This window comes from Fumia xinanensis, assembly GCF_014384905.1.
GTDB lineage: Bacteria > Bacillota > Clostridia > Oscillospirales > Ruminococcaceae > Fumia > Fumia xinanensis.
The window spans coordinates 170,775-286,117 of record NZ_JACRSV010000002.1; the positions used below are offsets into that span (position 1 = coordinate 170,775).

General features: G+C 51.7%; 93 protein-coding genes, 1 tRNA gene, 2 pseudogenes and 1 other annotated feature (2 of these 97 cut by a window edge). Of the genes and pseudogenes, 66 read left to right on the top strand and 30 right to left on the bottom strand.

Annotation, left to right across the window (positions count from 1 at the left end; genetic code table 11):
• Window positions 1-446: the beginning of a sigma-70 family RNA polymerase sigma factor gene (locus H8710_RS07475; RefSeq protein ID WP_249294873.1), read on the bottom strand. The gene continues 469 nt to the left of window position 1, outside the view; only the first 446 of its 915 coding nucleotides appear in the window; the start codon lies at window positions 444-446; its stop codon lies beyond the left edge, outside the window.
• Between the two features lie 247 nt (window positions 447-693).
• Between H8710_RS07475 and H8710_RS07480 the strand changes: the two genes are divergently transcribed.
• The 13 genes from H8710_RS07480 (at window position 694) to H8710_RS13460 (ending at window position 16,158) form a co-directional block, all read left to right on the top strand.
• Entirely contained in the window at window positions 694-909 is a 216-nt protein-coding gene (locus tag H8710_RS07480) for a transposon-encoded TnpW family protein (protein ID WP_249294874.1), read from the top strand.
• Window positions 900-2,954 carry a DUF4368 domain-containing protein gene (locus H8710_RS07485; RefSeq protein WP_249294875.1) on the top strand — a complete coding sequence of 685 codons (2,055 nt, stop codon included), beginning with the start codon at window positions 900-902 and terminating at the stop codon, window positions 2,952-2,954. The genes H8710_RS07480 and H8710_RS07485 overlap by 10 nt, the downstream gene beginning before the upstream one ends.
• 70 nt (window positions 2,955-3,024) lie before the next feature.
• Window positions 3,025-3,654 carry a CHC2 zinc finger domain-containing protein gene (locus H8710_RS07490; RefSeq protein WP_249294876.1) on the top strand — a complete coding sequence of 210 codons (630 nt, stop codon included), beginning with the start codon at window positions 3,025-3,027 and terminating at the stop codon, window positions 3,652-3,654.
• Window positions 3,626-4,927, top strand: coding sequence for a DNA primase family protein (locus H8710_RS07495; protein WP_249294877.1), 1,302 nt, complete (start codon window positions 3,626-3,628; stop codon window positions 4,925-4,927). The genes H8710_RS07490 and H8710_RS07495 overlap by 29 nt, the downstream gene beginning before the upstream one ends.
• A gap of 506 nt (window positions 4,928-5,433) precedes the next feature.
• Complete coding sequence (locus H8710_RS07500; protein WP_249294878.1) at window positions 5,434-5,649, top strand: DUF6471 domain-containing protein; 216 nt, start codon at window positions 5,434-5,436, stop codon at window positions 5,647-5,649.
• Window positions 5,650-5,663: 14 nt separating this feature from the next.
• Entirely contained in the window at window positions 5,664-5,870 is a 207-nt protein-coding gene (locus H8710_RS07505; RefSeq protein WP_249294879.1) for a DUF3847 domain-containing protein, read from the top strand.
• Window positions 5,871-6,220: 350 nt separating this feature from the next.
• Complete coding sequence (gene mobQ / locus H8710_RS07510; RefSeq protein ID WP_249294880.1) at window positions 6,221-7,909, top strand: MobQ family relaxase; 1,689 nt, start codon at window positions 6,221-6,223, stop codon at window positions 7,907-7,909.
• A 209-nt stretch (window positions 7,910-8,118) separates the two neighbouring features.
• Window positions 8,119-8,709, top strand: coding sequence for an MptD family putative ECF transporter S component (locus tag H8710_RS07515; RefSeq protein ID WP_117440970.1), 591 nt, complete (start codon window positions 8,119-8,121; stop codon window positions 8,707-8,709).
• Window positions 8,709-9,422 carry an energy-coupling factor transporter transmembrane component T gene (locus tag H8710_RS07520; RefSeq protein WP_117440969.1) on the top strand — a complete coding sequence of 238 codons (714 nt, stop codon included), beginning with the start codon at window positions 8,709-8,711 and terminating at the stop codon, window positions 9,420-9,422. Before H8710_RS07515 ends, H8710_RS07520 begins: the two co-directional genes overlap by 1 nt.
• Window positions 9,419-10,900, top strand: coding sequence for an ABC transporter ATP-binding protein (locus tag H8710_RS07525; RefSeq protein WP_249294881.1), 1,482 nt, complete (start codon window positions 9,419-9,421; stop codon window positions 10,898-10,900). The genes H8710_RS07520 and H8710_RS07525 overlap by 4 nt, the downstream gene beginning before the upstream one ends.
• Window positions 10,897-12,705: an ABC transporter ATP-binding protein gene (locus H8710_RS07530; RefSeq protein ID WP_117440967.1), complete on the top strand. Its 1,809-nt coding sequence runs from the start codon at window positions 10,897-10,899 to the stop codon at window positions 12,703-12,705. The genes H8710_RS07525 and H8710_RS07530 overlap by 4 nt, the downstream gene beginning before the upstream one ends.
• A complete protein-coding gene (locus H8710_RS07535; protein WP_249294882.1) occupies window positions 12,698-14,452 on the top strand; it encodes an ABC transporter ATP-binding protein in 1,755 nt (584 codons plus the stop codon). Before H8710_RS07530 ends, H8710_RS07535 begins: the two co-directional genes overlap by 8 nt.
• A 146-nt stretch (window positions 14,453-14,598) precedes the next feature.
• On the top strand, window positions 14,599-16,158 hold the full coding sequence (locus H8710_RS13460; RefSeq protein ID WP_249295313.1) for a recombinase family protein: 1,560 nt from the start codon (window positions 14,599-14,601) through the stop codon (window positions 16,156-16,158).
• Between the two features lie 104 nt (window positions 16,159-16,262).
• Here the strand turns inward: H8710_RS13460 and H8710_RS07545 are convergent, their stop codons facing one another.
• Window positions 16,263-16,442: a hypothetical protein gene (locus tag H8710_RS07545; protein WP_249294883.1), complete on the bottom strand. Its 180-nt coding sequence runs from the start codon at window positions 16,440-16,442 to the stop codon at window positions 16,263-16,265.
• Between the two features lie 114 nt (window positions 16,443-16,556).
• On the opposite strand from H8710_RS07545, the gene H8710_RS07550 reads away from it, so the two are divergent.
• Window positions 16,557-16,829 carry a helix-turn-helix domain-containing protein gene (locus H8710_RS07550; RefSeq protein ID WP_249294884.1) on the top strand — a complete coding sequence of 91 codons (273 nt, stop codon included), beginning with the start codon at window positions 16,557-16,559 and terminating at the stop codon, window positions 16,827-16,829.
• On the opposite strand, the gene gpr is transcribed toward H8710_RS07550, so the two are convergent.
• Complete coding sequence (gpr, locus tag H8710_RS07555) at window positions 16,810-17,679, bottom strand: GPR endopeptidase (RefSeq protein ID WP_249294885.1); 870 nt, start codon at window positions 17,677-17,679, stop codon at window positions 16,810-16,812. The genes H8710_RS07550 and gpr overlap by 20 nt on opposite strands.
• A gap of 234 nt (window positions 17,680-17,913) precedes the next feature.
• Here gpr and rpsT point away from each other — a divergent pair, with 234 nt between their 5' ends.
• The gene (gene rpsT, locus H8710_RS07560; RefSeq protein ID WP_249294886.1) at window positions 17,914-18,177 is read left to right on the top strand and encodes a 30S ribosomal protein S20; all 264 of its coding nucleotides are present in this window, start codon (window positions 17,914-17,916) and stop codon (window positions 18,175-18,177) included.
• A gap of 120 nt (window positions 18,178-18,297) precedes the next feature.
• Here the strand turns inward: rpsT and H8710_RS07565 are convergent, their stop codons facing one another.
• Window positions 18,298-18,861 (bottom strand): AAA family ATPase, encoded by a 564-nt coding sequence (locus H8710_RS07565; RefSeq protein WP_249294887.1) that lies wholly within the window; start codon window positions 18,859-18,861, stop codon window positions 18,298-18,300.
• Window positions 18,862-18,881: 20 nt separating this feature from the next.
• A complete protein-coding gene (locus tag H8710_RS07570) occupies window positions 18,882-19,412 on the bottom strand; it encodes an inorganic diphosphatase (RefSeq protein ID WP_249294888.1) in 531 nt (176 codons plus the stop codon).
• A gap of 265 nt (window positions 19,413-19,677) precedes the next feature.
• On the opposite strand from H8710_RS07570, the gene H8710_RS07575 reads away from it, so the two are divergent.
• The 6 genes and pseudogenes from H8710_RS07575 (at window position 19,678) to mnmA (ending at window position 25,001) form a co-directional block, all read left to right on the top strand.
• Window positions 19,678-21,075, top strand: a complete 1,398-nt coding sequence (locus H8710_RS07575) for an NCS2 family permease (RefSeq protein ID WP_249294889.1) — start codon at window positions 19,678-19,680, stop codon at window positions 21,073-21,075.
• A gap of 175 nt (window positions 21,076-21,250) precedes the next feature.
• Window positions 21,251-21,444 (top strand): annotated as a pseudogene (tnpA, locus tag H8710_RS07580) (IS200/IS605 family transposase); the annotation flags it as partial.
• Window positions 21,445-21,587: 143 nt separating this feature from the next.
• Window positions 21,588-22,028: a ribonuclease HI gene (rnhA, locus tag H8710_RS07585; RefSeq protein WP_249294890.1), complete on the top strand. Its 441-nt coding sequence runs from the start codon at window positions 21,588-21,590 to the stop codon at window positions 22,026-22,028.
• 150 nt (window positions 22,029-22,178) lie between these two features.
• On the top strand, window positions 22,179-23,363 hold the full coding sequence (gene nifS / locus H8710_RS07590) for a cysteine desulfurase NifS (RefSeq protein ID WP_249294891.1): 1,185 nt from the start codon (window positions 22,179-22,181) through the stop codon (window positions 23,361-23,363).
• Window positions 23,364-23,382: 19 nt separating this feature from the next.
• Window positions 23,383-23,811: a Fe-S cluster assembly scaffold protein NifU gene (gene nifU, locus H8710_RS07595; protein WP_249294892.1), complete on the top strand. Its 429-nt coding sequence runs from the start codon at window positions 23,383-23,385 to the stop codon at window positions 23,809-23,811.
• Window positions 23,812-23,972: 161 nt separating this feature from the next.
• Complete coding sequence (mnmA, locus tag H8710_RS07600) at window positions 23,973-25,001, top strand: tRNA 2-thiouridine(34) synthase MnmA (RefSeq protein ID WP_249294893.1); 1,029 nt, start codon at window positions 23,973-23,975, stop codon at window positions 24,999-25,001.
• A 105-nt stretch (window positions 25,002-25,106) separates the two neighbouring features.
• Here the strand turns inward: mnmA and H8710_RS07605 are convergent, their stop codons facing one another.
• Window positions 25,107-25,277, bottom strand: coding sequence for a hypothetical protein (locus tag H8710_RS07605; protein ID WP_249294894.1), 171 nt, complete (start codon window positions 25,275-25,277; stop codon window positions 25,107-25,109).
• Window positions 25,278-25,581: 304 nt separating this feature from the next.
• Here H8710_RS07605 and H8710_RS07610 point away from each other — a divergent pair, with 304 nt between their 5' ends.
• The 3 genes from H8710_RS07610 to H8710_RS07620 all read left to right on the top strand — a co-directional run bounded on the left by H8710_RS07610 (window position 25,582) and on the right by H8710_RS07620 (window position 27,991).
• Complete coding sequence (locus tag H8710_RS07610) at window positions 25,582-26,559, top strand: efflux RND transporter periplasmic adaptor subunit (protein ID WP_249294895.1); 978 nt, start codon at window positions 25,582-25,584, stop codon at window positions 26,557-26,559.
• 101 nt (window positions 26,560-26,660) lie between these two features.
• Window positions 26,661-27,842, top strand: coding sequence for an ABC transporter permease (locus H8710_RS07615; RefSeq protein ID WP_249294896.1), 1,182 nt, complete (start codon window positions 26,661-26,663; stop codon window positions 27,840-27,842).
• Between the two features lie 8 nt (window positions 27,843-27,850).
• Window positions 27,851-27,991: a hypothetical protein gene (locus tag H8710_RS07620; protein ID WP_249294897.1), complete on the top strand. Its 141-nt coding sequence runs from the start codon at window positions 27,851-27,853 to the stop codon at window positions 27,989-27,991.
• 61 nt (window positions 27,992-28,052) lie between these two features.
• Here H8710_RS07620 and H8710_RS07625 read toward each other — a convergent pair whose 3' ends face one another.
• Both H8710_RS07625 and H8710_RS07630 read right to left on the bottom strand, forming a co-directional pair.
• Window positions 28,053-28,901 (bottom strand): MBL fold metallo-hydrolase, encoded by an 849-nt coding sequence (locus tag H8710_RS07625; protein ID WP_249294898.1) that lies wholly within the window; start codon window positions 28,899-28,901, stop codon window positions 28,053-28,055.
• A gap of 161 nt (window positions 28,902-29,062) precedes the next feature.
• The gene (locus H8710_RS07630) at window positions 29,063-29,914 is read right to left on the bottom strand and encodes an MBL fold metallo-hydrolase (RefSeq protein WP_249294899.1); all 852 of its coding nucleotides are present in this window, start codon (window positions 29,912-29,914) and stop codon (window positions 29,063-29,065) included.
• A 177-nt stretch (window positions 29,915-30,091) separates the two neighbouring features.
• Between H8710_RS07630 and H8710_RS07635 the strand changes: the two genes are divergently transcribed.
• A complete protein-coding gene (locus tag H8710_RS07635) occupies window positions 30,092-30,922 on the top strand; it encodes an ABC transporter permease family protein (protein WP_249294900.1) in 831 nt (276 codons plus the stop codon).
• Window positions 30,923-30,943: 21 nt separating this feature from the next.
• Window positions 30,944-31,720 carry an alpha/beta hydrolase gene (locus H8710_RS07640; protein WP_249294901.1) on the top strand — a complete coding sequence of 259 codons (777 nt, stop codon included), beginning with the start codon at window positions 30,944-30,946 and terminating at the stop codon, window positions 31,718-31,720.
• Window positions 31,721-31,847: 127 nt separating this feature from the next.
• On the opposite strand, the gene H8710_RS07645 is transcribed toward H8710_RS07640, so the two are convergent.
• Window positions 31,848-32,327, bottom strand: coding sequence for an acyl-CoA thioesterase (locus H8710_RS07645; protein WP_249294902.1), 480 nt, complete (start codon window positions 32,325-32,327; stop codon window positions 31,848-31,850).
• A gap of 775 nt (window positions 32,328-33,102) precedes the next feature.
• Window positions 33,103-33,342 (top strand) — a binding site (T-box leader).
• A 51-nt stretch (window positions 33,343-33,393) separates the two neighbouring features.
• Here H8710_RS07645 and ilvB point away from each other — a divergent pair.
• From ilvB to ilvA, 3 genes are read left to right on the top strand one after another with little or no spacing between them, the layout of a single operon-like run.
• Complete coding sequence (gene ilvB, locus H8710_RS07650) at window positions 33,394-35,076, top strand: biosynthetic-type acetolactate synthase large subunit (RefSeq protein WP_249294903.1); 1,683 nt, start codon at window positions 33,394-33,396, stop codon at window positions 35,074-35,076.
• 20 nt (window positions 35,077-35,096) lie between these two features.
• A complete protein-coding gene (ilvN, locus tag H8710_RS07655; protein ID WP_249294904.1) occupies window positions 35,097-35,573 on the top strand; it encodes an acetolactate synthase small subunit in 477 nt (158 codons plus the stop codon).
• Between the two features lie 15 nt (window positions 35,574-35,588).
• Entirely contained in the window at window positions 35,589-36,794 is a 1,206-nt protein-coding gene (gene ilvA / locus H8710_RS07660) for a threonine ammonia-lyase (RefSeq protein WP_249294905.1), read from the top strand.
• A gap of 58 nt (window positions 36,795-36,852) precedes the next feature.
• Here the strand turns inward: ilvA and H8710_RS07665 are convergent.
• Window positions 36,853-37,443, bottom strand: a pseudogene (locus H8710_RS07665) (nitroreductase family protein).
• Between the two features lie 211 nt (window positions 37,444-37,654).
• Here H8710_RS07665 and H8710_RS07670 point away from each other — a divergent pair.
• Complete coding sequence (locus H8710_RS07670) at window positions 37,655-38,503, top strand: DUF6612 family protein (RefSeq protein WP_249294906.1); 849 nt, start codon at window positions 37,655-37,657, stop codon at window positions 38,501-38,503.
• A 55-nt stretch (window positions 38,504-38,558) separates the two neighbouring features.
• Here the strand turns inward: H8710_RS07670 and H8710_RS07675 are convergent, their stop codons facing one another.
• Window positions 38,559-41,480: a DUF6259 domain-containing protein gene (locus tag H8710_RS07675; RefSeq protein ID WP_249294907.1), complete on the bottom strand. Its 2,922-nt coding sequence runs from the start codon at window positions 41,478-41,480 to the stop codon at window positions 38,559-38,561.
• Between the two features lie 412 nt (window positions 41,481-41,892).
• On the opposite strand from H8710_RS07675, the gene H8710_RS07680 reads away from it, so the two are divergent.
• The 6 genes from H8710_RS07680 (at window position 41,893) to abc-f (ending at window position 48,849) form a co-directional block, all read left to right on the top strand.
• Window positions 41,893-41,985 (top strand) — tRNA-Ser (locus H8710_RS07680).
• Between the two features lie 109 nt (window positions 41,986-42,094).
• Window positions 42,095-43,720, top strand: a complete 1,626-nt coding sequence (locus tag H8710_RS07685; protein ID WP_249294908.1) for a SulP family inorganic anion transporter — start codon at window positions 42,095-42,097, stop codon at window positions 43,718-43,720.
• A 45-nt stretch (window positions 43,721-43,765) separates the two neighbouring features.
• On the top strand, window positions 43,766-44,332 hold the full coding sequence (mnmM, locus tag H8710_RS07690; RefSeq protein ID WP_249294909.1) for a tRNA 5-(aminomethyl)-2-thiouridylate-methyltransferase MnmM: 567 nt from the start codon (window positions 43,766-43,768) through the stop codon (window positions 44,330-44,332).
• 119 nt (window positions 44,333-44,451) lie between these two features.
• Window positions 44,452-45,915, top strand: coding sequence for an FAD-binding protein (locus H8710_RS07695; RefSeq protein WP_249294910.1), 1,464 nt, complete (start codon window positions 44,452-44,454; stop codon window positions 45,913-45,915).
• A gap of 23 nt (window positions 45,916-45,938) precedes the next feature.
• Window positions 45,939-46,787: a carboxylating nicotinate-nucleotide diphosphorylase gene (gene nadC, locus H8710_RS07700; RefSeq protein ID WP_249295314.1), complete on the top strand. Its 849-nt coding sequence runs from the start codon at window positions 45,939-45,941 to the stop codon at window positions 46,785-46,787.
• A 145-nt stretch (window positions 46,788-46,932) separates the two neighbouring features.
• Complete coding sequence (abc-f, locus tag H8710_RS07705) at window positions 46,933-48,849, top strand: ribosomal protection-like ABC-F family protein (RefSeq protein WP_249294911.1); 1,917 nt, start codon at window positions 46,933-46,935, stop codon at window positions 48,847-48,849.
• Window positions 48,850-48,965: 116 nt separating this feature from the next.
• On the opposite strand, the gene H8710_RS07710 is transcribed toward abc-f, so the two are convergent.
• Together H8710_RS07710 and H8710_RS07715 are read right to left on the bottom strand one after the other, a co-directional pair.
• Window positions 48,966-50,402, bottom strand: a complete 1,437-nt coding sequence (locus H8710_RS07710) for a PH domain-containing protein (protein WP_249294912.1) — start codon at window positions 50,400-50,402, stop codon at window positions 48,966-48,968.
• Window positions 50,399-50,890 carry a PH domain-containing protein gene (locus H8710_RS07715; protein WP_249294913.1) on the bottom strand — a complete coding sequence of 164 codons (492 nt, stop codon included), beginning with the start codon at window positions 50,888-50,890 and terminating at the stop codon, window positions 50,399-50,401. Before H8710_RS07715 ends, H8710_RS07710 begins: the two co-directional genes overlap by 4 nt.
• A 383-nt stretch (window positions 50,891-51,273) precedes the next feature.
• Between H8710_RS07715 and H8710_RS07720 the strand changes: the two genes are divergently transcribed.
• On the top strand, window positions 51,274-57,810 hold the full coding sequence (locus H8710_RS07720; protein WP_249294914.1) for a DUF4855 domain-containing protein: 6,537 nt from the start codon (window positions 51,274-51,276) through the stop codon (window positions 57,808-57,810).
• A 171-nt stretch (window positions 57,811-57,981) separates the two neighbouring features.
• On the opposite strand, the gene H8710_RS07725 is transcribed toward H8710_RS07720, so the two are convergent.
• Genes H8710_RS07725 through H8710_RS07740 form a run of 4 tightly spaced genes read right to left on the bottom strand, consistent with a single transcriptional unit; the run spans window position 57,982 to window position 63,158 of the window.
• Window positions 57,982-59,076: an alcohol dehydrogenase catalytic domain-containing protein gene (locus tag H8710_RS07725; protein WP_249294915.1), complete on the bottom strand. Its 1,095-nt coding sequence runs from the start codon at window positions 59,074-59,076 to the stop codon at window positions 57,982-57,984.
• Window positions 59,077-59,092: 16 nt separating this feature from the next.
• A complete protein-coding gene (locus H8710_RS07730; protein ID WP_249294916.1) occupies window positions 59,093-60,079 on the bottom strand; it encodes an SGNH/GDSL hydrolase family protein in 987 nt (328 codons plus the stop codon).
• Window positions 60,080-60,109: 30 nt separating this feature from the next.
• On the bottom strand, window positions 60,110-61,003 hold the full coding sequence (locus H8710_RS07735; protein ID WP_249294917.1) for a glycyl-radical enzyme activating protein: 894 nt from the start codon (window positions 61,001-61,003) through the stop codon (window positions 60,110-60,112).
• Between the two features lie 10 nt (window positions 61,004-61,013).
• Complete coding sequence (locus H8710_RS07740) at window positions 61,014-63,158, bottom strand: pyruvate formate lyase family protein (RefSeq protein ID WP_249294918.1); 2,145 nt, start codon at window positions 63,156-63,158, stop codon at window positions 61,014-61,016.
• A gap of 217 nt (window positions 63,159-63,375) precedes the next feature.
• On the opposite strand from H8710_RS07740, the gene H8710_RS13465 reads away from it, so the two are divergent.
• From H8710_RS13465 to H8710_RS07755, 3 genes are all read left to right on the top strand, one after another.
• Window positions 63,376-64,263 carry a helix-turn-helix domain-containing protein gene (locus H8710_RS13465; protein ID WP_249294919.1) on the top strand — a complete coding sequence of 296 codons (888 nt, stop codon included), beginning with the start codon at window positions 63,376-63,378 and terminating at the stop codon, window positions 64,261-64,263.
• 194 nt (window positions 64,264-64,457) lie between these two features.
• Window positions 64,458-65,339, top strand: coding sequence for a helix-turn-helix domain-containing protein (locus H8710_RS13470; protein ID WP_249294920.1), 882 nt, complete (start codon window positions 64,458-64,460; stop codon window positions 65,337-65,339).
• A gap of 269 nt (window positions 65,340-65,608) precedes the next feature.
• On the top strand, window positions 65,609-66,490 hold the full coding sequence (locus tag H8710_RS07755; RefSeq protein ID WP_249294921.1) for an AraC family transcriptional regulator: 882 nt from the start codon (window positions 65,609-65,611) through the stop codon (window positions 66,488-66,490).
• 73 nt (window positions 66,491-66,563) lie between these two features.
• On the opposite strand, the gene H8710_RS07760 is transcribed toward H8710_RS07755, so the two are convergent.
• The gene (locus H8710_RS07760) at window positions 66,564-67,949 is read right to left on the bottom strand and encodes a hypothetical protein (RefSeq protein ID WP_249294922.1); all 1,386 of its coding nucleotides are present in this window, start codon (window positions 67,947-67,949) and stop codon (window positions 66,564-66,566) included.
• A gap of 171 nt (window positions 67,950-68,120) precedes the next feature.
• Complete coding sequence (locus H8710_RS07765) at window positions 68,121-74,723, bottom strand: discoidin domain-containing protein (RefSeq protein ID WP_249294923.1); 6,603 nt, start codon at window positions 74,721-74,723, stop codon at window positions 68,121-68,123.
• Window positions 74,724-75,184: 461 nt separating this feature from the next.
• Between H8710_RS07765 and H8710_RS07770 the strand changes: the two genes are divergently transcribed.
• The 23 genes from H8710_RS07770 to H8710_RS07880 all read left to right on the top strand — a co-directional run bounded on the left by H8710_RS07770 (window position 75,185) and on the right by H8710_RS07880 (window position 101,843).
• The gene (locus H8710_RS07770; protein ID WP_249294924.1) at window positions 75,185-76,048 is read left to right on the top strand and encodes a phosphate ABC transporter substrate-binding protein; all 864 of its coding nucleotides are present in this window, start codon (window positions 75,185-75,187) and stop codon (window positions 76,046-76,048) included.
• Between the two features lie 129 nt (window positions 76,049-76,177).
• A complete protein-coding gene (gene pstC, locus H8710_RS07775) occupies window positions 76,178-77,074 on the top strand; it encodes a phosphate ABC transporter permease subunit PstC (protein WP_249294925.1) in 897 nt (298 codons plus the stop codon).
• 26 nt (window positions 77,075-77,100) lie between these two features.
• Window positions 77,101-78,000 carry a phosphate ABC transporter permease PstA gene (gene pstA / locus H8710_RS07780; protein ID WP_249294926.1) on the top strand — a complete coding sequence of 300 codons (900 nt, stop codon included), beginning with the start codon at window positions 77,101-77,103 and terminating at the stop codon, window positions 77,998-78,000.
• Window positions 78,001-78,024: 24 nt separating this feature from the next.
• Window positions 78,025-78,777: a phosphate ABC transporter ATP-binding protein PstB gene (pstB, locus tag H8710_RS07785; RefSeq protein WP_249294927.1), complete on the top strand. Its 753-nt coding sequence runs from the start codon at window positions 78,025-78,027 to the stop codon at window positions 78,775-78,777.
• Window positions 78,778-78,961: 184 nt separating this feature from the next.
• Entirely contained in the window at window positions 78,962-79,651 is a 690-nt protein-coding gene (locus tag H8710_RS07790) for a response regulator transcription factor (protein WP_249294928.1), read from the top strand.
• Window positions 79,652-79,934: 283 nt separating this feature from the next.
• A complete protein-coding gene (locus tag H8710_RS07795) occupies window positions 79,935-81,311 on the top strand; it encodes an ATP-binding protein (RefSeq protein ID WP_249294929.1) in 1,377 nt (458 codons plus the stop codon).
• Between the two features lie 502 nt (window positions 81,312-81,813).
• Complete coding sequence (mraZ, locus tag H8710_RS07800) at window positions 81,814-82,236, top strand: division/cell wall cluster transcriptional repressor MraZ (protein WP_249294930.1); 423 nt, start codon at window positions 81,814-81,816, stop codon at window positions 82,234-82,236.
• A gap of 26 nt (window positions 82,237-82,262) precedes the next feature.
• Window positions 82,263-83,198 carry a 16S rRNA (cytosine(1402)-N(4))-methyltransferase RsmH gene (gene rsmH / locus H8710_RS07805; RefSeq protein WP_249294931.1) on the top strand — a complete coding sequence of 312 codons (936 nt, stop codon included), beginning with the start codon at window positions 82,263-82,265 and terminating at the stop codon, window positions 83,196-83,198.
• Complete coding sequence (locus tag H8710_RS07810; protein ID WP_249294932.1) at window positions 83,199-83,639, top strand: hypothetical protein; 441 nt, start codon at window positions 83,199-83,201, stop codon at window positions 83,637-83,639.
• A 142-nt stretch (window positions 83,640-83,781) separates the two neighbouring features.
• The gene (locus H8710_RS07815) at window positions 83,782-86,007 is read left to right on the top strand and encodes a penicillin-binding transpeptidase domain-containing protein (RefSeq protein ID WP_249294933.1); all 2,226 of its coding nucleotides are present in this window, start codon (window positions 83,782-83,784) and stop codon (window positions 86,005-86,007) included.
• A 98-nt stretch (window positions 86,008-86,105) separates the two neighbouring features.
• Window positions 86,106-87,542 carry a UDP-N-acetylmuramoyl-L-alanyl-D-glutamate--2,6-diaminopimelate ligase gene (locus tag H8710_RS07820; protein ID WP_249294934.1) on the top strand — a complete coding sequence of 479 codons (1,437 nt, stop codon included), beginning with the start codon at window positions 86,106-86,108 and terminating at the stop codon, window positions 87,540-87,542.
• Window positions 87,543-87,802: 260 nt separating this feature from the next.
• Window positions 87,803-88,828, top strand: a complete 1,026-nt coding sequence (mraY, locus tag H8710_RS07825; protein ID WP_249294935.1) for a phospho-N-acetylmuramoyl-pentapeptide-transferase — start codon at window positions 87,803-87,805, stop codon at window positions 88,826-88,828.
• A 26-nt stretch (window positions 88,829-88,854) separates the two neighbouring features.
• Window positions 88,855-90,030 carry an FtsW/RodA/SpoVE family cell cycle protein gene (locus H8710_RS07830; RefSeq protein WP_249294936.1) on the top strand — a complete coding sequence of 392 codons (1,176 nt, stop codon included), beginning with the start codon at window positions 88,855-88,857 and terminating at the stop codon, window positions 90,028-90,030.
• Window positions 90,031-90,091: 61 nt separating this feature from the next.
• Window positions 90,092-91,216 (top strand): undecaprenyldiphospho-muramoylpentapeptide beta-N-acetylglucosaminyltransferase, encoded by a 1,125-nt coding sequence (gene murG / locus H8710_RS07835; RefSeq protein ID WP_249294937.1) that lies wholly within the window; start codon window positions 90,092-90,094, stop codon window positions 91,214-91,216.
• A gap of 71 nt (window positions 91,217-91,287) precedes the next feature.
• Window positions 91,288-92,604, top strand: coding sequence for a UDP-N-acetylglucosamine 1-carboxyvinyltransferase (gene murA / locus H8710_RS07840; RefSeq protein WP_249294938.1), 1,317 nt, complete (start codon window positions 91,288-91,290; stop codon window positions 92,602-92,604).
• Between the two features lie 49 nt (window positions 92,605-92,653).
• Entirely contained in the window at window positions 92,654-93,904 is a 1,251-nt protein-coding gene (locus H8710_RS07845; RefSeq protein WP_249294939.1) for a cell division protein FtsQ/DivIB, read from the top strand.
• A gap of 183 nt (window positions 93,905-94,087) precedes the next feature.
• The gene (gene ftsZ / locus H8710_RS07850) at window positions 94,088-95,176 is read left to right on the top strand and encodes a cell division protein FtsZ (RefSeq protein ID WP_249294940.1); all 1,089 of its coding nucleotides are present in this window, start codon (window positions 94,088-94,090) and stop codon (window positions 95,174-95,176) included.
• Window positions 95,177-95,266: 90 nt separating this feature from the next.
• Window positions 95,267-97,153 carry an asparagine synthase (glutamine-hydrolyzing) gene (gene asnB, locus H8710_RS07855; RefSeq protein ID WP_283242816.1) on the top strand — a complete coding sequence of 629 codons (1,887 nt, stop codon included), beginning with the start codon at window positions 95,267-95,269 and terminating at the stop codon, window positions 97,151-97,153.
• Between the two features lie 92 nt (window positions 97,154-97,245).
• Entirely contained in the window at window positions 97,246-97,626 is a 381-nt protein-coding gene (gloA2, locus tag H8710_RS07860; RefSeq protein WP_249294942.1) for an SMU1112c/YaeR family gloxylase I-like metalloprotein, read from the top strand.
• A 26-nt stretch (window positions 97,627-97,652) separates the two neighbouring features.
• Window positions 97,653-98,804 (top strand): amidohydrolase, encoded by a 1,152-nt coding sequence (locus H8710_RS07865; protein WP_249294943.1) that lies wholly within the window; start codon window positions 97,653-97,655, stop codon window positions 98,802-98,804.
• A 20-nt stretch (window positions 98,805-98,824) separates the two neighbouring features.
• Complete coding sequence (locus tag H8710_RS07870; protein WP_249294944.1) at window positions 98,825-99,667, top strand: fumarate hydratase; 843 nt, start codon at window positions 98,825-98,827, stop codon at window positions 99,665-99,667.
• Between the two features lie 383 nt (window positions 99,668-100,050).
• Window positions 100,051-100,566, top strand: a complete 516-nt coding sequence (gene hpf / locus H8710_RS07875; protein ID WP_249294945.1) for a ribosome hibernation-promoting factor, HPF/YfiA family — start codon at window positions 100,051-100,053, stop codon at window positions 100,564-100,566.
• Window positions 100,567-100,727: 161 nt separating this feature from the next.
• Complete coding sequence (locus H8710_RS07880) at window positions 100,728-101,843, top strand: THUMP domain-containing class I SAM-dependent RNA methyltransferase (RefSeq protein WP_249294946.1); 1,116 nt, start codon at window positions 100,728-100,730, stop codon at window positions 101,841-101,843.
• A gap of 49 nt (window positions 101,844-101,892) precedes the next feature.
• Here H8710_RS07880 and vanT read toward each other — a convergent pair whose 3' ends face one another.
• The 10 genes from vanT to dhaS all read right to left on the bottom strand — a co-directional run bounded on the left by vanT (window position 101,893) and on the right by dhaS (window position 111,902).
• A complete protein-coding gene (gene vanT, locus H8710_RS07885) occupies window positions 101,893-103,035 on the bottom strand; it encodes a serine racemase VanT catalytic subunit (protein WP_249294947.1) in 1,143 nt (380 codons plus the stop codon).
• Window positions 103,036-103,040: 5 nt separating this feature from the next.
• Entirely contained in the window at window positions 103,041-103,502 is a 462-nt protein-coding gene (locus tag H8710_RS07890; protein ID WP_249294948.1) for a serine O-acetyltransferase, read from the bottom strand.
• Between the two features lies 1 nt (window position 103,503).
• Window positions 103,504-104,265: a M15 family metallopeptidase gene (locus tag H8710_RS07895; protein ID WP_249294949.1), complete on the bottom strand. Its 762-nt coding sequence runs from the start codon at window positions 104,263-104,265 to the stop codon at window positions 103,504-103,506.
• A complete protein-coding gene (vanG, locus tag H8710_RS07900; protein ID WP_249294950.1) occupies window positions 104,262-105,305 on the bottom strand; it encodes a D-alanine--D-serine ligase VanG in 1,044 nt (347 codons plus the stop codon). The genes H8710_RS07895 and vanG overlap by 4 nt, the downstream gene beginning before the upstream one ends.
• Before the next feature lie 5 nt (window positions 105,306-105,310).
• Window positions 105,311-106,135 carry a glycopeptide resistance accessory protein VanW gene (vanW, locus tag H8710_RS07905; RefSeq protein WP_249294951.1) on the bottom strand — a complete coding sequence of 275 codons (825 nt, stop codon included), beginning with the start codon at window positions 106,133-106,135 and terminating at the stop codon, window positions 105,311-105,313.
• Between the two features lie 10 nt (window positions 106,136-106,145).
• Window positions 106,146-106,946 (bottom strand): M15 family metallopeptidase, encoded by an 801-nt coding sequence (locus H8710_RS07910; protein ID WP_346727098.1) that lies wholly within the window; start codon window positions 106,944-106,946, stop codon window positions 106,146-106,148.
• A 163-nt stretch (window positions 106,947-107,109) separates the two neighbouring features.
• On the bottom strand, window positions 107,110-108,234 hold the full coding sequence (vanS, locus tag H8710_RS07915; RefSeq protein ID WP_430413309.1) for a vancomycin resistance histidine kinase VanS: 1,125 nt from the start codon (window positions 108,232-108,234) through the stop codon (window positions 107,110-107,112).
• Complete coding sequence (vanR, locus tag H8710_RS07920; protein WP_249295316.1) at window positions 108,227-108,922, bottom strand: VanR-ABDEGLN family response regulator transcription factor; 696 nt, start codon at window positions 108,920-108,922, stop codon at window positions 108,227-108,229. Before vanR ends, vanS begins: the two co-directional genes overlap by 8 nt.
• 503 nt (window positions 108,923-109,425) lie before the next feature.
• A complete protein-coding gene (locus H8710_RS07925; RefSeq protein WP_249294952.1) occupies window positions 109,426-111,195 on the bottom strand; it encodes an oleate hydratase in 1,770 nt (589 codons plus the stop codon).
• A 143-nt stretch (window positions 111,196-111,338) separates the two neighbouring features.
• On the bottom strand, window positions 111,339-111,902 hold the full coding sequence (gene dhaS / locus H8710_RS07930) for a dihydroxyacetone kinase transcriptional activator DhaS (RefSeq protein WP_249294953.1): 564 nt from the start codon (window positions 111,900-111,902) through the stop codon (window positions 111,339-111,341).
• A gap of 262 nt (window positions 111,903-112,164) precedes the next feature.
• Between dhaS and H8710_RS07935 the strand changes: the two genes are divergently transcribed.
• Complete coding sequence (locus H8710_RS07935; RefSeq protein WP_249294954.1) at window positions 112,165-112,662, top strand: shikimate kinase; 498 nt, start codon at window positions 112,165-112,167, stop codon at window positions 112,660-112,662.
• A 111-nt stretch (window positions 112,663-112,773) separates the two neighbouring features.
• Here H8710_RS07935 and H8710_RS07940 read toward each other — a convergent pair whose 3' ends face one another.
• A complete protein-coding gene (locus tag H8710_RS07940; protein WP_249294955.1) occupies window positions 112,774-113,400 on the bottom strand; it encodes a sugar O-acetyltransferase in 627 nt (208 codons plus the stop codon).
• A 251-nt stretch (window positions 113,401-113,651) separates the two neighbouring features.
• Here H8710_RS07940 and yunB point away from each other — a divergent pair, with 251 nt between their 5' ends.
• Both yunB and H8710_RS07950 read left to right on the top strand, forming a co-directional pair.
• Window positions 113,652-114,338: a sporulation protein YunB gene (yunB, locus tag H8710_RS07945; protein ID WP_249294956.1), complete on the top strand. Its 687-nt coding sequence runs from the start codon at window positions 113,652-113,654 to the stop codon at window positions 114,336-114,338.
• A gap of 173 nt (window positions 114,339-114,511) precedes the next feature.
• Window positions 114,512-115,343, top strand: partial view of a hypothetical protein gene (locus H8710_RS07950; protein WP_249294957.1) — the 5' portion only. It continues 215 nt past the right edge of the window; only the first 832 of its 1,047 coding nucleotides appear in the window; it begins with the start codon at window positions 114,512-114,514; its stop codon lies off the right edge, out of view.

Here is a 115,343-nt window from a genome sequence, read left to right on the forward strand (position 1 = left end):
AACGGCACATCCCCACGCAGGTTTTCGTGGTCACGCTCCCGGCGTTCCCGATTTCTGTCCAGCTTGTTCCACTCGTCTACCACAGTCAAAAAATCCGATTCCGTCCGGGCTGCTTCCTCCAGCCGCCGCAGAGCCTCTGCGCGAATTTCCCGCTTGAGTCGTTTTTCGCTGGTGGGCGCGGCTTCCTCTTCCTCGTCCTCCAGCTCGGCGGCATAGTTTCTGGGATGCTCGTCCTGCTCCAGCTCGCTTTCCAGCTCCAGCGTGCGTTCCTCTGCCAGCGCCTCCTCCAAGCGCTCATCCTCCGGCGCACCGTCAGAAGCGTCCGCCCAATCGGCAAAGCCATCCTCGGTCAGTTCCAGAGCGGCATCTTCGGGCAGATCTTCTAATTCTTCTTCCTCATCGGAAAAATCATCATCCCACAGCAGTTCATCCTCCCATGGTTCCACGACAGCTTCACCTCCTCGAAAAATATTTTTCTTTTTCTAAAAAAACAGTTCCGATTTACACCCCGTTTTTCTCCTATTAGTAGAAAGGTAATCTGCACACAAGTTACACAGGTTACTTTTTAAGCTATCAACAGAGAAAAAGGGGAAACTGAACATGGGAAACCAGCGCAAAGACACATTTGGCTTACAACCAACGGAACCAGATTTATTATACCAAAAACCAACAAATTACGCAAGGAGGAAGCCTATGGAGCAAACGAAGCAAGAACAGTTCATCATTCGGCGTATCGGCGGCACCACCTATAAGGTAAGGGTCGCATTCAGCGAAACAGCAGCGGAGACTATGGAGGAAAAGATTCTGCGGATGATCCGCAATGAAGGGGTTACAAATGACGGCACTTGTGGTATAATGAAGATGCCACAAATGAGCCGTCAGTCTGAAAGGAGCGCCGAATGCGCATGAAACAGACTGAGGAAAAGATCACCGCTCTGTATGAGCGGCTGAGCCGTGACGATGACAACGCAGGTGATAGCAATTCCATCGTCAATCAGAAAAAATACCTCGAAAGCTACGCCCAGCAGAGAGGCTACACCAACTGCCGCCATTACACCGACGACGGCTGGAGCGGCGGCAATTTCGAGCGTCCAGCATGGAAACAGCTGGTAGCGGACATTGAAGCAGGCAAGGTGGCCCATGTCATTGTCAAGGATATGAGCCGGGCGGGGCGTGACTATCTGCAAACCGGCTTTTACACAGAGGTATTCTTCCGGCAGCATGGCGTCCACTTTGTTGCCATTGCCAACGGCGTGGACAGTGATGACCAGAACAGCAACGAGTTTGCGCCCTTCCTCAACATCATGAACGAATGGTATCTTCGTGACCTGAGCCGCAAGCAGAAAACCGCCATTCGGGTCAAGGGGGAATCCGGCAAGCCAACCACCAACTGCGCCATCTACGGCTATAAGAAAGACCCGGAGAACAAATACCACTGGCTGATCGACGAGGAAGCGGCTGCCGTGGTGCGGCGTATCTTCCAGCTGACCATTGAGGGCAAAGGCCCCTACGACATCGCCCGTATTCTGTTCGATGACAAGATCGACACGCCTGCGGTCTACTTCGGCAAGCAGAACAAGGGTGTCTGGAAAAGCAAGGAGGAGTTCCCCAACCCGTATAACTGGAGCGGCTACATCGTTGGGCAGATTCTCTCCAAGCCGGAGTATATGGGGCATACTGTGAATTTCCGTTCCCACAAGCAGTCCTATAAGGACAAGAATGCGGTGATGAATCCCCCGGAGGATTGGCTGATTTTCGAGAACACCCATGAAGCCATCGTGGATGCAGAAACATGGGAGCTGGCACAGAAGCTGCGGAAAACGCCACGGCGGCATGACACGCTGGGTGAGGCGAATCCCCTGACAGGGCTTGTGTTCTGTGCTGACTGTGGAGCAAAGATGTATAACCATCGGTCACGAGGGACAGAAAGCAAACCTTATCCCTACGATGCGTTTGAATGCTCCACATACAAGTTGGCAGGTCAAAAGCGCTCCGCCGCTTGCTGTGGACATCATATCAGCACCAAAGCGCTGCGGGAGCTGATTCTGGAAACCATCCGGGCTGCCAGCACCTTTGCCATCTCCGACCGAGACGCTTTTCTGGAGAAGGTACGCTCCGCCTCCCAGCTGCGCCAGGCGGAAGCCGCCAAGGAAACCAAGCGGAAGCTGAACAAGGAGAAAAAGCGGATTTTTGAGCTGGATACCATCATCAAGAAGCTCTATGAATCCTTTGCTGTCGGGCGCATCACCGATGAACGCTTTGACAGTCTGCTGGCGGATTACGAAGCCGAGCAAAAAACGCTGCAAGCCTCTGTCACAGAAGCGGAAGAAAGGCTGTCCGCTTTCGCAGAGGACAGTGCCCGTGTGGAGCAGTTTCTGGAGCTGGCAAGGAAGTACACGGATTTCTCCGAGCTGACCACGCCCATGATCAACGAGTTTATTGAGAAAATCATCGTCCACGCCCCGGAAAAAATCGACGGCGACCGGGTACAGGAGGTGGAGATCCACCTTCGCTTTATCGGGCAGTTTGAGCTTCCCGCACCGGAGCTGACCGAGGAAGAGATCAAGCGGCAGGAATTTTTGAAGAAAGAGCGCATCCGCAGCCGGGAGCGCTATCAGAAAATCAAGGCCGGTGAACACGCTGTCGGACAGCCCTTCATGCTGACCTGCAAGTGCTGCGGGCAGGAATTTGCCTCCAAGCGGACAAACACCCTGTTTTGCGGCCCCAACTGCCGCGCAAAATTCTACCGGCAGGAGGCGGCCGAGAGCCGCAGCCGGGCGTGTACCTGCGAAAACTGCGGCAAGGTGTTTCCTACGACGCGAAGCAGCGTCAAATACTGCTCTGATGATTGCCGGTATGCAGCGCAGATCAAGCGGCAGGGCGCACGGAAGAAAGCCTTGCGAGAGGCAAAGATTGAACCGGCCTTGCCAGAGAAAGAAACAAAATCAGCATAAGATAAGACGCAAACGGCGGCTTGCCCCTAAACGGGCAGGCCGCCGTTTTTTGCGCAGAAATGGAGGAACAATGAATCTTTTTGAAATTGTCAAATATGGCGTGAGCTGCCGGGAGGCGGCGGAGCGGTACGGCGTGGAGGTCAACCGCTACAGTATGGCGCTCTGTCCGTTCCACAATGACCGGCATCCCAGCCTGTATGTGGCGGACGACCACTATTATTGCTTTGCCTGCAGGGAGCACGGAGATGTGATTGACTTTGTAGGCAGACTATTTCAGCTTTCGCCCTACGATGCAGCGCGGAAGCTGGCAGCGGACTTTCACCTCACCCCGGACAAGCCGCCCAGCGCAGCGGCGCTCCACGCAAAACGCATTCAGACGGAAGCACAGCAGCTCATGGAAAACGAGCGGCTGTGCTTTTCTGTTCTGTCCGATTATGCCCGTGTCCTGCGGGACTGGAAGGTAAGCTGTGCGCCGCAATCTTCGGCGGAAGCGCCGAATGAACGATTTGTAGAAGCCTGCCACAAGCTGGACGAGGCGGAGTATTACTTGGAGATTCTCACTTCCGGCGATTCCCACGAACGTACCGAGGTAATTCAGCAGCAGATGGCAGACAGCAAGCTGGACAGGCTGCGGCAGCGCTTAGAGAAAATTCATAAGGAGGAAACCGAAGATGGATATGACACCGCAGGCGTGGCCTGAGTGGTACGACGGCAGGCACATCAATGAGGTGTTGTTCTGCCAGCAGTTTTTGGACAAGCACCCCATGAAATGCGTGCGCGGGCGGCTGTTCACAGTGGACGGGCTGATCGAGGATGAGGGGCAGATCGGCAACCTGATTCTGGAAGAAATCTCAGGCTGCCTGACTTCCGGCTTGTCCAAGGTTGTGACAAACTTACTTGCCAGCATCAAGCTGCAAGCCTATTCGCCGCCGCTGCCCATTGAGACAGACCGCATCCATGTGGCCAATGGGACGTATTTCATGGACGGCAGCTTTACCGCCAATAAGAGCTACTGCAACAACCGGCTGGCGGTCGCCTACAACCCTGACGCACCCACTCCGAAAAAGTGGCTGCAATTCCTATCAGAGCTGCTGCAACCGGAGGACATTCCAACCTTGCAGGAATTTCTCGGTTACTGCCTGCTGCCTACCACCAAGGGGCAAAAAATGCTCATGCTCATCGGCAAGGGCGGCGAGGGCAAAAGCCGCATCGGTCTGGTCATGCGCTCCCTGCTGGGCGACAGCATGAACACCACCAGCATCCAGAAGGTGGAGAGCAACCGGTTCAGCCGTGCAGACTTGGAAAACAAGCTCCTGATGGTGGATGACGATATGGATATGAGCGCCCTGCCCAAGACCAATTATATCAAATCCATCGTGACCTCTGAGTGCAAGATGGACATGGAGCGCAAAGGCGTCCAGAGCTATCAGAGCCAGCTCTATGTGCGTTTTCTCTGCTTCGGAAACGGTGCGCTCACCGCCCTGCACGACAAGTCCGACGGCTTCTTTCGCCGCCAGATCGTGCTGACCACCAAAGACCGACCCGCAGGCAGAGCGGACGATCCGTTTTTGGTGGACAAGCTGCTGCGTGAAAAGGAGGGGATCTTCCTCTGGTGTCTGGAGGGTCTGCACCGGCTGATTGGAAACAACTATCAGTTCACAGTCAGCACCAAGGCCAGAGAGAATATGGAAACAGTCAAGCGCAGCAGCAACAATGTGATTGAGTTTCTGCAATCTGAGGGCTATATCCGCTTTCGGGCAGACAGCGAGGCCAGCTCCAAGGCGCTGTATGAGGCGTATCAGCGTTGGTGCGAGGACAATGCGCAAAAGCCCATGTCTGCCAACCGTCTCAGTTCCGAGCTTGCACAAAATGAGCGGCTTTACAATGTGGAGGCCACCAACAATGTTCATGTCGGCGGCAAGCGGGTGCGTGGTTTTGTGGGCATTGAAGTGGTCAATCCGCTGCCGTATTGAAAACGAGGAATGGACTTCAAAATTGCCGTACACGCCGTACACTCTGTACGGCTGTTTTTAACTTCATCCGCAAAATACGATTTTGCTTGTGTGTTTCGTGAAGCAATTCACGGCAGTGTGAAAAATTGACTGTTGAATCAACAGCTGGCACGCAAAACCGGCGTACAGAAGCGTACGGAAGCCGTTTTAGCCGTACACGGGCGGCTCAATTTTTCATCCCTGAAATCAATCCTTGTGAAATTCATGAAAATTTTCACCGCAAGCCGAATGCAATGCACCGCCCGGTGATTTACGGAAGTGAGAATCCACTGCACCGGAATGCGGTATATCCCACCGTTCCGCATGACCTCACGCAGAATGATGAAGCCGGTAGGGTGCTGTTGCGAACAGAGCATCACGAATGGAAATCTGAGCGGATTTGCGGCATGGCAGATTTTTCATCTCCCCACACACCAGCATCACCGATACGAAACTACACTACACGAAATAATGGAGGTAAATATTGAATGAAATCTAATCTGAGAAACGAAATCAAATCGTACATCGTCCGTCAGGGAATGACCATGCAGGAGGTGGTTGATCTGCTGCGGGACGAACACGGCTGGTCTGACAGCGTATCTAACCTGTCCAACAAGCTCCAGCGGGAGTCTTTGCGCTACACGGAGGCTGTCCAGCTTGCCGACGCGCTAGGGTACGAGATCATCTGGCAAAAACGAAGATAAGGAGGTTTTTCCACATGACGGATACGGAAAAGAAGCTGTTGCAGGCGCAGCACCGATTGGAGGAAGCGCAGGCGCGGGATCGTGTCAAGGAGCGCAAAGCCAGAACGCACAGGCTCATTCAGGAGGGTGCAATTCTGGAAAAGATGCTGCCAGAGGTACGGACGATGGAACTGTCTGTACTGGAGGATTACCTGATACAGAAGCTGCCGCAGCACGATTGAATTCCGCTGGGAGGTCTCCGGGAAACCGGGGGCCTTCCTCTTTTTTCTCCCGAAGGGCGCACTTACTCACCACCCTAAAGGGCAGTGGTATTTCCTGCGGAAATCGTGCGCTCTGCGAGGCGGATGTGGCTTCTGCGGAAGCCTCCAGACAATGCCGCAGCCCTTGCGGGTGCTGCTGTCATCGTCTGCGCAGGTCGCAGTTGTTTCTACTTTGGAAACAGTCTGCTCCCTGCCCGCACAAACCTGCCACCGGCAGCTTTGTTTGCGGCTATGACCCGAAGCTCAGCTTCGGGTCATTTTCTCTTTTGCGAAAGAGAAACAGAAAAAAGAAAGAACGAGGTGAAGAAGATATGGCGATTTATCATCTGGAAGCAAAGGTGGTCAGCCGGGGCGCAGGCCGCTCCGCCGTGGCCGCTTCCGCTTATCTGAGCTGCTCCCGTCTATATAACGATTACGACGGGATACAGCATGACTACACGAGAAAGCAAGGGCTTGTCTGGCAGCAGGTATTTCTGCCGGAATACGCCCCACAAGAATGGAAAGACCGTGAGCAGCTATGGAACGCCGTGGAGGAAGTCGAGACGGCAAAAGACAGCAGGCTTGCCCGTGAGTTCGTTGTTGCCCTGCCCATCGAGCTAAACCGGGAACAGCAGATCGAACTGCTGCAAGAGTTTATCCGGGAGCAGTTTGTGTCCAATGGAATGTGTGCTGACGCTGCCATCCACGACACCGACGGTCACAATCCCCACGCCCACATTCTCCTGACGGTGCGCCCGCTGGATGAGCAGGGCAAGTGGCAGTACAAAACCGAGAAGGAATACCTCTGCATGAGAAACGGCGAGGAATGCGGCTTTACCGCTGCTGAGTTCCGGACGGCACAGAACGAGGGTTGGGAGAAACAATACCCCTACAAGATCGGCAAAAAGAAGGTGTATATGACGCCATCTGCTGCCGAGGCGCAGGGACTTGTCCGAGCGGACAAGCATCCCAAAAGCACCCGCTACGGCAGGCAGAATCCCCTCGCCGAACGCTGGAACAGCGAAGAACAGCTTGTTGTATGGCGGGCGGCATGGGCGGATGTAACCAACCGCCAGTTGGAGATGTACGGACACGACGAGCGTATCGACCACCGCAGCAACGCCGCACGGGGTCTGGATGAGCAGCCCACCATCCATGAGGGCGTGACGGCACGGGCACTGGAGCGGAAAGGGATCATCGCTGACCGCTGCGAGATTAACCGGCAGATCAAGGCGGACAATGCCCTGCTGCGGGAGCTGAAAGCTGCCGTCAAAAAGCTGGGGCAGGCGGTGAAGAATACCCTCCCGGCCATTGCCGAGGCCATGGAGAATCTGCGTAAAAATCTGCTGCTGTTCTGCTATCAGCTGGGGTATCTCCGCAAGGGCAAGGAACGCCTAAACACTTCGCTAAATACGCTGCGCCCTGCCCTCACACAGTACAATCAGCTGGCAAAGGATATTCGGGATAAGGCGAAAGAGCGCCGCAGCCTGCTTTCCGAGAAAAAGGCTCTTTCCGCTGTCCATGTATTCCGACACCGGGAACTGGCGGCAAAGATTGCGGCACTGACAGAGGATTTGGAGGAACTGCGTTCGGAAAAGAATCTGCTTCTGGCGTCGCTGGCATATACCGAGGACGATGTCGCCGATAAATTTCCCAAAGACATTGCTACCATGAAGCAGAGCCTGAAACGGCTGGAAGAACAGGGGCAGAAATATTCCACCGAGCTGGACGCTGCCCTGAATGAGTATGCCGGGCTTCGGGAGCAGGCCCAGGGCTTCAACCCGGTGCAGTTGTATGAAACAAGGCAGGCCATCCGCCCCGGCAAGGAGCAGGAAGCGGAGAACCGAGCACAGCAGGTTTACGGCGAGAAGTACAACCTGCTGCTGATGTTTGACAGCAAAAAAGCGGTGTCCCGGATGCTGGACGAAGATGCTGAACGGCAGAATGTGCGGAGACTGGTACGGCTGGCGCATAAGGAGCAGCAGACTTTTCAAAAGGAAAAAAGTGCGCAGGAACGGTAACACACTGTTCCCGTTTTTGAAGATATTGCAAGTTGAATTAGCAAAATGGGGTTGACTTGAGAGAAAAATGAGGGTATAATTTTCTTGTTTTAGATATAGCTATAGGTTAGATATATCTAACCATGTGTCGTGTTGATTTATGCGACATTTTATTTACTGCGGCGGTTAGCGATTGCTAACTGTTGTGAAGAGAATCTAGGAGGAAAGATATGAGTACCAAAACCAACAAGCTGAAAACCAAAGACCTGATCGTTGCTGGAGCCTTCGCCGCCCTTTATGTGGTGGTACTGTTTGCGGTGGTGACTGTTATGGGGTTTGTCCCCATCCTTTATCTCATCGCTCCGTTTGTAAACTCGGTCATTTTAGGGTGCATTTACATGATGTATGTTATGAAAGTACCAAAAACCGGAGCAATTCTGATTCTTTCGGTGGCTGTAGGACTTCTCACTTCCACTGGCGGTGTGTGGGTATCTCTGATTTGGTGCCTCGCTCTTGGAATTGTAGCAGAGTTGATTGCCCGCGCAGGAAATCATAAGTCCAAGAAATCCTACATACTCAGCTATGTTGTTTTTGCCTGCTCCAGCATGTCTCCTTTCTGGATGCTGGCTTACGCCAAACCGGCTTTTCTTCAGTCCTGCGAAGCTTATTATGGGGCCGACTATGCCGCAACGCTGGATAAGTTCACCCCGAGCTGGATTATTCTGGTTCTGATTGGAATCGCCATGTTGGGCGGTCTGATTGGTGGACTGATTGGTTCCAAGCTTTTGAAAAAACATTTCCAAAAGGCGGGTGTGGTTTAATGCAGCTGATTGAAGCTGCCCAGCAGCCCATCCTTCGAATCGACGCCCGCACAAAATTTGCGCTGCTCTTCGGGGTGGGAATATCATCATTGATGTTCCCACCCCTGTGGCTGGAGGCAACCACTTTTGTTCTGATGGCGTTGCTTTTGACACTAAATAGGCGAATAAAAACCTCCGCAAAATTTACTGCTGCATTCCTCATTATGCTTCTGTTGGACTGGACACTGTCGTTAAAAGTCAGCGGCGGCTTTGCAGCACTGTTTTTTTCTCTTGTAAGACTGGGAAGACTTATGCTCCCGATTTTTATGGCAGGAATACTGCTGATGAAAACTACTTCTGTAAGCGAGTTTATGCTTTCTTTTGAGCGGATGCATCTGCCAAATAAACTGATCATACCCTTGTCAGTTATGTTCCGCTTCATCCCGACGATTTCCGAGGAGTGGCACAGTATCCGGGACGCCATGCGTTTTCGGGGGATTGGCATTTCTGTGCGTTCTGTGCTGACAAAGCCAATGATGACGCTGGAATATACGATGGTGCCGCTGCTGATGTCAACCGCTACGATTTCTGACGAGCTGGCGGCGGCTTCCCTCTCCCGTGGACTGGACGCTGATACCAAACGTACCTGCATTGAGGATATAAGGCTGCGGACGCAGGATTTCCTGTTGATCCTGTTTTCCTTTGTAATTGCTGCAACGGGAGGGATGGTATGATTGAATTAAAGCAAGTTACCTTCCAATATGATAATGCCCCCGAAAACGCACACAGCATCCGAAATATCAATTTAACTATACAAAACGGAGAGTGCGTTGTCCTTTGCGGACGAAGCGGCTGCGGAAAAACAACGATCACCCGATTGATTAACGGTCTCATTCCACATTACTACGAAGGAGTTTTGTCGGGTTACGTTTCCGTTGATGGAGCAGAAATCAAAAAACAGAAGCTTTCTAAAATTTCACAGCATGTTGGTTCGGTATTTCAAAATCCCCGCAGCCAGTTCTTTAATGTGGATACAACATCGGAGCTGGCGTTCGGATGTGAAAATCAGGGACTACCCAAGGAAGATGTGCTGGAACGAATCGCGGATGCGGCGAACCATTTTTGCTTGAACGGTTTGCTGAACCGGAGTATTTTTGAGCTTTCCGGCGGTGAGAAACAACGGATTGCATGCGCCAGCGTTTATGCGGTTCATCCGGATATTTTTGTTTTGGATGAGCCGTCTTCCAACTTGGACCCCGCTTCCATTCAGCAACTGAAAGATGTTTTGCTGAAGCTGAAAGCGGAAGGAAAAACACTGGTGATTTCCGAACACCGTCTGTATTACCTTCTGGATATTGCCGACCGCTTTATCTGGCTCGATCAGGGCGAAGTTCGCTCCGTATATACCAGAGAAGAGATTCTTGCATTCAGCCCGGCACAGATTTCGGCCATGGGACTGCGGGCGCTGGACTTGAAGCAGGTGGAAAGTGAAGCAGTGCATTTGAAACATCCTGAGCATGAATTTACGTTTCAAAAGCTGGAGTGTAAAGTATCCGGTCACAGCGTGCTGCATATCAAATCCCTACAAATCCCTGCTGGAGAGATTGTTGCGGTGATCGGTCACAACGGGGCTGGAAAATCAACGTTTGCCGGGTGCCTTTGCGGAATCCGGAAACATACTGGCAAGGTTTTTTATGACAGAACAGAACGAAACGCCAAAAAGCGCCTGAAAGAAAGCTATATGGTCATGCAGGATGTAAACCACCAGCTGTTTACGGAGAGTGTGCGGGATGAAGTGACTCTGAATCTTCCGGAGGAACAATCGGAACAGGCAGAAAACATCCTGAAACAGATGGGGATTGCCGAACTTGCGGAATGCCATCCTCTGGCACTGTCCGGAGGGCAGAAACAGCGGGTTGCCATTGCAAGTGCACTGTGTGCGGGAAAGAAAATCCTGATCTACGATGAACCTACCAGCGGGCTGGATTATGAAAGTATGCGCTGCGCATGTACTTTAATCCGGGATACTTCCCGGCAGGCGGAGTTATCTCTTGTGATTACCCATGATCTGGAATTTATCATGGCCTGCTGTACCTGTGTACTGCATATTGACCATGGAACAGTCAAAGCATTTTATCCCCTTGACAGCAGAGGAAAAGCAAGAGTAAAAAAAGAATTTCTATTACAGGAAGAAAGTGAGGAGGAATTATGAGCAAGCAGAAGCCCAAAACGGGGATGGGAAGGATGATGCAGCTGGCAATGACAAAAAAGCCTTTGGTGATTGCCTCTGTCATCTTGTCCTCACTGGCGGCGGTGGCCAGCTTTATCCCTTATATTGCAATTTATTTTATTATCCGGCAGATTTTAGCCGTATATCCGAACCTGAGCGCATTGGGACAGACCAGCCTGTTTTCCTATGGCTGGATGGCACTGGGCGGCGTTGCGGCGAATATTCTTCTGTATTTTGTAGCCCTTATGTGTTCCCATCTGGCGGCTTTCGGCACGCTATATGAGTTAAAGGTGAATTTCCTTTCCCATTTGGCAAAGGTGCCTCTTGGATTTCATGTGATGATCGGAAGCGGTAAACTGCGGAAAATTACGGATGAGAACATTGAAAATGTCGAGAAATTTATTGCGCATCAGCTTCCGGATATTGTAGCCGCATTTGTTTCTCCTGTTGTGATGGCTGTGATTCTGTTGAGTGTGGACTGGCGGCTCGGCCTGGCCTCAATTGTTGGAGTAATTATTGCTTTTATCATTCAGAGTATCGCCTACGGCCGGGAAGGCGCCAGAAAAATGATGGATGAGTACCAGCACTCGTTGGAAAACATGAACAACGCCGCAGTAGAGTACATCCGTGGAATTTCAGTCGTCAAAGCGTTCAAGCAGACTGTTTATTCCTTTCACCGGCTGCACGAGACCATCAAAGAATATACTTCTGTGGTCATTCCATATACGCTGAGCTGGGAAAACATGATGTCCGCTTTTATGACGATTATCAACCATATTTATCTTCTCCTTTTACCGGTAGGGATTTTGATCGGCATGAATACCGGGGATTTTAAGGATTTTGCTTCACGCTTTATTTTTTATCTGGTATTCGTACCGTCCATTGCGGGCATTCTTTCCAAAATCATGTATGTCAACTCCGATGCCATGCGGATTGCCAACGGTGTAGAGGCAATGGATCAGATTCTGGCTGAGCCGGAACTGAAACAGCCGCCGGTTCCTAAAACAACGGATCGCTATGATGTCAAGTTTGAAAATGTGTCATTCTCCTATGAGAAAGACAAAGAAAAACAGGCGATTTCCAATGTGAGCTTCCATGCACGGCAGGGCGAAGTAACAGCGATTGTAGGACCTTCCGGCGGCGGAAAAAGTACGATTGCCCATCTCATTCCACGATTCTTCGATGTGGATCAGGGTACTGTTTCCATTGGCTCGGTGGATATCCGGCAGATGGAAAGCCGATATCTGATGGAACAGGTCAGCTTCGTATTTCAGGATGTCTATCTGTTCAAACAGAGTATCCGTGATAATATCAGGCTTGGGAACCAGAATGCCAGCGATGAACAGATCCAGGCGGCCGCGAAAGCCGCCCAATGCCACGACTTTATCATGGCGCTGCCAAATGGCTATGATACGGTCATCGGAGAACAGGGTATCCATTTAAGCGGCGGCGAGCAGCAGCGGATTGCTATCGCCCGTGCCATTGTAAAGGATGCCCCTGTGATAGTGCTGGACGAGGCAACCGCCTTTGCCGATCCTGAAAATGAGCATTTGATTCAAAAGGCGTTTGAAAAATTGATGCAGGGGAAAACGGTAATCATCATCGCACACCGCCTTTCCACAGTTCGTAACGCCGATCATATCATTGTGATGGATAACGGGCGTGTAGCGGAAGAAGGCAGCCATGACGCCCTCCTGCAAAAAGGCGGACGGTACGCATCTATGTGGAAAACCTACAATGAAACAGCCAGTTGGACAATGGAAAAGGAGGTGCCGGTCAATGGGTAAGAAAAAATCAACCGTTCAGGATGCGCTGATGCTGACAGACAAAGGCTATCGGGACTTAAAAAAAGCGATTGCCGCCTGCACGCTGACAAATTTCTCCATGTTTATTCCAGCTATGGTGATGCTTCAGGTCGTCATGGAACTTCTAAAACCGTTTACCGGCGGGAGCATCTCATGGACAAATATGTGGATTTATTTCGGACTCGGCATCATCGGCGCAGTAATCGTATTTCTCTGCAACAAAAACGACTATAAAAAGACCTATGTAGCCTCTTACATGGAAAGCGAAAATACAAGGATTGCTTTGGCAGAACACATCCGCAAACTGCCTATGAGCGTGTTTAATTCCAAAAACCTTTCGGAGCTTACGACAAATCTCATGGGCGATGTAGCCACTTCCGAACATGTACTGAGTCATGTGTATCCGCAGATTATCTCCAATGTGATCACGATTACGGTTGTCTGCAGTATGTTTGCCTTCTATGACTGGCGTATGGCACTCGCTATTTTTATTTCCGTGCCGGTTGCTTTTCTCATTATTTTTGCGAGCAGACGGATTCAGGAGCGGCTTGGAAAAAAGCATGCGCAGGCAAAACTGGAAGCTTCCGAACAGGTTCAGGAATACATTGAGGGAATCAAGGTGGTGAAAGCCTGCAATCTGGACAGTCAGCAGTTTCAGGCTCTGGAAAAAGCGCTGCGCACCATGAAAAACCTTGCAATTAAATTTGAATTTGGTTCGGGGGTTTTTGTGACAGGCGCGCAGATGCTCGTGCAATCCGGCATCGGGCTTACCGTGTTTGCGGGAACTTCTCTGCTCCTGAACGGCAAAATTGAGCTTGTCCCAATGCTGCTTTGCCTGCTGATCGTCACCCGAATTTACGGGCCGATTATTACAGAACTGACTCTGCTGCCGGAGCTATTCTATCATCAGATTGCCATCCGCAGAATGAGAACCCTGATGAATATTCAGCCGATGGAAGGCGATACTGAAAAACCAGTAAAGGAATATGATATCGAACTGAAAAATATCAGCTTCCGCTATAATCCGCAGGGCGAGGAAACCATAAAAAATGTGAATGTTACGATTCCAGCAGGCGCAATCACGGCTCTGGTTGGCCCCAGCGGAAGCGGCAAGAGCACGCTTTCCCGTCTGATTGCACGCTTTTGGGATGTCAATAAAGGACAGGTGGAAATCGGCGGCATTGACGTGAAAGAGCTTGATCCGGAACACTTGATGGAATACATGTCCTTTGTATTTCAGGATGTGGTACTTTTCAACGACACTGTCTACAATAACATTAAAATAGGAAATATGAGCGCAACCGAAGAACAGGTGCTTGCGGCGGCAAAGGCTGCGCGCTGTGATGAGTTTATTGACAAAATGCCGGATGGTTATCAGACTGTTCTGGGAGAAAACGGAAGTACCCTTTCCGGCGGTGAACGGCAGCGCCTGTCCATTGCAAGAGCTTTACTAAAGGACGCTCCGATCGTACTTTTGGATGAAGCAACAGCCAGCCTTGATCCGGAAAGTGAATCCTGTATTCAGCAGGCGATCGGCCGCTTAATACAGGGGAAAACCGTTCTTGTTATTGCACACAGACTCCGTACCATTGCAAAGGCCGACAAAATCATCGTGCTGGACGATGGCAAAGTCATAGAGCAAGGAACACACAGTGAACTGATGGAGCAAAATGGGCTTTACAAAAGGCTGTATACCATTCAGCAGGAAAGCCTTGGCTGGAGCGTATAAATGTTTGCTATTATGTAAGCCGCCGATATTTTAATATTGAGTAACCTGCAAGCCGACTGCAATAATACAGTCGGCTTGCTTGGCGTTTCGCAGAATCATTAGCAAATTTATTTGTCTTTACAATATGGGTAAAATGCCCTTGACAAATCTCGTCTCAAAAGTCGCTATTATCCAAATACGCAACAGAACACGGATTCCGCAATCCCATGTTTTTCGTGGACGACGGATTCTCAGGAACAAATTTCCAAAGACCCGGCTTTCAGGAAATGATGAAATATGTGGAGGACTATTCGGTTTCCACACTGATTGTCAAAGACCTGTCACGTCTGGGCCGGGAGTATTCCTATATGGGGCGGCTGCAGGATTTCATCTTCCCCGCTTACGATGTCCGGTTTATCGCCATCAATGATGATGTGGACAGTGCAAAGGGCGAAAATGACTTTGCTGTGTTCAAAAACGTATTTAACGATTATTACGCCAAAGACACAAGCAAAAAAATCCGGGCAGTCGTAAAAATGCGCGGAGAAGCCGGGGAACACATCGCCAGTAACCCGCCCTACGGATATGTGAAAGACCCACAGAATAAAAAGAAATGGATTGTAGACGAGGAATCCGCAAAGGTGGTGCGGCGTATCTTTGATCTGTGCATTGCGGGCAAAGGACCAATGCAGATTGCAAAAATCCTGACCGCTGACAGGGTATTGACGGTTACTGCGTATAACGCCAGACAGAAGGGATGGGCCATGCCGGATAATCTGTACCGGTGGTGTGCCAAATCCGTTGCCGGAATACTGGAGCGGCCGGAATATACCGGCTGTACCGTCAACTTCAAGACCTATACCAAATCCCTCAAATTCAAGAAGCGGATGGAAAACCCGAAAGAAAACCGGAGGGTATTTAAAGATACGCAGCCGGCGATCATTGAGCGGGGACAATGGGAACGGGTACAGACGTTAAGAGCCAACAAACGCAGGCCGACAAAGACAGGGAAAACCAGCATTTTCTCCGGTCTTGTCTATTGTGCCGATTGCGGAGCAAAACTCTATTACTGTACCTGTAATACTTACAAGGATGAGTCTCAGGACCATTTCGTCTGCTCCAACTACAAGAGCAATACAGGTTCCTGCCAAATCCACTATATCCGGGAGGTTACGCTTTATAGGCGGGTGTTGGAATGTATTCAGGGAACACTGACCTATGTGCGTCTGTTCCGGGATGATTTCACACAGGAAATGCTGGCACAGGACGAGGCCAGCCGGAAAGCGGAGCTGACGCAGAAGAGGAAATCCCTTTCCGGGGCGCAGAAACGTATGGAGGATTTGGACAGGATCATCCAAAGGCTTTATGAAGATTCCGTGCTTGGGAAATTAAGTGACTTTCGCTTTCAAAAGCTCTCGGCACAGTATGAGACGGAGCAGGCGGAGATTCAGCGGCTTGCTGTTTCACTGGAACGGGAAATTGAAAATGAAGCCGGACAAATTGCCGATGTGGGGCGTTTCCTCCAGCTTGCTGACCGGTATTCTGATTTGCAGGAGCTGGACGCAGCTACGGTAAATGAACTGATTGAAAAGATCGTGGTCCACAGCCCCGAGAAGATCAGCGGGAAGAAACATGTCACGATTGAAGTCTATTTTACCTATGTGGGGAAAATCCGGATTCCACTTGCCAAACCGGAACTACTGACAGATACAGAAAAACCGGCGTGACCTCTGCCACGCCGGTTTTACCGGGATTTTAGTTTACTTCCTTATGGGCCTCCGGCTAATTGCGGCGCCTCTTTTTATATATATTTTTAATGATTCGGAAAAATTTACTCCGAATAATGTTTCAGGGCGTAATGGACACATTCACGGATAATCCGGCTGATTGATACATCTTTTTGTTTACTGATTTCTAATATTTTCAAATCATCTTCTGGCGGAAGGCTGAACGTTCGCGGAATATGAGTGCTCAATTTTTTATCGTCCCTGTCCATTTTAAACGGTTCCATTTTTACACCCCTTCTGGAAAATTTTGGAATTAGTCATCTTTAGGGTAATTATAGCATTCTTTTCGTGATAATGTCAATAATAAGTTAGTCATTATTACGGTAAAGGATAGAGCCATGAAAATTTACTTTTATAATGGAAAAGCAAATATGTCTGGTGGCAGAATCAAGCTTCTCAGAGAAAAATCTCATCTATCTCAGGAGCAATTGGCCGTGAAATTGGAGCTAAGCGGACTTCAGCTTTCTCAGAAATCCATCAGCCGCATCGAGCAGGGCCAGCGGTTTATCACAGACTTTGAACTGATGAAGTTTGCGGAAATCCTCAAAGTCAGCGTTTATTGGCTGCTGACCGGGGAAGGGTCGGACCGTTTCAGTTCACCAAAGAAATGACATCGCTCAATGAAAGGCTGGGCTGGAGGGCTAGGTTAATTCCAAAAGCTACTGTCTTGGCTGCGTTTTCGATGATGGTGTCGATTTCCCGGGGCGTAACCATCATGTTTTTTCCTTTTTCTGGGAGAGATACCGGCTGTCCGTCGGACAGGTCCTCTGCGATGGTGTTCATGTCCACCACGGTGGGAACGCCCACCGCGATGACCGGGACACCCAGGGACTTCTCAGTCAGTTCCTTTCGGTGATTGGCAACACCGGAGCCGGGGGCGATTCCAGTGTCGGAAATTTGCACTGTCGCACCCAGGCGGGCGATTTCACGGGAGGCCAAAGCGTCGATGACAACAACTGCTTTGGGCTTTATCTCCTGCACGATGGCGGAGATGATCTCAGCCGTCTCGATCCCGGTCTGGCCCAGGACTCCAGGAGCGATGGCCGCGGCTCCCCGCAGATGCTCAAAGCCGGAGATGGCGGCAAAATCCTTTTGCAGATGCCTGGTGGCAAAGATGAGGTTAATGACCTCCGGCCCTAGGGCGTCGGGTGTGATGGCGGAGTTTCCGAGTCCCACTACCAGCGCAGGTCCGTCGGGCAAGAGATTTTTAATCTCGTCGCCGACGATTTTGACCTGATTCTCGAAATCGGACGTAAACCGGTGGAAGGGTGTGGTCTCTACTGTCACATATTTTCCCACCGGTTTTCCGATAGTCTGGGCGGCCTGTTCGGTTTCTATGACGACTCTGGTAACCGGAGTTTGTCCAATGGTTTCAGTGTCGCGGCGAACACCTGGTGGCAGGGAAGGACCAGTTTCGGTGAGGCATTCCACCGCTAGGTCGGTACGTATATTTTTCAGCATAAAATCACCTTTTTTTCATCAAAAATGGAGAAGCTTTCTTCTAAAACGAATTTCTGTTAAAAATCACTTGCATTTTCTTGTGGGAAATGGTATGATAGTAAAGCTGTCATAGTCTGCCAACGTGTCTTGACACGAAAGTGTCATGGCGGAATCCGTGACATCCAAAAGGATTGCACAAATGTCCTTTGTTAGTCTGCACAAAGCAGGCTGACTTTATGTGAAGGAGGTGCCAATATGCCTAACATTAAATCCGCAAAGAAAAGAGTTAAAGTCATCGAAACCAAAACTTTGCAGAACAGAATGGCAAAAGGTAAACTGAAAGCTGCTCTGAAAGCGGTTGACGCTGCGGTTGCTGCCAATGCTGCCGATAAGGAAACAGTTGCAAAAGTTGCCTGCAAAGTCATCGATCAGTCCGCTGCAAAAGGTATTATCCATAAAAACAATGCGGCCAGAAAGAAAGCTCAGGTTGCAGCAAAAGTGAATACTGCAAAAGCGTAAGTTTTCGTTTTTGTATGAAAGTGCGATTGTCCCTCCAACCTCTAGGGACAATCGCATTTTGTTTTTTGCGAAAAACTTCTATGCAAAGGCGGCATAAAAATAAAACCGTGAGATTTTGTCTCACGGTTTTTGCTGTTTTGTTAAGAGGTACTGCGTCTCAATCCACGCGGCGTTTTCCCCAATGGATTTCATCCCGTCTAAGCGCAGAACGGGGCATTTCAGTTCCGTAGTCCACTGCTCGTGGGTTTTGAGGCACACCTGCGGCGGCTCCCCGGTATCGTATGCGGCGGCTTCCCGGAGAAATTTTTCATTTTGCTCGTACATGTCACCGCCGGGAAGGATGCGCTCTCCAAATTGTTCGAATTTGCGGGCGCCGAGACGTTGCAGCCTGATGTCCGTCGGAACTGTCAAAAAGACGGCAAGCTCGAAAAGAGACGTAAAAAATCCTCTGATGCTGTCCATCGAACCGGTCATGACGAAATGCTCATCTTTTGAGACGGCTTCTATCAAAGCTTCGATTCGCTCTTCCCGCGGGCGGAGAACAGTATAGGGAATTTCGGTGTCCCACCGCCAGATGTAATCGTCGATGTCGATATGGAGAAATCCGAGACGTCCGGCCAATTCCCGGCCCAGCGTCGTTTTCCCGGAACCGGCGGCGCCGAAGATGATGATTCCCCTGGACATGATGGCCCCCTTTGCGCGGCTTACCGGCAGAACTTTTCGATATAAGCGTCCAGTGACTTGCGGATGACCTCCTCAGCCGTTTCGGGGCCTTCCATCTCCTGGACGGCGGTGTCCTTATTTTCCAGCATTTTGTAGACGGTGAAGAAATGCTTCATCTCCTGGAAAATATGCTCCGGCAGTTCCTTGATGTCGTGGTAGCAGTTATAATTAGGGTCGTCGAAAGGGATGGCGATGATTTTTTCGTCTTTTTTGCCGCTGTCAATCATGGTCATGACCCCAATGGCATAGCATTTTACCAGCGTCATAGGGCGTATGGGCTCTGAACAGAGCACCAGCACATCCAAAGGGTCCAAGTCGTCGGCGTAGGTGCGTGGAATGAAACCGTAGCTGGCGGGATAGTGGGTGGAGGTGTAGAGGATACGGTCCAGCTTGAGCATGCCGGTTTCCTTGTCCAATTCGTACTTCACTTTGCTGCCCTTTTCAATTTCGATGCAGGCTTCAAAGCAGTTGGGCTTCACCCGGTCGGGAGAAATATCGTGCCAAATGTTCATCGTGTTCATCTCCTTTTCCATTTATTATAAAGGAAATGGAAGAAAATTACAAGCAAAGGGGCAGCCGCCTCTAAGCCATCCCAACAATGTACAAAATATTTGGCAAATATTTCATATTTATGACGATTTTTGGAAGATAATATGTGTAAACTCTTGATTTTTCTTTACTCATCCTTTATACTTTAAAGAGTGTTCACGGTTTGTAAATACTTTCAGGGGGAATACGCAAACCGGAACGGGACCGTAAAAAATAAGGAGGATTTCAATGGAAAAGTTTTTCAAATTGAAAGAACACGGCACTACGGCTCGCATTGAGATTGTAGCCGGTATTACGACCTTCGTAACCATGGCGTACATACTGGTCGTCAACCCGCAGATTCTCGGGGGCGGCGATCCGGCCATCGCAAACGGCGTTTTCTTCGCCACCTGTATTTCTTCGTTTATCGGCACCATCCTGATGGCGCTGCTGGCGAGAATGCCTTTCGCACAGGCTCCCGGTATGGGCCTCAACGCGTTTTTTGCTTTCACAGTTATGCCATCTATCGTGGCTATGACCGGCAACGCGGAAATGACCCCTGTTGAGCAGTATCAGGCGGCTTTGGCACTGGTATTCCTCTCCGGACTTTTGTTTATCGTCATCACCGTTATCGGCCTGCGGGAAGCCATTGTCAGAGCGATTCCCAAAAATGTCAAGATCGCCATCTCCGGCGGTATCGGCCTGTTTATCGCTTATCTGGGTCTCCAGAACGCTGGAATCGTTGTCGCCAATCCCTCCACACAGGTGGGCTTAGTGAACTTTTCCACTTTGCTCAACCCTGATACGAGAGTTGCTGTCACCGGCGCTATCGTGGCCATTGTCGGCCTCGTTGTCATTGCGGCCCTGTATACCCTGAAAGTAAAAGGCTCTATCCTTATTGGCATTGTGGTCAGTACCCTGATCGCTTATCTCAGCGGTGCCGCGTCTCTGCCCGATGGGTTTTCTTATCACCTGGGCCAACAGGCTTCCGACTTTGTCAGCACATCTTTCTTTAAGCTGGACTTTGGAGCCCTCTTCGGCGGCAAAAACCTTTGGGGTGCTATCGCTACCGCTTTGGTGCTGATCCTCTCCTTCTCCATCGTTGATATGTTTGACACCATCGGCACCTTGTTGGGCACCGCCGACAAAGCGGGCCTCCTCGATAAGGACGGCAATATGCCCGGCATGAAAAAAGCCCTCCTCTGCGACTCCATCGCAACTACCGCAGGCGCCCTGCTGGGTACTTCTACCGTTACCACCTATGTGGAATCCAGCGCCGGCATTGGCGAAGGCGGCAAAACCGGTATGACCTCTTTGACGACCGCTGTTCTGTTCCTGGTCGCTCTGGTTCTCGGGCCGTTCATTGGGTTGATTCCTTCCTGCGCAACCGCTCCCGCGCTGATTTTTGTCGGCGCTTTGATGATCGGCGGGCTTAAGAATATGGAATTCGACGATATGTCCGAAGCAGTTCCCGGCTTCCTCACTGTCGCCATGATGCCCTTGACCTACTCCATCGCGAACGGTATCGCATTTGGTCTGATCTCTCACTGCCTCATCAAACTCTGCACCGGCAAAATCAAAGAGACCAGCATCATCACCTGGATCTTAGCTGCCTTCTTCATCTTGAAGTTCTGTCTGGCGGGCTAATCCAATTCACCTTGATTTAAAAAGCAGGATGCGGAACGCATCCTGCTTTTTCTTTGTTGTCAAGAAACCACCGACTGTGTCGGTGGTATGAAAAAAGCTTTAGCGAGGGGCAGGAAATAAAAACTCCTTTTGGTGTAAAAGTTTAGCACATACAAGATGGAATTGCAAATATCATATAGTGTTTGCACCGAAATACCGGCGAAAATATTTTATGGGGAAATGCGAGCGAAAATCGGGAAAATCTGGCGAGAATTGTGCGGATAGAAGGGTGTAACGATTATAGAAGCAGAAGTATGCCTGGACCATATCCACATGCTGGTAGAGATTCCGCCGGAAATGAGTGTGGCAAGCTTTGTGGGATTTCTCAAAAGAATGGCCGAGCCCTCATTTTAAGTGGGAAAACTTGTATTTTTCACAAAAATAGTATATACTAAGCCATGCAGGATTTTTTTGACAATCTGATGCGACATTTTAAGGCAGCTTTGCCTTTTTTTGAAAGGATTTTTTCGGTAATGAAAAAAGTAAACCTGTATACCGACGGCGCTTGCAGCGGCAATCCCGGGCCGGGAGGTTGGGGTGCGATTTTGGAGTGTGAAGGACGCCGCCGGGAGCTCTGTGGCGGGGAGGCCGATACCACCAATAACCGGATGGAGCTCACAGCGGTCATCGAGGGACTTAAGGCGCTCAAATACCCCTGCGAAGTCACCTTAATTAGCGACTCCAAATATATCATCGACGCCATTACCCAAAAATGGGTGTATAAATGGAAGGCAAACGGATGGATGCGCAACAAAAAGGACAAGGCGCTGAACCCTGATTTGTGGGAACAGCTGCTCCAGGAGCTTCAAAAACATGAAATGTGCTACACATGGGTCAAAGGCCACGCAGGACACCCGGAAAACGAACGCTGTGACGAAATGGCGGTGGCTGAAAGCCAGAAATTCAAAGGATAATTTTTTGGCAGTTTTTACGAATTTATAAATTATCCGCAGGGACTATTGAAAAACATACTAAATTGGTATATAATAAACTAAAAAGAAGGAAAATCCTCCCGATAGCAATTTACATTTGCTGTCGCCCATATAGAAAGGGAATGAAAAACAATGGATCGTTTCGTATATCTCGACAACAGCGCGACAACAAAGGTTTCGGAACGCGTTTTTGAAGCCATGGTTCCGTATTTGACGGAGCATTACGGCAACCCGTCCAGTATTTATGGAATTGGGCGGGAGGCCCATGCTGCCATCGACGAGGCACGGGAAAAGGTGGCGAAAGCCATTAACGCCAAATCCCGCGAGATTTATTTTACCGGCTGCGGCACTGAATCAGACAACTGGGCCATCAAGGGAGCTGCCCGCCATTTAGCCAAAAAGGGCAAGAAACACATCATTACATCGGTTTTTGAGCATCATGCGGTACTCCATACCTGCCAGTCGCTGGAAAAGGAAGGATTTGAAGTCACTTACCTAACGGTGGACAGTGAAGGCTATGTGAGTCCCTCTGATGTGGAGAATGCCATCCGGGAGGATACGGCCCTTGTCACCATCATGTATGCAAACAATGAAATCGGCACTATCCAGCCCATCGCGGAAATTGGAAAAATCTGTCGGGACAAAAAGGTGCTGTTTCATACTGACGCGGTGCAGGCCATCGGCAACGTGCGCATCGATGTACAGGCGGAGAACATCGACATGTTGTCTCTTTCAGGGCATAAAATCCACGCGCCCAAAGGAGTGGGAGCCCTGTACGTCCGTCAGGGCGTCGTTATCGACAACTTTATGGACGGCGGCGCGCAGGAGAACAACAAACGGGGCGGCACCGAGAATTTAGCTTCCATCGTCGGCTTGGGCGCCGCTATGGAAGAAGCGCACAACGGCTTGGAGGAGAAGGCGGCGAAGCTTACTATTTTACGAGACAAGCTCATTGACAATCTCTTAAAAATCCCCCACACCCGCTTAAACGGGGGCCGGGAAAACCGGCTCTGCACCAACGTGAACATTTCCTTTGAGGGAATCGAGGGAGAAGGCCTGTTGCTTCTGCTCGACCTCAATGGAATCGCCGGCTCATCCGGCTCTGCCTGTACGTCGGGGTCTCTCGACCCGTCCCATGTGCTGTTGGCCATCGGACTGGAACACGGCATTGCCCACGGATCCCTTCGGCTGAGTCTGGGCAGATACAATACTGAAGAGGACGTCGATTACGCACTTCAGGTCATTCCTCAAGTGGTGGAGCGGCTCCGGGCCATGTCACCAGTGTGGCAGGAAATGAAAGAACAAGGTTTGGTTTGAGATAGAAAGGAAGATTTTTATGATGTATAGCGCGAAGGTGATGGAGCATTTTGCAAGTCCTCACAACGTAGGTGAAATGCCGGATGCAAACGGCGTCGGCGAAGTAGGAAACCAGAAATGCGGCGACATCATGAAGATGTATATTAAAGTAGAGAACAATGTGATCGTAGACGTAAAGTTTCTCACCTTTGGATGTGGAGCGGCTATCGCCACCAGTTCCATGGCTACCGACCTTATCAAAGGCCAGCCTTTGAGCGAGGCGCTAAAGCTGACCAATAAGGCTGTCGTTGAAGCGCTGGACGGCCTGCCGGCGGTGAAGCTTCACTGCTCGGTTTTGGCGGAACAGGCCATCAAGGCGGCCATTGCTGATTATTACCGCCGCCAGGGCATCGATCCTACACCCATCGTCGGGGAGATTGAGGACTGCGAAGCCTGCCACTGTCATTAAACGCCGAAAGCGGGGACGATAAGAAACCCTTACCGTCCCCGCTTTTTATCAAGTTCAAAGGGATTTCTCCCCTTTATCCAACAAGCGTTTGCCGTGCTTTCAGGGCTACGTAACCCGAGCCGAGAAAAGTGGACAGCAGCGCAGTATGTGAGGTGTCCGGATTGGAAAAGAAAAAGGTTTTGGTGGCGCTGAGCGGTGGGGTGGACAGCTCGGTCTGCGTCCATCTGCTGAAGCAGGCAGGCTATGAGGTGGGGGCGGTGGTTCTCAAAATGTCTCCGGCCCACGAGGGAACAGTAGAGGACGCCCGGCGTTCTGCGGAAGAACAGGGTATCCCGCTGGTGGTTAAAGATATGTCAGAACCGTTTCAAAAGGAAGTAGTTTCCTACTTTGTTTCAGAATACCAAAGGGGCAGGACGCCAAATCCCTGCATTGTCTGCAACCCTCTGGTGAAATTCAAGGCTCTTATCGATACGGCGGACGAGGAAGGGTACGATTTCGTCGCCACTGGCCATTACGCAAAGCTTATTCGCAAAGACAGCCTCACCTACCTCGCAAAAGGGGATTCGCTGGCCCGGGATCAGTCCTATATGCTTTACAGGCTGGGTCAGCGGGAACTTTCTCGGCTCCTGTTTCCATTGGCGGAGCTCCCAAAGGATGAGGTGCGGAAAATTGCCGCCCAGATCGGTCTCAGCTGCGCCCAGAAGCCCGACAGCCAGGAAATCTGCTTCATCCCGGACAACGATTACGCCAGATACATTGAAGAGAAATACGGCACTTCCGGCCCCGGCGACTTCATTTCGCCGGAGGGGGTTCCCTGTGGCAGACACAAAGGGATTATCCACTACACGGTGGGGCAACGCAAAAGGCTGGGGATCGCGCTGGGCCGTCCGGTGTTCGTCAAAGAAATAGATCCCGTTACAAACCGGGTGTATCTGTCGGACGAAAAAGACGCTTACGAGAATGAGATTCTCGTTTCCGGGATTTCCATGACCTATCCTGAGAGCATCCGTGACGGTATTCGGGCGGAGGTGAAAATCCGCTCCCGAGCTACAACCGTTCCCTGTGAAGTGTTCATTGAGGGAGAAAAACTGAAGGTCGTGTTTGACGAGCCCCAGAAAGCCCCGGCCAAGGGCCAGTCGGCAGTTTTGTACGACGGCGCTATTGTTTTGGGCGGCGGGTTTATTGAATGACAGCTATGTATCGTTCGTTTTCCAATTTCAAGAGGCTTCGGTGTCCAATGAGGTGCCCTAGAAAGCTTGTGTAATAATAACCGACAAAAAGCCGGTGGAGCGGGTCTAAATCCGTTCCACCGGCTTTTTCTGCGCAGCATCGGCTGGAGAACTTGACAGCTTCCGGTAATAGCAGCAGCCGTCCACTTTGTTGTTGCTTACATATGCTGTATCGGTCAGACAGCAGTATCCGTCCTTCTGATAGGTGCAGTCTTTGCTGCAGGAAACCAAATTCATACAACCCCTCTTTTTGCTCTAATTTACTGTTATTGTTCAGAATTTTTCTCTTTTTATACGAAGAGGCGGTGAAAAACTTTTTATTTTAATTACTCTCATTTGTAAAGGGACAAAAAATCATAGCAAATCAAGCCTTTTATCTTTTGTCGGAATCATATTGAGGGAATTGCTGACCGCAATTTTTATGATACCTCACTTTGTCCAGATAATTTTCATAAAAATACTAAGGTTCATTGGGTGATAATTTTTTGTTTTGCAGACACACTAATACAGTCGAAAAAATTCATCAAGCGGAGGGATCAGGTTGAAGAAATATGCGGTGCTGATCACCATTACAGGGCTTGTCACAGCAGGCCTTCTATCGTTGCCTGTCCTGGCGGATGCGGTGGTGCCGCAGGTTCAGACGGTCAAAATGCAGCAAATGCCTTACACCGAAACCGTAACTGTCAGCGGCACAGTAGAAGAACAAAAGAAAAAGGAAATTTCTCTCGATCTGCCCATTGTGCCGGAACAGGTAATGGTAGGAGTCGGGGATAAGGTGGAAGCGGGAGACGTGCTGGCAACGATTGATATAAACGCCACCAAAAACGCCATTGCAAAGATCGCTTCCCAGTACTTGGACATTATTCCCCAGGAACTCCAGGCGGCCATAGAAAATTTTGATTTGGAAAGTCTCTTGGAGTCGGGGGCCTTCCCCACTGAAATCGTCAGCACTGCTTCGGGGACGGTGACAAATTTATCCCTGACTGAAGGCAATCTCTCCCTTCCAAAATCTACAGCGGCGGTGGTGGCCACCACCGACAAGCTGCGGGGAAGATTTTTCGTCAGCGAAAAGGACGCCGCTAAAATCACAGAGGGAAGCCAAGTCCTTTTTACTGCGAGCGCTGTCGACAACGGGATTTTCGCCGGAAGCGTCCTCAGCGTCGCGCCTACGGCTTATCAGCGGCTTTCTGGATTAAACTATGATACTGTCGTCGATGTGGCGGTGAACATTGATAATACCTATGGGCTTTTAAAATCGGGTTACACCATCAAAGGAAAAATTCCGGTGGGGGAGACGAGAGAAGTGAATCTCCTTCCATATGAGGCCATTCAGCAGGACGAAAACGGAACAGAATATGTTTATGTTTACGAAGAGGGCCGGGCTGTGCGGCGGGATATCGAGACGGGGGAGGAGTTTTCCACTTCTACCGAAATTCTAAGTGGGATATTGCCGAATGAACTGGTCATTTATAACAGCGCGGCTGTCAAGGACGGAGAGCTGGTACGTGTGAGCCGATAGAAGTTAGTTTGAATCAATTCAGACTGCAGGATTTGGCTGTCTAGCCCAAGCGCTTTCCTGCCGCTGCACGTCATCACAAAACTTGAAAATGAGGTATGGGTATGGAGAGCTTAAAAAGCGCATGGAACAATATCTTCCGCCAGCGCTCCCGTTCTTTGCTGACGGTGCTGGGTATCGCAATCGGGGTCTTTTCCGTGGTGCTCATTGGAACCATCAGTGACATCGGAAAAACCGTCATCAACAATGAGCTAAGCAGTATGGGCATTGACGGCCTGGCGGTGAGCAGTTCTTCCAGCTCCGGGGTCACCTTGTCGGAAGAGCAGCTTGATGCTATCAAGTCGTCAGAATTGGTGGCGGACGCCACTCCGCTGCTTTTTGCCTATACTGACGTTTATTCCCGGGGAGAAAAGGAAAAAACGGTCATTATGGGCATCGATTCCAACGCTACCGACATTATCTCCCTGACGCCCCTGTACGGCAGGCTCATCGATCGGGCTGACGTAAAGGGCTACCGGGAGGTCTGCGTAGTGGATGAGGCCTTCGCCCAGTCCGTCTATCATCGCAGCAACATCGTGGGCAAAAAAATTGAAGTTGAGCTGGAGGGCAAACCCGTTTGCTTCGAGGTGGTTGGAGTGGTAAAAACCGGCGGCAACCTGATGCAGAATATGATGGGCAGCTATGTGCCCAGTTTTATCTATCTTCCCTACAGCACCCAGCGGGTGTACACCGGGACCGATGATTTTGATCAGATTGCCGTTAAGCTGAAAAAAGGAGAGGATACTTCCGCAGCCCAGCAGGTTATCGGCCGGCTTATGGATGCTGAATTGGGTGGAACTGAAACGGTGAAAATCGAAAACCTGAGCGGGTACAAGAAGGAACTCAATTCGGTTCTCAGCGGCGTCAGCGCCATTTTGGGGGTCATCGCCGGAATCAGCTTGATTGTGGCCGGACTTTCCATCATGACGGTGATGTTGGTGTCGGTCAACGAGAGGACCCGGGAAATCGGGATCAAAAAGTCTATCGGAGCTTCCTCCGGCCGGATTGTCCGAGAGTTTATGCTGGAGGCGTTTTTTCTCTCCCTGCTGGGAAGCGCTGTAGGGTGTCTGGCAGGGGTTTTCGTAGGGGGAGCTGGCAGCCTGCTGGTCGGAGTAGGCTTTGCATTTAATGGCAGTTTGATCGCCGTCTGCGTGGTTTTTGCAGTCCTGACGGGAGTTGTGTTCGGTGTGTATCCGGCGTTGAAAGCTTCCCGTCTCAAGCCGGCGGAGGCACTTCGGCGGGAATAGGAGGAAATATGGAAGAACGAACGGGTCGGTTTCATTGTGCTGACCTGCCTGAGCAGGCGGTGGAGGCTGTTCGACAGTATGAGGCTGATTTAAAACGAATGATGGGTAAAGATCTCATCCTTATTGCCTATGAGGAAGAAAAAAGCTGATTGATGGAAAGCAAAAAACGCCCGGAAGCGAACATTATCGCTTCCGGGCGTTTAAATGTTTTTATATTTCTACTTCCATGCCATCGAAGGACACATCCATGCCCTCGGGGTTTACCACATCACAGAGCTCTTTGTGGAGCATGCCGTTGTTGTGGGAAAAATGGTTTAGAATATAGCGAGTGTGTTCGTCACAGATGCCGCGGGCAAGCATCTTGTCCCGGAGCATTTTCGCATCATAAAAGCCCATGTGTCCGCCGTTTTCCTGGCCGTCCAACAGTCCGCAGGTACAGTCAAAGCTAACGAGATCCACCTTCTTGTTTTCCTTTTGGAGGTAATCCAGAACTTCGTCCAAAGCGCGGCCGGTGTCGTGCATGTAAAGGACGGATTTATCCCCTTCTTCGATGAGATAGAAAAACGCCTGCATCAAAGGAATCTCAGTCATATGCCGGGCTGGAAGAGGGGTAACGGTATAAGGTCCGGCCTGAACCGGTTGGTAAGCGTGGAGGACGTGCCAATGGAGCTTTTCGTCGATATCCTCGCCGATTTCCATGCCCGCCTGCTGGTAAAAGTGGTTTTTAGTGTGGTAGGAGCAGTAGATGTGCATTTCCTCACTAACCAGATTGTGGCCGAAGGCGCCGCCCCGCATGGCCAGTTCCAAGGGATAGAAATGGTCAGAATGGGCATGGGTGATAAAAAGGTATTTAATAGCGGTAAGGTCTACGTTGTGGAGCAGAGCATGCATATATGTATCCGCCGGCAGGTCCACCATCATATCGTCGTTGATGAGGGTTTGAGAGCGGGTGCGGATGTCTTTTCCGCCCCGTTTGCGTGCTTCGTCACAGTATTTGCAGCGGCAGAACGCACCGGGCCAGCCCTCAGCGGCAGCGGTGCCCAAGTATTTCATTTTCATTGGTCTTTCCTCCAGACGTTGGTAGTGTTATATATGGTGTTTTCTTCCCTAATCCTATCACAACAGAGGCAAAGAAACAAGATAAAAATTACGAAAAAACTTGAGCTTTTTTATCTAATTGTTCAGCCTTGGGAAAACAGAGTCAAAACATCTTACGGCTCTTATAGTTTTACTTCCATGCCGTCGAAGGCTACTTCCAATCCCTGTGGATTGACCGCTTCGCAGAGTTCTTTATGATGAACTCCGCTGTTATGGGAAAAGTGATTGACCACATAACGGGTGTCTTGATGGCAAATTTTCAAGTGAAGCAGCTTTTCTCGCAGACGGATGTTGTCGTCGACACCCATGTGTCCATCTTTGTCGCCGCCGCTGGGGTTCAGTTCATAGGTGCAGTCGAAACTCACAAGATCGACTTTTTTGTTCTCTTTTTGCAGGTACAAGAGCACGTCGTCCAAAGCACGGCCAGTGTCATGAAGATAGAGGATAGATTTTTTTCCGTCTTCAATCAGGTAGCAGAAGGGCTGCATCAGCGGTATTTCATTCATGTGCTTGGCGGGAAGAGGCGTTACGGTATAGGGGCCGGCATGCACTGGTTCGTAGGGATGGAGGATATGCCAGCGAATATGAGCGTCCACTTCTTCGCAAAACTGCATTCCAGCATACTGGTAGCAAAAATTTTTGGCATGGTAAGAACTGTAAACATTCAGGTTTTCGCTTGCCATATCGTGACCGTAAGGTCCGCCTCGCATAACTAGCTCTGACGGATAAAAATGGTCGGAATGGGGGTGGGTGATGAAAAGGTATTTGACAGCGCTCAGGTCTATGCTGTGGTGCAGACTGTGGGCATAGGTGTCCGCCGGCCAATCCAACATCAAATCGTCGTTGATAAGGGCTTGGGAGCGGGTGCGGATGTCTTTCCCGCCCCGTTTTTTGGCTTCCAGGCAGTATTTGCAGCGACAGAAGACAGCGGGCCATCCTTCCGAGGCGGCGGTGCCCAGATATTTGATTTTCATTGAGATTTCCTCCCTAAAATATATTTGAACTGAGTAAAACTTTATTTTATCCTATCACAAAAAAGAATATGATGCAAGAAAAAATGCTATGGCAGCAAAAATTTTTTCAGTATTCTTGACCTGTACTGTGGCGGATCTTATAATAGAAACAAATCAATGAAAAAGGCGGAGAGTGGGATGAATTATAAATGGCTCGGGTTGGGGGCAGCTCTTGTGTTGCTGCTAAACGGCTGCGGCAGGGATTTGCCGGCTCCGCAGGAATATGGCGGGGACTACAGCCGCATGGCTTATATCGAAACGGCGAAACCGCTTTCTTATGGGGAATGGGAGCAAATTTTGTCTCTTCCCGAGGTGACAGATTACGACTTGTCCGGACGGGAAGGCGCAGTGTCGGATGAATTGACCGCGCTGGGCGACCGGGCCGAGCATGGGGCGTATCTCTTAGAAAACCCATTGGGAGAGGGCAAAATTGAAGCGCCGCATTTTTATCTCCTGGCTTCCCGGCGGCTTACGGAAAAAGCTTTGGAAAAGGAGCTGGACTTTGTCCTCACCGAGGGGGAGATTCCATCTCCTGACGGAAAGAGGCAATGCCTTATCAGCGAACCGCTGGCGAGGCTCAACCACAAATCGGTGGGGGATAAAATCCTGCTGAAAAACTGGCTCGACCCGAGAAAAACCGTCAGAGTTAAAATTACCGGGATTTACAGAGGGCCGGAAGGCGGAGAAATCATGGATGAACGCCTCAAGGATTCTCTGGCCGATGAGCCAATGAACGGAATTTTCGTCACGGTGGCAGATTTGCGGAAACTGACCAAAGGCGCTGAAAGGGAAGGTGTGTGGCAGGCCCCCAGCCTGATGCTGGACGCGCCCGTTTCCATCGGCAAAGTGCGGGAAGAGATCGAAAAGTTGGGCCTTTCGGATTCTGTCAAGCTTTACACCGCAGAGGAACTGATGGACCGGATGATGGGTGGGAGAGATCTCAGCCATAGTGACGATGCTGTTGAGTAAATTTTTGGAAGGAGCTTTTTTATGTCGTTTCTCAATGTGAGCTATTATTCTCAGGCGCTTAATCGGAATGTGACTTTTTCGGCAATTTTGCCTATCGACGCACCCTACGCGGAACCAAAGCCCCTCAAAACCCTGTATTTGCTCCACGGGCTGCAGGGAAATCATTGGGATTGGCCCACCGGAACTAGGCTTAAAGCCTGGGCGCAGAAAAAAGGCCTGGCGGTAATCCTGCCGTCGGGGGACAACAGCTTTTATGTTGACCAACCTGCCCGCCGAGATTTTTATGGCCAGTGGATCGGCCAGGAACTCGTAGCAGTCACCCGTGCCATGTTTCCTTTGTCCAGCAGGCGTGAGGACACCTTCATAGCTGGCCTTTCTATGGGCGGTTACGGGGCCATTCGAAACGGGCTCCAGTACTGGGAGACGTTTAGCCGCATTGCAGCTTTGTCGTCGGCAATCATCGTATACGACATCCCCACTTATGGAGATTCAGAGCAAATCATTTATGATAGGCGCTATTTTGAGAGTATTTTCGGAGATACCCAAAAAATTAAGGGAAGCGAAAACGACCCGGAGGCGCTTTTGCTGCGAATCAAGGACCAGGGCGGGGAGATTCCGGAGTTTTACATGGCCTGCGGCACCGAGGACGAGCTCATCAAAGTCAACCGACGTTACCGGGATTTCCTTTGGGCACAGGGAGTTTCTCTCATCTACGAAGAAGCTCCTGGTATCCACGATTGGAATTTCTGGGACTCCTATATTCAGAAGGTGCTAGACTGGCTGCCCACCGACCGGTAAAAGGTTTGTTTTTTGATTATACTAAGGTAAAAACCTCTGATTTTTTATATTCCCATAAAAAAGGCACTGCGGAGAAGGACGCTTTTTTGCACCTTTTCGCAATGCCTGATATATGACTTTAAGCCTGTTAAAACCGTTCCTGGCGCCGTTGTTTTCTGAGGGCGCGGCGCCTGATGCCTGCCTCGAACTCTTCCTTTTCCTCGTCGGTGACAGGAATGATATGGGGGACAGGTATTGGCTTTTCGTTATCATCTAACGCGACCATTACAAGGTACGCCCGGTTGATGAGCTTGCGTTCACCGCTTAAATCTTCGACGAAAGTGTCCACACGCACTTCCATGGAGGTTTCTCCCACGTGAGTGACCTGCCCTCGGAGAAGAACCGTGCTGTTTACATGGGCGGCGGCTTTGAACTGGAGGTTGTCGATGGACGCTGTGGTGACGTTGCAGTTGGAATGACGCCGGGCCACAACGCCGGCTACAATGTCGATCCATTCCACCAGCTTGCCGCCGAAAAGCCGGTCAAACCCGTTGATATGCTCCGGCAGAATGATCTGCACCTGTTCGGTGCGGGATTCCGCCACGGTTTTTGCAATGCGCTGTTCCATAAATTTCCTCCACTTATCTGGTCAGGGCTGCTTCATGAGCCCTGTATACCGTTTTATTCATGTTTGCCTATTAGTAATAGTAATACCATACTGATATTCAATAAAGGAACCCGGATTTGCCCCTTGCGGGCAAAATTGAGAACAGCGTTCTTAAAGGGGTTTCTTCGTGATAGTCGCAGTTTACTGCGATTATCATACCACAATTTGGTTGCGCTTTGCGTAATCAACAGCGTAGCCGCAAGGGCGACAGCCCATAATTATGATAAAATGTTCTCTCAGGCGTCGGAAGGCTTGCCCCGCAAGGCTTCCGTTAACGCCGTGTGGTTATTATACCATAAATTCGCCCGCTTTAGCGGGCAAAAAGACGCGAAGCGACTTTATCGGTCGTGCAGCGGCCGGGACTTATGATACAATGTTCTCACTTATCCCGCGCCAGCGGGATAAAAGCGCCTTTTAGGCGCTTTGCAAGCAGCCTTGCTGTTTGCTTGTGAGGTTATTATACCATATCCGCAAGCCCATAGGGCTTGCACGCCGCTTTCAGCGGCGCAAAACAGCTTTAGCTGTTTTTGTTATGGTGATAATCATCCACAAATCATTTTGCGAGACAAAATGATTGCGCCTGCGGCGCATAGCACACATTGTGTGCTATTTGTGGATATTATACCACAATTGAAGAGATTGTTGCAATGGGAGAAATGCTTCGACGGAATTTCCGAAATCTCGTAAAAAACCTCTTGACAAGATGGGAAAAAAGGACTATCCTATTAACAATATCATAAATGCGCAGACAGGGACATGTTTTTGCCACAGGACTTTCAGAGAGCCGCCGGTTGGTGTGAGGCGGCAGGCCGGACAACGACAAATCACCCTCGAGCAGACCGCTGAAACCGCCTTGCGGCAGTAAGTGGGTACGGTTTTCCTCCGTTACGGGAAAGCACATTGTTGGATGTGACTGAGGGGCCGATGAATTCGGCAACAAGAGTGGTACCGTGGAAGCAAAGCTTTCATCTCTAAAAAAGAGATGAAAGCTTTTTTGATTTTTTGAGAAATTGGAAGGAGTTTTGACATGTTGCTGACTGGAGCACAAATCATCATGGAATGTCTGCTGGAACAGAAAGTGGATACCGTCTTCGGCTATCCCGGCGGAGCGGTTTTGAATATTTACGATGCGCTTTACGAATACAGCGACCGCATTAATCACATCCTCACCGCACATGAGCAGGGGGCGGCCCACGCGGCCGACGGTTACGCCCGGTCCAGCGGCAAAACCGGCGTCTGCATCGCCACATCTGGCCCCGGTGCAACGAATCTTGTCACCGGCATCGCCACAGCCTACATGGATTCGGTGCCAATGGTTGCCATCACCGGAAATGTGAATCGGGATCTGCTGGGACTGGACAGTTTTCAGGAGGTGGACATCACCGGCATCACCATGCCCATCACCAAGCACAACTACATCGTCAAACGGGTGGAGGATCTGGCGGACACCATCCGCGAGGCGTTTTTCATCGCCAACGAAGGCCGCAAAGGCCCAGTTTTAATCGACATTCCGAAAGACGTCACCGGGGCAAAGTTTGAGTACATACCAAAAGAGACAAAAGCTAAGGATTCTCGCCCCCTCCCTCCCAAAGAGTGGATGGACCGGGCGGCGGAGCTGTTAAAAAACAGCAAGCGGCCCCTGATTTACGCGGGCGGCGGTGTGCTGTTGTCGAACGCGGCTCCCGAGCTGAAAAAACTCGCTGAACAGCTGGATGCGCCGGTATCCTGCTCCCTTATGTGTCAGGGGGGCTTCGACCAGACGGATGAGCGCTACATCGGCATGATGGGCATGCACGGGACGAAAACTGCTTCCCTCGCCATCGCGGGCTGCGACCTTTTGGTGGCGGTGGGAACCCGCTTTTCCGACCGGGTGACCTGCAACACCTCCCTGTTTGCCACCCATTGCCCCATTCTGCAAATCGACATCGACCCGGCGGAGTTCAATAAAAACGTGGACGTGGAAATCCGTCTTTCCGGAGATGCCAAAGCGGTTCTGCAGGCCCTTCTTCCCATGTTCCCGCAGATGGAGCACAAAACCTGGATGGAGAGTATCGGCGGCTGGAAGGCGGAATTCCCCCTAATCCAGCACACTGACAGTGAAAACGGTGTGACCCCTCAGATGGTGCTGGAAAAATTGAGCGAACTGACCCAGTCTGAGGCCATTCTCACCACCGAAGTGGGCCAGCATCAGATGTGGGCCGCACAATTTTACGACTTTAAGCACCCTCGGCAGTTTATCACCTCCGGAGGCCTGGGCACCATGGGCTTCGGCTTGGGAGCTTCTATCGGAGCGCAGGTGGCGAATCCCGACAAGCAGGTCATAAACATTGCCGGCGACGGAAGCTTTCACATGAACGCCAACGAGCTGTCTACCGCCGCCAAGTACAACATTCCCATCATCGAGCTGCTTTTTAACAACGAGGTGCTGGGCATGGTGCGCCAGTGGCAGAAGCTCTTTTACGACGGGCGATTTTCCCAGACGACACTTGAGAAAAAGACCGACTACGAAAAACTAGCCGAAGCCTACGGTGTAACAGCCATGACGATAGCCGCGAAAGACGACATAGAGCCGGTGCTCCGCGCCGCGTTAGCCGAGCAGGGGCCGGTGTTCATCAACTGCATCATCGACCGGGATCTGAACGTCCTGCCCATGGTGCCGGCGGGCGCTTCGGTGGAAGAGCCGATGCTTGAAATCGACTGGAAAGCGTAACGAAAGGACGGAATGAGAAGATGGAAAAAGAATACTTGTTATCGGTCACGGCCAAAAACCACACCGGCGTCCTTCTGCGGATCGCAGGGCTTTTCAGCCGCCGCTGCTACAATATTATGAGTATCGTCGCCGCCCAGAGCGAGGACTCGGAGACGTCGCGGCTTATCATCGTGGTCAAAGGCGACGACAAAATTGTCCGCCAGGTGGAAAAACAGCTCTGCAAGCTCTACGACGTGGAGCAGGTGGACGTGTTAAACGAGGATGAGGCGGTCATCCGGGAATATTTGCTTGTCAAAGTGGCTCGGAACGCTGAAACAAACGCTCAGTTAGTGGCAATCGCCAACGTGTTCCACGCCGACGTGCTAAACGTTTCGGAAAACTCGATGATTCTGGAACTGGCAAGCAACGCTAAGACGTTAAACTCCTTCGTGGAGCTTTTAAAGCCCTACGGCATCGAAAAAATCCTGCGCACCGGTGCAATGGCTATGACCATGTAGAAAAGAGGAAAATTTATGCTGACATTGGATAAAATCTACCAGGCTTCGTACGTGCTCAAAAAAGTGATCCGCCCCACCGACGTGATCGCGGCCCCAGCCGTCAATCCGGACAGCGAAGTCTACCTGAAAACCGAGAACTTGCAGGTGACCGGTTCCTTTAAGGTTCGGGGCGCTTATTTTAAAATCTCCCAGCTCACCGACGAGGAAAAGGCCTGCGGAGTCATCGCCTGTTCCGCCGGAAACCACGCCCAGGGTGTGGCGCTGGCGGCCAAGGAGTGCGGAATCAAATCTCTCATCTGCATTCCAGACGGCGCACCCATCTCCAAGGTGGAGGCGACGAAAAGCTACGGCGCTGAAGTGATGCTGGTCAAGGGCGTCTACGACGACGCCTACAACAAGGCCATTGAGGTGCAGAAGGAAAAGAATATGACCTTCATCCACCCCTATGACGACGTGGACGTGATTGCAGGACAGGGGACCATCGGTCTGGAGCTTTTGCAGCAGATTCCGGATCTGGATGCTGTCATCGTGCCCATTGGAGGAGGCGGGCTCATCTCCGGCGTGGCCTACGCTGTCAAGGCGCTCAATCCCAACATCAAGGTCTACGGCGTGCAGGCAAGCGGCGCCCCTTCTATGTACAATTCCATCCTCCAGCATGAGCAGATCACCCTGGACAGTGTCCACACCATCGCCGACGGGATTGCCGTCAAGCACCCTGGGGACATTACCTACGAGATCTGTCAGAAATACGTGGACGAAATCGTCACCGTTACCGATGACGAAATTTCCACCGCCATCCTCATGCTCATCGAAAAGCACAAAATGATCGCCGAAGGGGCCGGAGCTGTTGCGGTGGCCGCCGCCCTTTTCAACAAGGTGGACATCAAGGGCAAAAAAGTGGCTTGCCTCGTTTCTGGCGGCAACATCGACGTGACCATCCTTTCCCGGGTCATCAGCAGAGGCCTCATGAAAGAGGGCCGCTCTGCCGACGTAACCATCGAGCTGATGGATAAGCCCGGCCAGCTTCAGGATGTTTCCACTATCATCGCCAAGCTGGGCGCCAACGTGGTGTCCGTCCGCCACGACCGCTCCGACGAAAACATGGACATCAACTCCTGCTTTTTGCGGCTGCGGATGGAGACCCGCGACCACAAGCACGTGGAGGAAATCCGCAAGGCTTTGACCCAGGCGGGGTACAAACTGGTAGAAAAAGTGAGATAACAGAGAAAACAGACGCCGGACAGGCTCTATATGAGTCTGCCCGGCGTTTTTATACCCGTTATTTTCTCCATTCCACCACGTCCGTCAGCGGCTTCCGGGGCCTTGGGGACGGATTTTCGTCCGCGTACCCTACGGCAAGAGCCGCCAAAAGCTCCCCGTCGGTTTGAAGCCAGCCGCAAAGCTCCTCGTAGGCAAAGTAGGTATCGCAAATCCACAGACTACCAAGCCCCAGTTGGGTGGCCGTCAGGCACATATTCTCAATGGCTGCGCCCACGGACTGGGCGTTGCAGAGCTCGTATACCCGTTCCTCCGCCGTCAATACCCGGTTGAGGCCGAGCCCCAGGGGATTTACGATGAGAATAATCACAGGAGCCTGCTGCATAATATGGAGTGTCCTGACAGCTCCGCTGATAAATTTGGCGCTTTAGGGCAGTAAAGGACGGTTTTTTTCCCGTTTCAGTCCCTGTTCCATGGCCTCCAGCAGCTGAATTTTCGATTTCCCCTCGACAACGACAAAACGCCACGGCTGCCGATTTTTGGAAGAAGGTGCAAGGGTTCCCGCTCGGATGATCTCCTCCACAGCGGATGAGGGAATGGGGACGTCTTTATATTTTCGGATGCTTCGTCTGTTTTCAATAACTTCCATCATTTTGCAATCCTTTCTGCTGACAGCTGATTATTGCCCCAATTATATCTGATTCCAGCATTTTGTGCAAGGCTTTTATGTCAATGGATAGCAGAGCCTATCCCGTACTATCAAAACTAGTGGTGATTTTTTTGATAAAATATGATATAATTACTCTATCCGCAGACAAATGAGGTTGCAATGCGGATAAAACCACTAAAAAAGGAGATATGATATGAACATAATGAAAAAAATAGGCGTCTTCGCCGTAGCCGCAGTTTCGGTGCTGGCCATGGCGTCCTGCGGCGCAGAACCCAGCGTGGAAGCCATTTTGGAGGAGGCCCAGAAGCAGTCTCAGGCAGTGAAAAGCATGGATTATACCATCACTGCGGACATGGAGATGAAAAGCGGCGATGAGGCCGTTTCAATGGTCATGACCGGGGATGCATCCTGCTTTACCGATCCCATGAAGCTCAAAATGACTATGAATATGGATATGGGCGAGCTGGGGAGCCAAGCGGTGGATGTTTACGCCGAGGAAGCAGACGGGAAGTTTATTACCTACAGCGGTGTTTCCGGCAATTGGATCAAGCAGGAAGTCGATTCCCTTCAGCAGTATGACGGCATGTCCAACATGAAGATTTATTTAGACAGCGCCGACAGCGTGAAGATGGACGGGGAGGAAGAGCTTCAAAGCGGGACCGCCTATAAACTCAGCGGGGTCATCTCCGGCGATTCCATCGAAAAAGTCATCAACGCTTCTGGAATCATGGATTCCATGACGGGCCAGCTGGGAGCGGAATACGGGGAAATGCTCAAGAGTATGTACTCCGACATGGGCGACCTTCCCATGACCATCTGGGTCAGTAAAAAAGACAATTATCCGGTGAAATACAAAATGGATATGACCGCCATGATGAGCCAGATGATGAATAAACTGATGGAACAGATGGGTGACGAGGCTCAGGGCGTCACCATTGAAGTGAGCAAGATGGTCATGGAGATGGAGATGAAAAATGTAAACGCCGCCACCGACTTTGAAATTCCGCAGGAGGCGAAAGACGCACCATTGATCGGCGCATAATTTCATAATAGCAAAAGAGCACAGCGGTATCCGCTGTGCTCTTTTTATCTCGTTTTTAGCAATCAATTACTGCGGTAACCACCGACTGGGCGGGCAGGGTGACGGAAAGTTTGCCATTTACGCAGTCAACAGTTTCGTTAAGGTCGCCCTGAAGGTTCAGGGACTGGATGCCAGCGGGAAGAATTACTTCGGTTTTCGCGGCGTTGTTCGAGAGGTTTGTCAGGACGATGAGCTCCTGACTGCCCGCAAACTTCTTCCAATGGGCGCCCATGACGGCGGGCACCGAGAGGATCTGTCCCTCCGCCATGACGCAGCCGTAGGTGGTAATGGGCGGCTGGTCGTTTTCGATGGAAAGGGGGCGGAGGAGCTTGCCTGCGTAGAAGAATTCCTTGTGGGCTTCTCTCGCGCGGACGCATTTCTTATAGAATTCCCGGTAGCAGGTCGTGAGATACTGATGGGGGATGATCCAGCCCATCTGCTCGCCAAAGAGGAATGATTCAGCGGCGAAGATTTTCACGCCCTCTTCGTCCTTCAGCGAATTGTAGTCCCGGCCAACCAGTGCCACCCGGCCGCCATATACGGCGGAAAAGGCGGGAACCTGGGAATTTCTAACCCAGGCCCAGGAAAGCAGGGCCTCAATGGTTTTCATGTAGGCTTCACCGGTGCACTCAGTAACAAAAGCGCCGGTTTCGGGGCCGTGGGTCTTCATCCGGTTGACCATGTGGTTGTAGTTGTCGATCCACCAGCTTCCGCCGCCTGCGGCGTGGTTGTGATGGGGGTCGGCGCAAAGGTTGGGTTTTGCGGCGGCAATCTGGTCGAGATAGACGCCGTCCATACCCAACTCGCTATAAATCTTGTCCACCAGCTCACACTGGAGGTCCTGCCACATCACAGAGGACGGGCACATGACCGCCAAACGGACTTTCGGTCCGCCGTTGGGCTTATTGAAGGGGCTTAACTCAATAAAGGTGTTACCGTCCAAATCTTTGGTGGTTTCGGAAAGGGCTTTTTCGGTGTACTCCCAGTCGTCGGCTCCGCCGTCTAAATCGTCCCAGCAGCGGCTGTTGATATAGGGCACCAGCTTGATACCCGCCTGCTGCAAAAGAGGCGCTTTGCGGATGAATTCCCGTTTAGCCGGGAAGAAATGGGGATATTCGTTGTCAAAAATCGTTTGGTGCCAATGGTAGACGTGGTTGGCGGAGGGAACACCCAGATCTTCATGGGCCTTTAATGTCTCCTCAAACCAGTCTCTTGTTTTCTCCGGTTCGATGCAGGGATCGTCCAACATGGAACGCCACCAATGGGAGCAGGTTTTCATCCATTCGGGAGTGTTGACTGGGCCGTTTTCGTCCGTTTCAGGAAGCCAGTTTGCCTCTTTGTCCACAAAATCCTTGTAGATCATACAAGCGTCGTACCAATCGCCGTCAAAGAGTTGCCAGACGGCTTTTCCCGCTAAGGCGGAGGAATTTCCTGATTTGTCGATGAATTCGAAGGGATAGGTAAATCCGAAAGAAACGGTCTGTTTAAAAATCTGCTTATCGAAGTTGCAGACCTTGTAAGCAGGGGCCGGGTCATGGACGCCATAGTAGATGCCGGAGCCCATAGCGGTGTTGTAGACCGCGCCGCACTGCAAAGACGCGCCGAAGCCCGGGTAATTTAAGGAGGCGTGGGCAGCGGCACTGCTCAAATGTCGGCGGATTTCGCCGCTTCCATAAGGGGACAGCAAGGTGGTATGCTCGTCGGTATTCAGTGTCAGGCGGGGATACTCCGCTTCCTGAACCGAATAGGCAGCGCTCTCATTTTGAACGGCCAAATCCCAGGAAATCCGGCTTTTTTCCGAGTCGCAGAAGGCGGTGAGGATTACCGAGACATTTTCCGCTTCCTTGTGGTCGGAAAATACCCAGGTATGCATGTTTTTGGTGGAAGTGGTCTGGATACTATTCCATCCCTCTCGGGAATTCAGGTGGAGTTTGGATTTGTTCTCCACATGGCGCAGGTTGAGGGTAAAAAGCATGTTGGCGCCGCGGCTCAGGAGAGGTTTTTCTTTGCGGCAGTCGTAGATGGTGAGCAGATCCAGTCCCTCGCCGTTATCGCCGAGAACTACTTTCAGGTTGCCTACCGAAATGATTTGGTTTTTGCCCAAAAGGTCGTTTTCAGCGTAAAGACAGGGAATATTCTGAAGCCAGCCATCCGGGTCGATTGCGCCTTTGCTGCACACGATGTTGGAGACAAAGGGGTTCTCCGGGCCGTATTCGCTGATGTCAAACACTTTGACGTTGCACTGGTAATCGGCCTTCACGGTCACAGCGCCGTCCGCAGACTGCAAAGCGGGGTAACCGCCGGCAAAGGCGAAATTTACGCCGTCCGCTGTAAAGGATATGTAGTTTTCTGCGATATACAGGTCCTCCTTACAAGGAATTTCCACCTTGGGAAGCCCTGCCACCATGTTGGAGACAGAAGTCTTCTCAAAGGTGAGGCATCCAACCTGGAAGGGGAAGACCGTTTCTTTATTGTTGGGGTTTACAACGACAAATACCTGTACCAAAGGAATAGTTTTGTAGGCGACAAAATCGTAAGCCGCCGCTTTTTCCATCCCTTTGACCGAAACGTAGACGCGGGTGACAATGGCTTCGGTGCCGTCGAAGGTTTCAAAGAAGGCCGGCTCCGTGGGCGCAAATTGCGCTTCGTTTTCGTCCCGATAAAGATCGCTCAGCTGCACTCTTTTGCCGCAGAAGGTGTAGTATAGGCTGCCATTTTCGAAGCCGGCAACACCAGTTCCCTCAGAGCGGGCGCTTTCGTTTCCGCTGCAGAGGTTGAGAATGGCGTCCTTTGGGGCCTTTGTCAGCACTCTGCCCGAAATGGAGCCGTCATAAGGGGACGGGACAAACTGTGAAGGGAGAGATTCCCCTTTACAGCTTGCAGCACGGCTATCGTCCCCAGCGGGAACCTGCAGCCAGGTATAAATCGTTTTTTCCATATAAATGTCATTCCTTTCTGGGATTTGGAGCCCATTTGATATAAGACTACAAAAATGCCGCGCATATTGGCGGCGAAGCTGCAAATCCTAGTTTGAAAGAGGTCCTTTCAAACGATCTCCATAAAAAATATAAGTTAGGTTGACGGACAACGGAATCAATTTCCAGTTTGACCTATTGAAAGAATTATATTATATACCGCCCTAAAAGTCAATCAAAGCGGCCATATTTTGAAGAATACCATCAATATTTTGAGGTTCTCGCAGATCACATAAGAACGGTTAAAAAAGTATCAATTTTTTTAAAAAACCTCTTGACAAATAGTGACTTACCGTGTAAAATAGATAAAGTCGTGGACAGGTTATGAGAAAAAATTCCTGCTCGGCCGCTCTTGAAAGAGCGCACAAAATATCTGGAGAAGTCGCCTAGCTTGGTTTATGGCGCACGACTGGAACTCGTGTATGGGTTAATAGCTCATCGAGGGTTCGAATCCCTCCTTCTCCGCCAGAAAAGCCGAAAGTTCGTTTGAACTTTTGGCTTTTGTTTTGTCTGGATTTAAGATGGTGAACTGCCGAAACTCCAGTCGGACAGCAAGAAAAAGAAAAAGGAAGTATCGATGTTGAAAAAGTACTGGCAAGACTTAAAAACAGAATTTGCGGGCTATGGCATGAAAAAGCTCATGAAGGACCTGATGGCCGGCTTAACAGTGGCGGCGGTGGCTTTGCCGCTGGCTCTGGCCTTTGGCGTGAGCAGCGGAGCGACGGCGGCGTCCGGCTTGCTGACAGCTATTATCAGCGGATTTGTCATCAGCCTCTTAGGGGGAGCCTTCTATCAGATTTCCGGCCCCACTGGAGCAATGGCCGCTATTTTGATGTCTATCATCGCTCAATACGGATTGCAAGGCGTTTTTGCCGCCACGATTATGGCGGGCATTTTGTTGGTTCTGGCGGGCATATTCCATCTGGGGCGGCTGACAGCCTATATCCCCATGCCGGTTATTGCGGGGTTCACATCCGGTATTGCGGTAATCATCGCTTTGGGGCAGCTGGACAACTTTTTTGGCGTTACGTCACAGGGCAGCTCCGCGCTGGAAAAGGTGGGAAGCTATTTTACCCAGGGTTTTTCCCCTAACTGGACGGCGGTGATCGTCGGAGGGCTGGTTATCCTGTTTATGATCTTCTTTCCCAAAAAGTGGAATGCGGTGGTTCCGGCTTCTTTGCTGGCCATCGTTGTAGCCACGGCGGCATCCATGGTGTTTTCCCTTCCGGTTGCCACTGTAGGGGAAATTCCTTCTTCCCTGCTGCTCAGCGACCGGTTGACCTTTCAGAATTTCAGCTTGTCAAGTCTGCAGGGCCTGCTGGCCCCCGCGGTTAGCATCGCCGCTCTGGGCATGGTGGAAAGTCTGCTCTGCGGCGCCAGCGCCGGACGAATGACGGGCGTTCCTTTGGATAACGACCGGGAGCTGGTGGCTCAGGGCGTCGGAAACATCATTGCGCCGTTGTTTGGCGGCATACCGGCTACTGCGGCCATTGCACGCACCAGCGTGGCGATCAAATCAGGCGCTCAGACCCGCCTGTCCGGCATGTTTCATGCAGTGGTGCTGCTGGTATCCATGCTGGCCCTGGGGCCGCTGATGGCGAACATTCCGCTGGCGGCGCTGGCCGGAGTGCTGTTGGTGACGGCCTGGCGGATGAACGAGTGGTCTACCATCCGTTACATCTTTTCCCGGAAATTTAAAGGTGCTATCCTCAAGTTCCTGGCAACAATGGTCGCTACCATTGTTTTTGACCTGACGGTCGCCATCGTCATCGGCGTTGTCATCGCCTTGGTTTTGCTGGTTGCCCGGCTGTCCAAGCTGGAAATTCACTTCGACGAGGTGAATCCCGACCGGCTAAAGGGCCAGGAAGGGCCACTTCCTGCTGTCTATGACAATGCGGAAGTGGTTTACATCACCGGCACGATACTTTTTGCCAACACCAAGATGATTGGAGATATTGCCACACAATTGGAAGGTAAATCCGCGGTTCTGTTTTCCATGCGAGGCACTTCCTATATGGATATTTCCGGCGCGCAGGCTTTTTTGGAACTGCTGCAGCAGTTGAGAGAAAAAGAATTGCCCCTGTACATATGCGGTGTATCCGACAGTGTGAAGGAGACGATGGAACGCAGCGGAATCGTAGATTATATCGGAAAAGAACACTTTTACTGGAGCGTGGAGCGTGTTCTCAGTGGAACGGTTTGATTTTTTAAAAGAAAATCTAGTTAAGTCGCTGAAAGGAGCCTTGTTATGCCGAGCAGTTTAAACACGTTGTCCATTGCCCACCGCTTTATCCGGGAGCACGCCTGTCCCGGCGATTTTTGGATCGACGGGACAGCTGGCCGGGGACACGATACGGCTTTTCTTTGTGAACTCGTCGGGGAGGGAGGCAAGGTGCTTTCCTTCGACATTCAGGAAGAAGCCATTGCGAGCACCCGGGCGTTGCTGGAGGGAAAAGGCTTTCACTGGGCACAGGTGACCGCCGACAGCCACAGCAACATGGACCGGTATGCCAAAGAAGGCGAAGTTGACGGCATTGTCTTTAACTTTGGGTACCTTCCCGGCGGAGATCACAGCATCTGTACCCGGGCTCAAACAAGCATCGAGGCCATTGAAAAGGGGCTTCGTCTCCTGAAAGCGGGCGGCGTCATGAGCCTGTGCATCTATTACGGCGGGGACAGTGGATTCGACGAGAAAAACGCCCTAATGGATTATCTGAAAACTGTCGACAGCAAAAGATATACCGTTTTGGTCACCGATTTCTACAATCGGCCCAATTGTCCGCCCATTGCCGTTTTTATCCTGAAAGACTGCTGAAAACTTCCGGAAAAGCTTTCCTTTTTCGGCGTATTATGCTATACTAAAATAAGTATACGCAAAAATCCTTGGGGCGCTGGCGATTGCCCCAATTTCAGTAAAGTGTGTAGGTGAAAATTGTGCAAAATAATTATGATGTCATTGTCGTGGGTTCCGGGGCGGCGGGACTTTATACCGCGCTGAACCTTGACCCGAAACTGCGGGTGCTCGTTTTATCCAAGAGGGATTTGCTGCTGAGCAATTCTGCCCTGGCTCAAGGGGGGATAGCCGCTGTCGTCAACACCACCAATGACAACGTGGATATGCACCTTAACGACAGCCTGATTGCAGGCGGCTTTAAAAACAACACCGAGAGTCTCAAGGTTCTCGTCAATGAAGGCCCCCAGGACGTGCTGAACCTGATCGACCTGGGCGTGGATTTCGACAAAAAGGAGGACGGCAGCTACGACCTGACGCTGGAAGGCGGACACAGCCGCCACCGGATTTTCCACCACAAGGACAACACTGGTAGGGAAATCGTCGAAAAGCTTTTGGCGGTGGCCATGACCTTTAAAAACATTACTTTGATGGAGCAGGCCATTGTCTGTGACTTAAAGCAGGCTCCCGGCGGCTTTTCGCTGGATGTATTGAAGGACGGGGAACACCTTTACTTAAACTGCAACTACTGCGTTCTGGCCACCGGCGGCATCGGGCGAGTGTATGAGTTTACGACGAACTCCGCCATTGCCACTGGAGACGGGATTACCCTGGCCTACAATTTGGGGGCGAAGATCAAAAATCTGCATCTGGTGCAGTTTCATCCCACCGCTTTTGCCAACAAGGATAGAGAGTGCTTTCTCATCTCCGAGTCGGTCCGCGGCGAGGGGGCGTACCTCTTAAACGGCAACCACCAGCGGTTTATGTCCCGGTACGACGACCGGCTGGAACTGGCGCCCCGTGACGTGGTTTCCCACTGTATTATCGAAGAGTCCCACAAGCTTCGGGACAACCATTTTTACCTGGATATTACCCACAAGGACCCGGAATTCGTCAAGGCGCGCTTTCCCATGATCTACAGCAAGCTGTTGGTGGAAGGCATCGACATGACGAAAGACCTGATCCCCGTCTACCCCTGCCAGCATTACCTTATGGGCGGTATCGACGTGGGGCTAAACGGCGAAAGCACCATCCACAACTTGTATGCCGCCGGGGAGTGTTCCCACACCGGCGTTCACGGCAACAACCGCCTGGCCAGCAACTCGCTGCTGGAAGCCATCGTCTTTGCCCACCAGATCGCCGAGGACATCAACAATAAAGTGGACAAAAACGGCGTTCATGAAGTGACCCCGTACGAATTTTCTTCGCCTATTGGAGTGCCTACCGGCACCGAGCCCATCCCCCATGGTATCCGCACTGAAATCCGCGCCATTATGCAGAAGAGCCATTTTGTGCTGCCGGATACGGTGGCGGCCATTGAGGGCTTTGAGCGGATCAAAGAACTGAAAAACCTGATTGAAAAGGGCGGCTGGCTGGTTAACGTGGACTACATAGAGGCCCGGTCTTTGGTGACGGTGGCCTACCTAATTTTAAAAGAAGTCATTTGAAAGATAGGAGAGACGGCATTATGATGACCCTTCCTCAATTTTATATCGACGATTTGATCAAACGAGCCATCACCGAGGATATCAACTACATCGATGTGACGACGGATTACCTGCTGGATGACGCCCACACGTCCACAGCGGTTTTTCTTGCCAAGGACACCGGCGTTTTGGCCGGAATCGACATCGCTTTGCGGGTGTTCGAGCTGATGGACGATACCTTGACCTTCACCGTATCCAAAAAAGACGGCGACGAAGTGAAAAAAGGCGACATTATCGCCACGGTGCAGGGAAAAACCAAATCCATCCTCAAATCGGAGCGGACGGCCCTGAACCTGGTACAGCACATGTCGGGCATTGCGACGGCTACTCACAAATGCGTGGAACTCACAAAAGGAACAAGAGCTTCTATCGTGGAGACGAGGAAAACCCTGCCCGGCCTGCGCCCCATCCAGAAATACGCGGTGGTGGCCGGCGGCGGGAGAAACCACCGGTATAATCTGAGCGACGCCGCCATGCTCAAGGACAACCACATCGACGCTTATGGAAGCCTGACAAACGCGGTGAACGCCCTGCGGGCCAAGACCGGCCATATGGTCAAGATCGAAGTGGAAGTGGATTCGCTGGAGCTTTTAGAGGAAGCGCTAAATGTCAAGGCGGACATCATTATGCTGGACAACATGAGCTATGAGCAGATGGCTGAGGCGGTGAAAATCACAGACGGCCGTGCACTGCTGGAAGCGTCCGGCAACATCACGCTGGAGAACATTGCGGAAGTGGCGAAAACCGGCGTGGACATCATTTCGCTAGGGGCATTGACCCATTCGGTGAAGGCGTTTGACATTTCGCTGAAAATCAAGACGGACAAACAATAACGGCAGAAATTTTGGTGGGCAATAGGGAGTTTTTGAGGGAGCGGCGTTGGCCGTTTCCGCCCCCTTTGCCCACCTTGTTTTTTGCCGTGCGGATAAGAGTTGGGGCTGCTTTTTGCTTTGCGGCCCATCGGAAAGGCAAGGAATTATGCTCATTTCATTGCAGGACGCGGAGATTTCCTTTGGGGGAACCACAGTCCTGACAGGAATCAACGGGGAGGTACAGGACAATTCCCGCATCGGCCTCATTGGGGCCAATGGAGCGGGAAAATCCACCCTCCTCAATATGATTTGTGGAAAACTGGAGACCGAGAAGGGGGCGATTTCCCGGAAATCGGGCCTTCAAATCGGGTATCTTCAGCAGAACAGCGGCCTTCAAAGCGGAAACACCATCCGGGAGGAAATGCGTTCGGTGTTCACCCCGCTTTTAAAGGTCAAAGAAGAACTGGATGACATTCATCTGGCTATGGCGGATTGTAAAGAAGACTCGGAAGAGTTTCGAACCCTTGGACGGGAGTACGACGAGAAACTCAGCTTTTTTGAGGGGAACGACGGTTATCTCATCGAGGTGAAGATACAGACCGTCCTAAACGGCATGGGCTTTGCCGATAAGGACCCGGAAACGGTCATCGACACCTTAAGCGGCGGCGAAAAGACGAGGCTTGCCCTGGCAAAGCTTCTTTTGAGCGAACCGGAGCTCCTCATCCTCGACGAGCCGACGAACCACCTGGACTTTAAGACGCTGCGCTGGCTGGAGGACCATTTGAGCTCCTACAAAGGCGCCATCATCGTCGTCTCCCACGACCGGTATTTTCTCGACAAGGTGGTCCGGGAAATCTGGGAAATCGAATTTCAGTCTATGCGGATTTTTTCTGGAAACTACAGCAAATACAAGGTACTCAAGGCTGAGATGATGGCCCGCTGGGAAAAGGAGTACGAGGCTCAGCAGGAGGAAATCGCCGATTTGGAGGACTACATCGCCCGGAACATCGTGCGGGCTACTACCTCCAAAAGCGCCAAGTCGAGGGTCAAAAAGCTGGAACGGATGGAACTAATTGAGCGGCCGAAGGAGTTTAACAAACGCATCTCTCTGCGGTTCGACTTCGACCGGGATCCGGTGAAGGAAGTGCTCAGCGTCAGCGAAGCCGCCCTTACCGTCGGCGAGGGGGAGAGCCGCAAAAAGCTCTTTGAGAACCTGAGCTTTGTGGCCGAGCGAGGGGATAAAATCGCCATTATTGGGGAAAACGGCATCGGCAAGACCTCCCTTTTGCGGGCGATTCAGGGGCAGCTCAAGCTGGACGCCGGAAAGTACCGCTGGGGGCAGGAAGTGAAACTCGCTTACTTCGAGCAGGAAAATAAGCAGATGAACCCGAATAATACCGTTTTAGAAGAGCTTTGGAGCCGGTATCCCCGGAAAACTGAGACCGAAATCCGCAAGATTTTGGGGCAGGTGCTGCTGACCGGCGAGAACGTCTATAAAAAAGTGGGGGTACTCAGCGGCGGGGAGCGGGCAAAGCTCGCTTTCGCCCTGTTGATGATGCAGCGGGGCAACGTCCTCATCCTGGACGAGCCCACGAACCATCTGGATTTGTGGAGCAAAGAAATTCTGGAGGAGGCGCTTCAGGGCTTCAATGGGACACTGCTGTTCGTCTCCCACGACCGGTATCTTTTGCAGGCGGTGCCTGACCGGATCATCGAGATTTTTGACGACCACGTGGAAGTGTTCAAGGGAAATTACGACTATTACCTGGAAAAACAGCAGCAGAAGGAGCAGCAAAGGCAGGCGGCCCCGTCTGAGAAAAAGGCGGCGCCCAGCGGAAATCAGAGCAACTACCGTTCCAAGCAGCAGCGGGCGGAGGACGCAAGGCGCCGGGCGAAAATCCGGGAGCTGGAAAAGGAGATGGAGGAGCTGGAATGGCAGATCGCTGAAATCGAAGACCACCTGCTTCACCCGGAAATTTTCGAAAACGACTACCAGAAGATGCAGGAAGAATGCGCCTTGCTGGAAGAACTTAAACAAATCCTTAGCGACCGTACCGATTTGTGGGTGGAGCTAAGCGAATAAATGTCTATGAGTACAAAAAATCCCCGGCTTAAAGCCGGGGATTTTTTGCTTAAAAACTACAAGGTTGCGGGGTTGTGTTCGTCCTGCAACCACTTGTTAATCTTAGAGCGAGGTTCTCACTCCGCGAGGCTCTTTAAAAATTCCTCCACACCGTCCTGGTCTACGTTTTGAACCACCAGCCGGTGTTTTCTCTCATTGAAGGTATAAATAATCACGTCGCTGCAATGGGCCATCTTCTGAAAGAGGGACTGGCGCACCTCGATGCGGGCGATTTTGTTTTTATGGACCACCGTGGTGTAGATGGCGTAGGCGAAGGTGGAACGAAAGGTGTAAACATCCCCGCGAATGCCGATACCCACGTGGAAAAATGCGGTGATCTTCACGCACAGCCACCAGACGATGGGCAGGTGAACCATAATGCCCAGATAGAGAATGATTTCATGAAACTCGGGGAAAAAGTAGTGAATCAGCAGAAAACCCGCCAAGGTGCAGAAAAAAGTAGTACAGGGGGGGATGAGAAATCGGGTGATGGTCCGGGTGGGCGGCTTATACTGCCGGGCAGTTGGCTGGATTTCCGGGAGGATCAGGTGAAGGCTTTGTCGCAGACCCTGACTGTCCACTGCGGGGAGCAGGGCAGCTAGCTCATTTTTATCTTTGCCGTAGCCGGTGCAGCTGATCATCGCGGAGTAAAAGCCAAATAGCTTCGTAATAAAGCTTTGCCGCAGGGTCAGGCAGTTGATTTCGTCTACCGCCATATGGTATTCCCGCTGAACCAGAATTCCAGCTCGGGCGTAGAGGCAGCCGCCTTTCCGAGCGGTGTAAAAGTTCAGGTGGTTTATGAGGTTGATGAGAAATCCGATGATCCAGCCGCCTAAAATTACACATGCGGCAATGGCGGCAGCGGGCGGGAGCTTATAGGCCACGATCTGGGCGATGCGGGTCATGTAGTAAACCAGTTGGTCCTCCGCCGACTGCCCTAAAATTTTACCAGTCTGGGTGATGAAGGTGGAGGCGAAGAGGACGCCAGTCAGGGTGTTTGAGGTGATAAAAGACAAAATGGCGATATAGCCTGCCCGGGGCTTATAACTCTTTGTGACAGTGCCCGTATCGGTAAGATAAACGGTTGCAAGGGAGACAATTTCTTCCGCCACGTCCCGGTGAAGGAGCATTTTGGCATCGGGGCTGTTCTTTTTGCCGGCGTCAGTTTCGAGCTTGAGACGGACAATGTGGAATGGACGCAGATAGAAAGGCTTGTCGACGCCCACTGACGAGAGGTTGGTATAGGGAATGTACTGCTCCGAGTGAAAGAAAATGCCTTTTCGGAAATAAAGGCCCTTTTCCTGAATTTTAAAGGTTGTGAAGTACCACTGAAAAAAACCGAACAGGACGATGGCAAATAAAAACAGCAAATCGAACCAAACGCCGGAAAGCCAGTAGACAAAGCTTTGCCTCACCAACACCAGCGAACGGAGCAGCGGGAAAATCAACAGGAAAATATACTTCCAGAAGGCGTGGACGATAGAAAGGGGATGCTGCCGGTAAATTTGACTCATGGCCGCATCTCCTGATTTTCTTTTTTGGTATTTTCTACGACAATCCGGCCCTTTTGAGCCGGATGCCGGGGGGTGATATCGTTTAAAAGCTCTTCCGCGCGTTTCAGGGGAATCCAGGGGATGGTCATCTGACCACCCATGGAATTGACGACGATACTTCGGGTGCGGAGAAGATAAGAAACCGGCGTGCGGATCAAAGTGACGTACATGATGGAGCGGCGGAGCATCTGCTTCCGGGAATAAAAGACGAGCCCACCCCGATACTCCACAATTTCGTCAGTGGTCTCGTATTGACAGCTCAGGTGGAGCAGCGGCAGATAGAGGAAGGAAAAAAATACATAGGCGAATCCGATGATCCAAAGCAAGGCGTACCAGATCCAGGTGCGGGGATAAAAAATAACGAGTACCAAGACGACTAAGACGGCCGCCAGAAGTGCAAGCCCGATTTCCCAGACAGCCAGCGCTTTTTTAGAGATTCCGCCTTTCATATCCTTCCTCCTTTCTTTGGCAGCATGACCGCTGCAATATGGGATTATTCTACCATAAAACCAATTAAGAAGCAAATATTCCCAAAAAGATTTTTGCAGATATTATTATATTATGCGGAAATTGAGGACAATAGCCGCCCTATATAAGAATAAATTACGGTTTAAGGCGTATTTTGAAAACTGCTTTTGTAAGGAAATCGAAAAGTTATGTTTAAAATTGATAAATCCAACATGAGAATTGACCTGATGAGGTAGGAATATTGCATCATTTTTTGGATGTGTTATACTAAAATCATAGAAATACAAGGAGGTTTTTGCACACTTTTACAGTTGAATTGTTGATTGTAATGGTGATTAGGAGAGTGAAGGAGGACAAACAGACTATGACTCGAATCAAATGGAAGGGATTGCTGTGCGGTATAGTCGCGACAGTATGCGCACTTGGAAGCCTGCCGGTCAGCGCGCTAACCGCAGAAGAACAAGGAGCCCTGACCAATTTGGCGCTGGGGCGCAGCTATGAATGCTCCGTTTTGGCACATACTGATTATCCCGACAGTGACTTGTCAAAGCTCACCGACGGTCGAAAGGGCAGCAACACCATATACGACGCCAGTTGGGCCGGTTGGATCGGCAATTCCGAACCGGTGGAGGTTACTGTGGACCTGGGCAAAGTACAGGAGTTTTATGAAATCGCTGTAACGACGTTGGAAGGGGAAGGCGGCGTAACCTATCCCGATTATGTTACGTTTTCAGTTTCCAGCGACCAGAATAGCTTTACCGAGTTACATACCGGCTTAAAACCAGAAGATGTGCCGGAAAACAGCGTGTACGACTATACTTATTCCAGTCCTGAGGCCATTGCAGGCCGTTATGTAAAAGTGACTTTCCCGGCGGCCAGCTGGTGTTTCCTGTCGGAAATTACTGTCATGGGTGAAGTTTCCATTGAACCCAGTGAGAGCAATATTCTGAGTGGAGTAAAATATACCACCTCCCTGCGGGATGGCAGCGCCAATTTTGGAACAGGTGATTTCCATGAGGAGCATCTGGATGAAGGGCGCTCCCGCCTGACCGACGGAATGTTCGCCAAGACGGCCAACTGGCGGGATCCGGCAACAGTGGGTTTCCACACCCCTATGCTGGATGAAGTCACCGATAAGCGGGTGGATTTAACTTTCCAGTTTGACGGAGAAAAGAGTTTTCAGCAGATACAGTTCGATGCTTTTCAGGAGCAAGGAAACTACCTTTACCTGCCTTCCGCTATCCTGATCGAATATTTGGATGGAGACGGACAATGGCAGGAGCTTTATAACGGCATACTTCCCACGTCTTCCGATGCCCGGTTCCATTACGTCTATGTGGTTCCGGACGGGGAAAGCATTACCGCTGAAGGGCTGCGGTTTTACATCACCTGCAGTTCAGATTTCGCCTGGCTTTTCATTGACGAGATCGAGGCGTTGACGGAAGCAGACGGTACGGGAGCCAACATCAATCCGCCCCCTATCACCGAGTCGGAGGTACCTGTAATTACCCAGGACCTTTCTGCTGAAATTCTCGCCGAAGTGGGAGAAGACATAAAACTGGAAATTCGTGCGGGAGTTTCCGACGGCGGGGAACTCCGGTACACCTGGTACAAGGGAGATGAAAAAGTCGGCGGAAACAGCCGGATTTACACAATATATGAAGCTACAGAAGCGGATACCGGCGACTACAGAGTAGTGATCACCAATACCTTAGGATTGGGTGTATCTACAGCGGAAAGCACTGTCTGCCACGTGGATGTGGCGCCTGCGGGACAGCGGGCACAGAAGCCGGTGCTCACCCAGAATTTAGAGGCCCAAAAGACCCTAGATTTGGGACAGGCGGCTGTTTTGTCGATACAGGCAGAAGTAGGCGACGGCGGCACGCTCTCATACCAGTGGTATCGTAACGGTGAGCCAGTGGGGACGAACAGCCCCTCTTATGAGATTGCAAAAGCATCTTCCGCTGACTCAGGCGCTTATAAAGTAGTTGTGACCAATCAGAGAAGCGAGATGGAAAACCGGACCGAAAGCAATACCTGTGTTGTACGGGTGATCGACCCTGATACAACGATGAGTCTCATTGCGGGGCTTCCCTATGTGACCTCTCTCCGAGACGGGGACGCAAACCAAGGTCAGGGCGATTTCCATGGCGACCACCCCGATGTAAACCGGTCCGGCCTGACAGATGGCGTATACGCTGAGCAGTGGTTTGACAGCGGCGCAATCGGCTACTACCTGAAAAATAAGCCCGCTGACATCACGTTCTCCTTTGGAGAGGAAAAATCTTTCCAAGAAATCCAGATTGGCGCTTTGCGGCATTCTGACAGCGCCATTGAGTTCCCCACCTATCTGGTCGTCGAAGCCAAAACCGGTGACGGCCCGTGGCGGACGATTTATTCCGGAAGCCCTCAGGTGAAAGAAGCCACCGCCACCAAGACCACCTTCGCTTTTTCCACCGCATACGGAGCTGACATCACCGCCACCGACTTGCGGTTTACCATTAGCGGAAACGGATTTTGGGCGTTCCTAGATGAAATTCAGGTATTTCGGAAGGCCACGGGCACACCTACTTCGGGCGATTTAGTGGAGGGGACGTCTTCCAACAACAACTTGCTTTATGGACTGCCCTATGAGGCGTCCTCTGTACCTAACGCGGCCTATCCCGACAGCGGAAATGAGCTGACCGACGGGCTCAAGGGAGATTACAATTTCTACGCAAGCGCCTGGTCGGCTTATGCGGACGGATTTAAAACGGCAGATTTTGTATTCGATCTGGGAGCGGTCAAGCAGTTCGAAGAATTGCGGCTCAATTTCCTTCAGGTCACAGGTCCCGCCATTCGGCTCCCTGAGTCAGTGACGCTGTATGTCTCAAATGATAAAGAAACCTGGGAAACAGTGGCATCCAGCGCTATTGCAGCCAACGACGTGGCGGAGTACATCTGTAATTTCCGCTGTACCCTCAGCGAACCGGAGATGGCACGCTATGTAAAAGTAAGCGTCGGAAAAACCGGCTGGCTGTTCATGGACGAAATCGAATTGCTGGCCAAGTCGGAGGATTCCCCCGACGACAGCGAGAATAACTTGGCACGGGGACATTCCTATCAGTGTACCGAGCCCTCTGCAGACCATCCCGACACCATTCCTCCTTCCAAGCTGACCGACGGTCGCACAGGAGCGGCGGATGCAGCGGCCTCTACTTGGGTGGGCTTCCCCAAAGCGGACAAAGACAATGAAATCGTCATTGATTTAGACGCAGCGCAGAATTTTGAGCAGGTGGACGTCCGAATGCTCATTGACAGCGGCAAAAGTATACTTCTCCCTGGAGAAGTAGCCGTTTACTATTCGGATGACAACGCCTCTTGGGAGCTTTTTGGACGGGATGCACTTTCTCCAGTGGAAATCGAAGATCCTATCGTCTATACGAGCCAGCAGGCGGTGGAGACTGCCGTCCGCGGCCGGTACATCAAAGTGGTGTTCCCGGCGGATACGACTGTTTTATTGGATGAAATTATCGTCCGGAAAGAAAAGACCATCATTCCGGTGGGCAGCGTCGACGAGGAATACAAAGACAAAAATAATCTTGCCCTGGGGCAGAACTATACCGCAAACTGGGCGGTATCCTATGGGCAAAGTGAAAAAACTCTCACCGACGGCAAGCGTGGCGGACATCTTTATACCGGATCCGAGTGGGCCGGTTATGCGCAGCCGGACGAGGGAGGAAATTTAGTCATCACGGTCGATTTAGGGGCGGAAAAGAGCTTTGAACAGATGCAGGTCGGTTTCTTGAAGTCCACTAGCCGGACCTTCAGTGTCGACTATCCCAAATCAATTTTTATCGAATGCTCCTCCGACGGTACCAACTGGCGTAATTTCTATCAGGAGGAGACCCAATGGGAAGAGGAAGGCGTCAAGCGGTTTTCCACTTCTGCGGGAAAGGGAACGGGACGTTACGTTCGCTTCAACATTGAGGCAGAGGATCTGGTTTTTCTCGACGATATCGAGATCTTTGAAAAGGCGCTGGAGGGCGGTGACTATGAAACTAACCCCGACGCAGGCCCTTCCTTCAATCTGGTGCGGGGAGAAAGCTACACCGTGTCCCGTTCAGCGGATTATCGGAGCACACCAGGGCTGCTCACCGATGGAAAATACGCTCAGGGGGCCAGCCGTTACGACCTAAACTGGACCGGATTTAAAAAACATAAGGCACAGTACGATAATCACATTATCATCAAGTTCGATTTGAATACCGCCCACTCCATTTCCGACATAGTCGTCAATACCATGGAGGATTCTGATTTGAAAGTCACGGTACCCCGGAACTTAACGTTTTGGGTGTCCCAGAATGACAGGGATTGGACTAAATTGGCGGATGCATCCGCTCCTTCCGGTGAAACCGGGAAACAGGAACTTGGCTGGAACGGTGCAAGAGACGGCTTTAGTGCAAAAGACGAGGGAGCACAGATGGCGTACGCCCGGTATGTCCGGGTGGAGTTCGATGTGCCGGCAGATGAGGATGTTTACACCTTCTTAGACGAAATAAAAATCATCGGTAAAAAGGGCAAATGTTCCAATGCAAGCGAGGTGAAGACCGACACCGGCCTTTACAATGTGGCGCTTCATAAGCCCTATACTCTGACCCCTATTGATGCGGTTGATACCGAACCGGATGTAGACGGCAAACAGCTCACAGACGGAATTACTGGAAGTAGCCTTGTAAGCGATCCCGCATGGGTGGCCTTCAACAAAAACCAGATGCCCGACGGCACATTCAGCAGCATGTGGCCTTTGAGAAGTATTACCATCGACTTACAAGGCACCAAATCCGTCACCAGTGTCCAAGCATTTTTACTGTCCGGTGATTTCGCAGTGCAGCCTTGGGCTGTGTTTACCTACGCTTCGATGGATGGAAAAACCTGGATGCCCCTCTCTCGGACTTCCAACGTGGATATGTGGATTGGCGGCCGGTATAGATGGGGTTGGCGGGCTAACCACCAGATTGGACTGGTCCACAAGGATCTGGTCGACGCCGACGTGGAAGCGGTTGCAGCCAATTACATCCGGGTGGATGTAGAACTGCTGCACACAAATCTCATGGACGAAATCGAAATTTACGGTTACGACGGAGTCATTGAAGGCGCAGTCATCGCTGACAGCGGCCGGGATTTGGACAATGCTCAGGATTACCAGATGTCGGGTGAGGAAACGGCTGATGTCCAGGATATGTATCTGTGCTACAATGGATGGTACGGAGTCGATGAATCAGGCCAGTACGTAGGAGACTGGACAGCTCAAAGATATCGTCCTATCCTGACATACGTTGGTACTGATGGCAAAGTCAAGGATACCATGTTCGACACTGTTTTGCTTTTGGGACTTGCATCTCGTTACGGCAGAGGATATCTATATGCAGATGGATACGATTTTACCCAAATGACAGACTGGGAATGGTATCTGGACAAAACCTTCTGTGAAGGCGGCGATGTAGACGAGCTGAACAAAGCAGCAGCCATAGCGGCAGAAGAACTGGGAGACCCTAACTACAAAGTGAAGCTGGTAGTGATGTATCCCACTACCGAGTACTGGAACCGCAAATTCGGCCCCATCAACGGAGAATATTTGGATTTGCAGACTGCGGAAGGCTATCAGAAAGCTGCCGACTGGTGGTATCATGAAGTGCTTACCCGATTTACCTCCGGAAATTATGAGAATGTAGAATTTGTGGGCTTTTACTGGCTGGATGAACAGGTTGGATTCACGCCTTCCATCGTGCAGTACAATACACAGCGGGTTCATGAACTGGGTTACAAGATGTTTTGGATCCCCATGCTGGCTGGAAACGGGTACCTGTGGGCCAGAGACGTGGGCTTCGACGTTATCGCCCGCCAGCCAAACCATTTCTTTGAGTCGGCATACGATAAAATGTCGCCCTGCTATCTGGGGAACGATCATGTGGAGGATGTGATCCGGTTAGCGAGCTACGGAAATACCGGAGTGGAAATGGAAATTGATGACCGCCTATTCGGCGACGTTTCCAAATACAATCAAGCTTTGGATTACTTCAATGCTTTTGCTAAGTTGGGTATGGACGGCCCCGGCCCATTTCGAGCCTGGTACGATGGAGGATTCACACTCCCAAGATGCTCTAGTTCGCAGCAAGAACAGTTCCGTGCCATTTACGACTATTCCTATCAGCTAATGCAAGGAACTTACACGCAAAAAGAATATATCCATGAATTCAACGGCGGCATGGTGGCCGACCCTGGTTCTACCCCTGGTGGGAATATATCAGTCGGCGGTTCTTCCGGCTCCGGAGGCCATACACCCCGGCCCGAAACGCCTGAGGAGGAGATATCCTATACTTGGGAACAGGTCGGAAGCGCGATTAAGCTGAAAGGTTCCGACGGAACTTACGTAACCGGGTGGTTCTCTGTCGACGGCAAATGGTATTACATGAGCGAAGACGGCACGCGTCTCAGCGGATGGCAAAAAATAGATGAAAACTGGTACTACCTGAAAACAGACGGTTCCATGGCTACTGGATGGCTGAAATTAGGAAATGTCTGGTATTACCTCAGAGCTGACGGCGCAATGGCCACAGGATGGCTGCAGGATAATGGCATATGGTACTGGCTTTACGACTGGGGCGGAATGGCGAATAACCGTTGGGTACAGATTGGAAATGCCTGGTACTATTTTAGAGGTAACGGCCATATGATGACCGGATGGCTAAATCAGGGTGAAAAATGGTATTATCTCACCTTATCCGGCTCTATGGTAACAAATTGCTGGCAATGGATTGGCAATGACTGCTACTATTTCTATGCAGACGGCAGCATGGCTGCCAACGCCAACGTAGGCGGCTACCGTGTAGGCGCGGACGGCGCGTGGGACTCCAAATAGCTATCCTTCTAATCTCCATCATATAATTTTGCGGGAAAGACCTAAACTACCCGGCATTTCCCGTAGGCTCCAACCCGGTGAAGAGTTTTTTCACCGGGTATCGGCCAAAACAAAAAGCTGTGAAACACACTTGTGTTTCACAGCTTTTTGTTCGGTTAAAATGAAACAGAATTATAGGACAATAATGGTTTTTTTATTGTGTCCTGCAGCGGCATCCTCTATGGCCTGATTGATTTCTTCCACATGATAGGAGACAGCCATTTCTCCAATGGTTTCCTGAACTTCCGGATGGTCTAACAGAAACTGAAGGTAATGCTCTACATCAGAAACCGAATATTGGGACGAGCCAATGATTCGAAGGGCGTTAAAGGTGATGAGCTGAGGGGCTATTGGAACGGTTCCGCTGTTGGAATATTGGCCGGGCACCAGATATGTGCCTCGGTTGCGCAGCATGGCCATACCTTGTGGGATGGCACCGGGATTCCCAGAAGCCTCGAACACTAAGTCTGCGCCAATACCGCTCACTTCTTTTATACGCTGCAGTATTTTTTCTTCGCCGTCGGTTTGCAGGTCATAGACTTCGGTGGCACCCAGACGGAGGGCTAATTCCTGCCGGTCAGGCTGTTTTTGCCCGGTGAGTGCGATGATGTTAGGGATTCCCAGGGAACGCAGATACAGCACGGCAAAGCTGCCCACCGGCCCCAGCCCCTGCACCACCGCTGTATCAGCTTTTTCCACCTGACAATCGGCCTCATGGGCCAGGCGGAAGGCATGGAGTGCAGTGGGGCCGGCGCAGGCGTAGACGCACGCCATTCGGGGATCCAGTCCGTCGGGAATTTTTATGAGATTTTTCACAGGAGAGTAATTGTATTCTCCAAATCCGCCGTAAAAATGGGGAGGTACATCGGGGTTTCCACTGTTGGTAGTGGCCATCTGTAGACAGTTGGCGTCATCCCCGCTGCGGCAGAGGGGACAATGGCCGCATGGACAGGCAATATCCACGACAGCGTAATCGCCCACTCGGATTCCGCTTTCAGCGCTGTCTTTATCGGACAGAGCGGTTACCTGGCCGACGAATTCGTGGCCGATAGCAGCGGGCATGGACATAGGGATTTTTCCCCGGTGGATATGTACATCCGTGCCGCAGACGCCGCTGGCGACCAGCTGAAGCTGCGCCATGCCGGGTGCTGGTTCGGTGAGAGGGTATTCTCTCACCTCAAAGGGAGTGTTTACTCCTGTCATAACGGCTATTTTTGCTGTTTTCATGTTATATTCTCCTTTATCATTGGTCTAGGTAGCCCCCATTTAAAAGAGTTTGTGCCAAAAGCTCTGCGTAGAGAGCATGTCCTCGGTCGTTGACGTGCCAGCCATTGTAAAAGAGAAGGGAGGAAGCCTTCCCCTCTGGGAGTCCCCGGATACACTCGGTCATAATGGCATTTGCGTCGCAGAGGGGGATTTTTGCATCCATGGCCGCACGGCGGCTCATATCTACATAATCCCCGTACTCGGTTATCATACTCATGAGCCTCTGCTCCCCGAGAATAGGGGAGACTGTCATGAGGATGACACTGCTTCCCAGGGAACGAAAGCCTTCGATGAGTTCCATCAAATTGCGGTAACAGTTGTCCAGAGAAATTCCCGTCAGCCAATCGTTGATGGAGTGAGCCTCCATGAGGACGATGTCAGGATTGACAGAAGCTACATGGCTCTCCCAAAACCGCTCCTTGTACCATAAGCTGGGACTGCTTCCAACGCCGCTGTTAATGACGGCACAACTTCCGCCGTAGCTTTCGATCCGGTACAGAAATACCTTTCCCCGACAGGCACGAAGGGACAGCCGGTGCTCCCCTTCTTCGAGATGAAAGGTCAAAAGCCGGTAATCGTTCTTCACTTGGGATTGCAGGTCCATGAGGCCTGAGGAAACGCCGTCAATGGACACCTCCACAACCGATGGGGAGGATTGGGCGCAAAACTCCATTCGGATCAGAGCGCCGGAAAAGAGAAGGAAAACGGCTTCTTCACCGACTTCTGCCCAGGGGGCAGACAGAGAAGCTCCAGGAAGACCGGAAATCTCCTTTGCCGTCCACTCCTTTGCATAGGAGCCGGTGTATTGATTGATTTTGTGACGAAGGCGGTTGACGTATCCACCTGAGCAAAAACGGGTCAGACGCAGGTCTCCGGCCACCATTGGTGGATCGAATTCCTCCGCCAGTCCCGCCGCCCCTTCTCCCCAGGTATGGGAATCTCCGGTACATAAAATACGCTTCATAATCGCTCCTTTCGTCGATAAAAAATATTTTTACCCTCCCTTGGAGGCTGAAAATCCACTGTGCTGAAAGACCTCCAACATGGTTTCCAGTGTTGTTGCAGGGGGAGGAAGAGTTTCCCCATAGGAGTAAATCTGCCCAAGCCCTGCATATTTACCGCTACCCAATCTGTGAAAGGGGAGTAGGTGGACTTTTCTGATGCCGGTTTCGGAAAGAGCATCCGCCATCTGCAGAGCGTCCTCCCGGGTATCGTTGAATCCGGGGATGACGGGGATACGGGCCACCGTCTCTACTCCATCAGCGACGAGGCGTTTTATGTTTTCCAGCACAAGGTCAAGTTTCCCTCCCACTGCGTCGTACCCTGATTGGGTACCGGATTTCAAATCGAAATAGCAGAGGGATAAATAGGGAAGGACTTTTTCAAAGGCATCATAGTGGACACAGCCAGCTGTGTCCAGCAATACCGGAATGTTTTCTTTGGAGCATCGGGCGGCCAGCTCCCGGCAGGAATCGGCATGGAGCAGCGCCTCACCGCCGGACAGAGTCACTCCTCCGCCTGACATTGCATAGAACTCCCAGTCTTCCCGAATATGGGACATGAGCTTCTGGGTGGTCTGCCGTTCTCCACAGAGCGACAGCGCCTCAGCCGGACAGGCCTGTGTGCATTTTCCGCAGGCGTCACAGCCTTGCCGGTCGAAATGGTGCTCACCGTCAATCCAAGTGTGACGGCCGCACACTGAAGCACATTTTCCACAGCTGGTACAGAGGGAGGGATAAAACAGCAGCTGAGGTTTTACGGAAATGGTTTCCGGATTGTGGCACCAGGGACAGTGGAGATTGCAGCCCTTGAAAAACACCGTAGTGCGGATTCCCGGACCGTCTCCAAGGGAAAAATGCTGCAAATGGCTGATATAAGCGGCATGCATGATAAGCTCCTTACGCCTGCTCGGTGCGCAGGAGAATGTCTTCCTGCACTGCCGGCTCCAGTTGGGTGTAAAAGGCGCTGAATCCAGAGACCCGCACGACCAGGGAACGATATCGGTTCGGATACTTCATGGCGTCCTTTAAGATGTCTCGGGAAACCGAATTTATCTGCATCTCCTGTCCCCCTTTGTGAAAGTACACCCGGATCAGTGCTCGAAGCTTGGCCCGCTTTTCCAGGTCGAGAAAGACTGACGGACTGTATTTTTGATTGAGGACTGTACCGCAGGACACTAAGGTATAATCCGGCTTGGTGGTGGACAGCACCACGGCGGTAGGACCTTCTTTGTCCATGCCGTGCATGGGGGAAGCGGCGTCGCTGACCGGTTCCCGGTTTCCACGCCCGTCTGGTGTGGCTGCTACTTCCAATCCTGCGGGAATATTGTTTACGTTGGAGGCGATGGCGGTGTAAACCGCGCCTCCGTCCGGTGTGCGGTAATGGTCGAAGAGGCGGGCGTGCTCCTCCACGTACCAAACTGCGTATTTGTCCACAAAATCGTCGTTGTTGCCGTATTTTGGGGTGCGGAGCAGTTCGGCACGCAGATAGTCATAGCCTTCAAAATTTGCCGCCAAAGCATCCCGCAGCTGCGGCAGTGTAATGAGTTTTTCCTCAAACACCACTCGTTCGATGGCGGCCAGAGAATCGGAAACGGTAGCGATGCCCATACAGCCTGCACCGTGTACCGATGGATATTCGGTGCCGCCGTCGTTTACGTCCAGTCCCCGTTCGATGCAGGTGGTGCAAAAGCAGGAGAGAAATGGCTGAACGTAATTTTCCCTCTTATAGCGGTCTGCTTCGTTGCGGAAAAAGGCCATGTATTCAGAAGCTCCTGCTTCCATCTGCAAATGGAGACGGCCCATGAAGTCTTCCATGGACAGGATGGTTTCTGCGGCACCGGTGCGGGGGCCTATCTGGACACCGGTTTGCAGGCACCGGCCGTCGTTGAGAGTCAGTTCCAGATATTTTGGAGTATTGTATCTCCCGTCGCTCCAAGGCGGCTGTTTCCCGGCGAGAAAATTCTCAATACAGCCCACCATACAGTAGTCGCGGCAATCCTCCATCTTATAGCCGTGCCGCGCCAAAGCGGGGATATTCACTTCGTCGTTCATCAAGGCAGGGTATCCAATACCGGTGCCGATGACCTGGAGGCAGGCGTCGAGAAATTCCTCCGGCGCTTCTTTGTAAATGCGGGCGGACAGGTTTGGTCCCGGAATGCCGCAGCGCTTTACCGCCTCCAAAATCAGATAGGACAGCTCGTTTACGCCGCCAGTCCCGTCGGGGAGGACTCCGCCGATGACGATGTTGCAGACGTCCTCTTTCTGCACATCGGCGATTTTGTAGAGGGCGCAGGAAAGCAAATCCAGAGCGTCCTCCTGAGTGAGGGAACCGCTTTCCCGATCCCGGCGATAGTAGGGGTACAAAAACTGATCCATCCGACCGAAGGCCATGGCGTAACGCCCTTCCCAGAGAAAGGCCACGTGGGCAAGCCAGATGAGCTGCAAAGCCTCCCGAAAGGTCTGAGGCGGTTCGCTTGCCACTTTCCAGCAGGCCTTTGCCATTTCGAGCATATCCTCTCGCTCTTCGGGAGCAGCGTTTTTCGCCGCATCTGCCGCCGCATCGCCATACTGTGCGGCCATTTTTCCGAAAGCAGTCATGGAAATCTGAGCAGCCTCGAGAAAGATGAGCTTTTTCTCCGCGTCCGGGTCGCTTTGGTGCTGTTTCATTGACTTGCTGATCTTTTTCAGAACACCGGAAACTCCCTCCCGCAGAAATCCTGCATAATCCGGAGCAAAATGGTCCCAATTAGTGAGGAAGGTACATCTGCCGTAGCTTTCCAGGACAGTTCTGGCCCGCCTAAGGGCCTCCCCAGGGACATCGGCGATAAAGTTTCCCCTCCACGCTCCGGCAATCCGATCGTGAGGATAGATATATTTTGGGTGACCGGTAAAAAGCCGCTCAATGCCATAAGCGCGGGTAAGGGGAGAAGGGGCGTCGTAATGAGCTGCAAATCCTTCTGCGCAGAGCACTTCGTTGATACCTCCGGCATAAGTCGGGGGAGAGGAAACCTCCAGTTTCAATTTTTCCAGCTGTCTCATCATTTTCTCTCCTTTCACTTTCAGTATAACAAATAGAGGAAAATTCGCCATGAACAAAGCTCTAAAAACAAGCACAATTCTCTGATAATTTGTCTGGATGGTCTTGTAACTGCTTGAAATGTTTGTTATACTGATGAAAAAAGAGCCAGCTTGTCGCGCTGTTGGGAGCCATGCGAAAAGGCTCTATCCCAGAATTTAACGGGAAGGAGAGAGGAATGCCGTGTATCAAAAGCTTACATTTCTTGAGATGCCTCATGTCTGCTTTGCCCATGAATATGCCACTTCCAACTACGACATTCACTTCACGGCCGCACCGAAACAGATGGAATTTACCTTCTATGAGAAGGGAGATGTCATTCGTGCTATGGAGGACGGCAGTGAGGAACCCGTTGCACAGGGGACGTACCAGCTGGCTCTGTTCGATAAACCGTTTCGGATGTATTCCTGTGCTCCCGCCTGCAGCCATATCACAGTGGGATTTCGTGCCGCATACCGGCTGAGTGGTGTTTCCCGGGAAGAGCTTCTAGCCGTAAACCGCAGGAACAGCGAGGAAGAGCTTTCGGTTTATTTTCCAACGGAAGGGTTGCAGCTGGATGAGCACAATCCGATGAAAGGGTTGCTGCAACGGCTCAGCATATTATCCTCTTTGCCGGAAAACGCACAAAAACTGCGCTGTACAGCACTGCTTTTGGAGTTGATGGCTTTGCTCACCGAGGAGACGATTCGCACCGCGGTACTGGAAGAAGGAGCGCTTTCACCATCGGGGCTTTTATATGCTCGCCGGGCCGTCCGCTATATCGCTGCCCACCTGTCGGAAAAAATCACATTGGACTGCCTGTCTGAGGTACTGGGAATTTGTCCCAGCTATTTAAGTGCTTTGTTCAAAGCCTATACTGGCAGAAGCATTGTCGATTATACCAACGCCATGCGAGTGGAGAAAGTCAAGGAATTGCTGCTCACCCGCGATTTTCGCCTGCGGGAAGCGGGCGTAAGTGTCGGCGTGTTGGATGAAAATTATATGAGCCGTCTGTTTAAAAAGTATACCGGACAGTCGGTACAGTCATTTCAGCGAATGAATTATCGTAGGGAAAGTCCAGGAGAAAATTAAATTTTATATGTAGTTTCACTGTCTGAATGGGCATAATAAAAGAGAAATTGTATAAAATTACGTTATTTTTCAGTATTTTTCAGAGAATTTTTATAAATTTATAAGATTCTATTAATTTATTGTTAAGTTTATTATATTCTAAAGATTAATATAAGTCGGAATTTTTTTACAATGATGAGAAAGGGGAGAGAAAGGTGTACAAAAATCAATATAATCAAAACGGCCCTTTCGGTAAAGTACGGCTCTCCCGCTGCGAACTCTCCGCGAATCTTCTCCCCTGTGACCGCTGCTATCATGCCGGATGGCATCAGGTCAACCGTCTTTTTCATGTTGATCGGGATGCCGACGAGACCGGGTCTTATTATGTTGTGTATACGGTTCGTGGAAAAGGCAAGTTTCGCCTCAATGGGAAACTTTACGAGACGGAAGCTGGCACGATTGGGATCATGGCACCATGGATGTCCCACGAATATTGGGCGGCCGATGGAGAGCCCTGGGAGTTTTATTTCATGCACGTGATGGGGGATAACTGCAATAACATTTTCCAGTATATCATCGATCATTACGGATATTCGGTGAAGGTCAGCGAAGGGGCGATGCGTCTGATTTCCAAGAAGATGGAATCACTGATTCGGATGGAGTACATTTACTTTAAATTTGAGATTTTTGCTACCCAAACTATCTCTGATATTCTGCTGGAAATCCTCAAGGACGTAAACGAGGTCTATGATGATGAAATTTACAGTGCCAACGAGCTGGTCAACGACGTGATATCCTACATCTACGACCATTACAACTCTTCAGTGACTCTAAAGGAAATGAGCGCCAAACTCTATGTGTCAGAAGAGCATATGATACGAATCTTTAAAAAGGAAATCGGAATGACGCCCTACCATTTTTTAAAGAGGTTTCGTCTGAAAAAAGCCTGTGAACTGCTGACATACAGCCAAAAATCCACCAAAGAGGTGGCACAGGCGGTGGGGTATTCCTCGGCAGGTGGATTTATTGCCCAGTTCAAACAAGAATACCAGACAACGCCGGTAGAATACCGCCAATCCCATACTGTCTATCGATAACCGGAACAAGCAGGGGGGCATAGCTTTTAAGCTATGCTCCCCTGCTTTATTCAGAAAGATTTGTTGAAAATTATTGGATGCCTTCTAGGTTTCCATATTGACGAAATAACCAGAAAAAGGTATAATGATGGTAATAATGTATTCGATTACATTAGCTTTCCATTTTTGCCAGTTGCTTTTACAAACAATTCAGTTAAATATTTTACTATTATTTTCTGATGGAAAAGGTGTGTAATTTTAATTGATGATAAACAGGAAGAGGAGAAAGCATGTATAAGCATCAATACGATCAGGACGGCGCTTTTGGCAAAGTGAGGCTCTCCTGCTGCCAATTTTCTGCCGATCTTCTCCCGTGCGACCGCTGCTATCAAGCGGGTTGGTCCCAGGTCAACCATCTTTATCATATTGACCGGGATGCTCATGAAGCCGAATCTTATTGTATTGTATACTCGGTTAAGGGGAAAGGACGATTTCGGCTCAATGGAAAACTTTACGAGGCAGAGGCTGACTGTATCGGAATTCTGGAGCCCGGAATTCCCCAAGAAACATGGGTGGAGGAAGGAGAATCCTGGGAATTCTATTTTATGCACCTGATGGGGGACAACTGCAACAATATTTTTCAGTATATTATCAAGCGCTACGGGCATTTAATCAAGGTCAGCAAAGGCACGATGCAGCTAATCGCTAAAAAGATAGAAGCACTGCTCCGGACGGAGTATACCTATTTTAAATTTGAAGTTTTTGTAGTTCAAGTCATCTCGGATATTCTGCTGGAAATTCTCAAGGACGTCAACGAAGTCTACGATGACCAAATCCAAAGTGCCAACGAGCTGGTCAACGACGTCATATCCTACATCTACGAAAACTATGGTTCTTCGGTGACCTTAAAGGAAATGAGCGCTAAACTCTATGTATCAGAAGAGCATATGATACGGATCTTTAAAAAGGAAATCGGGATGACGCCTTATCATTTTTTGAAGAGATTTCGCCTCAAGAAGGCTTGTGAATTGCTGATATACAGTCAAAAATCCACTAAAGAGGTGGCACAGGAAGTAGGATACTCTTCGGTGGGCGGATTTGTCTCTCAATTTAAGCAGGAATACCAGGTAACGCCGGTGGAATATCGGCAGTCTTACAGCGTCTATCGATAAGAGAAAACAGACAAGGGAGCGCAGCTTAAAAGCTGCGCTCCCTTGCTTTATGTGTGGAAGGAGTTAGTGAGAATTACTGAGCCCCCTGGTAGAACCGGTAGCTTCCTTTAAAAGAGTAGGTTGATCCTTCGGGGAATACGGTGCTATTATCTCGTGCCATACTAAAATAGCCTTTTCCGTAAGCTTCGCACATTGCAGTGGGATAGTTTCCGATATATTCCCCTTTTCCAAGTCCAACAGTGGGATCAAAGGTTACTTGTGCATAATAGTCTCCATATTTGCAGATATAACCAGTACAATCCTGATTACCGCTGCTATGCTGACTGTCGGCGGGATACCAGTCGGCAGTAGCGCCGTTAATGTACTGAATGCCGTCTTTTGCCCAACCAGTAACCAGCTGAAGGCCATAATAAACTTGAACTGTGACATCTTCCAGCATGGTTATATTGTTGGTTACCTGGAAAGTTTGACCGTCGAAGTCCATAACATAGTGTTCGTTCATGACTTCTCGTCCGCTTCCGTCCGGTTTTTTTGTATTAGCAGCTTGGATACCATTAATCCAATCAAACCTTACATTTTGAACGGTTCCGCTGAATCCGTTAGAGACTTGCTGTCCGTCAGCCATAATTTTTAAGCGAATACACCGGGCGGTAGGAGTATTGGTAGTTCCCGCGCTGGTGTCCCCGCTGTTGTCATAGCCATGGTTTCCGCCGGTAAAAGTGCCGGTGTATCCCGGAACCGTATTGTCCATAGCCAATACACCATAGGGGCCAAAATGGTCGGTATAACTTTCATAGAGAACCCAGCCGCCGTCTTCAATGGCTTCTTCGGGGGAAAGTCCGGCGCCCACAAAAGAAACCTTGATGATCTCAAACAGGCTGTTAGGCCCTTTGCGGCCCAGCTGGTAGAGAATTTTTTCTGAACGGCTGAAATCGGCCAACAGATAGATGTTGCCGTTTTCGATTTTTAGGTAGCTTTCTCCCTGCGTGGCAGGAGGGGGTGTGACAGAAGCCGTTACTTTTGGAAAGGTTGCGGTGAAAGAAATCGTATTCCCGGCCTTTGTGTCGCTTAAAACAGCTTCACTTACCGATTCTGCACCCGTTACAGCAGGTGTCAGAGCAGCAAAGGCTGCATTGTCGTTTGCTTTTAAAGTGACAGACAGGGAATACTGCTTGCCGGCTTCAAAGCGGCCAGTCATTTCTTCGTCACCTTCCAGCCATCGGAAGGATTCAATTTTATAGTTACTGCCATCCGCTGCAATCGCGGAAGGAGCCGCTCCCTCCCAGGGGGCCTCTGCGCTGATCCGCACTGTGGAAATCATAACGGTTTCCGGCGGCAGGGGCGGATCCGGCTCCTGCGAAGAGGAGATGCTCTTGACGGCGAAGACCGTTACCGGAATCGCCAGCAGGCAGGCTCCTACAGCAGCGCAGGAGAGAAGTGTTTTTTTCCAATGGATCATAAATGTTGCCTCCTCAAGATTGGTGTCAGGCTCATGTTAAGCCACATCCGCAGAAACGGATAATGGAGATGTCCTCCCAGGCGCCCAACGGCTTGTTTTACAAGCCGTTGGCGAACGCCATGAGACTATTTTACATCATCAGGACGGGAAAGCACCCGGCCCAGACTAATTTTAAGAAATCCATACACCGTTATTGTCAACCCGGTATCCGTTCACCGTGGTGCTGGCGGCCATAACTCCGCTTTCATAGAAGTAGTAGCAGTGGTTTCCAACCCAGTGCCAACGGTTTGCAGTCATGGCACCGGTTGAGGCAAGGTAATACCAGTTGCTTCCCAGCTGCAGCCATCCGGTGTGCATCCGGCCGTTTCCTCTGAAGTAGTACCAGGTGCCGTTTACCTTGACCCAAGCTGTGTTTGCCATACCGCCCCAGTCATAGAGCCAATACCACACGCCGCCTTCATGAAGCCATCCTGTAGCCATAGAGCCGTCTGCTTTGAGATAATACCAGACATTTTGTGATTTCAGCCATCCTGTAACCATGGAACCGTCTGTGTTCAGATAGTACCATTTGTGATCAATTTCCTGCCATCCGGTGCGCATGGTTCCGCTGCTGCCCAGGTAGAACCATTTTCCGTTTTCCTGATACCAGCCGGTTTGCATAACACCTGCGGAATTAAAGACATAGGATTTTCCTTCAATTGTCTGCCAACCGGAAACAGGTCTTCCGTTTTGACGATATTGCCAGCTGCCGTCGGAGAGTTGCTTCCAGCCGTCTGTGTCTGTATTTCCGGTGGAAGGAGTAGAGGGATGATAGGAACCGCCTCCGCCTCCCCAGTTTCCTCCGCCAGAGGACTCGCTGCTAGACTCGTTGGAGGATTCGCTGCTAGACTCGTTGGAGGATTCGCCGCTAGACTCGCTGGAGGATTCGCCGCTAGACTCGCTGGAGGATTCGCTGCTAGACTCGCTGGAGGATTCGCTGCTAGACTCACTGGAAGACTCACTAGAAGATTCACTGCTGGATTCCTCAGGCGTCTTAGGAGTAGTGAATTTGAGCGATTCACTCATGAGGGAAGCTTCCAGTCCGCCTGTTTCGGCGATGCGTTGATAGAAATGATATTCGGTTTCGGGGGAGAGGTTTCTAAAAGTGAAATCTTTGGTCCAATGGATGCCGTCCATGCTGTATTCATAACCTTGTGTGCTGTCGAGGCTCACCCACGTGCTGGCGAACTGTGCGACAGACGGGGAGTTCGGAATGGTTCGGCTAGAGGTTTTCAGCAGGCCTTCCATCATTTTACAGGTGCTTTCATATGCCTTTTGGCCCATTTCGGTTTCCAGATTCCAAAGCCCTAAATCGTAGGCTCGGAAGATATACCTTCCTTGGAATTTTTCCGATACCGAATGGTCCAGAATGTCCAGATAGCTTTCATAACTGGCTAAGTTTTCTGCCCGGTCGGCAGGTGCTTTCATGAGAAGCCCCAGATTGTGCTCATATGCGGTAGCGGATGCAGCGGAATTGCAGGCTGCCACGTCGATACCGTGTTCCTGCCAGGAACTGAGTCCCGCGGCATCAGCGGAAGGTAGCCAGAACACTTTGAGACCCTCATCGTGGATCAGCTGTGCTGAGTAGTCCACCAAGTCGGTATCAGTCAGCTGGGGATTCGTGAGAAGAATTCCCACAAGGGTCAGGTTTTCGTATGCGTCCGTCATCGTAAGAAGGCTATTGAGTCCTGTTTCGGTTTTTTGCTTTTGTTCGTCCATATTTCCGCCGCTTTCGTAAGGAAGGGCGAGGACGATTTTCAGTTCTTTTCCGGTTTCGCTGAGCTTTTGGAGCAGAGCGGGATAATCGGATGGAGAACCTGTTACTGCAACGCCGTCAAACATGCTGTAATCGCCGATGGCGCTGCCCTGATAGGTAAAATAAGGTGCCAGGGCTTCCGCTGTCCAGGAAAGGCTGGCATCCAAAACGGCCAGATTGCGAATACCCGCAGTATCGCTGCCCGGGTAAGCAAATCCCGGTTGTTTTTCCGGCTTTGGAGGGTCGACAGGTACCACTATCGATGGCTCGGAGCGGCTGTCGCCCCAGATTTCCAATTCGTCAGCAAAGGCCCATTCACTTGTGGAATATAGGTAGAACATGACGTACTGAGCTTTTACCGGTTCACTGGAGAAGTATTGATGCTTATAAGTAGAGTCGGAAGCGGCGATTCCGCGGGAGTCGTAGACGGTTGTCCATTTTTTGCCATCCTCAGAGAAGGAGAATTGAACCCGGTTGGGCGGAGTGACGCCCTTTTCTCCGTCATAGAGGAAGTTCATCGAAATACGGTTCAAATAACGGATTTCACCAAAGTCTACTTCAACGGTCTTGGTGGGCTGATTTGCGAAATGGAAATCAGTCCAAGCCGGATCCGACATATTGGCAGCGCCGTAGACGCCGTCAGTCAGTTTAGTTCCGTCGTCGGGATAAGAAGAATCAGTCTCAGAGCTTTTGTAAGGCTTGCCGTCGGAAAGTTTGATGAGGCCTTTTGTGAACAAGTCGATGGGATCGATGGCATTTGTTAGGTCGCCTTTTCCTTTTATTTCGATCTCATCCATGGCCATGTATTCGCCTCTTTGCGTGAGGGTAATCCGCACAAAGCGTGCCCGGACGATTTCCGGCAGCTCACAGATCACTTTCTGGAGCCCTGATCCAGTGCCGTCGTCCGCCACAGTGTCCTCGTAGACGGTGATCCAGTCGAGTTTGTCGGAGTTCACGCTGTTGGAGACAGCGATTTTGATGTCAGAGGGCAGGCACAGCCCGTACGTGGGCTGATTTAAGAGGCTTACCATGACCTCTTCCACCGCTTTCTGGGAACCCAAGTCGATTTCAGCGGAAACGGTCAAGTCGTTGCCTGTTTTGCGCCAGCTGACCCATTTGCTTTGGTCGGCCTGCCAGTCGCTGCTCGGAGCATAGGCACCATCGGTGAGCATTTCGCCGCTGTCGGGCCACTGAGCCTGTAGAGCGGGAACCTGCGGCGTGCCGTTTGCGTCCTCGGCATGGAGGTAGTAGGGGCGATTCAGCGCCAGATTCATGACGGTATCAGGGTCAGGGGCAGGCAGTTCGGGCCGTCCGCCGATGCCGTAAATCTCAATTTCGTCGATGAGGGTCATAAAGCCGTAGAAGACGGTGACGCGGACAAACCGGGCGGCAACAGGTGTGTCGCTTTCAAAGGAGAGCCACTCTTTTTCGTAGGCGTCGGAGTCGTCTCGGATAGTCGTCCACTGCCGGTTATTGGTGGATACCTCTACCTTGTAGCCGGTAGCATAGTCAATACCATAGTGGGGATAGGAGTAAACGTGAGTAGTCACTTCGTCGATTTGAGCGATGCCACCCAGGTCAAACTCAAAGGTGGCGGATTTTCCGCCGATCCAACCCAGCCAGGGAGCAGTCTGATAGCTGAAATCACCGGCAATTTCGCCGTGGATGCCGTCAGTCATCTCTTTACCGTTATCGTCGGGGTTCAAAAAGCTAAAGTCTGTAGTGCCCATTGTCATGGTATAAGAACGGTTTAAGGCCAGGTTTCTGCGTTTTTTGGTCTGAACGGTGAGTGTGCAGACGGTACTTCCGGATTTTGCTGTTTCACCGTTTTTGGTATTGGTGGCGACCAGCATATAAGCTCCGCTGTCAGATTCTTCGCAGGAACTGATGGTATATTCTGCGGAGGTCGCACCATCAATGGGGTTGTTGTCCTTGTACCACTGATAGGTAATCGTACCGCCGTCAGAGGCAGTGGCTTCGCCGGAAAGGGAAGCGGGCGTGCCTTCCTCTACATAGAGATAGGAAGGCAAATCTTTTGTAAAGGTGGGTTTTGCCGCATTGGATTCAGCTTGATTTGCAAGAACACGGATCTCACTGATGAGTTTCCATTCTTCTCTCATTGGCAAGCTGAATTTTATATAACGGCCTATCATAGAAACCGGGTGAGTGTAGTGATAAGTATATGCTGTAGATGTGGTAAGATCTGTGGGAAATTTACCAGTGTGAACCTTTGTCCAGGTCACGTTGTCGCTGGAATAGGAAAATTCAATCACGCTTGGCAGCTGAATGTCAGTCCCACCGAAATTGTAGCGCATGGCAATGAGTTCAAATCCGTCAAAATTCTGAACGCTTTCCAGGTCGACCACAATATCGACGGCGGGTTCGATCCAGCAAACCCAGTTATAGTCGTTCCACAAATCCGGAGCCCCTACAATACCGTCTGTTAACTCTTTATCGTCGGTATCAGGATAAACGCCGGCATTTACCGGTTCCGCCGATTTAGTATATGGCTTATTCAGTGCAATATTGGTGTAAGATATGCCGCCGTCAATTGTCAAAGCACAGACGGTTGAAGTCGCGGTAGCAGTAGCATGGCCTTTTGTGTTCACGGCCACTACTTTGTAGCTGCCGGCATCCTCTGAGGTCACTGAAGCAATGGTGTAGGTAGCTTCGGTAGCGCCTTCAATGGCCACATCGTCTTTGTACCACTGGTAGGACAGTGTGCCGCCATCGGAAGTGCTTGCCAAGACGGCAAAGGTCGCTTCTTTACCTAGTTTGGCTGTTTTAGTCGCTTCCAGATCGGTATCAAAGGTGGGAACAGCGGCTTCCTCATATTCGGGAGCGTCGGATGTTTTGAGGACGCGCACCTCACCAATCAGGTTCCATTCTCCTTCGGCGGGCAAGCTGAATTTTACATAGCGGCCCTTCACAGAAGCTGGGTGCCGGTAGGAATAGGTGTATGCGGTGGATTCAGTAACGTCGGTGGGGAAGCTGCCGCTGTGAACTTCCTGCCAAGTTACATTGTCGCTGGAATAAGAGATATTTACGGCGGAGGGCAGCGTGATATTGAGACCGCCGCTGTTATAACGCATCATGACAATTTCGAATGCGTTAAATACCCTGTCCTCACCCAAATCCACTACGACGTCAACAGGTTTCCCGATATAATGAACCCAGTTATAATCGTTCCAGTAGTCGGGAAGGCCGACGATGCCGTCGGTCAGCTGTTTGTTGTCCTGGTCTGCGCGCATGGCGTCCATATAACTGCCGTCTGCCGACGGTTCAGTGGATTTGGTATAGGGCATGTTCAAAGCCCAGTTGGTGTCCGCTCCTTCGACCGTCAAAGTACATACAGTAGAAGTCGCCGTAGCGGTAGAATCACCTTTGGTGTTGGTGACCACTACTTTGTAACTTCCCTCATCCTCTGCGGCCAATGAAGCAATGGTGTAAGTAGCTTCTGTAGCACCTTCGATGACTACATCATCCTTGTACCACTGATAGGACAAAACACCGCTGTCAGAAGTGCTCGCCGATACAGAGAAAGTAACTTCGTCGCCAGGTGCAGCCGATTTGGCTGCCTCTAAATCCACATCGATGATGGGGGTGGCAGCATCTCCCAGCTCGGGAGTTCCCAAAACCCGGATTTCGCCGATCAGATTCCACTCTCCTTCAGTGGGCAGGCTGAATTTAACATAGCGGCCTTTTAAGGAAATGGGGTTTTTATAGGAATAAGTATAGGCTGTATCCGTTGCCAAATCTCTGGGGAGTGTTCCGGAATGAATGTCGTCCCAGGTTGCGTTATCGTTGGAAACAGAGATATTGACCACGCTGGGCAGCACATAAAGCCCTGCCGCGTGGGACAAAGCGACGATTTCAAAGGTATCAAAAGTCCTTTCGCCGCCCAGATCAACAACAATATCAACCGGCTGACCGATCCAGTGAACCCAGTTGTAATCGTTCCAGTAATCGGGAGCGCCGACGATGCCGTCGGTGAGCTCCTTGTTGTCGGTATCCTCACGCAATGCATCCATATAGTCCCCGCCGGCTGAAGGCGGGACAGATTTTATGTAGGATTGCCCCAACGCCCAGTTGATTGGTTCTAAAACGGTCAAAGTGCAGACGGCGGAGGATGCAGAAGCAGTGGAGGCACCGTTTGTGTTGGTGACCACTACTTTATAGTCTCCGTTGTCCTCCAAAATTGCAGAAGAAATGATGTAAGTGGCCTCGGTAGCACCTTCGATGACTACATCATCCTTGTACCACTGATAGGACAAAACACCGCTGTCAGAAGTGCTCGCCGATACAGAGAGAGTAACTTCGTCGCCAGGTGCAGCCGATTTGGCTGCCTCTAAATCCACATCGATGATGGGGGTGGCAGCATCTTCCGGCTCGGGAGTTCCCCAAACCCGGATTTCGCCGATCAGATTCCACTCTCCTTCAGTGGGCAGGCTGAATTTAACATAGCGGCCTTTTAAGGAAGTGGGGTTTTTATAGGAATAAGTATAGGCTGTGTCCGTTGGTAAATCTCTGGGGAGTGTTCCGGAATGAATGTCGTCCCAGGTTGCGTTGTCGCTGGAAACAGAGATATTGACCACGCTGGGCAGCACATAAAGCCCTGCTGCATGGGACAATGCGACGATTTCAAAGGTGTCGAAAGACCTTTCGCCGCCCAGATCAACAACAATATCGACCGGCTGGCCAAGCCAGTGAACCCAGTTATAATCGTTCCAGTAGTCGGGAGCGCCAACGATGCCGTCGGTGAGCTCCTTGTTGTCGGTATCCTCACGTAATGCATCCATATAGTCCCCGCCGGCTGAAGGCGGGACAGATTTTATGTAGGATTGCCCCAACGCCCAGTTGATTGGTTCTCCGTCGTCTTCTGGAGCGGCGAAAGCCTGTAGGGAAATCGACGCAGGTAAAATGGCTAGTGCTGTTACAGCTGCACACAGCCGGGTTATAATTGGTTTACGAATTTTCATGGGGTTCCTCCTTTATCGTGATCGCTAAAACGAAAATTAGGCTGCAAAACCTCTCACCTCCTGTAATCTCCTAAAATATCCTTTGAAAAAGAACCGTATTGTTCTAATTTGAGTATAGCAAATCTCATTTTTTCTGCAATATTATCTATAAATCTGGTCAATTTTCCATTTTAATTTGTCAATTATGGTGTGAGTTCCTTTTGGATTCATTGATTTGACTCGCATAAATGGATATCTTTTCTAGCCGGCCCTGAGGCGGCATAGAATGAAAAGGGGGAGCCTTTTCCCATTTCAGAAAGGAGAAATCGGTTTTACAGAGTTTTTACTGTTGTTATACTGTACTCTGATTTTTGGATGGAAAATTATCCGTTACAATAAGCTTGTAAAAAGAAGAAAGAAAAAATTCAAAAAACCTGTAAAGAAAACAGGGAGTTCTCCTATTCAGAAAGGATGAAAACAGTATGAAAAAATTGACATCTTTACTATTGGCCGGCGTTTTGGCTGCCGGAGTATTGTCCGGGTGCGGAAATGCAGAAGGAAACAGCTCTTCCGATTCTCTCTCTTCACAGGAACCCGGTTCTTCCACCGAAGCTTTGAGCGGTAAAGTGAGCATGTCCGGCTCTACATCTATGGAAGAAATCGCCAAGGCCTTGGCAGAAGGCTTCAACGCGAAATACCCCGACGTGGCCATCGACGTTCAGCTGGGCGGTTCCTCCACCGGCGTGAAAAACGCCCAGGAAGGCGTCAGTGATATTGGGAATGTGAGCCGCGCACTCAAAGATACTGAGACTGGACTCGACTCAGAGACCATCGCCCTGGACGGAATCGCCGTCATCGTCAACACCGCAAACCCCATTGAAGACCTCAGCACCGAGCAAATCCTCAAAATCTACACCGGCGAAATCCAAAACTGGAAGGACCTAGGCGGCGACGATGCGGAAATTCAGGTGATCGGACGGGAAGCCGGTTCCGGCACCAGAGACGGTTTTGAAAGCGTCGTCGGCATCCAAGACAACGCCAAACACGATCAGGAACTCACCTCAACAGGCGCTGTGCAGACAGCGGTGGCTTCCACCCCCGGGGCCATTGGATATGTCTCTCTCGCAAACGTGGACGATACCGTCAAAGCACTGAAAGTCGGCGGTGTTTCCCCTGCCATCGAAACAGTGCAGGACGGGTCCTACACCTTGCAGAGGCCCTTCGTCATGGTGACCAAAACTGGTACCGAACTTCGGCCTGAGGTCAAGGCTTTTCTGGAATTTGCTCTGGGCGATGAAGGACAAAGCATTGCTTCCCAGATAGGCCTCATTCCGCTGAGCAAGTAAAGCGGGGACAAATAGGGTGGGGGAACGCTCCGCCCTTTCGTCCTGCCTGCCGGCAGACAGGATCGAAAACAGGGAACAGAACGATTTTATCCCTTCCGTCCCGATTCCACGAAAGGAATGACTATTTATATGATAGGAACAATCGCCGCCAAAAAGAAAATGGGAGCGAAAAAAGCTGTCGAGCAAGTCATGAACGCCATCTTCTTTGTCTGCGGCATACTTTCGATACTCTGTGTGGCGGTCATCACAATATACATGATCTCGTCCGGCGCGCCTGCGATTACCAAAATCGGGTTAAAAGAATTCTTACTGGGAACCACCTGGGCACCTACTGCGGCAGACCCCCGGTTCGGTATCCTTCCCATGATTCTCAGTTCCATCTGCGGAACCTTTGGAGCTATCCTCGTCGGAGTACCCTTAGGCGTCCTCACCGCCGTGTTCATTTGTTACCTGGCCCCGAAAAAGCTCAGCTCTTTCCTGACGGCAGTGGTGGAACTTTTGGCTGGCATCCCGTCGGTGGTGTTCGGACTGGTGGGCATGATCGTATTGGGTCCGGCGGTGGCGAAAGCCTTTCATCTTTCGTCCGGCGCGAATCTCCTGTCTGCCATGCTGGTGCTGGCGGTGATGATCCTCCCGACTATCGTCAGCGTGACGGTCACCTCTCTCAAGGCAGTTCCCCAGGAGTATTCCGACGGCTCTTTAGCTCTTGGAGGCACCGAAGTCACTACGATATTTAAAATGAACATTCCGGCGGCGAAATCCGGCATCATTACCGGAATCGTTTTGGGGGTTGGAAGAGCCATCGGAGAAACCATGGCAATCATCATGGTCTCGGGAAACGTGGTAAACATGCCGGGTATCTTTAAAAGTGTCCGCTTTTTGACCACCGGTATCGTATCGGAGATGAGCTACGCCGCTGGACAGCACCAAGAAGCGCTGTTCTCCATCGGACTCGTCCTCTTCCTTTTTATCTTCATCATCAACCTGGTGCTGACCACTATTCTCAAAAAAGGGACCAAGCAATAAGGACTTTTGGAAAGGTTTGAAACGTTATGACAGTAAATCCATCGGTTGCGGCGCCATATGCCCTTGCGGATAGACGGCCCATTTCTATCACCGCCAAGAAAGTGCGGGTATTTGACATTGTCATGAAGGGTCTGTCCCTACTGGCGGGAGGCGTCACCGTCTGTCTGACCCTGTCGCTGTTGGGGTACATTTTGGCGAAGGGGCTTCCCCAGGTGGACTGGGCGTTTCTGTCCACCGTTCCCAGCACTTTGCAGAAAACCTACGGGATTCTGCCCAACATCATCAACACCGTCTACATGATCGTGCTGACCCTCGTCATCGCCACTCCTTTGGGCATCGGAGCCGCCATCTACCTTAATGAATACGCCAAAAAAGGTAAGCTGACCAAAGCCATCGAGTTTACCACTGAGGCGCTGGCGGGCATCCCCTCCATTATTTACGGACTGTTCGGCACCATGTTTTTCTGCAACATGATGGGGATGGGGTACTCCATCATCGCCGGAGCGTTGACCCTGACCATCATGGTACTGCCCACCATCATCCGCACCACCCAGGAAGCTCTCCGCACCGTTCCTCAGGGTTACCGGGAAGGAGCCGCGGGCCTCGGGGCTACCAAGTGGCACATGATCCGCACCATTTTGCTGCCCTGCTGTATGAGCGGCATCGTCACCTCGGTTATCCTGAGCGTCGGCCGCATCGTGGGCGAATCCGCCGCGTTGATCTTCACTGCCGGTATCGCCACCAACCTGCCGAAGAACTTACTGGGCCACGCGGCAAACTCCGGCGCGACATTGACGGTCCAGCTCTACCAGTACGCCGAGCGGGGACAAAACGATGTGAGCTTCGGCATCGCCGCGATTTTGGTGCTGATCGTTTTGGGCATCAACCTGCTGACCCGCCTCACCGTCCGCGCCAAAAAGCAATAACCGTACAGAAATGGAGATTTCGTTATGGATAAAATGAGCGCATCCCATCTGGATTTGTATTATGGGGACAACCACGCTCTCAAAGACGTTTCCCTCCCCATCGCGGAACGGAAAGTGACCGCTTTCATCGGCCCTTCCGGCTGTGGAAAGTCCACCTTTTTAAAAACTCTAAACAGGATGAACGATCTGGTAGAAAACGTTAAAATTACCGGCGATGTCCAGTTGGACGGACAGGACATCTATTCCCCCAAGGTGGACGTGACTCTGCTGCGCAAACAGGTGGGCATGGTGTTCCAGCGGCCCAACCCTTTTCCCATGAGCATCTACGACAACATCGCCTACGGCCCCCGGCTTCACGGAATCAAGCAAAAATCCAAGCTGGATGAAATCGTCGAAACGAGCCTTCGGGGCGCAGCTTTGTTCGACGAGGTGAAAGACCGGCTGAAAAAGCCCGCCCTCTCCCTCTCCGGCGGCCAGCAGCAGCGGCTCTGCATCGCGAGGGCTTTGGCGGTGGAGCCGGAAGTTCTTTTGATGGACGAACCCACTTCGGCTTTAGATCCCATCTCCACTCAAAAGGTGGAGGACCTGATTTTGGAGCTGAAGCAGAAATACACCGTTGCCATCGTCACCCACAATATGCAGCAGGCAGCCAGAGTATCCGATTACACGGCTTTTTTCCTGGTAGGAGAGATGGTGGAGTACGACACTACGTCTAAAATTTTTGGCTCCCCCTCGCAGAAAAAGACAGAGGATTATATTGTGGGGCGCTTTGGATAAGCGATTTACTTTTCGAGATAATGATGGTATACTGTATTCGTTACAGAAAAACCGCGTAGGGCAGATTCTGCTGAAGCGGTTGATGATGCCATTTTAAGAAGACGGAAGGGAATCGCCTGCGGCTCCTTTCCCTCGGCCGGACTGCGGACCCCACCCGCAAAGCCTGAAAGGAATGATACCTGTTATGCCGCTGATTTATGCCATAGAAGACGACGAAAATATCCGCCAGCTGGTAAAAACTGCGCTGGAGGCCTTCGGCTACGAGGTTTTTACCTTTGAAACAGCCTCTGAAGGTCTCGGCGCCATTGCGGAGAAAACGCCGGACGTTTTGCTCTTTGACATTATGCTTCCCGATATGGACGGCGTCACTGCGGTGAAGAAACTGCGCCAGAATCCGGCCTATCAGGAGCTTCCCATCATGATGCTCACCGCCAAGACGGCAGAACTGGATAAGGTGGCCGGCCTCGACGCCGGAGCGGATGATTACTTGACAAAGCCCTTCGGCATTTTGGAACTGAAGGCGAGGGTGCAGGCCCTTCTCCGCCGCTCAGGCCATTCCCGCGGCAAACAGCCGGTTATCACTGGGCAAGACCTGACCATGAACTGCGACACCCGGGACGTGCTTCGCGGAGAGGAGAAAATCGAGCTCACCTATAAGGAATTTGAGCTTTTGAAACTCCTCATGGAAAACGCCGACCGTGTCATGACCCGTTCAGAGCTTTTAAACCTCGTATGGGGTATTGACTTCGAGGGGGAGACCCGGACCCTGGATATGCACATCCGCACCCTGCGCCACAAGCTGGGCGACGACGCTGATAACCCCCAGTATATCAAGACGATTCGCGGCGTCGGCTATCGGTTTTACCAAAAATAAGGCTCCGCCGCAAAAAGAAAACGGTTTCGCAAGGTGAAACCGTTATTTTCATTGTAAGTCAACAGGATTCCAGGGCGGTGTCCGCCCGGTACCCGCCCGCAATCTATGATTGCGATGGCGGGTCGGGTTCTTATTAAAAATAACAAGGTTCCGGGGAACCCGCCCGCAATCTATGATTGCGATGGCGGGTCGGGTTCTTATATTTGTTCTTTTTTCATAAGTGGAATGATGCCATGTGGATTGGAATAAACTGCAAGTAAGATCATCAAAGGAAGGAATGTCTGTGGAACGAGCGATTTTGTGTCGAAACATTCTGCTTGTGCTCCTCACGGCCGGATTGACGGCGGGAGGGGCGGCTATTTTTATGCATACCGGAAACTCAACTGCCTTTTGGGCGTACTTGACCGTCAGCGTTCTGCTGTTGGCGGCGGTATGCATCCTACTCGCCAAAAATACCCGCAAAGCGGCGTACCGCTCTATGGAGAAGCTCACTCGCCAGCTAGAGGATAAGGGGGAGAAGTTCGCCTTTTCGCCGGAAGCGTCTGGCGCTGCTCCGGAGATAGAGGAGCTTAGCGAGCACATTCGTGGCATCTGCAATCAGTTGGTGGCCACCCAGATGAAGCGCCGCAACCAGAAGCGGCAGTTCGACTTTATCCTGGCCAACATGAATGAGGGCTTTTTAATGGTAGACACCGACAAGCGGGTTATCGCCCTTAATGGATCAGCAGCACAGATTTTGGGTATCCAGGAGGATGCGGCAGGCAGGGATCTCCAGGAAATCATTGACGATAAAGATATATTGGAGGCAGTAGACAAGGCTATCGGCAAAAACAAAGTGACTGCTTTCGATGTTCTTGCCGCCAACGGCAGTATTTACTCTCTAAACGTCAAGTTGGTGCGTAATCCGAACTTCGTGGACCGCAGCTGCATTATGATCGCCCTTTTCGACGTCACAGCGGAACGCACTGCATTAAAGCAGCGGCAGGATTTCTTTTCAAATGCCTCCCATGAGCTGAAAACGCCCATTACTTCCATTTTAGGATTTGCGGAGCTTTTGGAAGCGGGCCTTGTGACTGAGCCGGAAAAAGCTATGGACAGCGTAAAGATCATCCGGCGGGAGGCCAGACGGATGACACGAATCATCGATGATCTGCTGTTTATCTCTAAGCTGGAAAACGACGGGGATCAGGCTCCAGTCACTCAGGTGAATATCAGGGATCTGCTGGAGGAGATCAAGGAGGCGCTGATGCCCTCGATGATGGAGAAAAATATTACGCTGGAGATTTCCGGCGGGGAGTTCTCTGTTCCGGCGGCCTACGGCCATATGCACAATCTGTTTGGCAACCTGATTCAAAACGCCGTCAAATACAATGTGGAAAACGGTTCGGTTTTCGTGCGGGTGGAACGGGATGACAAATATATGTACCTGACGGTGAAGGATACGGGCATCGGGATCCCGCAGGAGATGCAGCAGCGGGTTTTCGAGCGGTTTTTCCGAGTGGATAAGGGCCGCAGCAGAAGCGTTGGAGGAACTGGCTTAGGCCTCGCTATCGTCAAGCACATTGTGAGCCTTTACGACGGTAATGTCACCTTAGAGAGTGCTCTGGGAAAAGGGACCATCATTACCGCTAAATTGAGAATGGACCGAATCGGCGCTTAATTGCCATACTACGTCATATAAAGAAAGAAAAACAGGATGCAGGTGTTTCGTCTGCATCCTGTTTTTGTTGTTTAATAAATTGAAAACCTGATAAAATTGTACATGTTTTCTAAAATTACCTAAAATTTGGACAAAGTGGAACAGAACCCCCATTTTAGTGCGATGGACTTTTATGGGTGTCCTGGCGGCTTTTTTGCAATTGTCGAAATTTTGAGAATATAGAATATTTCTGATTGGTAAATAATGGAAGATTATGACAGATATTTTGTCGAAAAAAAGAAAATAATAGAACACTTGACCAACACTTGTCAATTTTAGTCTGTTGCATTTTAAAATGTAAATATTTTGTGAACATGCAGTTTTTGGCCGTAATACCGCAAAAAAACAGTTGCAAAATTGGTATTCAGTGGATATAATTATATCATAAGTGGTGAGAAGTGGGGAGAAATGGAGTAAAAGTCCATTAAATTCCCTCCCTGCGGTGAAAGGGGTGAGGCAGGAAATGTTGATCGGTGAGTACGGTTACAATATAGATATAAAAGGGCGTTTGAATTTTCCTGCCAAGCTCCGGGACGATATGGGAGAAAGGTTCATCGTTTCTAAAGGCTTGGGCGATAAATGCCTGTACGCCTATTCACTGGAACAGTGGAAGTTAAAACAGGAACGAATCAAAGAACTCCCCATATCCAAAGCGAGACAATTGCAGCGTTACCTCTTTTCCAGCGCGTGTGAGTGCGAGCCGGACAAGCAGGGAAGAATTGTCATTCCTCAGCCACTAAGAGAATTCGCCGGGCTGACCAAAGAAGTGATGATCATCGGGGCGGACGACCGCTGCGAGATCTGGGACAAAGCGGAGTGGGATGCAGTCTGCGGCGAGATGAACGCTGAGTCGATTGGAGAACTGATCGACGCATTGGGCTTCTGACGAAAAAAGGAAACGGAGGAAAATAGATGGAGTTTTCCCATTACCCTGTCATGCTCAGCGAGTGCATGGAGGGATTAAACATCCGGGAAGACGGCATCTATGTCGACGGAACGGCTGGCGGGGGAGGGCATTCCTCAGAGATCGCCAAACGCCTGACCACCGGCAGGCTTTTTTCCCTCGATCAGGACCCGGACGCCGTAAAAGCGGCGGGTGAACGCCTTCGCCCCTACCCTCAGGCGCAGGTTATCAGGACAAACTTCAAGGACATGACGGACGCTATACTGGGCGCGAATGTCCAAAAGGTTGACGGAGTGCTCCTGGATTTGGGGGTGTCGTCGTATCAGCTGGATACGGCGGAGCGGGGGTTCAGCTACCAAAAGGATGCCCCCTTGGATATGCGCATGTCCCAGAGCGGTATTAGTGCCAGGGACGTGGTCAATACCTACAGCGTGGACGAGCTTTCCCGAATCCTGCGGGAATACGGGGAGGAAAAGTTCGCCTACAATATCGCCAAAAACATCGTGCGGCATCGGGAAGAGTCTCCTATTGAGACTACCTTCCAGCTGTCGGAAATCATTAAGGCATCGGTGCCGGCCGCTTCCAGGAGAGAGAAAAACCCCTGCAAGCGTTCTTTTCAGGCAATCCGCATCGCCGTCAATTCCGAGTTGGATGTGCTGAGCGGGGGAATCGACGCGGCTTTCGACCTTTTAAACATCGGAGGAAGGCTCGTCATCATCACCTTTCATTCCCTGGAGGACCGGATGGTCAAACAGAAATTTGCAGAACTCTGCAAAGGCTGCACCTGCCCGCCGGAATTTCCCATTTGCGTCTGTCACAATGAACCCAAGGCGAAACTGATTAACCGAAAGCCCATTCTTCCAACCCGAGAAGAATTAGAAACAAACAGAAGAAGTCAAAGCGCAAAGCTACGAATTTTGGAAAAATGCAAGGAGAGGATTTAAATGCAGCAAAGAAGCAATCTGGCCTATGATCTGGAACGGTTTGAAAACCGTGCTCCCGTCATTACGAAGGTCAGTGCCGGCAAAGAGAAAACCTTAAATCCTGTAAAGGTCGTCGCAGTTGCGCTTTTGCTCGTTGCCCTGACTTCCACTGTGCCTTACGGAAGGGTCGTCATCAACGAACTGAATATGCAGTACAACGCTGCCAACGCTGAACTGAGTGAGCTCAAAAGCGAAGGCGTCCGGATGCAGAGCGAGCTGGAGAGCCGGGTGTCCCTCAAGACTATCGAGGACATTGCCGTCGGCGAATATGGCATGGTCAAACCCGACAGCAGCCAGGTGGGCTATATTCAGCTCAACAGCGAAAACAAAATCGAAACGACGGTAAAACAAGACTCGGTCTTTACAAAAATCGCGGATTTTATCGGGAATTTATTTGAATAATCCGCCGGATATGGCATAAGCGCCGTATCTTTTCAATACATATAAAATGATGCGGGAGGTTGAGATCGATATCTTGACCTTTTGTTATTGTATAGGCAATATCCAGATACTGGAAGGACGGGACTTACAGGGAGGTCTCTGAATGGCAGGTAACATCACTAAGAAAATGAAAATTCGGCTGATTGTCATTATCAGTTTTATTGCGCTGGCGTTGGGTTGGGTAATTGCAAACCTGGCATACCGTTCGCTGGTCACCGGGCAGGACCTGAAGGTCAAGGCTTCGGAACAGCAGCTGAGCGACATCACCATTCCCGCCAACCGCGGGACGATCTACGACACCAATATGAACGTGCTGGCCCAAAGCGCCACCGTCTGGAATGTGCAGCTCTCCCCGTTGGAAATCAACAAGTACCAGGATGAGGCGCAGCGGGACGAAATGGTCAGCGATCTTTCGACGCTCCTCGAGCTGGAGCCGGAAGACGTGCGCAAACGGCTGGAAAACACCAACAGCCAGTACGAGATCATCAAGCGCAAAATCGAAAAACCGGTGGCCGATGAGATCACAAAGCTCAAAAAGGACAAAGGCTACAAAGGCATCTATCTGGAAGTGGACACCAAACGGTACTATCCTTACGAAAATTTAGCTTCCACTGTTATCGGCTTTACAAACTCCGATAACCAGGGTGCATATGGCCTGGAAGCGAAATATAACTCGGTGCTTTCCGGCACCCCGGGCAGAAAAATTTCGGCGAAAAACGCTCTCGGCGAGACGCTGCCCACCTCTTATGAGAAAATCTATCCCGCCCAGCAGGGAAACAGCATCGTCACCACCATCGACCAGGTAATTCAGCACTTTATCGAGAAATCCCTGGACAATGCCGTGACCCAGTACGCTCCTGACCAGGGCGCCGCCATTATCGTCATGGATGTGAACACCGGGGCGATCCTCGGCATGACTTCCAAACCCGACTTCGATTTGAACGCCCCTTACGAAATTACCAGCGAGAAGCTCCAGGCCCAGATCGACGCCGCTTCCACCGAAGAGGAAAGGAAGGAAGCGACAAAGGACGCCTGGGAGATGCAGTGGCGGAACAAGACCATCACTGATACCTATGAGCCCGGTTCGGTTTTCAAAACCGTCACCGCCTCGGCGGCGCTGGAAGAGGGAACCGCTAACCTCAACTCCACCTACCACTGCACCGGCTCTGTCACCTTTCCGGGGCTTCCCAAACCCATCCACTGCCACAAGCATGGCGGCCACGGTACGCTTGATTTTACCGGCGCGCTGGTAAATTCCTGCAACCCGGCCTTTATCGCCATTGGCCAGAGCCTGGGGGCGGAGAAATTCTTTAAGTACTATGAGGGCTTCGGCCTCACCGAAAAAACCGGTATCGACCTGCCGGCGGAGAACAAAGGCTCCTATTACGACGCCTCCATGTCTCCCATCAGCTTGGCTTCCTGCTCCTTCGGACAGTCCAATACCGTCACTCCTTTGCAGATGATGACGGCGGCGGTGGCCTCCATCAACGGCGGAAAGCTTTTACAGCCGCATATCGTCAGCAAAGTGGTCGATAATAACGGTAATACCGTGAAAGAAATTGGCGCGGAAGTCCGGCGGCAAGTAATCTCTGAAGAGACCTCCGCCATTATGAGAAACGCACTGGAACAGGTGGTTTCGGCAAACGGCGGCACCAACGCCTATGTCAAGGGCTACCGCATCGGCGGAAAATCCGGCACCGCCCAGAAACTCACCGACTCCACAAACTCCAAATACGTCTTTTCCTATTTCGTTTTTGCCCCCGCCGACGACCCTCAGGTCGCCGCCCTCGTCATGGTGGATGAACCCACAGAGGGCCAGCGGGATTACGCAAACGTCGTCGTCGGCCCCCTGGCCGCGGCGGTTATGAAGGATGTTCTGCCCTACCTGGGGATTGCTCCGCAGTACTCTGAAGAAGAGCTGGCCGACCAGGAAGCTACCATCCCCACCGGCATGATCGGTATGGACCCCTTTTCAGCGGAAAGTAAGCTGAGAATTCAGGGCCTGAACGGCAAGATTGTCGGAAACGGAAAATCCGTTGTATCGGTCTTCCCCAACCAGGGAACCAAAATTCCCCGTGAGGGAACAGTTATCCTCTACACCGAGGAAAACGCTGAGCAGACTGTCACCGTGCCATCGGTCGTGGGTATGACGCCCACCCAGGCAAACCAAGTCCTCACCAATTCCGGCCTGAACATCCGCATCACCGGAGGCGCCGCCAATAACAAGCGGGCCCAGGTTTCCGCCCAGAGCGTGGAAAGCGGCTCCACGGTGCCCAAGGGGACCATTGTGGAAGTCCAGTGCCTCATCACCGGAGAAGACGGCGAATAGGAAAACACCGCTTTGACGGTGAAAATAAAACGGCGATTTCATGAGAGCGTGAAATTCCCGTCACTCTGCGGGGAACCGCTTGAGAGGAGAAACTGAGTATGCTGTTATCAGCTTTGTTAGACGAGGTGCAGGTGCTGTCCGACTATGAGGACCGCGACGTGGGCACCGTCGTCAACGATTCGAGAAATATAAAGCCGGGGGACGTATTTGTCTGTATCAACGGCGCTGCCGCCGACGGGCATACGTTTGCGGACGCGGCCCTTCAAAAAGGGGCCTCCGCCATTGTATGCGAACGGGACCTTGGCCTGAAAGAGCAGATTCTCGTCCCGGACACCCATCTGGCTTACTCCAAAATGGCGGCCAATTATTATGGAAATCCTTCTAAAAAGCTGCGCCTCATCGGTGTCACCGGCACCAACGGCAAAACGACGACCACCAAACTCATCAAAAGTGTCCTCACCGGCATCGGCAAAAAGGTGGGGCTCATCGGCTCCATCCAAAACGAAATCGGCGACGAAGTGGTCCATGCTGAGCAAACCACTCCCGATGCCATGGAGCTGGAGGGCCTCTACGCCCGGATGGCGGACGCCGGCTGTGAGTTCTGCGTCATGGAGGTATCTTCCCACGCGCTGGATCAGCGGCGCATCGGCGACAGCCACTACGAAGTGGCGGTGTTTACAAACCTCACTCAGGATCACTTGGACTATCACAAAACCATGGAGAATTACTTTGAGGCAAAGGCAAAACTTTTCGACATCTGCGACAGCGCGGTCATCAATTATGACGACCCTTACGGACAGAGGCTTTTAAAGACCGTTTCCTGCCCGATGAGCACCGTTTCCATGGAATCACAGGACGCCGATCTCCACGCTTCAGACGTCGTTTACCATCCCGATGGGGTGGAGTACCGGTTCGACTATCAGGGCGTCGTGAGCAAGGTGAGCTTCGGGATGCCCGGCATCTTTTCGGTGAAGAATTCTCTCACGGCAATCGCCGTCTGCCTGCGTTTGGGCATCTGCATCGAAAAAGCAGTGGATGGCATCAACATGGCCCAGGGTGTCCGCGGACGGAGCGAAATCGTCCCCACCGGACGGGATTTCACCGTCATCTGCGACCACGCCCACACCCCTGATGGACTTGAAAACATTCTGTCCGCCCTGAAACAGACCACCCGCGGCCGGCTGATCGCCCTTTTCGGATGCGGCGGCGACCGGGACCGCTTAAAACGTCCCCTCATGGCCAAATCGTCGGCAAAATTTGCCGACATGCTCATCGTCACGTCGGATAACCCCCGTACCGAGGACCCGAAAGCCATCATCGACGACATCTTGCCCGGCCTTGACGGCCTCGATATCCCCTATGAGGTCATCGTCAACCGGAAGGAAGCCATTTTTTACGCGGTACAGAACGCCCGACCTTGCGACACCATCGTCCTAGCGGGAAAGGGCCACGAAGACTATCAGATCATCGGGCACGAAAAGCACCATTTTGACGAACGGGAAATCGTGGCGGAGGCCCTAAAAACCCTCTCATAAGAGATATACCACCGGGGGAAGAAAATCCCTCGTTCCGGGTGGCTTTTTTGCCGCCTTTGACACTGACAGCTTGGGGAAGACGGTATAATTGAAACAGATGTCCGCCCCTTTCGGCGGCGGGTTCCAAAGGAGTCTTTCAGCAGAGGATATGATCCTCCGCTGAAATCCGAGGGCGAACGCCCCTGCCGCTTGTTACATGACGGGGCGCCTTCGCTGAAAAAACCTCTTCCGCTGCAAACTGGAAACAAGGAGATTCAAACATGGAGAGTATCAGCTGCGTTGCGGCGGCGTTTATCGCGTTTGCGGTCAGCGCTGTAATGGGAAAATTTTTGATCCCTTTTCTGCGGAAAATCAAATTTGGGCAGACCATTAAGGAAATCGGCCCCACTTGGCACAAAAATAAGCAGGGAACGCCTACCATGGGCGGGTTCCTGTTCGCAGGCGGCGCCTTTGCGGGCGTCATCGTCGGATTCATCGTGCTGGCGGCCACCGTGGATCACACCATCCACCTGACGGCGGTGAACAACGCTCGGCTGTTCGGCGGATTGGGGTTGGCTCTGGCGTTTGGGTTCATCGGTTTTTTAGACGACTACATCAAAGTGGTGAAAAAGCAGAACCTGGGCCTCAACGCCCGACAGAAAGTGATTTTGCAGCTGATCGTCTGCATCGCTTATCTGGCAACCTTGTATCTGGCGGGCGATACCTCCACCATCGTTATGTTCCCTTTTATCGGAGCAGTAGACTTGAGCTGGTTTTACTACCCGCTGGCGATTTTGGTGATCATCTTCGGGGTCAACGCCGTCAACTTGACCGACGGTATCGACGGCCTGGCAGGGTCGGTGACGTTTGTGGTATCGGTGGCCTTTGTCGTCATCTGCGGCATTCTCAACTTGGTCGGAATGAGCATTTTCGCCTCCGCGCTGGCTGGTGGGCTTCTGGGATTTCTCATCTACAACTTTCATCCGGCGAAGGTCTTTATGGGAGACACTGGCTCAATGTTTCTGGGGGGTGCTGTCATCGCGCTGGCAGTTGGAACAGCGCGGCCCTTCCTCTTTTTCATCGTCGGCATCATCTACATTGTGGAAGCCTTGTCGGTCGTGTTGCAGGTCATTAGCTTTAAGACCACCGGCAAGCGGATCTTTAAAATGAGCCCTATCCACCACCATTTTGAAATGAGTGGCTGGAGCGAGGGCAAAATCGTCGGCGTATTTTCCGGCATTACGCTGTTGTTCTGCATCCTCGGCATTGCCTGGATCACTTTCAGCAGCAGTTTACTCATCGGTTAAACTTTTCCAATAAAGAGGTGGAATGAATGGCTTCGACCGCGGCAAAACGCAATGGAATCAGAACTACAATCCAGAATAAGTCGGAATCCCAGACCGGAGAAAAGCCAAAACGCGGAAAGATGAATATTTCTTTCTTCTTTTTGGTTATCGTCCTTTTGTCTATCGGCCTTGTCATGGTGTTTTCCGCAAGCTACGCCACTTCGTTAAACGAGACGGGCAACAGCCTCACCATCGTTTTGAAGCAGGCGGTGTTTGTGGTAGCCGGCGTGGCTATCATGATTTTCGCTTCGTTTGTGGATTATCACATCTACCGCAAATTCAAGTGGGTGATTTACATCGGCGGCCTGGTTCTTATGTGTGTAGCCCTTCTTTTCCCAAACAGTACCGGCGCTAGACGCTGGATTTGGATTGGCCCCATCAGTTTCCAGCCGTCTGAGATTATGAAATTTGCCTTGACGGTAGCCTGTGCCCACTTGGTGGCTTTAAACTACAAGCAGATGAAGAACCCTAAATACGGCTTCTGGCCTTTTGTGATTCTGTTGCTTCCAGTACTCGGCCTCTGCGCCTTGCAGCGTCACTTGTCGGCGTTGATTCTCATGGCGGCAATCGCCGGAACCATCATCATCGTCGGCGGCTCCAAAGTCCGCTGGTTTGTAGGGATTGCAGCGGTGGGCGGCCCGTTGGCCCTACTGGCCCTCAAGCTCATGGGCCACGATTATGTAGGCACCCGGTTTTCCGACTGGCTGGACCCTCTTTCCGGCAATATTCGCGGCACCAAATGGCAGACGGCTCAGTCTCTGTATGCCATCGGCTCCGGCGGCCTAACCGGTGTGGGACTTGGAAACTCCACCCAAAAGTATCTCTATCTCTCGGAACCGCAAAACGACTTTATTTTCGCCATCGTCTGCGAAGAACTGGGCTTTTTGGGAGCTATGGTCATCATTCTGCTCTTTGTGCTCTTGATTTACTGCGGCTTCTCCATCGCCATGAAGGCACCGGATAAATTCGGCTGCATGCTGGTCATCGGCCTGACGGCCCAGATCGGCATTCAGACTTTGCTCAACATCGCGGTTGTTTCCAACGCCATGCCCAACACCGGTATCAGCCTGCCGTTTTTCAGCGCGGGCGGCACGGCGCTGACCATGCAGCTGGCCCAGATGGGAGTCATTCTGAACGTATCCCGATACTGCCAGCAGAACTGACCCGGCAGGGGAGTATCGGATTCAAATTACCGGAATCAATGTTAGAAAGGCTGGTAGGCAGATGAAAATATTGTTAGCAGGGGGCGGAACGGCCGGTCACATCAACCCCGCCATCTCCATCGCCAATGAAATCAAGGCACGCCGGCCCGACACCGAGTTTTTGTTTGCTGCGGCACCCGGCGGCATGGAAGACACGCTGGTCCCTAAAGCGGGGTATCCAGTGGCCCACATCCATGTGGCCGGATTTCGCAGAAGCTTTTCTCCCGCCGACATCGCCCACAATCTGAAAGCTGTGTCCTATCTGGCGACGGCAGGGGTGAAAGCCCGTAAAATTCTAAACGATTTTCAGCCCGATGCAGTTATCGGAACGGGGGGATACCTGAGCGGCCCGGTTCTTTTAGCAGCTCAGAAAAAGAAGATTCCCACCTTCCTTCACGAGGCCAATGCCTTTCCCGGTGTGACCATCAAAGCCTTGTCCAAGCGGGCCACTGTTATCATGCTGGCCTTTCCTGAGGCACAGCAGTACCTGCCCGCCGGAAAACGCTACGAGGTGGTAGGCATCCCCGTCCGACAGTCTTTTGTGACCACAACCAAAAGAGAAGCAAGAGAAAAGCTGGGCCTGGACGACAACTTTACAATCCTATCTTTCGGCGGGAGCCAAGGTGCGCTTAAGATTAACGAAATCGCAGCCGACATCATGCAGTGGCACTGCAAAGACGGGAAAATCAACCATATCCACGGCTACGGCAAGCACGGGCGAGACACCTTCCCAAAGATGCTCAAGGAACGGCATATTGACCTTTCAAAATATCCCCGCATCCAGGCAAAAGAATATATCGACAATATGAACCTTTATGTGGCTGCGGCGGATATTGTCATCTCCCGGGCGGGCGCCAGCACCATCATGGAGCTGGAGGTGGCGGGAAAACCGTCCATTTTGGTTCCTTATCCTTATGCCGCTGAAAACCATCAGTACCACAACGCCAGGGTCCTTTCCGATGCCGATGCCTCTATCCTGGTGGAGGAAAAGGACTACGACCGTGTGAAGCTCCTACAAGAAATCAGAGAGCTTTACGAGCATCCCGAACGGCTGTCGGAACTTTCTCAGAATGCTTCCAAATTGGCGGTTTTGGACACCACCGAAAAAATTTACAACATTATTATGACAGAACTCGAGAAAAAATGACCTTTTTTCTCGGGAATCAAAGTGGACAACCTGTGGCAGACATCGCACTTTTTTATTTCGGGAAGCATAGTATGCCATGTAAAAGAACCAACATTGGCGAAAGCGCGCCGAAATATGGAAGGAGTGTCGTTGTGGAGCGGTTTGTGATATCGGGTGGCATCCCCCTGGAGGGAGAAATCAGCGTCCACGGTGCGAAAAACAGCTCACTGCCGCTGCTGGCAGCCACCGTTTTATGTAAAAATGAAAGCGTGCTACATAACTGTCCGAACTTATCGGACGTCGACGCCGCTTGTAAAATCCTAAAATACCTGGGCTGCGGCGTCAAACGGGAAGGCAACACCGTCGCCGTCAATACCAAGGAAATCACCCATTCCGATGTGCCCGACGACCTGATGCGGGAGATGCGCTCTTCTGTTGTCTTTTTGGGGGCCATTGTCGCACGTCTGGGACGGGCGGAAATTTGTTTTCCCGGCGGGTGCGAACTGGGAGCCCGTCCCATTGACCTGCATTTGCAGGCTTTGAGAAAACTGGGTATGGAAATTGAGGAAAGCCATGGCAAACTCATCTGTTCCGCCGAACACGGCCTTGTCGGCACATCCATCAATTTGACTTTCCCTAGCGTGGGTGCTACTGAAAACATTATGTTGGCAGCCGCATTGGCAGAGGGCGAGACGGTCATCAATAACGCCGCCCAGGAGCCGGAGATCATCGACCTTGCTAACTTTGTAAACGCCTGCGGCGGAAAGGTCAAAGACGCCGGAAAAAGCCGTATCATCATCGAGGGAGTCAAAGAACTCCACGGCTGCGAATACCGGGTCATTCCCGACCGCATTGTGGCAGCTACCTATCTCTGCTGCGCGGCGGCGACCGGGGGGAACATCCTCGTAAAAGACCTCTGCGCCGACCACATCGCCAGTATCCTTCCTTTGATGGAAGAAATGGGCTGCAAGCTGGACATCACACAGGACAGCGTGGCTATTCGGGCGCCGAAACGTTTGAAGGCCCTAAAGGATGTCCGCACCATGCCCTATCCCGGATTTCCCACCGACGCCCAGGCACCGCTGATGGCGGCGGCGGCAACGGCTAATGGCACCAGCATTTTTGCCGAGAACATCTTTGAAAGCCGCTACAAACACGTGGGCGAGCTTTGCCGAATGGGCGCGGACATCAAAATTGCCGGAAAAGTCGCGCTGGTGGAAGGGGTTGACACCCTCTACGGCGCAAACGTCCGGGCTACCGATCTCCGCGGCGGAGCGGCTCTCATTATCGCGGGCTTGGGTGCCAAAGGGCGCACCGAAATCTCGGAGATCAAGCACATCGACCGGGGTTATGAAGAAATTGAAAAAAACCTTTGCCTGTTAGGGGCGGATATCAAGCGGATGCTGTAAAAAGAGGCTTTTTCAGCGGGAAGTAAAAGATGGAAAGGATGTGAACCCTGTGCCGACGAAAAAAGGAAAGCAAAAACCGACCAAAAAACCTGCCGCCGGCAGTAAAAAACCAGTGTCGGATTCCAAAACGATTCCTTTTTCCGATCCCTTTTACGACAATTACACACCCCGGAGCTCGGGGGGGACCCCTTCTTCCTATAGAAGTCCCTCTCCTCAGCGCCGGGGCGATATGCTGTCCGGGCCACCCCGCCCGATTCCTCAGAATGGGAAGAGAAAGAAGGCAAAAACCTCTTCCTCTCGAAAACCTGCTAAAAACGCCGCCGCTGCGCAGCAAAAACGCCAGCAGCAGCTCAGACAGGAACAGATTGCCAAAACACAGCGCCGTCGCAGGAAAAAAAAGAAGCGAAATTACACACTTTACTATATCATTTTAGCTGTGTTCCTCATTGTGGCGGGAGTGACGCTGTCACTGACGGTATTTTTCAACATCGAGGACATCCAGGTGACAGGAAGCAGTATCTACACCCTATCCGATTTGGACGGCGTGTTGGAGGCCAAGCCGGGTGACAACCTGCTGCGCCTTAATACAAAGTCTCTGAGCGAAACCGTGCTCCAAAACCTCAAAAAAGCGGACAAGGTAGATGTGAAGAGGGTCTTCCCCACGACGCTGCTCGTTGAAATTGAAGACGGAGTTCCTCAAACCCAATTGTACTATGAAAGCAGGTACTACACTTTGAGCCAGCGGGGCAGGGTACTGGACATCGCCGACGAAAGCGTCCCCAACGTGCCCGCCGTCATCGGTCCCAAACCGGAAGGCGCGCAAATCGGCTCCTATATCGACCTAGTTCTTGAAAATGAGGAAAAAGACTGGCTGAAAATTTTGTTCAAGGAACTGGAGAAAAGCGGCCTAAACGATATTTCTGTAGTTGATATTTCCAGCACCATTTCTCTGAAACTCTACTACCAAAACCGCATCGAGATAAAGCTGGGCTCCTTCTCGGAGCTGGACACCAAGCTCGCCATGGTGAAGGCGGTGTTCGACAGCGGAGATATCGGTATCGAGGAAAGCGGCACCATCGACATCAGCGACCCTGACAAAATGTACGTGGACAGCGATGCTAAACTGGATCTGACTGGTATCTCTACCGAGGGATGGACATGGAAAGATCCTTCTCCCTATGATGCAAGCCTAGAAGACGGCACTTCTTCAGGGGAAACAGGGAGTGAAGGACAGCCTTCTCCAGACGAATCTTCTGCCTCGCCTGAGGGCAAAACTCCGCCAGAGGAAACTTCTTCCTAAAACCCAACGAAAATAAGGAATTTTCACCCTTATATTTACAAATAAATCGAAAATAAATGGTTATTTTCTCTTGAATTTTTAGGCCAAATCTGCTAGGATATTACTATGGGCGTTTTGTATACACTCTAAAGAAAGAGATTACCGATGGGAGCAGCTGTTTCCACGCATTAGGAGGACAAGCACGTGAAGTTTACATTGGAGAATGATACCGAGAGAAACACAGACATCAAAGTAGTCGGCGTCGGCGGCGCGGGCGGCAACGCTGTTAACCGCATGGTCGACGACGGCGTTAAAAACGTTGATTTTATTGCCATCAATACCGACAAACAGGTTTTAGATACATCGAGAGCCGATTATAAGATTCAGATCGGCGAAAAGGTTTCCAGAGGCCAGGGCGCGGGCGGCGACCCTGAAAAGGGCGCCAAAGCTGCGGAGGAAAGCCGTGAGGAAATCGCCAACGCTTTAAAAGGCACCCAGATGATTTTCATCACCGCCGGTATGGGCGGCGGCACCGGTACGGGCGCAGCTCCCGTCGTTGCGGAAATCGCCAGGGAACAGGGCATCCTCACCATCGGCGTTGTGACAAAACCCTTCAGCTATGAGGGCAAACGCCGGATGATGTACGCCGAACAGGGCATCGACACCCTCTCCAAAGTGGTGGACAGCCTGGTTGTCATCCCCAATGACCGCATCCGTCAGGTCATTGACACAAAAACCCCGATGACCAACGCTTTCGAAGCGGTGGACAGCGTACTCAAACAGAGCATCCAGAGTATTTCCGACCTGATCAACGTATCCGGTTTCGTAAACCTGGACTTTGCGGATTTGTGCTCTGTTATGAAGGACGCCGGTATGGCCCACATGGGCGTCGGCTACGCCTCCGGCAAGGACAAGGCCGAAACCGCCGCCACTATGGCGATTTCCAGCCCCCTGCTCGAGACTTCCATCACCAGCGCCAAAGCTGTCATTATCAATGTCTGCGCTTCCCCCGACTTGCTGTTTGACGACGCAGAATACGTCTCCACTATGATCGAGAAGGCCGTTCATCCCAATGCGGCCATCTTCTGGGGCCTCATTTTCGACGAGACCATGACCGACGAAATCAAGGTCACCGTTATCGCCACCGGTTTCGATGAAGCCTATCAGGGCAAGGATTTGCTGGATAACGGCAAAAAGGGCGGCTCTGAGCCGGAATCTTCCGACGCTCCTGCCAAAAACTTTGATGCCGACTTCGGTTTCGAGGAAATCATGAATATTTTTAACACCAAATAAAATACTGTTAATACCCATATCCTTCCTTGTTCTCATGCGAGGGAGGATATTTTGATGTAGCAGGGAATTTGAGAAAAGGGGTTTATCAATTTGTGCGGATTTGTAGGAATGTTCAATAAAGACCCGAAGGACAATAATGAGACGTTGCTCCAGGAGATGTCAAAAACCATTCGTCACCGGGGCCCGGACGACAGCCAGTATATCGTCAAGGACGGCTTCTGTGTGGCGTTTCGACGGCTCTCCATTATCGACCTGGATAACGGGGCCCAGCCCTATACCTCTCCCGACGGCCGGTTTACCGCCGTTTTCAACGGGGAGATCTATAACTACCGGGATTTAAGGCAACCGCTCATCGACGAGGGGCAGACCTTCGCCACCAACTCGGAAATCGAAGTCCTCGTGGCCCTCTACCGCAAATACGGCGACGAGTTTATCACCATGCTGAGAGGCATGTACGCCATCCTCATCTACGACAGTGAGGAGAAAACCGTTTTCGCCGGCCGCGACCCCTTTGGCATCAAACCGCTGTATTACCGGGTGACCGACAGCGGCGTCATGTTCGCTTCCGAGATGAAGGCCTTCCTTTTCGACGAAACCATGGGCGGCTTCAAGGTGGATGAAAGCCTGTTGCAGCACTATTTTACCTTCCAGTACGTGCCGGAGCCAAAAACCATCACCCCGCAGATTTCGGTCTTAGAGGCATCCCATTACATGAAGGCGGACGCAGAAGGCAAAGTGGACATCAAACGGTATCTCGACCTGAAGTTTCAGACCCCTTCTGAGGAAAGCTTTGAGGAAAAGGCCAAAAAGCTCCGCAAAGTCCTCACCGAGTCGGTGGAATACCACATGATCAGCGACGTGGAGGTGGGCACCTTCCTGTCAAGCGGCATCGACTCCGCCATCATCACCGCCATTTCCAGTCAGTTAAACCCCGGCATCAAGGCGCTGACCGTCGGGTTCGACGTGGCGTCCTACAGCGAAATCGACGACGCTCACGAGATCGCCAAGCACTTAAACGTCGATCACATCGTCTTGAAAGGCAACGTGGAGCAGTTCAAAAACGCTTTCGAAAAGGTGGTGTGGCACCTGGATTCCCCGGTGGCCGACCCGTCCACCGTGGCGATTTACATGATCGCCGAGGAGGCTTCCAAACACGTCAAGGTCATGCTGTCCGGCGAGGGCTCCGACGAGCTGTTCGCGGGCTACAAGACCTATCGGGATTCCCTGCTGGCCGGCCGGTTCCAAAACGCGCCTTCCTGTGTTAAGGGCGTCTGCCGCGGGCTTTCCAAGATCATCCCCGACGGCGTGAAAGGCAAGAGTTTCCTCATGCGCGCCGGCGTCCCACTGGAGGAGCGGTATGTGGGCAACGCCTTCCTCTTCGACGAAAAGGGCAAAAAGCCCTTCCTCAAAACCTATAATCCCAACCAGTCCTTCACCGAACTGACCCGGGACGTTTACGCCAAGGTCGCCGACCGGGACCCGCTGATTAAGATGCAGTACGTGGACATCAACACCTGGCTCAAAGGGGATATCCTCGTCAAGGGAGACCGGCTGAGCATGGCCCATTCGCTGGAGGTGCGGGTGCCTTTCCTCGATAAGGAAGTGTTCCAGTTCGTCTCCACCCTGAAAAACGAGGACAAACTCTCCCACGGGACGACAAAATACATTCTCCGCTACGCTTTCCAGGATTACGTGGACCCGGCCACCTTTATGCGGCCCAAGCTGGGGTATCCGGTTCCGGTGCGCATCTGGCTGAGAAACGAACTCTACGAGTGGGCGAGAGATATCATCAATGGCTCTAAGGCCGACCAGTACATCGACAAGGCGGCGGCGCTGAAACTGCTCGAAGACCACCGCACCGAAAAAGCGGACAACTACCGCAAACTCTGGTCAATTCTCGTATTTATCACCTGGTACAACATGTATATCGCCGATGCGGACAACACCCGCAGGCGGATTCTCGACGGGGAATTATAATAGGCGCCGCGGCGCTATCTGATAAACAGGCAGGCTGGCGGAACAAAGCCCAGCCTGCCTGTTTTTTAGGCTGACAGATAGGAGGGAAACCGATGAATTTGCAGAAAATCCATCACGTGGCGATTATTGCCTCGGATTACCAAAAGTCCCGGGAATTTTATGTGGAAACCCTGGGTTTTGAGGTGATTCGGGAAAACTACCGCCCCGCCCGCAACGATTACAAGCTGGACCTCAAACTGGGCGATTGCGAGCTGGAACTCTTCGGCATTTCCGGAAGCCCCAAGCGTTTGAGCTACCCCGAAGCCTGCGGGCTGCGCCACCTGGCCTTTCAGGTGGACGACATCGAGGAAACGGTGAGGGAACTGGAAGCAAAGGGCGTTTCCTGCGAACCCATCCGGGTGGACGAGTTCACCGGCAAGCGGATGACTTTCTTTTTCGATCCGGACAAGCTTCCTTTGGAGCTGCATGAATAGAAAACCCCTGATTTTGGAGGAAACCAATGCTGATTATCAACGCAAACATCAAAACAATGGAACACGAGGACTTTGAAAACGGCTATATCGCCGTCTCTGACGGGAAAATCCAGTCGGTAGGGCCCATGAGCGAAGCGCCCCCGGATGAGGACGTTTACGATGCCCAAGGCATGACCCTCTATCCCGGGTTTATCGACGCCCACTGCCATCTGGGCATGTGGGAGGACGGTCTGGGTTTTGAGGGGGACGACGGCAACGAGGAGACAGACCCTGTGACCCCTCAGCTTCGGGCCATCGACGCCATCAACCCCTTGGACAGGACCTTCCGGGAAGCGGTCGAGGGCGGCATCACCACCGTCCTCACCGGCCCCGGCAGCGCCAATCCCATCGGCGGGCAATGGGCGGCGATTAAGACCCGGGGCCGCCGTATCGACGATATGATCCTCAAGGAGCCGGTCGGCATGAAGTTCGCCCTGGGCGAGAACCCCAAAAGCGTCTATAACGACAAAAACCAGGCCCCCAACACCCGCATGGCCACCGCCGCCCTCATCCGGGAGCAGCTGAAAAAAGCCCAGCGGTATCTGGAGGATTTGGAGCGGATCGAAGAGGACGAGGATTGCGACGAGCCGGAATACGACATCAAGTGCGAGGCCCTGCTGCCGGTGCTTCGGAAGGAACAGAAGGCGTTTTTCCACGCCCACCGGGCCGACGACATCTTCACCGCCGTCCGCATCGCCAAGGAGTTCGATCTGGATTTGGTCCTCTGTCACTGCACCGAGGGCCATCTCATCGCCGATCTGCTCAAAGAAGAAGGCTACGGCGTCATCGCCGGGCCGATTCTCGGCGACCGGTCCAAGCCGGAGCTGCGGAATCTGGAAAGGTCGGGCCTTGCGAAACTCTCGAGAGAGGGCATACAGGCCGGCCTCTGCACTGACCACCCCGAGACACCCATCCAGTACCTGCCCCTCTGCGCAGGTGTGGCGGTAGGGGCGGGCCTCGGATACGGGGAAGCCCTCAAAGCCATCACCCTCTACCCCGCCCGCATCGTGGGCATCGACGACCGGGTAGGTTCCATCAAAGCGGGCAAGGACGCGGATTTCGTCCTCTACGAGGGCGACCCGTTGAGCCCATACTATCATCCCAAACAGGTATTTATAAACGGAGAGAAATGCCTGTGACCGAAAAGAGGTTTCCATTCATGAGAACATTAGACGTATCGAACATCCGGGACGCTGTCCGGGATTTGTGTATCGGGGCGAATCTGCAACTGCCGGGCGACCTGTGCGGCCTCATCGAGAAAAGTACCCAAACTGAAACCGACCCACTGGGGAGGGAAGTTCTCTGCGACCTGTGCAAAAACCTTCAGGCGGCCAAGGAACTGAACGTCCCCATCTGCCAGGACACCGGCATGGCAGTGGTATTTCTCGAAGTGGGGCAGGACGTCCACCTCACAGGCGGTGACTTGACCCAGGCGGTCAACGAGGGGGTGTCGAAAGGCTATACCGAGGGGTATCTCCGCTGTTCGGTGGTGGCGGACCCTATCCGCAGAGGCAATACCGGCGACAACACCCCCGCCGTTATACATACCTCCATTGTGCCGGGGGAGCAGGTGAAAATCACCGTGGCTCCCAAAGGCTTTGGCAGCGAAAATATGTCGGCGGTCAAGATGATGACCCCGGCGGCGACTCGAGAAGACATCATTGACGCTGTGGTGGATATTATTCGCACCGCCGGGGGAAATCCCTGCCCGCCCATGGTCATCGGGGTGGGAATCGGCGGGGATTTTGAGCTTTGCGCTTACTTGGCCAAAAAAGCCCTCTGCCGTGAGGTGTCAAAGCGCAATGCCGATCCCTTTTATGCCCAGCTGGAAGCGGATATGCTGAAAGCCGTTAACGAAACCGGTATCGGCCCCCAGGGCTTCGGTGGAAAAACCACCGCGTTGGCCCTCAATATCGAGACCTATCCCACCCATATTGCGGGACTTCCCATTGCCGTCAACGTGGGCTGCCATGTGACCCGTCACCAAACGGTGATTTTGTAACAGAATTTGAAAGTTGTGTCTTTTTTATGGTATATTTCTAAAAAAACAAAAAAATACTGGAATTTTTTGTACAGTTATGTTATAATACTCTCATAAGAAAGGAGCAAATTCGCTTTCACAATGTCAAACTTTTCAAAGTGGAAGAAATGTGAGTATTACGCCGTAAAATTTATATATGTAACGCTTTTGTTGCGGCTCACGCCACGGATTGAAGCATTACCTGCAAATTTTATGGCATAATATAACCATAGCAAACAGCTGATGCCGTCCGCGCCAAAAGCGGGTTTGGATCGGCAAGGCGGGATGCAAATTCCGCGGTGTTTGCTTGGAAAGAAATCCCCATCAGAAGAATTTCTTTCGATGGGAAAACAGGAGGCATGACTATGAACACGGCATTTGTTGCGAGAAAGATCACCTTGAACGATTCTTTTAAAGAAAGAGCTGAGGCAAAACTCAAAAAACTGGATCGGTTTTTTGACGACGCAAAAGCACAGGTCACTGTTTCCGCGCAGAAAGAGTTGGCGACGGTAGAACTCACCGTCTGGGCCAACAGTATGGTTTTCCGGGCTGAGAAGTCAAATGAAAGCAAGCTGGACGCTTTGGATGAGGCCATCGATACCTTGATCCGCCGCATCCGCAAGAACAAAACAAAGCTCCAGAAAAAGGTAAAAACCTCCGGCTTTGAACCCATTGCTGAGGAGATCCACGACGAAACAGAGTACGATGTTATCCGCACTAAGGAAGTTGCCCTGCGGCCGATGACCGAAGATGAGGCGATTCTCCAGATGAACATGCTGGGCCACAACTTCTTTGTCTTCTTAAACGGCGTGAGCGGAGACATCAACGTGGTATACCGCAGAAAAACAGCTGGTTACGGACTGATTATTCCCGAAAAGTAGAGCTTTTCATCGGACTGATTTCATGGTACAATAGTGGTACTATGAGAAGTCTGTTAAAATCTTGCGAGGGAAAGTTCCTGGTATAGAGAGCAAAAGGCGGACAGGTTGTCCGCCTTTTTTGATGGACGTTTTCAAATTCCGCAAAGGATGGTTTCAAACAGATGGAAAAATATCGGTATATCGCCCCTTGTATGTTCGGCCTGGAAAGCGTTTTGTCCGGGGAAGTGAAGCGGATGGGCGCCGACGAAGTAAATACTTTCGACGGCAGAGTGGAGTTTTCAGGGGACTTTTCGATTCTCGCCCGGGCGAACCTCTGTCTCCGAACGGCGGAGCGGGTTCTTATAAAATTGGGAGAGTTCGAGGCCAAGACTTTCGATCAGCTTTTCGAGGGGGTCAGGAAACTGCCCTTAGAGGAGTGGGTTGGAAAGCACGACGCCTTCCCGGTCAAGGGATACTCCCTCCACTCGGCCCTCCACAGCGTGCCCGACTGCCAGAAAATCGTCAAAAAAGCGGCGGTGGAACGGCTGAGGGAAAAGTACGGCGTCAGTTGGTTCGAGGAGACGGGACCGCTGCACCAGCTCCAGTTTTCCATCCTCAAAGATACGGCCACCATTATGCTGGACACCTCCGGGGCGGGGCTCCACAAGCGGGGATACCGGCAAAACGCCAACGAAGCGCCCATCAAGGAAACCCTCGCCGCCGGGATGATTGACTTTGCCCGGGTGAAGGGCGACACTGTTTTTTACGACCCCTTTTGCGGGTCGGGCACCCTGCTCATCGAGGCGGCTATGAAAGCCGCCAATATTCCGGCGGGCATTGGGCGGAAATTCGCCGCCCAGCACTGGGACTGCATTCCCGAATCGGTCTGGCGGGAGGAGCGGGCGAGAGGCCTCGACCTGATCCGGCGGGACGCAAAGTTTGTGGGATACGGCAGCGATATCGATCCGAGTGCCGTGGAATTGGCCCTCCAAAACGCCAGCAAAGCAAAAGTCGCCCCCAAAGTGCGCATCCGCATCCGGGACGTAAAGGAGTTTCGTCCCGTCACCGACCAGGGCGTTGTGGTGACCAATCCCCCCTACGGCGAGCGGCTTCTGAACATTTCCGAAGCCCACAGCATTTACAAAAAAATGGGGGAGGTTTTTTCGTCCCAGCTGGGCCTCAACTACTACATCATTTCGCCGGACGAGGATTTCGAGCGGATTTTTGGCCGGAAGGCGGCAAAACGCCGCAAGCTCTATAACGGCATGCTCAAGTGCCAGCTTTTTATGTACTATTAAAAAGAGGTTCGGACTGAGTCCGAACCTCTTTTCCTCTATTTTGCGGTTTCTATTTTTCCAAAACTCGTTCCAGCCGCGGCCCCAGCCTGCTCAGGATTTCGTTTGTGATGGTGCCCGCCTGCTTCGCAAGATCACAGGCGCTGATGGACTCTTCGCCGGATTCCCCGATGACGACAGCCGCGTCTCCGGGACGCACATCCGGGATGCCGGTGATGTCCACCAGCGTTTGATCCATACATATTTTCCCGATGATAGGCGCCCGCCGCCCGTTGATGAGGACGCTTCCAACCCCGCAGGAAAGAGCCCGGGGAAGGCCGTCGGCATACCCGATGGCAAGCGTCGCCGTCCGGGTCTGCCGCAATGCCGTAAACGCCCGGTTGTATCCGGCGCTCTCCCCGGCACGGAGTTCTTTGACCGACGCGACCCTCGCTTTTAATGAGAGGACCGTGCGCAAGTTTACAGGACAGCGGCTCAGATCTTCCTCAGAACTCAGCAGTCCGTAGAGGGCGATGCCGATTCTCGCGTAATTTCCGGCCAGCTCCGGGTAATGTAACAGGCCGTAGCTTCCTAAGATATGGGCTTTGAGACTGGTACATTCAGATGTTTCAATATTCCCGACCGTGCGGTAGAACCGTTGCGCCTGCATAGCAGTAAAGGCTTGGTCCTCTTCATTTTCTCCATCGGCGGCGCAGAGGTGGGTGAACATTCCGGCGACCCGAAGATTTCTCATATGGAATAGGTGGCGGATTCGGTTTAAGTTCTCCCAGTTCTCCCCCAGCCGGTGCATCCCGGTGTCCACGCCGATATGAACGCGGATTTCCTTCCCATAGCTGTTTAAAACCTGTGCGTAGTCAAAATCTACAACCGTCTGAGTCAGCCGGTGACGGCGCAGTAGGGAAAATTGCTCCGGATGGGTGTAGCCGAGGACGAGAATCTCCCCGCGGATGCCGCTTTGCCGCAGTTCGACGCCCTCCAGTGCGGTTGCCACGCAGAAAGCCTGTACTCCCAGCTTTTGCAGCTCCTTTGCGATCATCGCTGCCCCGTGGCCGTAGGCGTTTGCTTTGAGAACCGGCATCAGCTCACATTCCTTCGGCAGCAGGGCGCGGAGTTGACCTACATTGTGCCGCAGATTTTCTCTGCTGATTTCAATCCACGCCCGGCCCTTTTGGAATCCGGCTTTTCGAAAAAACATCTTTCCTACCCCTTTTCGATGATTCGCGCAGGCGGGGGCACCACGGTACAGTTGTCCGGCACGTCGGTGTGAATCACCGCGCCGGCTCCGATTTTTACGTTGTCCCCGATGCGGATTCCCCCAATGAGCACCGCTCCCGCCCCGATCAGGCAGTTGTCGCCGACGGCCGGAGCCCGGCGTTCCACCTCTCCGATGGTGACGTTTTGATAGATGCGGCAGTTTTTACCAATCACGGCGTACCGGGAGATGTAAACCCCGTGGAGGCCGTGGGGCAGGGTGGGGATGCTTGCGAATCTGGTTCCATTTCCCACATATCCCCCGTGACGGTGGGCCAAGCGGCTTAGGCGGAAGGTCAGGATGTCCCTGAAAAACCTGTTTTTCGTTCGCTCCCGCCGCCGAAACATCTTCCAGAATCGGTCCATATCGTCCCCTTTGGAGTAATTGGTTATCTTTTCCCGTATGTTCATGTCATGCCCTCCCATCCAGCCAGGTCGTCAGCACATATCCGTCTGCGTTGTTGCCCGACAGGGTGCGGGGTAGCCCTCGTTCATCGGCAAAAGCCCCGTCTAAATCCGACTCCGCGGACAGGTAGGAAATTTCGATGCGCCGTCCGCCTTTCCGGTAAATGAGCGGATTTTCCCTAAAGGGAAATTGCCTTAAAAACAGGTGATATTCTTCTAGAGTCAGTCCCTGCTCCGCCATGATTTCCCCGTGAGGCATCCCCACATAGCGAAAGTGCCACGGCTCCTGAGCGATGCCGGTAATATCCTCTTTCCCGGCGGGATACCGCTCAATAAAGCCGTACCGGGCCGCCCTTTGCCGGAAAGTTTCGCAGATGCCGGAATAGGGGAAGCTGGGACGGATGAAATCAAGCTTCTCCCGCCGGAGCCCCAAATCGATGGCGAGGCCGGTCTCATGTTCGCTGTGTCCGGGCAAAGCCACGTATTTTTTCGTGAAACCGGCTCCGTTTTCCTCCATAGACTTGTCCCAGATGCCCTGCTGCTCTTCCTGGGAGCGCCAGCCGCTCACCGGAACGATTTCCTTCCACCCGCCAATTTCTTTCATGAGCATACTGAGCAGTGCGGCGGCCCTGCGCTCCATCAAAACGCCGCTGTCCCCGCCCACCGCCGTGAGGAAATGAGGGGAGAGGGTACTTCGGAAAGGATGCGGCCCGTTGACTAAAATCAAGCTCCCGGAATAGACGGAGCATTTTACTGCTGCCGTCCTCATGATTCCACCGCCAGTTCGATGGCCTTTGTGACGACCTCTTTGAGGGGCATCCCGGCCGCTTCCATCATGCTGGGAAACCGGCTGTGGGCGGTAAATCCGGGGATGGTGTTCACCTCATTGAAAACAATTTCGCCCGAGGGGGTCAAAAAGAGGTCCACCCGGGCAAATCCCCGACAGTCCAGCGCCCGGTAGATGGTTTTTGCCGTTTCCTTGATTTTCCGGGATTTTTCAGGGGGAATCCGAGCCGGAACGTGGATTTTCGAGGTAATGAGGTTATATTTTTCGGTGAAGTCGAAAAAACCGTCCGCCAATTCCACTTCGTCGATTTCCCCGGTGACGAGCTCTCGGTTTCCCATGACGGCGCAGCCCACCTCAAAGCCCGGGACGGCCTCTTCAACGATCACCTCATCATCGTAAGAAAACGCGGCTCCAACCGCCGGGAGCAGATTTTCCCGTTTCGACACTTTGGCGACGCCGTAGGAAGACCCGGCTTTCACCGGCTTGACAAAGAGGGGATACCCCAGGGAATCGGCGTGATTGAGGGCTTCCTCCGGGCAGAAGCCCTGCTGCAACAGAAATGAGCGGGGAACCGTAACGTCGGCTAGTTTCGCCAGCTTGTGGGCCCGGTCTTTGTCCATGCAGAGGGCCGAGGACAGCATACCGCACCCGACCACCGGGATTCCCTTCAGCTCACAGAGGCCCTGCACCGTTCCATCTTCGCCGTTTTGTCCGTGAAGGACGGGGAACACCGTGTCGACGGGAATTTTTTTCACCTGTTCGCCCTCAAATACCAGCAGGTATCGTTCTCCCCGGCTGGGAGTGAGTGCGGCGGGCGCGCAGCTTTTGTCTGCCTGCCAGGAACCGTCTGCAATGCTGTCGATGCTTCCCGAAAAGTGGTACCAGTCCCCCTCCTCAGAGATCCCCACCAAAACCGGGGTGAATTTCTCCCGGTCCATGCTCCGGATGACACCGGCCGCGGACTGGAGGGAAACGTTGTATTCCGGCGAACATCCCCCGAATAAAATTAGTACATTCTTCATTTTTGTTATCCTTTCTCTTCGATGAGCGTCCCCTCCGGCAGAGGGTAACCAATTCGGCATCTGTTCCGATACAGCAAGTTGGACGCAATACACTCTTCCGAGGCACGGACGACTATTTTTTGGCGGATGTCCACTTCTTCGTAGACCGCGCCCTTTTTTCGGTAATAGGACGGGGCTCCGTTTACGATTTCATAGGTGAGACCTTCGTCCCGGTCGGCCAATACCCGCCCGATGATCTGCTCCCCGTCAAAAACAAAGGAGATTTGAAAGGTAGCCTGGGTGTCGTTTCGCACCTTCAAGTCCGTCCATCCTTCCGACACAGTGGCGTCCACACCGGTGGGTGCGTCGCTTTTTGGTTCGGGAAAATCCCTGACCAGGTGCCCGCGCCGCTCCACGATGGTCAGCGGGGTGTGCAGAAATATCCAAAACAGCAGATTGCTGATTTGGCATAAGCCGCCGCCAGGCCGGGTGGTGAGCTTGCCGTCGATTTCGACGAGCCCCTCTCTATAAGGCGTGTCCCGGTCGGCGTACCGCACAAGCTGCCAAAACGAAAAGGTCTCTCCCGGCCGGATGAGCAGTTTTTCCATGGTTGCGGCAGCCAGTTTTAAATTAAAGACCTTGTTCTCCTGATATACCATGTCAAACCCGGTGTTACGGTTGTACATGGGGCAGTGCGATTCAAAAAGCAGGTGAGGGAGCAGCTCGTCTGCCTGCCTCAAAGCGTAGCGGTTTCGGTCCAGCTTCATTTTCAGATAAAAGCAGAAAACCTTCTGTTTGACCCGCAGCGGCAGGAGCCACGGCAGAATCTGCGTCAGCCTTTTTCGTCCCATCTATATTCCTCTATTCCAATGTTTCAATATATTCTTCAAGGCAGAGCCCCTGCCGGTATATTTCCGCGGCGGCTTCCGCCCCCACATAACGGTAATGCCAGGGTTCGTGGATCGTCCCGGTGATTTCTGACTTGTCCGCCGGATAGCGCTTGATAAACCCGTATCGGTGGGCGTTTTTCTCAAGCCATTCATACACCTTATTCCCCGCCGAATGGATGCCGTCGGCGTTGATGTCGGCGCACAGCCCCAATTGGTGCTCGCTGGTTCCCGGGACGGCCACCCACTCTTGGGCTTTGGCTTTTGCTTCGTCGGGGGAGTACCCTTCCTCCTCATAATCGGCGATTTTTTCCCGCATAAGCTGTTTCTGTTCCTTTTCCGTCCGGTATCCTGACGCGACGATGGGGTAAACGCCGTCTGCCCGGGCGTCGTCGAACATCTGCTGGAGCGCCGGATAGATGCGGGCGTCCACCGACTGGCCGTTTGAGAGCTTTGTCAGCTCCACGTCGTAGCCTTCTGGAATGGGGTGCTCTCGGTTGACGAGAATCAAGTTCCACGCCGTTTTGTCTTTTGCGCTTTCCCCAAAAACGGCGGAAACGCCCTCATCTGACGATTCGCCTCCTGTGTTTCCCGCTGCGGCCATCTGCCTCAAGTCCGCCTTGGTCCCGTCGATTTGACGGAACAGTCCGTACCCCAGGACGGCCAGCACCACGAGCCAGAAAAGAATAGCGGTCCATTTTTTGCCGCGCTTTTTCTGCTTTCTGCGTTTTTGCGGCGGCCGGCCGGTCGGCAGCGATTGGGTTTTCGGGTTCATTTGATTCACCGTTCCTTTTTCTGCGAAAATTTATTTCACATATTTTCTCATCCGGGGGCTTCATCCAAACAAAAATCCCCGCCCGGTATCTTTAGGATACCAAAACGGGGATCGAAGTGTTTTTATTTTTCTTTCGGAAAGCTTGCTGTTTTTCTCTCTTAAATCATACGATTTTCTGACGGCTCAAAGGCAGACGCACGGTCAAAGCCACTTTTTCGTCCGCGCTTTCCGCAGTAATGATGCCTCCGTGGAGCTCGACGATTTCCTTTGCGATAGCCAGTCCCAGCCCAGCTCCGCCGGTGGAGCTGGCCCGCGCGGAATCCAGGCGGAAAAACTGCTCGAAAATGCGGCTTAGTTTTTCAGGGGGGATGGTTTTTCCATGGTTTTGGACGCGAATCGTCACGTGGTTTTGCCGCTGCTCCAGCGAAAGTACAATTTGGGATTTGGGGTAGCTGTAACTGAGGGCGTTGCGCAAAAGGTTATCGAATACCCGCTCCAGCTTGTCCGGGTCGCAGATAAGCTGCACATCCGGGGCAAGGCGGGTCTCGCAGGTCAGCTCCTTTTCCGCTAAAACCGGCTGGAACTCGAATGCAATTTGCTCCAGCATGCGGGTCAGGTTCACCGTTTCCTCCTCTAAAGTCAGATGGGTCAGGTTAAACCGGGTGATGTCAAAAAACTCGTTGATGAGATCCTCCAGCCGCTCCGCTTTGGAGAGGGCAATGCCGGTGTATTTGGCCCGGAGCTCGGGGGAAATCTGCGGCTCGTCCCGCAGGAGAGTCATGTAGCCGATGACGCTGGTCAGTGGGGTTTTCAGGTCATGGGCCAGATAGACGATCAGGTCGTTTTTCCGCTGTTCTGCTTCTTTGGCGTTTCTCTCACTGCGAAGGGCCTGCTCCCGGGTGAGGTTTAATTCATTTTGGACGCTTTTCATCGGCTCGGACAATATGATAGGCTTTTCATTGGACTGGGAAAGCTGTTCCGCCGCGGCGATCACCTCGTCCAGATAGGACAACGGCTTTGAGAGGTAGTGGTGGGTAATGAAAATTACGCCGACGAACACCACCGCCGTCCCCCAGAAAGGCGAGGTAGCCTGGATGAACTTGAGGATATAATAGAGGGGATTTGTGTCTAGCCAAATAAACTGGTTACAGAAAACCCACGCCAGAAAATAGCAGAGCAGCAGCGCGGCGACAAATCCCACCACAGTCAAAACGTACTGCGTGAGGATTTGCCGGGAAATTTGGCTGCGGTGCCTGTTTTTCCGGCCAATTTTATCATGGTTACTCAATGGTGTACCCCACCCCCCAAACGGTTTTGATGAATTTCGGCTTCCGGCTGGGTTCTTTCATTTTTTCCCTCAGCCGGGCGATGTGGGCCATGACGGTATTGTTATTGTCCAGGTATTTCTCCCCCCAGACCGCCTCAAACAGCTCCTCCGACGGCACCACTTTGCCTTTGTGCCCGCAGAGATACCACAAGATGTCGAACTCAATGGGCGTCAGGCTCAGTTCCTCCCCGTAGAGAAAGCATTTCCGGCTGTCCCGGCAGACGTAGAGCCCGCCCACGTCGTACTCCTGCTTTCCCTCGTCCGTGGGATGGGAGGCGTTGTACCGGGTGTAACGCCGAAGCTGGGTTTTGACCCGAGCCACCAGCTCCAGAGGGTTGAAGGGCTTTGTCATGTAGTCGTCCGCCCCTAGGGTGAGCCCCATGATCTTGTCCATATCCTCCACCTTGGCCGTGAGCATGATGATGGGGAACACATGGTTTTCCCGGATTTTCTGACAGAGGGCAAAACCGTTCATATCGGGGAGCATCACATCCAAAACCGCTAGGTCCAACGGCTCTTTCTCCACGCAGCAAAGGGCGTCGGAGGCGTTATAAAACTTAAAGACCCGATAGCCGTCATTTTTAAGGTACAGTTCCACCAGATCGGCGATTTCCTGTTCGTCGTCTACCACAAGAATATTATTTGACATCATCTCAACCCTTTTCCTTGATTACACCCATATTTTAGCAGGTTTTCCAATTGATTGTCTGCCGGTACTCATACGAAATTCTTACGATTTTCTCACAGAGGCCCTATCTGCTTTGATTGTACCATTTTTATTATGATGCAAGAAGCCCGGTTTTGTCGGTTTGGCAGCAAAATTGAGGACGAAGTCTTCAAAGGGCTTCTTCGGCGATAAGCGCAGTTTTACTGCGTTTTCATAGCTGCAAGCCGTTCCGTGGCATTCCTCCGGCAAAGCCGGGACAGGCTACACCGCAATAAAAAGCTGCCGCCACTTTTGCGGCGGTCTGCACCGCTCCGCTGTCTGTTTTGCTTTTTATTGTAGCACAAATTTTTCCCCAAAGAAAGTAAACCGTTCTCCCGATAGCATCGCCCGCGAAAGGGCGGTTTATCCCTCTATCTTCTCCTATAAAACGACGAAGAAGCGGCGTGATTTCAGTCACGCCGCTTCTTTAGGAAAGGCATTTTGGGTTAAATGACGTTGTAACGCTGCATCAGCTCTTCGATGACGGTGCCGGAAATCCGTTTGAGGACTTTCTTTTCCAGCAGTTCCGCCATGAAGGGAAGCTTTAAGTCGGTGAGCTTTTTGCCGTCCATCATCTTGGAGGTGGAGTCCAAGAGCACCCGGACGTCGTAGCAGGAGCCGAACACCTCAGGCACGCCCCGGTCGACGTTCAGCAAGGTGTAGACCGCTTCCATGGCGGTGCGGACCGAATACTCGGTGGTGAACACTGTGTCGCGGACGGTGTCGGCGAACTGACCAATAAAGGCGAAGTTCACACATCCGTCGGGGACAACTTTCGGGCGGTCGCCTTTCCGGCGGGGCATGAAAAAGGCGGTGATATAAGGCATCATGCAGGGGATGCAGCGGACGGAATTGACAGCCATCTCATGAATTTCCGACTCGGGGACCCCTAGGTGATAGAGCCATTCCTCGGTGATTTCCGTCCCGGTGCAGTCTTTCATGGGCTTTTTGATAAAATCGCCCGGCCGGTCGGTGAAGAGCCCGTAAACCCAGACCACCAGCTGGTCTTTGGGTTGCTCTTTAAAGTGGGGCTGCCGGTTTAGGGTGTAGCTCATGAGCCAGCCCGAATCCTTGACGGTGATGATGCCGCCGGTGACGACTTTGCCGCTGAAGGGGTCCCGTTTGCAGATTTTCTGGATATAAGGCGGGATTTTATCATCCAAAGTGGTAATGGTTGCCGACTCCCAGTTGGTTTTTTCAACTTGGGTGCAGAATTTGTCCGGGTGTCCGAAAGATGGATCCTGTCTCGCGATATTCCGCCACAGTTCCCAGCAGCCGCCGGGAGAAGTGTTCAAAGCGGGAGCGTGATCGTTGTCCCCCAGGGTGGAGTTTTCGGTGCAGCTGCCGTTTGTGACGAATACGAGGTCGTCTTCGATGAGGTCGATCACTTCTTCTTTGCCGCCATGGACGCAGCAGATCTGTCTCGCTACCTTTTTCCCTCCGTTGATGTCGAAGACCACGTTTGTCACCTTAGTGTCGTACTGGAACTGGACGTTGTGGGCCTCCAGGTATTTGACCATGGGGAGAATCAGAGATTCGTACTGGTTGTATTTTGTGAATTTCAGAGCTGAGAAGTCCGGAAGCCCGCCGATGTGGTGGATAAACCGCTGAATGTAGAGTTTCATTTCCAGGGCACTGTGCCAGTCCTCAAAGGCGAACATGGTGCGCCAGTAAAGCCAGAAATTGGAGGCAAAAAACTCGTCGGTGAACACGTCAGAAATGGTTTTGTCGTAGAGATCCTCGTCTTTTGTGAGGAACAATTTAACGATTTCCATCGATGCTTTGTCGCTGAGGGCAAATTTGCCGTCAGTGTGGGCGTCCTCACCCCGGTTAATGGTGGCCCGCATCAGCGAGTAATTGGGGTCGTCCTTGTTGAGCCAGTAGTATTCGTCCAGCACCGACACCCCTTCGGTTTCGATGGACGGGATGGAGTGGAACAAATCCCACAGGCACTCGAAGTGATTTTCCATCTCCCGGCCGCCTCGGATGATAAATCCTTTGTTCGGGTCTTTGATGCCGTCGCAGGCACCGCCTGGAAGGGAGAGTTCCTCGAGAATGTGGATGTGTTCTCCTTTCATCTGGCCATCCCGGACGAGAAAACAGGCGGCCGCCAGAGAAGCAAGCCCCGAGCCCACCAGATAGGCGGATTTTTTATCGACGCCCTCCGGCTTTCGGGGACGGGCAAACGCTTCGTAATTTCCGTTGCTGTAATACATGACTGATTCCTCCTTGCAGTTTTTAGGATGATTATAGAATACCCACTTTGTACTGCCTTTACCATAGACAAAAAAAGACTCCTGTCTCAAATCCAGACAGGGGCCTTTTATTGTAGCAATTTTGTACACTTTAAGGAATTTGTCTAAGGATGTGCGGTGCTGAACCGTTCCAGCGCCTCGGTAAAATTCCCGTGGATAACGACGCTGAGCCGTCCCAGAATCGTTTTTGGGTCCTCCTTCATTCCGGCACCGATCCAGTCGAGAATCAGCCCGACAAATCCGTATTTGTAAAAGTGGGCGATAAAGGTTTTATCCCTGTCCCGGACAGAAAACCCGGCGCTTTTTTCGTTGATGACATCCATGAGAAGGTTATAAGCTTCCTTGTAGAGAAATCGCTCCAGATACTCCCGGCTCAAGGAGTGGTAGGTGTTTAAAACGAAGACTTTGTTTTTTTGTATGTACTGGAACAGCTGCAAAAATCCTTGCTCCCAGGTGTCATAGGTCCGTTTGTCTCCCAGGGCGACCGCCACCTCGCTCGTATAAATCCACTCCACCAGGTCGTAAATATCCTGAAAGTGATAATAGAAAGTCTGGCGATTGACCTGGCAGTCCTCAGCGATGTCGGTGACAGTGATCTTGTCCAACGGCTTCTCCAGGGAGAGCTTTTTAAGGGATCCAGCCAAGGCTTTTTTTGTGATTTGCGACATGGCGCACCTCCTGATTGCGGTTATAGCTTTATTTTATCAAATTCCAGGCAGAAAATCCACTGCCATTCGGTGACAAAACAGTGAACAACATTTGAGTTCCCTCCGAAAAAATTGCCATAGACGTTTTATAAATTCTGTGCTAAAATAATGTCTGCTGTACGAACTTCTTACGGTTCGTTCCCGTGGCAGTGCATGGGGAGGCCGTATAGATACCATGCCGTAACAGGCTGCGAAAAAGCCCATTGAGAAAGGAACAGAAAAAATGGACAAGCATAAAAATATCACCCTCATTGGCATGCCGGGAGCTGGGAAGAGCACCATAGGTGTTTTGTTGGCAAAAGCCGTAGGAGGCGCTTTTATTGACACCGATTTGCTGCTACAGCAAAAGCACCGCAAGCTGTTGCAGCAAATTGTAGACGAGCTGGGTTTTCAAGGCTTTATCGAAGAAGAGGGAAATACCATCTGCGGAGTTTCCCCGGAGCACGCTGTCATCGCCACCGGAGGCAGCGCCGTCTACTATGAGCCTGCTATGAAGCATCTGCGGGAAATATCCGAGATCATTTATCTGCGGCTCCCCCTCGATGAAATCGACAGCCGGATCAATAACCGCGCCACCAGGGGGATTGCCCTAAAGGACGGACAAACCCTCGCGTCCTTATTCGAAGAGCGGACACCCCTCTACGAAAAATACGCTCACCGTGTTGTCGAATGTGGAGACAAAAATCCGGAACAGGTGCTGCGGATTATTCTGGAGAGATAACCCTATAAAAGCCCACCAAAAAGGCGGACGGCTGATAGCCTTCCGCCTTTTCTGCATCCTGTGGAGAACGGGCCCTGAAAAAGCGGCTCCGATCCCCGAAAAATATTGGTTTTACTCCTTTATAGCCGACCAGTCGATGTTCATGCCCTTGCGGTAGTACGCTCTGTCGTAATCGCTGATTTCCCGCAGCACCCTGCACGGGCATCCCACGGCGACCACATTAGGCGGAATGTCCTTTGTGACCACGCTGCCCGCACCGATGACCGAGTTTTCCCCGATGGTGACGCCGGGGAGAATGATGGCCCCCGCGCCGATCCACACCCCGTCCTTTATGGTGACGGGCAGGTTGTACTGATAGGTTTTCACCCTCAGTTCCGGGAGGATGGGATGGGTTCCAGTGGATATGGTTACATTGGGAGCTACCATCACATTGTCTCCGAAAGTGATAGGGGCGTCGTCTACCAGCGTGAGATTGAAGTTTGCGTAAAAGTTGTCGCCGATTGAGACATTGCAGCCCCAGTTAGCGTGAAACGGCTGCTCGATATAAAAGCTTCCCTTCACCGACGCGAACACCTTTTTGATAATCGCTTCCTTTTCCTTCAGCTGAGAGGGGCGGAGGTGGTTAAAGTCATGGAGAAGATCCTTACATTCCCATAGCTTTTTACGGAGTTCCTCGTCCAAAGCGTCAAAATCACAATCGTAAAGCTCTCCGTTTTGCATCTTCTCTTTTAGAGTCATACTGATGCTCCTTTTTGCAAAATTGTGCCTGTTTTTCAAAAGTATAGGCCTGTTTCGCTGAAAAGTCAATTCAAACGATGCTGTTGACTCTTTTTCATAAAGACCCCAGCGTTCTGTTTGTTTAGCGGGTAACATTGGAATCAAAAGTCCGGTTTTTCCGGCGTTTTTTCTTTTTTTCCGCCCTATGAGGCACAGGACAGCCCCTTTTTGCATAAAATGCAATATGTCATAAAGGAGAAGAGGCGGAGAAAATGAGACGAAAACAAAAGCACAAGCGTAAACTCCGTCCCGGCACTTTTTTGTTTATCCTGTTTGTCCTGATGTTGCTGGCGGCCTTTATTTACGCCGGAAACCAGTTCCGACAGGAAGTGGGGGAGATGGCGGAATACCGCTCCAAAATAGCTGCCGTCAAGGTCGTCAACGACAGCATCATGGAGGTGATGGCGGAACACCCTGATTTGCACCTCATCGATGTGGTCAAGGACGCCCAGGGACAGGTGGTCTCTATCGAGACCGACATCCAGCAGATTAGCGCCGTTAAAACCGGCGTCACCGATAAAATCCTCACAAAACTCAAGGAGCTGTCCCGGGACAGCATTAAAATACCCTTGGGCAATCTGACCGGCAACGGTTTCCTGTCCGCCCGGGGGCCCAACATCGACTGCCGGTTTATCCCCGTCGGCTCTATCGAAATCAAAACTCTCAGCAAATTTGAAGCCTGCGGCATCAACCAAACGAGGCACCAGATCGTCGTTTCAGTGGAAACGGAAATCTCCGCCGTCACCTCATTTAAGTCGGTGCGGGTCAAGGTGCCCACAGATTTTGTCCTGGCAGAAACGGTCATCGTGGGCTCGGTGCCGGAAAACTACACCCAAGTTCTCACCAGCGACCGGGAACTTATAAGCGAGATCAACGACTACAAAGCGGGCGTCCAGTAAACGCCAATTTTTACAAGCTGCCCGGCGGGAATACCATCTCGCCGGGCGGTTTTCTTAAAGACAAATTTTTGTTTTTCAGAATCTTTTTATATTGACATTGTCCCTCAGATATAAGATAATGGTTATAGAATTTACAGAAACCGACAAATTGACCTAAAAGGAGTTTCGCCGCTATGTCCCGTAAATCAGCTTCCCGACGATTGAAAACCTTCGGACTGATCGTTTTCCTCTTCTTTTTCATTGTCACTGCAGTCCTTGCCGCATTCAGCTGGAAGGTCTGGCAGGATCGGGAAAAAGGGGAGATCCCGGGTTTTTTTGGATATAAAGTGGCTGCAGTGGAGGATTCTTCCATGGAGCCGCAGATGACAAAAGGAAGCGGTGTATTTTTCAGGCCTTCCAACCCGGACAACCAGGAAATTTACCGAGTACAAGACGTTTTGGTGCTCCAGATGGAAGAAAACGGCCCCCTGTCTGTCAAGCGGGTAATCGAAGTGGCTTCCGAAGGGAGTGACGAACTGCTTTACTGCCTTAAGGGTGACGCTGAGAAGAATTCCGTCTGGGCCTTGCCGGAGGAAGTGGCAGGAAAGGTGGCCTATAACCTGCCCTATATGGGAAATCTCTTAGACATTGTTCGCACATCTCAGGGCCTCATCTACCTGATCCTCATTCCCTGCAGCGTTTTTCTGATACTCGAAATTATTCTGCTCACCGCGGCCGTTATCGCCGGCAAAAAAGAAAAGAAGCTGGCTTTATCCCTCACCCCCCTCCCCGACGACAAGGACGAGCATTTTATTGACGTCACCTCACAATATTTGGGCCGCAGCGGGGCAAAGCTTCAAAGTTTCCTTGCTGAAAAGCAGGAGCCGGGTCCCTTTGCCCAGCAGGCGGAGGCTGAGGAAAAATTTGCGAAGCTGGACTATAACCCACTGAAAGATAGGCAGGCTCCTATGACGGTGCGGTCGCTTCAACAGGAAAAGCAGGAGGCTCAGAAGGCCCAGGCCGCAA

Excerpts from the sequence above, each read along its gene's own strand:
- H8710_RS07480 (WP_249294874.1), top strand. The coding sequence starts at position 694 with ATGGAGCAAACGAAGCAAGAACAGTTCATCATTCGGCGTATCGGCGGC.
- H8710_RS07485 (WP_249294875.1), top strand. The coding sequence starts at position 900 with ATGCGCATGAAACAGACTGAGGAAAAGATCACCGCTCTGTATGAGCGG.
- H8710_RS07490 (WP_249294876.1), top strand. The coding sequence starts at position 3,025 with ATGAATCTTTTTGAAATTGTCAAATATGGCGTGAGCTGCCGGGAGGCG.
- H8710_RS07495 (WP_249294877.1), top strand. The coding sequence starts at position 3,626 with ATGGATATGACACCGCAGGCGTGGCCTGAGTGGTACGACGGCAGGCAC.
- H8710_RS07500 (WP_249294878.1), top strand. The coding sequence starts at position 5,434 with ATGAAATCTAATCTGAGAAACGAAATCAAATCGTACATCGTCCGTCAG.
- H8710_RS07505 (WP_249294879.1), top strand. The coding sequence starts at position 5,664 with ATGACGGATACGGAAAAGAAGCTGTTGCAGGCGCAGCACCGATTGGAG.
- mobQ (WP_249294880.1), top strand. The coding sequence starts at position 6,221 with ATGGCGATTTATCATCTGGAAGCAAAGGTGGTCAGCCGGGGCGCAGGC.
- H8710_RS07515 (WP_117440970.1), top strand. The coding sequence starts at position 8,119 with ATGAGTACCAAAACCAACAAGCTGAAAACCAAAGACCTGATCGTTGCT.
- H8710_RS07520 (WP_117440969.1), top strand. The coding sequence starts at position 8,709 with ATGCAGCTGATTGAAGCTGCCCAGCAGCCCATCCTTCGAATCGACGCC.
- H8710_RS07525 (WP_249294881.1), top strand. The coding sequence starts at position 9,419 with ATGATTGAATTAAAGCAAGTTACCTTCCAATATGATAATGCCCCCGAA.
- H8710_RS07530 (WP_117440967.1), top strand. The coding sequence starts at position 10,897 with ATGAGCAAGCAGAAGCCCAAAACGGGGATGGGAAGGATGATGCAGCTG.
- H8710_RS07535 (WP_249294882.1), top strand. The coding sequence starts at position 12,698 with ATGGGTAAGAAAAAATCAACCGTTCAGGATGCGCTGATGCTGACAGAC.
- H8710_RS07545 (WP_249294883.1), bottom strand. The coding sequence starts at position 16,442 with ATGGAACCGTTTAAAATGGACAGGGACGATAAAAAATTGAGCACTCAT.
- H8710_RS07550 (WP_249294884.1), top strand. The coding sequence starts at position 16,557 with ATGAAAATTTACTTTTATAATGGAAAAGCAAATATGTCTGGTGGCAGA.
- gpr (WP_249294885.1), bottom strand. The coding sequence starts at position 17,679 with ATGCTGAAAAATATACGTACCGACCTAGCGGTGGAATGCCTCACCGAA.
- rpsT (WP_249294886.1), top strand. The coding sequence starts at position 17,914 with ATGCCTAACATTAAATCCGCAAAGAAAAGAGTTAAAGTCATCGAAACC.
- H8710_RS07565 (WP_249294887.1), bottom strand. The coding sequence starts at position 18,861 with ATGTCCAGGGGAATCATCATCTTCGGCGCCGCCGGTTCCGGGAAAACG.
- H8710_RS07570 (WP_249294888.1), bottom strand. The coding sequence starts at position 19,412 with ATGAACATTTGGCACGATATTTCTCCCGACCGGGTGAAGCCCAACTGC.
- H8710_RS07575 (WP_249294889.1), top strand. The coding sequence starts at position 19,678 with ATGGAAAAGTTTTTCAAATTGAAAGAACACGGCACTACGGCTCGCATT.
- rnhA (WP_249294890.1), top strand. The coding sequence starts at position 21,588 with ATGAAAAAAGTAAACCTGTATACCGACGGCGCTTGCAGCGGCAATCCC.
- nifS (WP_249294891.1), top strand. The coding sequence starts at position 22,179 with ATGGATCGTTTCGTATATCTCGACAACAGCGCGACAACAAAGGTTTCG.
- nifU (WP_249294892.1), top strand. The coding sequence starts at position 23,383 with ATGATGTATAGCGCGAAGGTGATGGAGCATTTTGCAAGTCCTCACAAC.
- H8710_RS07605 (WP_249294894.1), bottom strand. The coding sequence starts at position 25,277 with ATGAATTTGGTTTCCTGCAGCAAAGACTGCACCTATCAGAAGGACGGA.
- H8710_RS07615 (WP_249294896.1), top strand. The coding sequence starts at position 26,661 with ATGGAGAGCTTAAAAAGCGCATGGAACAATATCTTCCGCCAGCGCTCC.
- H8710_RS07620 (WP_249294897.1), top strand. The coding sequence starts at position 27,851 with ATGGAAGAACGAACGGGTCGGTTTCATTGTGCTGACCTGCCTGAGCAG.
- H8710_RS07625 (WP_249294898.1), bottom strand. The coding sequence starts at position 28,901 with ATGAAAATGAAATACTTGGGCACCGCTGCCGCTGAGGGCTGGCCCGGT.
- H8710_RS07630 (WP_249294899.1), bottom strand. The coding sequence starts at position 29,914 with ATGAAAATCAAATATCTGGGCACCGCCGCCTCGGAAGGATGGCCCGCT.
- H8710_RS07635 (WP_249294900.1), top strand. The coding sequence starts at position 30,092 with ATGAATTATAAATGGCTCGGGTTGGGGGCAGCTCTTGTGTTGCTGCTA.
- H8710_RS07640 (WP_249294901.1), top strand. The coding sequence starts at position 30,944 with ATGTCGTTTCTCAATGTGAGCTATTATTCTCAGGCGCTTAATCGGAAT.
- H8710_RS07645 (WP_249294902.1), bottom strand. The coding sequence starts at position 32,327 with ATGGAACAGCGCATTGCAAAAACCGTGGCGGAATCCCGCACCGAACAG.
- ilvB (WP_249294903.1), top strand. The coding sequence starts at position 33,394 with ATGTTGCTGACTGGAGCACAAATCATCATGGAATGTCTGCTGGAACAG.
- ilvN (WP_249294904.1), top strand. The coding sequence starts at position 35,097 with ATGGAAAAAGAATACTTGTTATCGGTCACGGCCAAAAACCACACCGGC.
- ilvA (WP_249294905.1), top strand. The coding sequence starts at position 35,589 with ATGCTGACATTGGATAAAATCTACCAGGCTTCGTACGTGCTCAAAAAA.
- H8710_RS07670 (WP_249294906.1), top strand. The coding sequence starts at position 37,655 with ATGAACATAATGAAAAAAATAGGCGTCTTCGCCGTAGCCGCAGTTTCG.
- H8710_RS07675 (WP_249294907.1), bottom strand. The coding sequence starts at position 41,480 with ATGGAAAAAACGATTTATACCTGGCTGCAGGTTCCCGCTGGGGACGAT.
- H8710_RS07685 (WP_249294908.1), top strand. The coding sequence starts at position 42,095 with ATGTTGAAAAAGTACTGGCAAGACTTAAAAACAGAATTTGCGGGCTAT.
- mnmM (WP_249294909.1), top strand. The coding sequence starts at position 43,766 with ATGCCGAGCAGTTTAAACACGTTGTCCATTGCCCACCGCTTTATCCGG.
- nadC (WP_249295314.1), top strand. The coding sequence starts at position 45,939 with ATGACCCTTCCTCAATTTTATATCGACGATTTGATCAAACGAGCCATC.
- abc-f (WP_249294911.1), top strand. The coding sequence starts at position 46,933 with ATGCTCATTTCATTGCAGGACGCGGAGATTTCCTTTGGGGGAACCACA.
- H8710_RS07710 (WP_249294912.1), bottom strand. The coding sequence starts at position 50,402 with ATGAGTCAAATTTACCGGCAGCATCCCCTTTCTATCGTCCACGCCTTC.
- H8710_RS07715 (WP_249294913.1), bottom strand. The coding sequence starts at position 50,890 with ATGAAAGGCGGAATCTCTAAAAAAGCGCTGGCTGTCTGGGAAATCGGG.
- H8710_RS07720 (WP_249294914.1), top strand. The coding sequence starts at position 51,274 with ATGACTCGAATCAAATGGAAGGGATTGCTGTGCGGTATAGTCGCGACA.
- H8710_RS07725 (WP_249294915.1), bottom strand. The coding sequence starts at position 59,076 with ATGAAAACAGCAAAAATAGCCGTTATGACAGGAGTAAACACTCCCTTT.
- H8710_RS07730 (WP_249294916.1), bottom strand. The coding sequence starts at position 60,079 with ATGAAGCGTATTTTATGTACCGGAGATTCCCATACCTGGGGAGAAGGG.
- H8710_RS07735 (WP_249294917.1), bottom strand. The coding sequence starts at position 61,003 with ATGCATGCCGCTTATATCAGCCATTTGCAGCATTTTTCCCTTGGAGAC.
- H8710_RS07740 (WP_249294918.1), bottom strand. The coding sequence starts at position 63,158 with ATGATGAGACAGCTGGAAAAATTGAAACTGGAGGTTTCCTCTCCCCCG.
- H8710_RS07755 (WP_249294921.1), top strand. The coding sequence starts at position 65,609 with ATGTATAAGCATCAATACGATCAGGACGGCGCTTTTGGCAAAGTGAGG.
- H8710_RS07760 (WP_249294922.1), bottom strand. The coding sequence starts at position 67,949 with ATGATCCATTGGAAAAAAACACTTCTCTCCTGCGCTGCTGTAGGAGCC.
- H8710_RS07765 (WP_249294923.1), bottom strand. The coding sequence starts at position 74,723 with ATGAAAATTCGTAAACCAATTATAACCCGGCTGTGTGCAGCTGTAACA.
- H8710_RS07770 (WP_249294924.1), top strand. The coding sequence starts at position 75,185 with ATGAAAAAATTGACATCTTTACTATTGGCCGGCGTTTTGGCTGCCGGA.
- pstC (WP_249294925.1), top strand. The coding sequence starts at position 76,178 with ATGATAGGAACAATCGCCGCCAAAAAGAAAATGGGAGCGAAAAAAGCT.
- pstA (WP_249294926.1), top strand. The coding sequence starts at position 77,101 with ATGACAGTAAATCCATCGGTTGCGGCGCCATATGCCCTTGCGGATAGA.
- pstB (WP_249294927.1), top strand. The coding sequence starts at position 78,025 with ATGGATAAAATGAGCGCATCCCATCTGGATTTGTATTATGGGGACAAC.
- H8710_RS07790 (WP_249294928.1), top strand. The coding sequence starts at position 78,962 with ATGCCGCTGATTTATGCCATAGAAGACGACGAAAATATCCGCCAGCTG.
- mraZ (WP_249294930.1), top strand. The coding sequence starts at position 81,814 with ATGTTGATCGGTGAGTACGGTTACAATATAGATATAAAAGGGCGTTTG.
- rsmH (WP_249294931.1), top strand. The coding sequence starts at position 82,263 with ATGGAGTTTTCCCATTACCCTGTCATGCTCAGCGAGTGCATGGAGGGA.
- H8710_RS07810 (WP_249294932.1), top strand. The coding sequence starts at position 83,199 with ATGCAGCAAAGAAGCAATCTGGCCTATGATCTGGAACGGTTTGAAAAC.
- H8710_RS07815 (WP_249294933.1), top strand. The coding sequence starts at position 83,782 with ATGGCAGGTAACATCACTAAGAAAATGAAAATTCGGCTGATTGTCATT.
- H8710_RS07820 (WP_249294934.1), top strand. The coding sequence starts at position 86,106 with ATGCTGTTATCAGCTTTGTTAGACGAGGTGCAGGTGCTGTCCGACTAT.
- mraY (WP_249294935.1), top strand. The coding sequence starts at position 87,803 with ATGGAGAGTATCAGCTGCGTTGCGGCGGCGTTTATCGCGTTTGCGGTC.
- H8710_RS07830 (WP_249294936.1), top strand. The coding sequence starts at position 88,855 with ATGGCTTCGACCGCGGCAAAACGCAATGGAATCAGAACTACAATCCAG.
- murG (WP_249294937.1), top strand. The coding sequence starts at position 90,092 with ATGAAAATATTGTTAGCAGGGGGCGGAACGGCCGGTCACATCAACCCC.
- murA (WP_249294938.1), top strand. The coding sequence starts at position 91,288 with ATGCCATGTAAAAGAACCAACATTGGCGAAAGCGCGCCGAAATATGGA.
- gloA2 (WP_249294942.1), top strand. The coding sequence starts at position 97,246 with ATGAATTTGCAGAAAATCCATCACGTGGCGATTATTGCCTCGGATTAC.
- H8710_RS07865 (WP_249294943.1), top strand. The coding sequence starts at position 97,653 with ATGCTGATTATCAACGCAAACATCAAAACAATGGAACACGAGGACTTT.
- H8710_RS07870 (WP_249294944.1), top strand. The coding sequence starts at position 98,825 with ATGAGAACATTAGACGTATCGAACATCCGGGACGCTGTCCGGGATTTG.
- hpf (WP_249294945.1), top strand. The coding sequence starts at position 100,051 with ATGAACACGGCATTTGTTGCGAGAAAGATCACCTTGAACGATTCTTTT.
- H8710_RS07880 (WP_249294946.1), top strand. The coding sequence starts at position 100,728 with ATGGAAAAATATCGGTATATCGCCCCTTGTATGTTCGGCCTGGAAAGC.
- vanT (WP_249294947.1), bottom strand. The coding sequence starts at position 103,035 with ATGTTTTTTCGAAAAGCCGGATTCCAAAAGGGCCGGGCGTGGATTGAA.
- H8710_RS07890 (WP_249294948.1), bottom strand. The coding sequence starts at position 103,502 with ATGAACATACGGGAAAAGATAACCAATTACTCCAAAGGGGACGATATG.
- H8710_RS07895 (WP_249294949.1), bottom strand. The coding sequence starts at position 104,265 with ATGAGGACGGCAGCAGTAAAATGCTCCGTCTATTCCGGGAGCTTGATT.
- vanG (WP_249294950.1), bottom strand. The coding sequence starts at position 105,305 with ATGAAGAATGTACTAATTTTATTCGGGGGATGTTCGCCGGAATACAAC.
- vanW (WP_249294951.1), bottom strand. The coding sequence starts at position 106,135 with ATGGGACGAAAAAGGCTGACGCAGATTCTGCCGTGGCTCCTGCCGCTG.
- H8710_RS07910 (WP_346727098.1), bottom strand. The coding sequence starts at position 106,946 with ATGAACCCGAAAACCCAATCGCTGCCGACCGGCCGGCCGCCGCAAAAA.
- vanR (WP_249295316.1), bottom strand. The coding sequence starts at position 108,922 with ATGTCAAATAATATTCTTGTGGTAGACGACGAACAGGAAATCGCCGAT.
- H8710_RS07925 (WP_249294952.1), bottom strand. The coding sequence starts at position 111,195 with ATGTATTACAGCAACGGAAATTACGAAGCGTTTGCCCGTCCCCGAAAG.
- dhaS (WP_249294953.1), bottom strand. The coding sequence starts at position 111,902 with ATGTCGCAAATCACAAAAAAAGCCTTGGCTGGATCCCTTAAAAAGCTC.
- H8710_RS07935 (WP_249294954.1), top strand. The coding sequence starts at position 112,165 with ATGGACAAGCATAAAAATATCACCCTCATTGGCATGCCGGGAGCTGGG.
- H8710_RS07940 (WP_249294955.1), bottom strand. The coding sequence starts at position 113,400 with ATGACTCTAAAAGAGAAGATGCAAAACGGAGAGCTTTACGATTGTGAT.
- yunB (WP_249294956.1), top strand. The coding sequence starts at position 113,652 with ATGAGACGAAAACAAAAGCACAAGCGTAAACTCCGTCCCGGCACTTTT.